Below are 94448 nucleotides of genomic sequence, written 5' to 3'. Positions count from 1 at the left end.
AGATCAGGAAGGGAAAGTCGAAGAACCGGGCATACTGGCGCGCCAGCAGCTGCGCCAGCCAGGTGCCCGCCGCCCAGCCGATCGCAATCCCCGCCAGGGCCACCAGCGCCGCCAGCATCAGGTAATGCAGGCAGACCTCCGCATCGGAATAGCCCACCGCCTTCAGCAGGCCGATCTCGCTGCGCTCCAGCGCCACGATCCTCCCCATCACCATGCTGACCAGAAACGCCGAGATCCCAAAGAAGATCGGCGGCAGCACCATCGCGGTGCCCTTCATCTGGCTGATCTCCGCATCGACAATCGCGTGCGAACCATGCTGCGCCCGCCCCACCGCGCCCTGCCCGCCATAGGGTTCCAGCAGCTGATCCAGCCGCGCGATCACCTCTTCCTCCTGCACGCCGCGTGCGGTCTTCAGCGTCAGGTCATTGAAGGCGCCCGCCATGTCATAGGCCGCCTCCGCCTCCTCCCGCCGCATCCAGATGATGCCAAAGGACAGGTTGTCGGGCATCAGCGCACCGGGGCCCAGCGTATAGATGAACTCCGGCGACAGCGCGGTGCCGGTCACCGTCAGCCGCCGCTGCTGGCCGTTGAGATTTGCCAGGAAATGATCCCCTGGCCCCAGCCCGTTGGCCAGCGCAAAGGGCGCGTTCACCGCAACCTCCCCCGGCAGCTGCGGCCAGTGGCCGCTGCGCAGCACCGGCAGGTTCAGCTGCGGCGGGCCGCTTTCGGGCAGCGACAGGATGCGCCCCACCGCGCCCTTGGCCCGTCCCGGCATGTCGAGGTTGGCATAGCCGCTGACCCGCGCCTCCAGCGCCAGCACCCCCTCCACCGCGGCAATCTCCGGCAGCAGGCTGACCGGCGCGCGGCGCGCCGTGGCAAAGACATCGGCAAAGCGGTTGCGCCCGTAATAGGCCTCCTGCGTGCCCTGCAGCGCCTGGTACATGCCCACCGCCGTCAGCAGGATCGAAACCCCGCAGGCCAGCACCATGGCAATTGCCAGCGCCTGCACCCAGAGCCGTTTGAAATCCCGCAGCAGCTTCCGGTCCAGTGCCTGCATGGCTCACCAGCTGATGTCGGCGGGCGCCAGCCGCTCGGTGTTTTCCTGGATGCGGCTGATCCGCCCGTCCTGAAAGAAGATCACACGGTGGGCGATCTTCTGGATATCGGCGTTATGAGTGATCACCACTGTCGCGGTGCCGAAATCGCGGTTGATCTGGTGCAGCGCCTCCAGCACCTGAATGCCGGTCTTGCTGTCCAGCGCCCCGGTCGGCTCATCGCACAGCAGCACCCCGGGGCGCTTGGCAATGGCGCGGGCAATCGCCACCCGCTGCTGCTCGCCGCCCGACATCTCCGCCGGGAAGTGGTCCATCCGGTGCCCCAGCCCCACCAGCTCCAGCGCCTCGGCGGCGGGCATCGGGTCGCGCGCCACATCGGTCACCAGCTGCACGTTCTCGCGCGCGGTCAGGCTGGGCACCAGATTGTAGAACTGGAAGATGAACCCGACGTGGTCGCGGCGGTAGCGGGTCAGCTCCCGGTCCCGCATCGCCGTCAGCTCCAGATCGCGGAACCAGACCCGGCCGTCCGTCACATGGTCCAAACCGCCCAGAATGTTCAGCAGCGTCGACTTGCCGCTGCCAGAGGGGCCAAGTAGCACCGCCAGCTCGCCGCCGGGCAGCTCCAGATCGACGCCCGCCAGCGCATGCACCTTGGCGCCGCCGGTGTCATAGACCTTGGTCACACCCTTCATGGTAAAGACAGGATCCGCCACAGCCGCCCCCCTTTCGCAGCGATACTGCCACACGCGGCTGCGGACCGGAAATGATCTGCCTCAACCTTTCCGGCAGGCGCCGCCTGTCCGCTCCTGCGCCGGATGGCTTGCGCAATTCATTTCGACTCGCTATCTATTGCGGATGGACCAAACCGCCCGCATCCCCGAGCTGATCAGCCGCCTCGCCCGCCTGGACGCCGGCGAAAGCTGGGCGGCAGAGCTGAACCCGGCGCAGCGGGCCGCGCTGGACTATCTCTCCCGCGCCAACCGGTTTTCCCGCAGCCCCTCGCATGTGGCGGCCTACCTTGGCAGCACCCGCGGCACCGTCTCGCAAACGCTCAAGGCACTGGCGCAAAAAGGGTATGTTGAGGAGGAACGCTCCGACACCGACAAGCGGGTGATCCGCTTTGCCCTGACCGCACAGGGCGCCCAGGCCACCGCCCTGCCCCGCGCCCTGGCAAACGCCGCGGCAGCCCTGCCGCCGGCGGACCGGACCGCGCTGCAGGCGGCGCTGGAGCAGATCCTTGGCCGCATGATCGTGCAAAACGGCGGCCAGCCATTCGGCCTCTGCCGCGCCTGCAAGCATTTCGCGGCGGACGGCCCGGGCGGCTTCTGCCGTCTGCTGGCGGAGCCGCTCTCCCCCGAAGACACGCACAAGATCTGCCACGAACAGGTGCCCGCATGACCGCACTGCCCCCTGCGTCCCGGATCACCGGGCTGTTCCTCGGCTCTGTCGCCGCGCGCTGGCCCGGCCGCCCGCCCTCTGCCATCGCCAAGACCCGCGCGGACGGCCCGCAGCAGATCACGGAACTGGGCTTCACCGGCGACGCCCAGGCCGACCCCCAAAATCACGGCGGCCCGGACAAGGCGATCCATCATTACCCCACGGACCACTACCCGCAATGGGTTGCCGAGGGCCAGATCCCGGCAGGCACCGTCCCCGCCGCCTTTGGCGAAAACATCGCGGCGCTGGGGATGACGGAAACCAATCTCTGCATCGGTGACATTCTGCAGCTGGGCACGGCGGTGGTGCAGATCAGCCAGGGCCGCCAGCCCTGCTGGAAGGTCAGCCAACACACCGGCAACCCCAAGATGGCCTATCTGTTCCAGAAAACCGGCCGCACCGGCTGGTACTACCGGGTGCTGGAGCCGGGCCAGGCGGAGGCCGGCAGCGCCATCACCCTTATCGAACGCCTGCACCCGGGCTGGAGCGTCGAACGCGTCACCCGCCTCCGCCTCAGCCGCAAGGCCACGGCGCAGGAGGCCGCGGCGCTGGCGCAATTGCCCGAACTGGCCGAAGGCTGGCGCCAGGCCTTTGCCCGCATGGCAGAGGGCGACCCGGCAGAGGACACCAGCGCCCGCCTGCTCGGCAGCTGATCCGCGCCCCGGCGCAGGCCGGGACGCAGCAGTGTTGCGGCAGGGTCAGCCCAGCACGGCCTCGACCGCCCGCACGGTGGCCGCAACCACCTGATCTGCCTCGGCCCGCGTCAGGCAGAACGGCGGCGCAAAGCCTAGGATATCGCCCTGCGGCATGGCCCGCGCGATCACCTTGTCCTGCTCCAGCAGCTTGGCCGAGATCTGCGGCCCGATCTTGTCGGCGGCGTCAAAGAAGGTGCGGCTGTCCTTGTCCTTCACGAACTCCACCGCGCACAGCATCCCCTCACCGCGCACATCGCCCACATGGGCATGGCCCGACAGCGCCTCTGCCATGGTGGCATTCAGATAGGCGCCCACTTCACCGGCATTGCTGACAAGGTTCATCTCATCAATCAGCTTGAGGTTCGCCACCCCTGCCGCTGCCCCGATCGGGTGCGCCGAATAGGTCCAGCCGTGGCCGATCGGCCCGTTTTCATCCGTGCCCTGCTCCAGCACCTTCCACACCTTGTCCGAAACAATGGAGCCCGACAGCGGCGCATAGGCCGAGGTGAGGCCCTTGGCGATGGTGATGATATCGGCCTCAATCCCGTAATGGTCCGAGCCGAACATGGAGCCGAGACGCCCGAACCCGGTCACCACCTCATCGGCCACCAGCAGAATGTCATGCTTCTTCAGCACGGCCTGGATCGCTTCCCAATAGCCCGCAGGCGGCGGCACGATGCCGCCAGTGCCCAGCACCGGCTCGCCGATGAAGGCGGCGATGGTGTCCGCGCCCTCACGCTCAATCAGCGCTTCCAGCTCCGCGGCGCAATGGGCCACGAACTGTTCCTCGCTCTGGTCCAGATCGGTGCGGCGGTAGTAATAGGGCGCCTCGGTGTGAATGACCTGCTCCACCGGCAGGTCGAACTTCTTGTGGAACAGCTCCAGCCCCGTCAGCGAGCCGGTGACCAGCCCTGAGCCGTGATAGCCGCGCCAGCGGGAGATAATCTTCTTCTTCTCCGGGCGGCCCAGGATGTTGTTATAATACCAGATCAGCTTGACGTTGGTTTCATTCGCGTCCGAGCCGCCGAGACCGAAATAGACCTTGGACATGTTTTTCGGTGCCCGGTCCAGGATCATCTTGGCCAGCGTGATCGAGGCCTCGGTGCCATGCCCGACATAGGAATGGTAATAGGCCAGCTCCCGCGCCTGATCGGCGATGGCTTCGGCAATCTGCTGGCGGCCATAGCCAACGTTCACGCAGTAGAGTCCGGCAAAGGCATCCAGCAGCTTGTTGCCGTCGCGGTCTTCGATAAACACGCCGGAGGCGGTTTTGATCACCCGGTTCGGGCTTTCACCGCGGGCGTGCTGGGCCAGATGGGTCGAGGGGTGGAAAAAGTTCTCGCGGTCCCATTGGTCAAGCTGGTCGTTCTTCAGCATTGATTATTCCTTCCGTTTGCGTTCTGCAGCCAAGAGTTTTTGAAAACTCTTGGCAAAAATCTTCGAAGATTTTTGTCCGTCACGCCCAGTCGCGGCAGACGTATTTGACCTCGGTGAACTCCTCCATGCCCAGCCGCGCGCCTTCGCGGCCCAGGCCGGACTGTTTGGTGCCGCCGAACGGGATCGGCGCGCCGGTCACCTTGGTGCGGTTCACCGCCACCATACCGTATTGCAGCGCCCGGCTGAGGCGGTAGATGCGGCGCGGGTCGTGGCTGTGGACATAGGCCACCAGCCCGTATTCGCTGTCGTTGGCGCGGGCGACGGCCTCCTCCTCACTGTCGAAGGGGGTGACAGGGGCAACAGGGCCGAATGTCTCCTCCGACATGATCCGCGCATCAGCGGGCACATCGGTCAGCACCGTCGGCTCATAAAACAGCGGCCCCAACGAGTGCCGCTTGCCGCCGCAGGCCAGCGTTGCGCCCTTGGCCAGCGCATCCGCCACATGCTCCTCCTGCTTCTGCACCGCCTTTTCATTCATCAGCGGTCCCAGATCGTAATCCTCCATCCCCCGGCCAAGGGTCAGCGCTTGCGCGGCCTTGGTGAACCTGGCGCAGAACTCGGCATACACCGCCCGCTCCACCAGGATCCGGTTGGCGCCCAGGCAATCCTGGCCGGAGGTTGCGAATTTCGCCTTGATGGTTTCGCTGACGGCCTTGTTCAGATCGCAGCCCTTGAAGACGATCACCGGCGCGTGGCCGCCCAGCTCCATCACCAGCCGCTTCACCGTGCCGGCGGACTGGCGGTACAAAAGCTTGCCCACCTCGGTGGAGCCGGTGAAGGACAGCGCCCGCACCCGCGGGTCGGCGGTCCAAGGCTCCACCACGGTGGAGGCCTTGCCCGTCACCACGTTGAACACCCCCGGCGGAAAGCCCGCGCGCTCTGCCAGCTCCGCCAGCGCCAGCGCGCTGAACGGCGTCTCGCCCGACGGATGCGCCACCACGGTGCAGCCCGCCGCCAGCGCGGCGGCAGCCTTGCGGGTCAGCATGGCGGAGGGGAAGTTCCACGGCGTGATCAGCGCCGCCACCCCCACCGGCTCGCGCCACAGCTCCACCTCGGCGTCCGGCAGATGGCTGGTCACGCCTTCGATATTGGGGCGTTTGGCCTCCTCGGCATAGAACTCCACAAAGGCCGCGCCATAGTCGATCTCGCCGCGCGCCTCCGACAGCGGTTTGCCCTGTTCCAGCACCATGATGCGGGCGAGGTCTTCCTTATGCTCCAGCTGCAGCTCATACCAGCGCCGCAGGATGGCCGCGCGCTGCTGCGGCAGCATCCCCGCCCAGCCCGCAAACGCCGCCTGCGCCGCATCCACCGCCGCAGAGGATTCCTCTGCCGAAAGGCTCGCCACATGGCCCAGTTCGGCGCCATCGGCGGGGTCGCTGACCGGAAAGGTCTCACCGTTGCCCGCGGCGCACCACCTGCCGTTTATGTAGGAAAAAGAGCGTACCAGCGCCTTGTCGGCAATGTCCGCACGGGCAGAGAGAGCGGTCTCTGTCATGATTGTCCTCCTCACGTCTTGCAGAGGAGTGTGCCTGTCCGCAGCAGAGGAAGTGACTGAAGTTCAGGTGCCGCGCAGAAGAAACAGCTGCCAGCCAGGTGCTCTGGCGCGGGGTTTACCCCTGCCCCAGCAGAACATCCAGCGGCGGCGCGCCCGCGCCCTTCACCGGCTTGGTCACCACATAGGTGAAATAGCGGGAAAGGCCGATGCGGGCGTCCAGCATTTCGTCGATCAGCCGCTGATAGGCGTCGATGTCGCGGGTGACGATCTGCAACAGGTAGTCAAACCCGCCCCCCAGCGCCCAGCATGCGGTGACCTCGTCATAGCGCTGCATCGCGGCCTCAAACGCGCGGAAGCTGGCGGCGGTGTGGTCGGCGATTTCCGCGGCAACAAACACCGTCACATGCGGGGCCAGTTTACGCAGGTTGATGCGGGCGCCGTAGCCCTCGATCAGCCCCGCCTGCTCCAGCTTCTTCAGCCGGTCCCAGCAGGGCGTCGGCGACAGGCCGATCCGGTCGGCCAGCGCGGCCTTGGTGATGCGCCCCTCGGTCGAGAGCACGCGCAGAATGTCGAGGTCGCGCTGGTCCAGTTGCATGTCTTCCGCCCTATCAGGCGCCGGAGACGCCGACAACCGCAACGCAGTCGCCGGATTTGATCAGGCCGGGGAAGTGGCGGCTGATCACCAGCCCCGTGCGGCGGGCACGGTATTCCACCGGCGGCTGGCCGGTGCGGTCCAGCGGCCAGACCCGGGCGACCAGATCGCCCATTGCCACCGGCGCCCCCAGATCGGCCATGATCTCGAACAGCCCGTCGCCTTCGCTGAACAGAAAACAGTCATCGTCCGGCATCGAGAGGCGGACGGTTTCGTCCAGTTGCATCTGCCCTTGCAGCATGCCCGCATGGATCAGCACATTGCGCAGCCCCTTCTTGGCAATCGCATTGCCCCGCGCGGTGGACGATCCGCCACCGCCGAGTTCCGTCGTGACCAGCACCTTGCCCATCTGCTCCACCGCGGTGTCATACATACCCGCGCTGTCGATCTCCAACAGCTCCACCGAATAGGGCGCGTTGAACGCCTTCATCGCGGCAAAGCATGCCTCCTGCGTGGCCTTATCTTCCAGGATATGCGCGGCGGCAAAAGGCACGAAATCCAACGTCTTGCCGCCGGAATGGAAATCCACCGCCAGATCCGCCATCGGCAGCAGCGTGCGCTGGAAGTAATCGGCGATCTTCTCGGTCACGGTGCCGTCCGGGCGCCCCGGAAACGACCGGTTCATATTGCCCCTGTCGATGGGCGAGGTGCGGGTGCCCGCGCGGAACGCCGGGTAGTTGAAGGCCGGCACGATGATCAGCCGGCCGGTCACATCCTCGGCCTTGGTGGTGGCGGCCAGTTCTTGCAGCGCAATCGGGCCTTCGTATTCATCGCCGTGGTTGGCGCCCGTCAGCAGCGCGGTCGGCCCCGCGCCGTTCTTGATCACCGTCAGCGGAATCATAACCGAGCCCCAGGCCGAGTCATCGCGGCTGTAGGGCAGCTTCAGATAGCCGTGGTGCACCCCGTCCTGATCCAGCGGAATGGTGGGGGAGATCGGATTTGGCTTCATGGCTCAGTCCTTCACGAACATTTTGCGCGGCACATCGGACAGGCACTCCGGCCCGTTTGCCCCGATGCGGATGCTTTCGGTGATCTCAAATCCCCAGTCCTCCATCCAGAGGCCAGTCATAAAGTGGAACGTCATGTTTTCCTGCAAGACGGTGGTGTCACCCGCCCGCAGCGACATGGTGCGCTCGCCCCAGTCCGGCGGGTAGCTGACCCCGATCGGATAGCCGGTGCGGTTGTCCTTCTCGATGCCGTATGTCTTCAGCACCTTGAAGAACGCCTTGGCAATGTCCTCGCAGGTGTTGCCGGCCTTCGCGACTTCCAGCCCGGCCTCCATCCCCTCCAGCACCGCCTTTTCCGCATCCAGGAAGGTCTGCGTCGGTTTGCCCAGGAACACGGTGCGCGACAGCGGGCAGTGGTAGCGGTGCACCACGCCCGCGATCTCAAAAAACGTGCCCTCGCCGGATTTCATCGGCAGGTCGTCCCAGGTCAGATGCGGCGCGGCGGCATCCGCGCCCGAGGGCAGCAGCGGCACGATGGCGGGGTAATCGCCGCCAAAGCCAAGCTCCGCGTCATAGCGCAGGCCCGCGTCATAGATATCGGCCACCAGATCGCATTTGCGCATCCCAGGCTCGACCTTGTCGAAAATACGCTGGTGCATCCGCCCGACGATCTGCCCCGCCTGCCGCATATACGCCAGCTCGGCCTCGGATTTCACCGCCCGCTGCCAGTTGACCAGCGCGTTGGCATCGCCGAACCGCGCATCCGGCAGGTGCTTTTGCAGCGACGCATAGGCGGCAGCGGTGAAATAGTAGTTGTCCATCTCGACGCCGATGTTGCCGCCGTCCAGCCCGCGGTCCTTCAGCTGCGCCGACAGGTAATCCATCGGGTGCCGCTCGGTCGACTGAACGTAGTGGTCCGGATAGCCGATGATACTGGCGGGGTTCATGTAGCAGGTGCGCAGCGCCCCGTTGGCATCCTGGCCGCGGCCATACCAAAGCGGCTCGCCGTCCATTGCGACAACAACGCATTGATGCACATAGAAGGACCAGCCGTCATAGCCGGTCAGCCAGTTCATGTTCGACGGATCAGTGACGATCAGAAGATCAAGCCCGCGGCGGGACATTTCGGCCCGGGTCTTGTCCAGACGCGCCTGGTATTCAGCGCGGGAGAAATACAGCTTGGGGTCTGCCATATGCGTGGTTCCTGGTTGATCAGCTGGTGAAAGTGGCGCCGGCACCCGCCGCATCAGCGCGGGAGCCTGCAAGGGTTGCGATGGCGGTGTCCTGCACACCGGTGCCGGTCAGATCGGCAATGATCAGATCACTGTCCGACCGGCGTCCGGCGGCCTGGCCTGCGGTGATCCCGCCCAATTCAGCAAAGCTCTGGTCCCCGGCGATCAGCCCGGCAGCGATGGCGCTGCGCAGCTCGCCCTTGACGGCGCATTGCGCCTGGCTGTCGGGCACATAAAGGTCCGCCTTGACCAGGCAGGCGGGCTCCAGCTCGCACTTGTGCTCCTGGTCCGATCCCATGGCGATGACCAGCTGCCCCGGCTGCAGCCAGTTTGCCTGGATCACAGGGTCTGCTGCGGGGGTTGTGGTGACGACAATACCGGCCGAGGACACTGCCTCTGCGATATCGCTGCTGACAGAGATTTCAATCCCCAGGTCGTCGCGCAAACCGGCGGCAGCGGCCTCTGCCTTGGCGCTGTCCCGCGCCCAGATCACGGCGCTTTTGATGTCGCGCACCAGGGTCATCGCCTTCAGCTGCATCCGCGCCTGCACGCCCGCGCCAATGATGCACACATGCGCCGCATCCTCCCGCGCCAGATGGCGTGCCGCGACCGCTCCGGCGGCGGCGGTGCGCACATCGGTGAGGTAGCCATTGTCCAGAAGCAGCGCCTCCAAAAGGCCGGTCTTGCTGGAAAACACCACCATCAGACCCGTGGTGCTGGGCAGCCCAAGCTTGGGGTTGTCGAAAAACCCCGGGCTCATCTTCATCGCAAAGCTGTCGATCCCCGGCACATAGGCGGTCTTCACGCAGACCTCGCCGTTATGGTCCGGGACCAGGAGCGTCATGATCGGCGGCATCTCCACCCCGCCGCCCGCCAGCGTGCTAAAGCCCTGCTCCACACAGTCCACGGCATCGCCGTCCAGCGGCACCAGGCCGCGCAGCTCCGCTTCGGTCAGAATCCTGATGTCAGGCATCCGCGCCTCCCCCGGTCTCCGCCGCCACGTCCACATCTTCACCATCAATGATCCGCTTGTGCAGCGCCATGTCTATGTTCTGACCGCTGACCAGCACCGCGCAGCGTCCCGGGTTTTCGATCCTGCCCGACAGCAGGGCGGCAATGCCGACACTGCCGGAGCCTTCGATCACCTGGCGCTCCTCGAAATAGGCATGGCGGATTGCGGCCGCGATCTCCGCTTCGGAGACCAGCACCACATCATCGACGAATGCCTTTGTCATCTCAAAGGTATAGGCGTTGTCCAGCCCGATGCCACCGCCCAGGGAATCCGCCAGCGTCGGCAGCTCCTCCACCTGCACCGGCTTGCCGGCCTGCAGGCATTCATACATCGCCGCCCCGCGCTCCATGCTGACGCCGATCACCCGGACCGCCGGATTTGCCGCCTTCATCACCATCGCCACGCCGGAAATCAGCCCGCCGCCCGAAAGCGGCACCAGCACGGTCTCCAGATCCGGTGCCTGCTCCAGCATTTCCAGCGCCACGGTGCTTTGCCCGGCAATGATATCGCGGTGGTCGAACGGCGGCAGCATGGTCATGCCCCCGGCCACCAGCCGGTCCACTTCCATCTGCGCATCATCTTGCGAGCGGCCTAAGATCCGCACCTCCGCGCCGTGGGACTTGATGCCCTCGACCTTGTTCTGCGGCACCAGCTCCGACATGCAGATGATGCAGCGCACCCCGGCCTGCGCCGCCGCATAGGCCAGCCCGCGCCCGTGGTTGCCGGTGGAGACGCCAACCACCCCCGCCGCGCGCTGCTCCTCGCTCAGCGACAACACCGCATTGGTGGCGCCGCGCAGCTTGAAACTGCCGGTGATCTGGGTGCTTTCCAGTTTCAGCGAGACCTGCCCGCTGCAAAGCTTGCTCAGAGCGGGAGACTCCACAAGAGCCGTCCGCCGGATCCGCCCGGCAATCCGCGCCCGCGCCTGATAGCTGTCCCGAAGGGTGATTTTCTCAGTCATTGGACCTGTCTTGTCTTGTTAGAGTTCAAACAACCGGCCATAGCCCGGCACCGCATCGCTGATCCCGGCCAGCCGCAGGCAGCGCCAGACCATTGCCTGGTTCGAGCTGACAACCGGCTTGCCCAGCCGGTCCTCGATCCGCTGCACGCAAGGTGCCGCCCGCAGCGCGGTGCAGGACAAAAACAGCGCATCCGCGCCCGCATCGCAGGCGGCAATGCCGGCCTCGATGATGCTGTCCTCGGAAATCCGCGCCATCTGGCGGTCGTCGGTCAGCCCGAAACAGGCGGCACTCACCACCTCCGGCCCGTGCGCCGTAAAGTACTGCGCCATTTCATCGGTGACGGCCGGGCTGTAGGGGGTCAGCAGCGACACCCGCCCGGCCCCCAATGCCGCAAACGCATCAAACGCGGCAGAGCTGGGGGTGACGCAAGGCGCGCCCGGCTTGGCCGTGTTCAGGTAGCGGGCGACCGCATCATTGCCCAAAACGATCGAGGCCGCGGTGCAGCCATAGGCCACCACATCCACCGCTTCCCCCGGCAGGATCTGTGCTGCGGCCTCAGCCAGCCGCGGGCCGGTCTGCAGCAACGTTTCCCGGGTGGTCGGGTTCTCGAATTCGATCCGGTTCACGTAGACGCCGACCCGGTCCGGGTCGCAGATCCGGGCAAAGTCGCGCTCGGACGTGTGGTCGGTCGCCAGCGCCACCAGCGCGATCCGTTTCTTCACGGGGCGGTCGTCCAGCCGGGCCGGAACACGCGAGGGCGTGGCATGGATATCAAGAGCCATTTCTGCTTTCCTAAACAACAAGAACCGGGGTTTCCGCCAGGCTTGTCACCTTGTGGGAGACACTGCCCAGAAGCACCCCCTCCAGCGAGCCAAGGCCGCGGCTGCCGATCACGATCAGATCGTTGCCGTGCTCCCTGGCAAAGCTTGTGATGGTGCGCGCCACCGGCCCGGCTTTGACAAAGGCGCGGGGGTTTGGAACGCCCCCCTCTGCCGCCAGCGCCTTGCCGCGCTCGGCCACCTGTCTGGCGTGGCCGCGCATGATCTCGTCCAGATCATCCGGCTGATCCGGGCGCACCATATGCATCGAGGCCTCCAGCAGCGAATGATGGCGATAGACCGTCAGCAGGGTCAGTTCCGCGCCGCACAGCTGCGCCAGTTCCGCCGCCTTGGCCAGCGCGGCCTCCGCCCCTTGGGAGCCGTCAAAGGGCACCAGAATAGATGTGAACATCGCCGCGCCTCCTTACTTGGCAAAGGCCAGGTCGCGCAGGAACAGCGCAATCTGCGGGAAGAAGATCAGCGCCACCGACACGCCCAGCAGCATCAGGATGAAGGGCGGCGTGCCGCGCACCACCTCGGCATAGGGGCGCTTGAAAACGGCAATTGCGGTGAAGATATCGCAGCCGAAGGGCGGCGTGGCTGACCCGATTGCGACCTGCAGGGTGATGATGGTGCCGACCAGCACCGGGTCGATGCCGACGGATTTCACCACCGGAGCAAACACCGGCACCAGCACCAGGATCACCACGATGGGATCGACAAACATGCAGCCGATGAAAAACGCGATGGAGATCACGAACAGCACCCCGATGGCGCCCATTTCAGCGATGCCGATGGCCCCCAGGATCTGCTGCGGCACCTGCGCGAAAGAGATCACCCAGGAAAACGCCGCCCCTGCCCCCACCAGGATGAACACAATGGCGGTGATCAACCCGGTGGACTTGGCGGTTTCATAGACATCCGCCAGCACCATAGAGCGGAACACCAGCACCTCCAGGATCAGCGCATAAAGCACACAGGCCGCCGCCGCCTCGGTCGGGCTGAACACGCCGCCATAGATGCCGCCGATGATGATCACCGGGAACCCCATCGGCCACAGCGCCTGCCGCATGGTCTGAAACCGCTCGGCCCAGGTCGCCTTGGGCTCGGTCGGGACGTTGTTGCGCACCGCATAGATGTAGGCATAGGCCGAAAACAGCAGCAGGATCAGCAGGCCGGGACCGATGCCCGCAATGAACAGCTCGGCAATCGAGGTGCTGGACACCACGCCATAGATGATCATGCCGATGGAGGGCGGGATCAGAAAGGCGATGTCGCTGGCATTGACGATCAGCGCCAGCACAAAGCTGTCCTTGTACCCCGCCTGCAGCATCCGCGGGCGCAGGGGCGAGCCGATCGCCACCACCGTTGCCTGGGTCGACCCCGACACTGCGCCGAACATGGTGCAGGCCGCCGCGGTCGAAATCGCCAGCCCGCCGCGGATATGCCCCATATAGGCCATCACCACATTGATCAGCCGCCCGGCCGACTGGCCCCGGGTCATGATGTCGGCAGCAAAGATGAACATCGGCACCGCAATCAGCGACGCAGGCCGGATCCCCGCCAGCATCTGCTGCACCATGGTTTCGGTCCGGGCCAGATCGCCGAACAGCATCAAGAAGCCGATGAACGCGCCGGCAATCAGCGGGATCATCATCGGAAAGCCCAGCAGCAGCAGGACAATCATGGTCAGGAAAATAGTTGCAGCCATGGGTCCGTCCTCAGATTTCGATTTCTTCCGCGTCCTCGTACCCCTCTTGCACATGGGTCGAGAGGTAGATGCCGGAGGACGTCAGGTTGCGCACCGCGGTCAGCAGGTACTGGGCACCGGTCATGAAGAACCCCGCAGGCACCCAGACCAGGATCACCCAGACCGGGATTTGCAGCGCCGGCAGCACCCGCCCGCGCGACGCCTGCGAGCCGATGTATTTCACCGCGTAAAAGCACAGCAGGAACATGAACCCGGCGGTAATCACCGAAATCACCACCACCATCACCTTGCGCAGATGCGGCGGCAGCAGGTCATAGATCGCCGACATCCGGATATGGCGGGCATTGCGCGCCGCATAGCTGATGCCGGCAAAGGTGATCAAGATGATCAGGATCCGGTTCAGCTCTTCGGTGAAGAAGATGGAATTGCCCAGCACGAACCGCCCCACCACATTGGCTACGGTATTGGCCGCCATCAGCAGAACACCCGCCGCCAGCAGGAACGACTCGGTGCGGCTGATGGCGCTGTCGATCACCCCCAGGAAACCGGGCAGCGCGGACTCATGTGTCTGGTGCATTCCTTCCTCCCAAGGTCTGCGGCTGGCTGAGCGGGCGGCACCCGCTCAGCAGCAGTTGCATCGCAGGCGTCAGTTGGCGGTGGCCGCCAGGTCTGCCTTCATCTGTTCCAGGATCGCGGCGCCGCTGTCGCCGGTCATCTCGATGAACTTGGCCTCGACCTCTGCCGCCGCCTCCTTGAAGCAGCTGCGCTGCTCGTCGGTCAGCACCGTCACCTTCATCTCAGGCTTGGCCTCCATGATCTTGGCCAGCTCGGTCTCTGCCGCTTCCTGCTGGTACACCACAGTGTGGTCATAGGCCGCCTGCGCCGCGTTCTGCACCAGCTGCTGATCCTCCGGGCTCAGGCCGTCATAGAATTCCTTGTTGGCCATCACCGCGGTGGTGAAATTGTTATGGCCCGCATAGGTGATGTAATCGGTGACCTCATAAATCTTGGTCGAGTACAGGAAGAACGTCGGGTTCTCCTGCCCCTGGATCACATTGGTCTGCAAACCGCCGTACACCTCGCCCCAGGGCAGCGGCGTCGGGGTGGCGCCAAAGGCCTTGTAGCTTTCGACCAGCAAGGGGTTGGTCATCACCCGGAACTTCACCTCGTCCAGATCGGCGCAGGTGGTCACCGGTGTCTTGGTGGTCATCGCCACTTCGCCCTCGGGGAACATGTTCAGCAGCTCCAGCCCCTGATCGGCATAGAGCGGCTTGAACATGTCGTTGATCGCCTTGCTCTCCTTATAGAAGCGCGCCAGGTGATCCTGATCGGTCGGCAGCAGATACGGCACAAAGAACACTTGCGCCTCGGGAATCAAGGAACCGGTAAAGCCCGGCGACTGGTCGACGAACTGCAGGATGCCGTCCTGGGTCTGCTCCATGATGTCGGCGGATTCGCCCAGCGTGCCATAGGGGAACAGCTGGATCTCGTGATCCGAGTTCGCCTCGATCTCTTCCTTGAACTTCTGCGCATAGACGCCCTGCACATCGGTCATCGCCTCCTCAAAGGCGTACCGCCAAGTGTCCGCTTGCGCCGCGCTGCCCGCCAGGGCAATCCCCGCAGCCGCCAGGGCCGCGAAGCTGAATGTGACTGTCTGAGCCATGATTTCCTCCCAAGTCTCACCGGTGCCTGCGCACCGCTGCGACAGACTTGAGAGGAATTGTACTGCATGTCAATTTTTTTATTGTTGCAGGACAATCAGTATGTGAAGGGCGCAATCCCCTCCGGCGGGCGGCCCAGCATGCCGCCGATCAGCTCCAGCGCCTGGCGGAACCGGTCCTGGTCCTGCACGCTGCCCAGCGACACCCGCACCGCGTTCTGCGGCGGGGTCTTGGGGGGCAGGAACGGCGCATCCGGTGCCACTGCCACCTTCAGCTCCTGCGCGTAGGAGACAAAGCTGGCGGTGGTCCAGCCCTCGGTCAGCGGCAGCCACAGGTGCAGCGCCGAGGGATGGCCCTGCCAGCGCCAGCCCTGCAGCACATCTTCGGCAATGGCATACCGCTCCGCCAGCGCCCGGCGCTGCCACTCTGCCAGTTCCAGCGCGGTGCCGTCCTGCACCCAGCGGGTGGCCAGCTCGCACATCAGGGGCGTTGCCATCCAGCCGAACACCACAATCCGCCCGGTCAGCGCAGGCAGCAGATGCTCTGGTGCCGCCAGATAGCCCGCGCGCAGCCCCGACACAGTGCATTTGGTAAAGGTCGTCAGGTAAATCGACCGCTCCGGCGCCAGCGCCGAAACCGGCACCGGGCGGTCCGCCGCCACCGGCCCGAAGGCATCGTTTTCGATGATGTGCAGGTCATATTTGCGGGCAATCCCCACCAGCGCCCGGCGGCGCTCTTCCGGCATCATCCCGGCGGTGGAGTTGGCCAGGGACGGCAGCAAAAACAGTACCTTGGGCGACTGCTCCCGGCAATACCGCTCCAGCGCCTCCGGCAGGATGCCGCCGGCATCCGTCTCCAGCCCGGCCAGGTTCAGCCCCAGGTAGGAACAGCCCGACACCAGCAGGTGATGGGTGATCTTGTCCGATACCACCGTATCGCCGGGCCGGGTCAGCGCCGACAGCGCCGCCGACATGCCGTGGCTCACGCCATTGGTCATTATGATCCGCTCCGCGGGCACCTCCAGCCCGCAGACCTTCAGCCACTCCGCCCCGGCGGCGCGGTGCGCGTCATGGCCGACGTTGGGGCGGCAGGACAGGTAATAGCTCGGATCCAGCGCCTCCGGCAGTTCCTTCAGCGCCTGCTCGAACCGTTCCGCGTGCTGCTGCGAAAACAGCGGGCGCGAGATTGACAGATCAAAGCCTCCGCCCTTCTCCGAACTCAGCTGGAACGGCTGGTCGTTCGAGGTATCCGGGTCCAGCACATAGCTGCCGCGCCCGACTTGGCCGTCAATCAGCCGCTGCCGCCGCAGGCTTTCATAGGCCTTGCTGACGGTGTGAACGCTCAGCCCCAGCTCCTCCGCCATTTTGCGGTGGGTCGGCAGCTGGGTGCCCTTGGGCAGCCGCCCGTCTGAGATGGCCTTGGCGATGGCGGCGGCCAGGCTGGTGTGCAGCGGCGTGGCCAGCGAAGCGGGATCGGGATACCAGATTGTCATGGTGCAATTGTATAGCGCCCCGCGCCGCAAACCCCAAGACAATTGCCGCAGATCGCGGACTCACCGGCCCCGGTTGTCCCTGCCACCCCTTACCCCGCAAAAAATATTTTGTAGGGCAGGAAAACCGGATATACATACCCCACAAAGATTTTTCTGTGGGGTAGCCCCGTGATCCAGCACCACTCCGCCGCAGGCACCGCCGCCTGGACCGACCTTCTGCGCTCGCTCAAGGACAGCGCCGTCTCCGGCCTGCGCGGCGCCCCCAAGCTCAAGACCATCGGCCGCAAGCGCTACTGGTACGACCACTACCGGATCGGCACCGAAACCGTGGACCGCTACATCGGCGAGGACACGCCCGAGCTGCGCAGCCGGCTGGAGCGCCAAAAACCCATCGCCGAGGCCGAGAAACAGGCCGGCCGCGAGCGCGCCCGCCTGATGCGCACCCTGCGCGCCGAGGGCTACCTGATGGCGGATGCCGGCAGCGGCCAGGTGATCTCTGCGATGGCCCGCGCCGGGGTGTTCCGGCTGGGCGGCACTCTGGTCGGCACCCAGGCCTTCCGCTGCTACGAGGGCGAGCTGGGCGTGCGCATCACCTTCGACCAGGCGGCAATGACCGACGACATCGACATCGCCAGCTTCGAGCGGCTCTCGCTGGTGCTGCAGGACAGCGTCGACGCCCCCCTGGCCGACGTCTTCTCGGAGCTGAAGTTCGACCCCCTGCCCTCCACCGAAAAAGGCCAGGTCTGGCGCTGGCGGCAGACCGACCGCCGCACCCTCGTGGAATTCCTCACCCCCTCCTTCAGCGATCAGGAGGGCCTGCGCGACCTGCCTGCCCTCGGCGTCAGCGCCCAAAGCCTGCATTTCCTCAATTACCTGATTGCCGAACCGCTGCAGGCCCCCCTGCTCTACCGCTCCGGCGTGCTGATCCAGATCCCCCGGCCCGAACGCTTTGCCATCCACAAGCTGATCGTCGCCGACCGCCGCCGCGGCGGCGCCGACGAACTGAAATCGCGCAAGGACCGGGCCCAGGCCGCCTTCCTGATCGAGGTTCTGCACGCCGAGCGCCCCGACGACCTGGCCGAGGCCTACGAGACCGCGATGGAGCGCGGCCCGGCCTGGCGCGCCCGCATCACCGCCAGCCTGCAGCGGATGCCGGAGACCCGCGCCCTGCTGGATTCGCTGCCGTCCTGATCCCGGCTCAGCCGGCCTGCAGCTGCCGCACCATCTCGTCCCGCATCCGGTACTTCTGCGGCTTGCCGGTGACGGTCATCGGCAGCTCAGCCACGATCCGCACATGCTGCGGGATCTTGAAATGCGCGATCTGGCCGCGGCAATGGCTGCGCACCGCCTCTTCCTCCAGGCTGGCGCCCGCCGCCGGCACCACCCAGGCGCAGACCTGCTCGCCGAACTTCTCATCCGGCACCCCGAACACCTGCGCATCCGCGATATCCGGGTGGCGGATCAGAAACTCCTCGATCTCACGCGGATAGATGTTCTCGCCGCCGCGGATGATCATGTCCTTCACCCGCCCGGTGATGCTGCAGAACCCCTGATCGTCAAAGGTGCCCAGATCGCCGGTGCGCATCCAGCCGTCCCGGATCGCCTCGCCGGTCGCGGCGGGGTCGTCCCAATAGCCCTGCATCACCGAATAGCCGCGCACCAGCAGCTCGCCGCGTTCGCCCGCAGGCACGGTGCGGCCCCCGGCATCCACCGCCTTCACCTCCAGATGCGGATGCACCCGGCCCACGGTGGTGCAGCGTTTCTCTGCCGGATCAGAGGTGAAGCTTTGAAAGGACACCGGCGCGGTTTCGGTCATGCCATAGCAGATCGTCACCTCCTGCATGTGCATGTCGCGGTTCACCCGCCGCATAATCTCAATCGGGCACGGCGCGCCGGCCATGATGCCGGTGCGCAGGGAGGACACATCGCGGGGTGACTGGTCCAGCTCCTGCAGCATGGCGACAAACATCGTCGGCACGCCATAAAGCGCGGTGGCGCGTTCCGCGGCGGCGGCGTCCAGCACCGCGGCGGGCTCAAACGCCTCGCCGGGGAAAATCATCGCCGCGCCCTTGGAGACCGCCCCCAGCACCCCCATCACCATGCCAAAGCAATGGTACAGCGGCACCGGGATCAGCAGCCGGTCAGCCTCCGTCAGCTTGATCCGGCTGGTGACGAACCGGGCGTTGTTGACGATGTTGAAATGCGTCAGCGTCGCGCCCTTGGGCAGCCCCGTGGTGCCAGAGGTGAACTGGATGTTGATCGCCTCCTCCGGTGCCAGATCCGCGCTAAGCGCGTCCAGCGCCGCTGTCTCCACCCCCGCGCCCATCTCCTGCAGGGTGTCAAAGGGCAGAACGCCCGGCCCCGGATCCGCCGCCATCACCACAGCATGGCGCAAAGCGGGCAGCCGCGCCGCCTCCAGCTGGCCGGGGGCAGCGGAGGCCAGCTCCGGCGCCAGTTCGCGGATCATGCCCAGATAGTTGGAACTCTTAAAGCTTGCCGCCGCGATCAGCACCTTGCAGCCGGTCTTGTTGAGCGCATATTCCAGCTCCGCCAGCCGGTAAGCCGGGTTGATCGTCACCAGAATGGCGCCGATCCGGGCGGTGGCGAACTGGGTCAGCACCCATTCGCAGCGGTTCGGGGACCAGATCCCGACCCGGTCGCCCTTCACAACCCCCAGCGCCAGCAGCCCCGCCGCCAGTTCATCCGCCTTCTGCGCCATCTCCGCATAGGTCATCCGGATACCCGCGTCCGTCAGCACCAGCGCCTCGCGGTTGCCGTGCCGCTCCACCGCCTGCTGCAGCAGCGCCGGGATGGTGATATGCTGCAGCGGCGGCGCGCTTGGCCCCCGCACATGCGACAGGCCGTCAATCGGGGCGGTAAGATCAGGGTGCGGGTCAGTCATGGGTGTCCTCAGCTGGATAAGCGGACCGGGCCGCCGCAACGGCAGCCCGGCCAGGGTTCAAACGCGATCAGCTGCGGGCGACGTTGATCACCTGCATCTGGGTGTATTCCGCCAGCCCCTCGACCGACTGTTCCACCCCCAGGCCAGAGCCCTTAAAACCCGCCATCGGGATATGCGGGCCGATGTTCAGCTGCTGGTTCACCCAGATGGTGCCGGATTCGATGCGCCCGGCGATTTCGGTGGCCTTGGCAGTATCGCCCGAATGCACCGATCCGCCCAGCCCGTAATCGGAGGCATTGGCCCGCGCGACCACATCGTCGATATCGTCAAAGCGGATCACCGGCAGGACCGGGCCGAACTGCTCCTCGTCGACGATCTTCTGGCCGTTGGTCACATCGCGCACGATGGTGGGCGGCACGAAATAGCCGGGGCCGTCCTTGGCGCTGCCGCCCGCAATGATCTGCCCGCAGGCGCGCGCGTCCTCCAGGAAGCCCTTGATCTTGTCAAACTGCGCCTTGTTCTGGATCGGGCCAATTGTTGTCCCTTGCTTCATGCCGTCATCGACCACCGCCTGTTCGGCCAGCGCGGCCAGCTCGCCGCAGAACGCCTCGTAGATATCGCTGTGCACATAGGCGCGCTTCACTGCAAGGCAGACCTGCCCCGCATTCAGGAACGCGCCGCCATAGACCTTTTCCGCAGCCGCCTTCACATCCACATCCGGCAGCACGATCGCCGGGTCGTTGCCGCCCATCTCCAGCGTCACCCGCTTCATGGTGTCCGCCGCACTCGCCATGATCCGCTTGCCGGTCTCGGACGAGCCGGTAAAGCCGATCTTGGCCACATCCGGATGCGCCGTCAGCTTGGGGCCCAGGTCATTGGAATCGGTGATGATGTTCACAAGGCCCGCCGGGAAGATCCGGGCGCAGATTTCGCCCAGCTTCAACGCCGCAACCGGGGTCGTGGGCGCAGGCTTCAGCACGATGGCATTCCCCGCCATCAGCGCAGGCCCGATCTTCCAGCAGCACAGGAGCAGCGGAAAATTCCAGGCGATGATGCCCGCCACCACGCCCAAGGGCTTGTGCCGTGTCTCAATGCGTAATTCCGCGTCATCCTGGATCACCCGGTCCGGCAGCTCCAGCGTTGCGGTATGCGCCAGGTATCCCTGCGACCAGGCCACCTCGCCCTGCGCCTCAGGCAGCGGTTTGCCCTGCTCCATCGTGATCAGCCGCGCCAGCTCATCCGCCTCCTCGCCAATCGCAGCGGCCAGCGCCTCCACCTTGGCGCGTCGCTCAGCCATCGGGGTCTCCGCCCAGGCTTTCTGCGCCGCCTTGGCAGCGGCCACCGCCTCGTTCATCTGCGCCTCAGAGGCATGCGGCACGCGGGCAAACACCTCCTCCGTCGCCGGGTTGATCACCTCGATCATGCGCTCCGCCGAAACCTGTTCGCCGTTGATCAGCATGCGGTATTCCATTGCCGTTCTCCCTGTTTATCCGTCAGCCGGGTTTGATTGCAGAAGACAACCACGCCCCGGCAGCGCGGTCTTGGGCACCGGTGCCAAAGAGTTTGCGTCCTGCGCCAAAAATCCGCCCAGGGTGCAGGTGCTCAGGAACCCGCGCGGCGAGCAGCCGAACTGCTGGCGGAAGGTTCGGTTGAAATGCGAGATATCGCCAAACCCCGCGCCATAAGCGATCTGCGCAATCGGCACCCGGACGCCCTGCCGTGCCGCATGGCGCAGCTTGCCCGCCACCGCGGACAGCCGGGTGCGGGTCAGGCAGTCGGTGAAGGTGGTGCCGTTTTCCTGAAACTCCCGCTGCAGCTGGCGCCGCGACAGCCCGGTCCGCGCGGCCAGCGTATCCACTGTCAGCCTAGGATCGCCGCTCAGCAGCTCCAGCGTTTCGCGCACCAGCCGGAACCGGTGCTTGCGGCTGCCCAGGCTGCCCGCCCCCGGGCGCGCACCGGCGGCAAAGGCCAGCGGCACCAGGTCAAAAATATAGCCGGCGCTGTCCTCCGCGCCGGTCCCATCCAGCAGCCCGCACAGGCTGGCGTGCAGCGGATGCGGCGGCGCGATCTTGCGGCCCGCCGCGGGCATCTCCCGGCGCCTCTCCAGCACCAGCGCCCGCGGCAGATGCGCCGACAGAAACGCCGCGGGCCGGCCGCTGACGCGCAGCTCCGCCGCACGGGTGGAATCCAGCAGCAGGAACTCCCCCGGCGTCAGAACCGTCTCACACCCCGCGTGCTGGATACCGGTCTCCCCCTCCAGCTGGCGCAGCAGAAAGAAATGCTCCTGATCATCGCGCAGGATGCCCTTGCGGGTGCGCTCGATGCGGGCCGGCGGGCAGCGGATCTCAGCCACATCCACACCGCTGCGCCGGCGCAGGCCGAACGTCCCCGCCCAAGTCCCTGCGGCCCGCTCCGGTGTCGCATAGTAGTGGCCGCAATTGGCCCGCAGGGTGCTGTTCCAGTTCTCAAAGCAGATCATGCAGCGTGCGGCCCCCCTGCCCCGATGCGCTCGCGGCCCGTGAAGGACGGGGCTTGCAGCATCTCCCCTGCCCCGCCGTCCGTGCAGGCCCGGGCCAGCAGCCCGGTGAAATGCGCCGCCGCCAGGCTGGCGCCGCGCACCGGCGCGCCGGGACCGCCCGGACAGGCACCGAACCGCGCCCCCGGCAGGTCCAGCCGCGACCACTGGCCGGGCGCGCAGCGGGCATCGCCCTGCACAGAAAGAACCCCTTCGCACCCCGCCGGATAGACCGGCGCCCCGCGCGCCGGGGCGGAGGCCACCAGCCGCTTGCCCGCCGCAAGCACCGCCGCCACCGCCTCCGTCAGCAGCGGGCTGGCCTCCCCATGGCCAAAGGAGCAATGGACGATCTCCGCCTCCGACTCCGCGGCTAGGCGCAGCGCGTCCGCCACGGTGGCAAGCGAGGTGGCGAGCCGCCCCGGAAAGATGCTGAGCCCAAGTAAGCGGGCCCCGGGCGCATTGGCATGGATGGCAGCCGCCATGTGGCTGGCATGCAGCGCCGCCGGGCTTTCGGCTGCCCGCGGGTGCAGCGCGCACAGGTCCATCCGGGCGGCAAGGCCGGGGGTCTCCGCCGCCAGCGGCCCGTCAATCAGCGCAATCAGCGGCGCACGGGTCATGCCGCGCCCTCCGTCAGGTTGATTTCCAAATCGAACGCCCCGCCCGCCGCGGCGCCGCCATGCGCGGTCAGGATGCGGGTGGCCTGGGGGAACGCCGCGTCGATATGGGCCAGGATCCGGGCCGCGGTGGCAGGATCCACCTCTGACAGAGCTTCATCCAGGATCAGGATATCAAAGGGCTGCAGCAGCGCCCGCAGCAGGCACAGCCGCTGCCGCTCGCCGCCCGACAGGGTCAGCCCGCTTTCACCCAGCATGGTGTCCAGCCCCCCTGCCCCGCGGAACCTGTCCGCCAGGCCGAACAGCTCCAGCAGCGCCCGGACCTGCGCTTCATTCTCAGGCTTGGCCCAAAACGACCGGCTCTGGAACAGGTTGTCGCGCAGGCTGGCCCGCAGGGTAAAGGGCCGCTGCCCAGCATAGGCCACCCGCTCCGGCAAACCGGCCCCGCCCAGCAGGCCCAGGTCCGCACCGCCCAGGGTCACACGCCCGGCCACGGGCCGCGCCCGCCCGCAGAGCACCGCCAGCAAGGAGGTCTTGCCCGCGCCGCTTGCCCCTCTCAGCGCCACCCTGGCGCCTTCGGGAATGGTCAGGGACAGCGGCCCCAGCGGCACCGCCGCCCCGCGCGAAACGGTCACGCCCGCCAGCCGCAGATCATACCCAGCCGGCTCAAAACCGGCTGCCCGGGCGGGGCCATCTGCCTGCATCACCACATCCAGCCGCGCCGCCGCCACCTTGACCCGCGCCTGCGCGTGCCACAGGCCCAGCAGCGACTGCATCGGCCCGGTCATGAAGCCCATATAGGCCACGAAGGCAATGAGCGAGCCCAGCGGCCACTCGCCCCTGATCACCATCAGCCCGCCCGCCAGAAAAATCGCCGAGCGGGTCAGCGCCGACAGCAGCACCGGCACCGCGCGGGTGAACTCGCCCCACAGGTTCTGCGCAATCAGTTTCTGGCTCAACCCGGCATGATCCCGCAGGCTGCGCCGCTCGGCCCATGCCGTTCCGCGGGCCGCCTGCAGCGCAGGCAGGCCGAACAGGGTCTCCGACAGCCCCGCGCTGTACCGCCCCTGCATCTCGCGCACCGCCGCCGCGTGGCGCTCTGTCCGGGGCCGCGCCCAGATCAGAAAGGCCAGCTCCGCCGGGGCCAGCAGCGCTGTCAGCAGCCCCAGCCGCCAGTCCAGGACCATCAGCATCGCCGAGCCGCCCATCAGCCGGATCAGCGCCGAGGAGCCGCCCAGCACCGCGTTAAACGCAAACTTCTGCACCTCCGCCGCGTCGCCATCCACCCGCGCCAGCAGCTCACCGGCGCGCTGGCTGGCAAACCACCCGGCAGGCTTGGCAGCCAGCCGCGACAGCAGCCTCTGCCGCATCCGCGCCAGCATCCGGACAGAGGCCCGCATATGCAGGATATTGCTCAGCGCGCCGGTGCCGGTGGCCAGCAGGCCGATCCCGAACAGCGCCAGCGACCAGATCACCAGCTGCGCCGCATCCCCCGCCATCAGCCCGCGGTCGATCACCAGCTTGCTGATATAGGGCGGCAGCAGGCCAATCGCGGCAGCAGCAAAGCTGATCAGCAACAGCTCCGCCAGCCGCCGCCGGTGCGGCCGCAACAGCGGCAGCAGCCAAACCGCCGTGGCAGGCGTGAAAAGCGCCGCGCCCGCACGCGATGGCAGGCGCGGCCAGGTCCGGGCGGCAGCACCGCCGCCCGGCTGGGAGGAGAGTTTTGCGGCAGGCCCGCTCATTCCTGCGGCACGACATGCAGGGTGGAGACGGACATATCCCCGCCCGACGGCATCCGTATCTCGCCCACCCGCTCCAGCGTCTCGCTGTCGTAGATGCCGATGTCGTCATTGGTGCCCGCGACATAGAGCTCCTTCCCGTCGCTGGAGACATTGATGACGTAGTAGGTGTGCGGCAGGTCCACCCGCTTCACCAGTTCCTGGGTTTCCAGATTGTGCTTGGACAGCTGGGTATAGACGCCGTACAGGTGCTTGGGATCCACCGCACTGCGCACGGCCGAGAACATCAGCACCTCGAAGGACGCGAAATCGGCGATTTCCGTCTCCCCCGTGGTCAGGTCAACGGACTGATATCCCCAAACAAAATCCGCCATCTCCTGCTGGGTTTCGTCCGTAAACACCGCCGCGGTGTACATCAGCAGCATCTCGTCGTTCTGGCTGCCGGTGGGCCAGAACGCCAGCACATCCGGAGGGCTGTAGGTGGGGCGGTCCCAGCTGGCATTGGCAATCGCCACCTCAATGTCGCCATTGGAGGGATCGACCCGGTAGATCTCATGCCCGGCAACATAGACCTGCCCGTTGCGGTCGCTCGCCATCAGGGTGGACCGCCGCGGCGCCTCATAGGTGGCGGACGGCTTGGCCTCCAGCCCGGCACCCGCGTCATAGACGGCAAACTCCGGCTGCATCACCTCATAACGGTCGGTTCTCTTGCGCACCGGATTGCGCACCGTGTAGATCTGGCTGCCGTCCTTGGACACAGCCAGCGAGGCCAGCGAGCGGCGGGTCACATCCCCCTCCGACTGGGCTGCGTGAAAGACCTTTTCGCAGGTCTCGATATCGACCCCGACCACGTCCTGCCAATGGTTCAGCAGCACATAGGCGATGCGGTAGTCCGGCGACATGGCAATGACGCCCGGTGTCACATTCGCCCCCAGATCGCAGTCGGCCTTGACCGAGCGGTCCTGGGCGTCAAAGACATAGAGGCTGGAGGGCCGGGCCACCGTCACCAGAAGGTCGCCAGCGGCCAGCGGCAGGGCTGACGCGCAAAACGCAGCAGCAGCAAAAAGCGCGGATTTCATGATGCGGGTCTCCTCAGGTTTCGGCGTCGGTGGGATAGGTGGCGCCAAGCGCGCGCCAGTCCTTGGCGGCATTGGGCGCGCCCTCGTCCCAGTTCGGGTGGTTGACCATGATGTCGGGCACCTGCGCTGGCCACCAGCAGGGGTCGGAGCAGCCGTAAAGGTCCGCCTCCATCGGCTGGCACAGCGCGGCCAGCCCGCCAAAGGGGTCGACCTCCCAGCCCGGGTCGAATGTGGTGGCGCAGCCTGCGGTCACGGTCTGCATGGCGCGGACCTCTTCCATCTGGCCGTGGGCCGCAGCCTGCTGAACGCGTTCGGCTTTCTGATTGAGCGGTTTCATTTTCCAAACGCCCTCCTCGGCGCAACATGGTGGTGAAAGTACTGCGGTGCCTGGGCGATCAGCCGGGCATAGGCGGCGACGCCAAAGTCGATCCAGTCGCGCATCAGGTCGCAGTAGTGATAGGTCGGCATCATCGGGTCGCTGAAATGGGCATAGCTCTCGTGGTAGCAGCCCCCCGCGCACAGGTTGCGGATCCGGCAGGTGGCGCAACCCTTCTCGGTTCGGTCAGACCGCGCCTTGATAAACCCCGACAGCTCCTTGCGCTTGATGCCCTCATCGACGGTGCCGAACTGATCCATCTCCGATCCGGTGAACCGGTGGCACAGGTTCAGCGCGCCGTCGTGATTGACCGCCAGCATCCCCACCCCGGCACCGCAGGGCAGCGCCTTGGAGCGCCCCTCGTAAAGGTCGTTCATCATCTGATGCATGTTGGAAAAGCCGATGTTGCGGCCCTTCAGCGCTTCCTCGACATAGAGCCTGCCAAGGGATTTCATGCCCTCGAACACCTCCAGCAGCTCAGCACCATTCAGGTTGAAGGCATCCATCTCCCCCGAGGTGACCGGCGAAAATCCGACCTCGGCAAAGCCGATATCGTTGATCAGATGGTCCCAGATCTCGACGATATTGGTCACCCCCGCCGTCAGGGTCACACGGGCGCCCACCGGCTTGGACGTGTAGCGCGACAGCAGCAGCCGCGCCTTGGCGGCCACCGCGTCATAGGTGCCCTTGCCGCCCACCGTCTTGCGGTTCAGATCGTGCTGCGCCTTGGGGCCGTCGATGGACACCGTCAGGCCAAAGCGATGGTCGTCCAGCCAGTCGATCAGCGGTTCGGTCAGCAAGGTCGCATTGGTCGTCAGGCTGAAATTCACCGCCTTGCCAAGCTTCGCAAAATGCGGCTCAGCCCAGTCCACCACCTGCCGGATCAGGGGCAGGTTCGACAGCGGCTCGCCGCCGAAAAACACGATGTTATAGCTGTCCCGGTCCGGGTTCTCCGCCAGCAGCATCTCTGCTGACTTCCGCGCGGTGTCAAAGGCCATCTTCTGACCCTTCGACGGCACCGCAAGATCCTCCTTGTAGCAATAGGAGCACGCAAGGTTGCAGCCGGTGTTGACGTTCAGAACGATGGTGGTCAGCGGGAAGGTCTCGATCTCGATCGGCGGCCGTTCCGGCTGCAGCGGGCGCCCGTCGTTGACGATATCCAGCCGCACCAGCCCATCCAGCCGCGCCGCCGCGTCTTCGGCTGCAAACCGCGCCTCAAACTCGTCCAATGAGAACGCCTGCTCCTGCGCCGCATAGTCGAGGATATCCCGGTCCACCCCGTCCATCTCGAAGATCGAGGTGGTGGGCACATGGAACAGAACCTCCCGCCCTTCGACCTCTACCCGGTGCGCATTGGCCGGCTGATAGTGAAAGTCTTTCATGGTCTCTCTCCCCTGTCTCAGCGGATCGGCGGGTCGATGAAGCGCTGCACGGTGACGATCAGCATCGCCTCCGCCTGCTGGCCCATCGCTTCCGCCTGCACTGTCAGCTCACCCGCATTGTTAGCGCTAAAGGGGCGGTCCGGGTTGGGTCCGGCAACTGCAGGCGCAAAGATCCCGCTTGGCTGCATTTTCCCTGCAAATTCAGTGTCTTTCATGTGGGCCGCATGTTCATGCGCGTTGGCCACGGTCCACTGCGCCTCGACCCGTCCGATGCGCACGTCGTCCTCGGTCCCGGCCTCGCCGTCAGGGCCGTTCCACATACCCACCGCGTTGAAGTAGGCAGGCACCGCGGCCGGGCCTTCCTCGCTGCCGCCGCCGACGCGGGCGATGGTGAACTCCGGCTCCACCTTCAGGCTGTCGAGCGAGGTGTAATGGGCGATCTGCCCCTCTGCCCCGCCCGCGCTGAAGGTCACGACGCCATTGCCCTCAGCCGCCAGCGACAGCGCCGCGCCATAGGTGTTCGCTGCTGTCTCGCCGCTGGATGTGTCCAGCCCGTCCAGCCCGGTGCCAACCACCTGCACCTGCGCCTCCCCCGCCGGAACGGCAGAGGGAACGGTACCCAGGATGACGCTGCCGGCCCCGTCCCGCACACCGCTCAGCGGCGCGCCCAGGGCATCGTTGCTGCGATCAAACTGGCGGCCCTGCAGGCTGTTGCCATCCTCCGACAGCGCCAGAACCTGCCGGTAGGCGGTGCCGCCGATGTCCAGATTGGCGCGCCACTCATACCCTGTGTACAGGTTCATCTGCCCCGACGCCGGATGCGCCGTGCCATCCGCCGTCACGAACTCGCCGCTGACCTGATAGGGCGAGGCATCGCCGGTGACCGTCAGCTTGCCATAGGCCTCGCCGATGCCGGGCAGATCGGTCATCACCACCCAGTCGCCCGCCACCGGCTGCTTGTCCGCCGCCTGCCAGTCCGTCCAGGCAGCCGTCTCCAGCGGGTTCTGCTCCGCCAGATAGCTGGCGATCTCGGTCCGCGCGATCTTGTACCACTCCCGATCGCGGCCAAGCGCCTGGTATTCGATGGTAGGGAAATGGCCGACATGGAAATCCATGTGCAGTTCCCACTCCTCCGCGGTGCGGTTCTGCAGCAGCCCCCGCGCGCCGGTATGGCAGCGCGCGCACATCGAGGCAAACGGCTCGTCAAAGCTTTCCTGCGCGTTCGGGTCTTTCTCCAGCGCATAGCGGAACGGTGCGGCCTCAGCAGGCGCCAGCCCTTGGGTGTCCGCCAGATGCTGCACGATGCCGCGGCGGTCCTCGGCGCTGATCTCCAGCCCGTGCGCCTGCTGCATCCGGACGATGGTCATCATCCAGCCCTCAGGGCTTTTGCGCTGGCCGCTGATCCGGCTCAGCCCGCCCTCCTCCGCCGTGTGGCAGCTGGAGCAGGCGTTTTTCAGCAGCTCCTCACTGGCCAGCGCCGGCACCGCGCCCGCCGCTGACATCAAAAGTGCAGCCGTCAGGCCGCGGGGTCGTAGTTGCATGGATCAGTCTCCCTGTTTGCAGTGTCCCAGGGGATCTGCGCCCCCTCGGTAAAGCCTTGTGACAAAAGCCATTGATGGATTGCCCGCGCCGCCTGCGGCGGGGCCTCGGGCAGAACCGCGCTGTGAAAGCGCTCCGCATCCGGCAGCGGCTGCCCGTTCAGGCGGCGCAGCAGCGGCACGATCTCCTGCCCGGCAGCAAAAGCCGCGCCGCCGGGGGCATCGCGGGTGATCAGCACCTCGCGCCGGGCCAGACGCCCGTCCTGCACCACAACCCGCATCGCGGTGTGAGGGCGGATGTCCGTATCATGCGCCGGGGCCTCATCCGGCCAGGCCGCGCGCTGCTGCCAGAACGGCGTCTGAAACCCCGCCTCGCGGTAGAAGTCCCGCCCTACCCGCGCCTGCCGCCAAAACGTCTCCGCCACCCGGTTGCGGTAAAAATCGCTGGCCAGACCGGCCTCCCCCGCCAGCAGCGCCCGCGCAACCGGCACCGCCATCAGCGCCGAGGAGACCGCCCAGAACATCCCGTGCCCCGACAGCGGATCCAGCGCCACTGCCGCATCGCCCAGCCGCGGGCAGCGCGGGTCCAGATCCGGCGCCGCCAGCCGCGGCGCAATCGCATGAACAACGGGGCGGCGCGGCAGCGGGGTCTCTCCCAGAACGGTCTGCCACAGCGCCGCCACAGCCGTATTTCCACCCGTCCGGCCCAGCGAGTCCGCAGTGCCCACCGCCTGCAGCCACAGCCGGTCCCGGTCCACAGGCACCGACCAGACCCAGCCGCCGGGCCGGGCCTCGATCCGCGGCGTGGTCATATCTCCCGCCTGCGGCGGCACAAACCCGGCAACCGAAATCGTGTCCGGCCCCGCCAGTTCTGTCCGCTTGATTTCCATGAATTGGCGCGGTGCCCGGCGGCCGCGGGCCTCAAACAGCAGCCGGGCGGACAGGCATGTGCCATCGGCCAGCCGGATTTCACCGGCATCAGACCGCACGCTGGACACCGATGCATAGATTACGCTGACGCCCTCGGCCCGCGCGGCCTCCAGCAGCCCGGCGTCAAAGGCGCTGCGGTCAGCCAGATGCTCGCTGTTCTGGCCGCCCTGGAACGCGCCCCAACTGACATGGCGCTGCGCCGCCGGGCCGATCCCGGCCAGCGGCAGCCCATGCCGCGCCAGGATCGCGGCAACGCGGGCGGACATGCCCTCATACCGCGGCCCGCGCGGCGGCAGGGTGGCCAACGCCACGCTGAACCCAGCCCGCGCCAGCAGAACCGCCGCCACCGACCCGGCCGGGCCGCCGCCTGCGATCGCTATATCAAAGGTGCCTATTTGAGGTGCCATTTATCCAAGGTGCCCCGGCGGGCCGCCTCTTGTGGCGGACACTTCCGGACAACAACCCGACATTTCCGGACAGAATCGGCGGCTCTGGCCCGGTCTGCGGCATTTTTTCTGGAATGGCAGATTTTTGCGGTATTCTGGCGCAATCCTGAGGAAATGCGCGATGCCACACAACTACCAGCCCCGGATTTCTGCCTCCACTTTGAATGACCCGCTGCGGGCCGTTGAGTTCATGAACGGCGATGCGGCGTCGATCTCCCGCAACGCCGGGATCAGCCAGCAGGACCTTGAGGGCGAGATCGGCCTGAAGAAATTCGTCGACTTCTGCGAGCACGCCTCCGAACAGCTTGGCCTGCCCGATTTCGGCTGGCGGGTCGGCTCGGTCTTCAACCTGCAAAACCTTGGCACGCTTGGGGAATATATTATGCAGGCGCCGACGCTGGGGGCTGCCCTGTCACTGTTCCGCAGCGCCTTTCCGATGGTGCAAAGCGATTCCGAACTGCGGCTGACGGTCGACGGGGACAAGGCGCGGCTGACCTACCGGATTCTCGACACCCGCATCTGGCCGCGGCAGCAGGATGCAGAGCTGACGCTGTCGGTGTTCCACAGCCTGATCCGGTCTGCCACCGGACCGGACTGGCGGCCAGAGCTGCTGTCGCTGGAGCACGAATCAAGCGCCCTGCACAGCCGCAGCAGCGCCGGACCGCGCTGCCCGGTGCAGTATTCCGCGGGCTCGAACACGCTGGTGTTCTCCGCCGGGCTGCTGGATCTGCCGCTGGCGGACAGCGAAAACCCGGCTTTTAAAACCGCCTCGCAATCAATTGTCCGCACCGCCCGCCAAAGCGAGCGCGACGCGCCGGTCACCGTGCGGGTGCGCCGCGAGCTGCTGATGCGGATCGGGCGGGAGAGCTTTGAGCAGACCGCCATCGCCGCCGCCCTGGGCATGTCCCGCCGCACCCTGCGGCGGCGGCTGGAGGATGAGGGGCAGAAGTTCTCCCGGCTGCTGGCGGGCTGCCGGATGGAGATCGCCAAGCGCATGCTGCTGGCCCCGGGCGCGCAGCTGCACGACATCTCGGAGCGGCTGGGCTATTCCGAAGTCTCCGCGTTTGAGCGCGCCTTCCGCCAGCGCGAGGGCGCAACGCCCAGCCAGTTCCGCAAGCAATGCTGCGCCGAAGGGGCCAGAGAGTGTGAGGCCAGCGCGGAGTCCGCTGCGAACTGACGGGCTGCCGCAACAGGGAAATATCTGCATTGATCATGCGCGGGGGCGGTTTCGCAGCGAAACCTGCCAGGGTGCAGCGGGCATCGCGCAGTTGGTTCGCGAGATAGGGGCCGCACAGGAGGTTTCGCAGCGAAACCTACCCGCTGGGGCTAGCCGCCTGTGCCGTGCCGGCCCTTGCGCGCAAAACAAAACCCCCGGCCCAAGACCGGGGGTTTCGCAGCGAAACCTGGCGGCAGCACCCTGCCCGCTTAGCCGTTTTCCAGCAGATGGCGCACGTTGTCCATCACCGCATCGACCAGTTCTGCCGTCACCTCGGAGCCGGAAAAGCGGATGGCATAGCCGCTCGGGCCAAGCTCCCGTTCGATGGTGATGCCGCGGGCAACCCGGGTCTTGCGGGCGCGTTCGATCTTCTGCGCGGCCTTGGGGCGGCCGCCGCGGCTGGGGTCCTGCGGCGCGCCTTCGGCCTGTTCGATGACCGGCAGCATGGCGTCCCATTCCTCTGCCGCCGAGCGCCCGCCGGCCTGTTCCAGCGCGGTGCGGAGGTCTTCGGCCAGCCCGGCCCGCAAGGCGCCCGCAAGCCGCAGGCACTGGCGTTCGTTGAGGCCGGTGGCAAAGGCCAGCATGTCGCCCAGCTCCTCGTGGATCAGGGCAAAGGAGCGGATCTTGGAGCGCTTGGCCTTGGAGGCGTTCTGGAACAGCACCGCCACGGCCTCGTCGACGGTGGGAAACACGCCGTCATGCACGGCAGAGGCGGCGGCGCGGCCGCGTTCATACTGGCTGAGACCTGCGCGGATCTCGTTTTCCTCGATCATCGCGACCAGCGCATCGGCAATGCTGCCGGGGGCGCGGATGAAGGCGGGGATGGTCTGGAACCGTTCGCCGCCGCTGAGCGCGTTGAGGCGGCGCACTGCGGTCAGGCGGCGGTAGCCGGAGACCAGCGCGTATTTGCCCGCGTCCTCGTGGTTCTGCGGCTCGAACACTTCAATGGGCAGGCGCAGGCCGTTGACCGAGATCGAGGTCATCAGCTCCTGCATCTCTTCCTCGTCCATCACGATCCGGTCGCGGTTCAGCGCCTCGGCGGTGATGTCGGTGATGGGCAGTTCCACCGCCACCAGGCCTTTTTCCTCTGCCGCGCGCAGCCGTTCGGCATCAGCCCGGTCGCGGGCCGCGGCCTCGCGGCCGGCCTGGGGCAGGGGGTCGGCATGGCGGGCGGCATCGGCCACCACATCGGCAATCGGCGGCCGCAGCCCGGGGCCGCGGGCCAGATCCCGGTCGATGCCTGCCTCAATCTCCTTCAGCGCCTCGGGCGAGGGCGTTTCAAGCTGTCTGCGCCTGGCCATCTGCTGTCTCCTCTTGCTGGGATTGCTGCTGCTCCATCTGCTGATCGCGCCACCAGCTGCCGATCAGCAGTTCCTTGAATTCCGCATAGGTGCGGTCAAACACCTCGCGGCCGCGGGTATAGGTCTCGCGGTTGAAGTTGCGGTAGTCGGCCTCGTAGATGCCGGAGACGCTTTCGCCGGCCTGGCCGACCAGGGCGGTGTAGTCCTGCCGGTAGGCGTTCATCATGTCGCCGAAATAGGCCTGGATCACATTGGCCAGATCGGTCTGCTGGCTGGCGTCGAAGCGGGTGATCAGGGCGCGCACCACGTCCCATTCGAACTTCATCTCCGGCAGGCCCGCACGGCGGCGGGCAGCGTTCTCGCCGTCCTCGATCGAGGCGAAGGTGGAATAAAGCATGTCGAAGAACCGGCCGGTGGAGTCGAACTCCAGGAACGATGCGCCCAGCGGCACCATCAGGATGTCAGCCGCAGCCAGCGCGTTGATGGTGAGGTAGCCGAGGGCAGGGGGGGTATCGAGCAGGATAACGTCATAGTCGTCCAGCGCGCCGCCCTGGTCCAGCGCGTTGGTCAGCGCGTCCCACAGGGCCCAGTTGCGCAGGCCCATGCGCCAGACCGGGATCTGGAATTCCGCCCAGTAGAGGTTCAGCTGCGCGCCAATGAGGTCGATGTTGGGCCAGTGGGTTTTCTGGACCACGTTTCGCAGCGAAACCTCCCGCGCCTCGGTCAGGGTCTCGTCCAGCGGGATCGGGTCTGACCCGGCGGCGGCGCGGACCTTGTTCTCGGCCTCCACCGCCTCGGCGTAGTCGCGGGCGAGCAGGGGGAAGACGGTCTGCCATTCATCTGCCACCTGGCCGCCGAGGATCGAGGTCATGGAACCCTGGGAGTCCAGATCCACCACCAGCACCTTGTAGCCGTCGAGCGCGGCGGACATCGCCAGATGCGCCGCGGTCGAGGTCTTGCCGACGCCGCCCTTGAAGTTCGCAACCGCGACCACCTTGGCGGGCAGGCCCTCGGGGCGGTAGGGGCGGTATTCCTTGGTGGAGATGCCTTCCTCCGCGAAATGGTCGCGCAGCTTCAGCACCTCCTCCAAGGTGAACCATTTGGAGCCGCTGGCGCCCTCGCCCTGGGGCAGATCGGGGTTCTTGTTCAGCACCCGGCGCAGATGCGCGGGGGCGACGGGGATCAGGTAGCGGCAGACCTCCCAGGTGGAGAATTTGCGCAGCCGTTTGCGACCGTCCGGCGCGTAGCCGCGCTTGGCCAGATCATCGCGGCCCCGGCCTGCAAACGCCGCGGCCTTGGCGAATCTGGCGGTGTCGACCACCTCGCCCAGCTTGTCCGCTGCCGCTGCCGGATCCAGGTTGAAATAGGGGGGCAGGGGAGTGTCCGGTTTTTTTGCCATGTCTCGTGTGCCTCGGTAAAATCGCCTGTTTGGCGTGTTATCACCGGTTTTGTCGCACATCCGGGGCAGAGAGTGAATCATTATCTGGCGGCGCATCTGTTTTCCGCTGCCGTCCGTAATCCGCGGAATATATGAGTCTTTTCCCCGAAAATTACTATCGCACAAACAGGTTGAAATGTTGTGAATCTTTGATTCAGTTTAGAATCTTTGGGGCTAAGAAGATCATATATATCAGCGGGTTAATTTCTTTTGGGGACCCGCATCCGGGGTCAAAGGAACCCGTTTGCAGGATCATGGGTACCTGTCTGCGGGAGCAAGGGGCCCGATTCGCAGGGCGACAGGTACCCGTGCCCCTGAGACCCCAAATCAGGCCGTTTGAGCGCCCGGATCAGCCGGAAACCGGGGAATTTCGGCTGTATCCGGGGCCTGCGGGGGCCGATCCGGTGTTAAGGTACCCGTTTCCGGGATGGGCTTCTCCTGTAAACGGGTCCCCAAGCCGGGATTGAGCGCGGGTTCCTTTTGCGCCATAGTCTGTCCAGAGCAGAATCCCCGCAAGAGCGTCAAGCCGCCAGGGGCAAGAGGGCAGGGCGATGGATCCAGACGACATCCCGCACAGCAAGCTGACCGGGCCGTTGCGCCGGGGGTCGGTGAAGAAGAATGTCGCGGCAATCCATGTCTCGGGCAAGCTGACGCTGCTGCAGCGCAAACTGTCCAATGTGCTGCTGCTGAATGCCTATGACGCGCTGATCTCCAAGCCCAAGCACCAGATTGACGCGCAGACGCTGTGCATGATGGTGGGCTACAACTCCAACGATATGGAAACCCTGAAGCAGTCGCTGCGCAGCCTGGCGGAGACGGTGGCGGAATGGGACATGCTGGATGAGAACGGCAAGCAGGAGTGGGGGGTAAGCTCCCTGCTGTCCTACGCCAAGCTGCAGGGCGGGGTGTGCGAATATGCCTACAGCCCGGCGCTGGCGGAGAAGCTGCATGACCCCAAGGTGTTTGCGCTGATTAATCTGAACATCCAGCGGCGGTTTACCAGCGGACACGCGCTGGCGCTGTATGAGAACTGCTACCGGTTTGTGCGCACGGGATCGACCGGCTGGTGGGACATTGCGCTGTTCCGCCGTCTGATGGGGGTGGACGGCAGTGCGTATTACGAGAGCTTCAAGCATCTGAATGCCAAGATCATCAAGCCGGCGGTGGCGGAGGTGAACAAGACCTCCAACATCCTGCTGACGCCGGAGTTCAAGAAGATGGGGCGGCAGGTGGCGGAGGTGCGGTTTCTGATCAAGGAGAACCCGCAGCTGGCGATGCTGGATATTGATGATGGCGCTGGGGTGCGGCAGGGGGCTGTTTACGGCCAGCTGATGGAGCTGGGGGTGAGCGACCGGCTGGCGCGGCAGTGGATTGCCGAGCATGGCGAGGATTATGTGGCCGAGAAGGTCGGCTATCTGAAGGGGCGCAAGGGGGTGGACAGCCCGGTGCGCTATTTGAGTGCGGCGCTGCGGGACGACTATAAGGACGCGCCTGCGGAGGCGGTGAAAGAGGTTTCCCCGGAACTGCTGGCGGCGGCGAAGGCGCGCAAGGCGGCGGAGGCCGTGGCGGCGCGCAAGGCCGCGGCAGAGGATGCGGCCAAGGCGCAGGAGCGCGCGCTGAGGGCGCAGCGGCTGGAGCGGATCCGCGATCTGGCCGCCAGCCGCTCGCCCACCCAGCGGGACGCCGACAAGCGGCTGTTCCTGAGCCGCCTGGAAGATGAGATCGACCGCGAGGAATTCCGCAACCGCGGCTGGGGCGCGGCCTTGCTGGCCAGCCAGATGGCGGAATTCTGGGAGGAACTGATCCCGGGCGCGTTCGAGGAACTGGCCGGATAGGGCAGGGGGGCGCCTGCTGCCCCGTGGTTCAGAGCGAGGCGGCGGCGCGGCTGGCCTGGTCGTAATGGCCCGAGAGCGCGCGCAGGCTGCGGGCCAGCTCGCGCAGGTCCTTGCCCGGCAGGTCGGCGGCGGACAGCCCGTCCAGCAGGCACTGGCGGCGCACGTCGCGGTAGGCGGAACACAGCTCCGCGCCCTCGGCGGAGGTGCGGTAGAACACTTCCTTGCCGCGCTTTTCGGAGGCCAGCAGCCCGGCCTTGAGCAGTTTGCGCAGTCCGTAGTTCACCGTGTGGCTGTCCTCGATGTTGAGCAGGAAGCAGATGTCGGACAGGCGCTTGTCCTTGCCGCGGTGGTTGACGTTGTGCAGGATCAGGATTTCCAGCGGATTCAGATCCGGCTGGCCGGCCGCGGCCATGCAGCGGGTCATCCAGCGGGAAAAGGCGTTGGAAGCGATGATCAGGCCGAATTCCAGCTCCGACAGCTCCCAGCCTTCGCCTTCGGCCAGGTGGCGGGAGGAGACGATTCGGCGGGAATCCGGTTTCTTTTCGGCCATCTTTTGCCCCTTCTTTGTTGATAAAACCCCGGCGTTTTATCTGCATGTGGTCATAAAAGGGCAAAGTATCAAGGAGATCAAGCAGGCCGTGGTGCCGGTGGCGGCGGCGGGCCAGGTGCGGGCCGGGCGCCATACATTGGCAAAACGTTGACAAATTATCAGCGTTATGGGTACGATATTGCAATATTTCGCTTTGGGAGGAAATTAAGATGAAGATCACCCGTTTGCTGGGCGGCGCCGCCGTTCTGATTGCCGGTCTGTCGGTTCCGGCGCTGGCCGCGACCTGGGACATGCCAACGCCCTATCCGGACGCCACGTTCCACACCAAGAACATCACTGAGTTTGCCAGCGACGTGGCCGAGGCGACCGATGGCGGGCTGGAGATCAAGGTCCACTCTGCCGGTTCGCTGTTCAAGCACCCGGAAATCAGCAAGGCGGTGCGCAGCGGCCAGGTGCCCGCGGGCGAGTTTTTCCTGTCGCTCCTGGCCAATGACAACCCGGCGTTCGGCGCTGACTCGCTGCCGTTCCTGGCGACCAGCTATGACCAGGCCGAGCGGCTGTGGGCGGCGCAGAAGGACGTGATCGACGGGCTGCTGGACGAGCAGGGGCTGATGGCGCTGTACGCTGTGCCGTGGCCGCCGCAGGGGCTGTACACCACCAAGGAAATCAACAGTGTCGAGGATCTGGCGGGTCTGAAGTTCCGCACCTACAACGCGACGCTGGAGCAGTTCGCCAACCTGGCGGGCGCGGCACCGACGCAGGTTGAAGTGCCGGACATTCCGCAGGCCTTCAGCACCGGCCGGGTCGAGGCGATGATCACCTCGCCCTCCACCGGCGTGAATTCGAAGGCGTGGGACTTCCTGACCCATTACACCGATATCCAGGCCTGGATCCCGAAGAACATCGTGGTGGTGAACAAGCGGGCGTTCCGCCGTCTGGATGAGGCGACCCAGACCGCCGTTCTGGAAGCCGCGGCTGAGGCCGAGGCGCGCGGCTGGGAGATGAGCCGGGCCGAGACCAGCAGCCAGATCGAGGTGCTGAAAGAAAACGGCATCACCGTGTCCGAGCCGTCGGAGGAGCTGATGGACGGCCTGCGCGCGATTGGCGCCGAGATGCTGGAAAACTGGAAGGGCGAGGCCGGGGAGGCCGGCGCCACCCTGCTGAACGCTTACCAGCAGTAACGTGACCATGGCCGGACGCCGGGGCGGCGTCCGGTCTCCTGGGGAGGAGGGGCAGCGATGCGGCCTGTGCTTGATTTCATCTACCGTGCGGCCGGGGGCCTGGCAGCACTGTTTATCGTGGCCATCGTGGCGCTGGTTTTTGCGCAGGTGTGCCTGAACCTTGCTGACAAGATCGCGGTGGCGCTGACCGGAACCGGGGTGGGCCTGACGATCCCGTCTTATGCGGATTTCACCGGCTTTTTCCTGGCCGCCTCGACCTTTCTGGCGCTGGCCTATGCGCTGCGGGCGGGCGGCCATATCCGGGTGACGCTGGTGACCAACCGCTTGCCCCCCGCCGCCCACCGCGCGGCGGAGCTGGGGGTGATCCTGCTGGCGCTGGCGATGAGCGGTTTTGCCACCTGGTACATGGGGCTGCTCTTGCTGGAATCGCTGGAGTTCGGCGACCGCAGCGCGGGCATGGTGTCGGTGCCGCTGTGGCTGCCGCAGGCACCGGTGGCGCTTGGCCTTGCGATCCTCACCCTGGCGCTGGCGGACGAGCTGATCTCGATGCTGCGCGGCGCGCTGCCCTCCTGGGAGGGCAAGGGCGAAAATCTTCTGAGCGAATAGGGGATCACCATGTCGGTTGCCGCGCTTTCCATCATTCTTCTGGTCCTTCTGTTCCTGTTCCTGGGCGCCGGCCTGTGGGTGGCCTTTGCCCTCTTGGGCGTGGGCATCGCCGCCATGGCGCTGTTCACCGAGGCGCCGCTGGGGCTGGTGATGGCCACCACCATGTGGGGCCACAGCAACTCCTGGGCCCTGGCGGCGCTGCCGCTGTTCATCTGGATGGGCGAGATCCTGTTCCGCTCGCGCCTGTCGGAGGACATGTTCACCGGGCTGTCGCCCTGGATGAACCGGCTGCCCGGGCAGCTTTTGCATGTGAACGTCTTTGCCTGCGGGATCTTTGCCGCGGTGTCGGGCTCTTCCGCCGCCACCGCCGCCACCATCGGCAAGCTGTCGATCCCCGAGTTGTCGCGCCGCGGCTACCCCGAGAAGCTGGTGATCGGCACCCTGGCGGGGTCCGCCACGCTGGGGCTGCTGATCCCGCCGTCGATCATCCTGATCGTCTATGGCGTGGCGACTGAGCAATCCATTGCCCGGCTGTTTGTTGCAGGCGTGCTGCCTGGCGTGCTGCTGGTCGGGCTGTTCGTCGGCTATGTGGTGGTCTGGGCGCTGCTGAACCGCAGCCAGCTGCCGACCGAGGACATTGCCGCCACTTTCCGCGAGAAGCTGAAGCGCGCCCGCAGGCTGCTGCCGGTGGTGCTGCTGATCGGCGGGGTGATCGGCTCGATCTATGCGGGCATTGCCTCACCCACCGATGCCGCCGCCGTGGGAGTGGTGCTGGCGCTGTTCTTGTCGTGGCAGTCCGGCTCGCTGACCCGGCAGAGCTTTACCGAGGGGCTGATGGGGGCGACCGTCACCTCCTGCATGATCGCCTTTATCCTGGCGGGGGCGTCGTTCCTGACGGTGGCGATGGGCTTTACCGGCATTCCGCGCATCCTGGCGGAGTGGATCGGCTCCTTGAACCTGTCGACCTTCACCCTGCTGGCGGCGCTGACCATCTTCTTTGTGATCATGGGCTGCTTCCTGGATGGGATTTCGGTCGTGGTGCTGACGGCCTCGGTGATCATGCCGATGGTGCTGGAGGCAGGGATTGACCCCTTGTGGTTCGGCATCTTCCTGGTGATCGTGGTGGAGATGTCGCAGATCACGCCGCCGGTCGGGTTTAACCTGTTTGTGCTGCAATCGCTGACCGGGCGGGACATTCTGACCGTGGCCAAGGCGGCGCTGCCGTTCTTCTTCCTGATGATCGTGGCGCTGGTGCTGATCGTGCTGTTCCCGGCCATCGTGACCTACCTGCCGGAGCAGATGTGATGGCTGAGGAACGCGCAGCACCGCCCGTTCCCGAAATCCGCACGGTGGGGGTGGACGGGATGCTGGTGAGCTTTGGCAGCCGTCTGAGCGAGCCGGCCAACCGCGCCGCCCTGGCGTTCCGCGCAGCACTGGCGGAGGCAAGCTGGGACGGGGTAGAGGAGGTCTCAACCTCGCTGGTGTCGGCCTATGTGCGGTTCGACCTGCGGCATCTGGACCATGCGGCGCTGCGGGCGCGGCTGGAGGCGCTGCTGGCGCAGCGCGACTGGTACGCGGCCGCGCTGCCCGGCCAGCGCCGCCTGTGGCGCATTCCGGCGGTGTTCGGCACCGATCTGGCGCCGCAGCTGCCGCAGGCGGCGGAGGCTGCGGGCATGACGGAGGCGGAGGCGGTGGCCTCCCTCTCGGCGGCGCGGGTCAGGGTGCAGACCATCGGTTTTGCCCCCGGCCAGCCCTATCTGGGCGAATTGCCGGAGGCCTGGGACATTCCGCGCCAGAGCCAGCTGACAACCCGCATTCCCGAAGGCGCGCTGGCGGTGGCGATCCGCCAGCTGGTGCTGTTTTCGGTGGCGACGCCCACCGGCTGGATGCACGCGGGCCAGACCGCAGTGCGGCTGTTCCGCCCGGATGCGGAGGAGCCGTTCCTGCTGCGCCCTGGCGATGAGGTGCAATTCACCCCGGTGACGCCGGAAGAGCTGCAAGGCTTGCGGCGCGATCCGCTGGGCGGCGCCAAGGCGGAGGAACTGTCATGACCGGCTCGTTGACCATTCTGCGCGCAGGGCCGGGGATGACGGTTCAGGACCTCGGCCGCCCGGGCTGGCTGGAATACGGGGTGTCGCGCGGCGGCGCTGCCGATCGGCTGGCGCTGGCCGAGGGCGCGGCGCTGCTGGGGCAGGTGGCGGATCTGGCAGCGGTCGAGATGGCCGGCCTGGGCGGCGAGTTCCAGGCGGACAGCGATCTGCGCATCGCCCTGACCGGCGCGCCGATGCGGGCGAGCATCGACGGCACCGCCGTGGCCTGGAACGCCAGCCACCTGCTGCCCGCGGGGGCGCGGCTGACCATCGGCGCGGCGCAGAGCGGCAGCTATGGCTATCTGCATGTGGGCGGCGGCTTTCAGACGCCGGAGCATCTGGGCGCGCGCTCGGCGCATCTGGCGGCGGGCATTGGTGCTGCGCTAGCGGAAGGCGACGTGCTGGTGACCGGCCCTGACAGCGGCCGTGGCACCGGGCTGGGGCTGACGCCGGAGAACCGGTTTGAGGGCGGCACCGTGCGGGTTGTGGCGAGCCTGCAGACGGCGCTGTTCCCGCAAGCCGAGCTGGAGCGGTTCGAAGGCACGGTCTTCCGCCGCGGGGCGCGCGGCAACCGGATGGGTGTACCGTTGGAGAGCGATGGCGAAGGCTTCCGCCCCGACGGCGCGCGCACGGTGGTGTCTGAGGTGATCGTGCCCGGCGACATCCAGGTGACCGGCGACGGCACGCCTTATGTGCTGCTGTCGGAGTGCCAGACCACCGGCGGCTATCCCCGGATCGGCACGGTGGTGCCCTGCGACCTGCCGCTGCTGGCGCAGGCGGCGGCGGGGGCGGAGCTGCACTTCCGTTTCATTCCGCTGGAGGAGGCGGTCGGGCTGGAACGGGCCGAGGCGGAGCGGTGCGAGGGGCTGCGCAGCCGGTGCTATCCCCTGATCCGCGATCCGCGCAGTATGACGAACCTGCTGTCCTATCAGCTGATCAGCGGCGTGATTGCCGGTGAAGAAGATGTCTTGTGAGGAGATGACATGACCCGAACTGTCGATCTGAATGCCGATATGGGCGAAAGCTTTGGCGCCTGGTCCCTGGGCGATGATGCCGGGCTGCTGGATATCGTGACCTCGGCCAATATCGCCTGCGGTTATCATGCGGGCGATCCGGATGTGATGGCGGCGACGATGAAACACGCGGTGGCCAAGGGCACCGGCATCGGCGCGCATCCGGGCTTTCCCGACCTGCAGGGCTTTGGCCGCCGCCGGATGTCGGTGCCGCACGGGACGCTGGGCAATATGGTGCGTTACCAGCTGGGCGCGGCGCAGGCGATGGCGCGCGCGGCGGGCGGCGCGGTGCGGCATCTGAAGCTTCACGGGGCGCTGGCCAATATGGCCTCGGAAGATCTGGCGATGGCGCGGGCCTGCTATCAGGCGGCTCTGTCGGTGGACCCGGAGATCATCGTGATGGTGCTGGCGGGCACCGCGCAGCAGCAGGCTGCGCAGGAGCTGGGCTGCAAGACGGCGTGCGAGATCTTTGCCGACCGCGCCTATAACGATGACGCGACGCTGGTGGACCGCAGCCTGCCCGGCGCGGTGATCCATGATCCGGCAGAGGCCGGGCGGCGGATGGTGGAGATGGTGCGCGAGGGCGCGATCATCACCGCCAGCGGCAAGCGCATCCCGGCGCGGATTGATACCATCTGCCTGCATGGCGACACGCCGGCCGCGGTGGCGATTGCCGCCGATGTGCGCCGCGCGCTGCAGGACAGCGGCGTCGAGCTGGCCCAGTTCAGCGGCGCGGTGCTGTAAGAGCGTGAGGCGGGGGCAGAAAGCCCCCGCATTTTTCAGACCTCAGCTGCGCGCCATCGCGGCAAAGGCGCCGCGGGCGGCCCGCTTGCCTGCAGTGAGGCCGTTCACCTTTTCGACGATGGCGGCGGCGTCGATGCCGTGGTGGCGGTAGAGGTCGCCGATGGTGCCGGTCTGGCCGAAATGCTCCACTCCCATCGGGATGGTCTGATGGCCCGCGACCGAGCCCAGCCAGGACAGGGTGGCGGGGTGGCCGTCGATCACAGTGATCAGCTTGCAGTGCGGCGGCAGCGCACTCATCAGGGTTTCGGCATGAGACTGCGCCGCGGCATTGCCGCGCGAGCGCGCCCGCTGGGCGGCGGTCCAGCCGGAGTTCAGCCGGTCGGCGGAGGTCACCGCCAGCACGCCGATGTCGCGGCGGTCCTCAGCAATCATGCCTGCGGCCTTGATCGCCTCGGACGCGACGGCGCCTTGGTAGGCAATCACCACCTCGCAGTTCGGCCCCGGCGGGCGCAGCCAGTAGGCGCCGTCGATGGTGCCCTGCCGGAAGGCGTCATCGGCCCGTTTGCCGGGCTGCTCCAGCGGGCTGGTGGTGAGGCGCAGATAGACCGAGCCGCCGGTCTCATCCCGCAGCCAGGTGCGTTCGTCCGGGTCGCCCTCGCCGTCGCGCTGCACATAGTCGAAGGCCCATTGCATGATCACTGCCAGCTCATCCGCGAAGGCGGGTTCAAAGGCGGCGAGGCCGTCCTGGCTCATGCCGATCAGCGGGGTGCCGATGGACTGGTGCGCGCCGCCTTCGGGCGCCAGGGTGACGCCTGAGGGCGTGCCCGCGAGGATGAAGCGCGCGTCCTGATAACAGGCATAATTCAGCGCATCGAGGCCGCGGCTCACGAAGGGGTCATAAACGGTGCCGATGGGAATGAGCCGCTTGCCGAACAGCGAATGTGAGAGGCCGGCCGCGCCCAGCAGCAGCATCAGGTTCATCTCGGCGATGCCCAGCTCGATGTGCTGGCCCTCCGGCGTGAATTCCCATTTCGCGGTGGAGGGGATGCGGTGCTCGATGAAGGCGTCGGCCTGGGCGGTGCGGGAGAACAGCTTGCGCCGGTTCACCCAGGGGCCAAGGCTGGTGGTCCCGGTCACGTCCGGCGAGGTGGTGACGATGCGGTCGGCCAGATCGCTGCTGCCCTTGGACAGATCGTCGAGGATCTTGCCGAAGGCCATCTGGGTCGAAATCTCGCGGCCGGTGGGGGCGTCGATTTCGGGCACCGCCAGCCGGGCGTCGGCATAGCGGCGGGTGCCTTCGGCGAAGAACGGCACCTGGGACAGGAACTTGCGCAGGCCTTCCGGGTCCTGGACGGTGGCGAGGGGGTCCCACTCCTGCCCCTCGGGCACGCCCATATGCGCCTGCCACTGGGCGAACTGGGTGGAGTTCATCAGGCCGCCGTGGTTGTCCTTGTGGCCCGCAATTGGCGTGCCCCAGCCCTTGACCGTGTAGGCCAGGAAGCAGACCGGGCGGTCGTGGTCGATGGCGTCGAAGGTTTCGGCCATCGTCTCGACGCAGTTGCCGCCGAGGTTTTCCATCAGCGCCGCCAGTTCAGAATCGCTGCGGCGTTCGATCAGGGCGGTGACGTCGCCCTGGTCGCCTAGGTCGTCAAGCAGCCGCTGGCGCCAGACCGCGCCGCCCATGAAGGTGAGGGCGGAATATTCCTGGTTCGGGCAGGCGTCGATCCAGCCGCGCAGCTTGTCGCCGCCGGGCTCGGCAAAGGCGGCGCGTTGCAGGACACCGTATTTCACCCGCACCACGTCCCAGCCGAAGGCGTCGAAGATCTTCTCGATGCGTTCGAACAGCCCCTCGCGGACGATGCCGTCGAGCGATTGGCGGTTGTAGTCGATGATCCACCAGCAATTGCGCAGATCGTTCTTCCAGCCCTCCTGCAGGGCCTCGTAGATGTTGCCCTCGTCCAGTTCGGCGTCGCCGGCCAGGGCCACCATGCGGCCCATCGGGGCGTCTGCGCCCCAGCTTTTGGCGGTGATGTAGTCCTGGATCAGCGAGGCGAAGGAGGTGATCGCCACCCCCAGCCCGACCGAGCCGGTGGAGAAATCCACGTCGCAGGTGTCCTTGGTCCGGCTGGGGTAGCTTTGCACCCCGCCGAAGCCGCGGAAGTTCTCCATCTTGTCGCGGGTCTGGTTGCCCATCAGGTATTGCAGGGCGTGAAAGACCGGGGCGGCGTGGGGTTTCACCGCCACCCGGTCTTCGGGCCGCAGGGCGGAGAAATAGAGCGCCGTCATGATCGAGACCATCGAGGCGGAGGACGCCTGATGCCCGCCCACCTTGATGCCGTCCGCCTTGGGGCGGATGTGGTTGGCGTGGTGGACCATCCAGTGCGACAGCCACAGGAGCCGCTGTTCGATGGTCTTGAGGTGGGCAGGATCGGGGCGCATGGCGGTCTCCTTGACTGGCGGTTTATTCGGCGGCCTGGAGGGCTGCGGGGGGCAGGGCCTGCTCCAGATCGGCGATGATGTCTTCGGCGTCCTCCAGCCCGACCGACAGGCGGATCAGGCCGTCGCTGATGCCGTGCTCGGCGCGCTCTTCCGGCGTGTAGGTGGAGTGGGTCATCGAGGCCGGGTGCTGGATCAGGGTCTCCGCGTCGCCCAGTGACACCGCGCGCTGGATCATCTGCAGGCGGTTCATCAGGGCGATGCCGCCGGTCAGGCCGCCCTTGGCCTCGAAGGCGATCATGGCGCCGGGCTGGTCCATCTGGCGCTCCGCGATGGCGTGCTGTTGAAAGCTGTCGAGCCCGGGGAAATAGACCGCGCCGACGGCTGGGTGCGCCTCAAGGTAGGCGGCGACGGTGCGGGCGGTGGCGCAGTGGCGGTCCATCCGCAGGTTCAGGGTCTTGATGCCGCGCAGGATCAGCATCGCGTTGAAGGGGGCCATCACGGCGCCGGTCATGTCCTTCATGCCGACCAGGCGGATTTCGGCGATCTGCTCGGCGGTGCCCACGACCAGGCCAGCCACCACATCGCCGTGGCCGCCCAGGTATTTGGTGGCGGAATGCAGCACGATGTCGGCGCCGTGTTCGATCGGGCGGGTCAGGTAGGGGGTCGCATAGGTGTTGTCGACCACCACCGTGGCGCCCGCCGCATGGGCGATTTCAGAGGTGGCGGCAATGTCGACCAGGCGCATGTTGGGGTTGGCCGGGGTCTCGAAATAGACGACGCGGGTCTTATCCGACACTGCTGCGCGCAGGTTTTCCGGGTCGGTCATGTCGACGTGGGTGATGGTGACGCCCCATTTCGCCAGCCCGTGGCGCATGAAGGCAAAGGTGCAGCCATAGAGCGTCTTGTCGACGATGACCTCGTCGCCGGGCGACAGCAGCGTCCACAGGACTGCGGTGATCGCGCCCATGCCGCTGGAGAGGGCCAGGCCCGCCTCGGCGCCCTCAAGCACTGCGATGCGCTGTTCCAGCAGGTCGCAGGTGGGGTTGGAGATGCGGCTGTAGATATGGCCCGCGCGCTCGCCCGCGAACATCTCGCCGCCGGCCTCGGCGGTTTCAAAGGTGAAGGTCGATGTCAGGTGCAGCGGCGGGGTCAGCGCCCCGTCGTGGTCCTGCGGGTCATAGGCGTGGTGAATGGCGCGGGTGGCAAATCCTGCGGAACGGGTCATGTCTGGCTCCTGATCTCTGTTATTGCCATATTGCGCCTGTCTGGAGGGTGGTGGATTGCCAATTATGCTATCTTACGCGTACAAATTGGCATAATCTGCCAATAGAGGGTCTCATGGACAGCAAAGACAGACAGATCATCCGCGCCTTGCAGCGCGACGGGCGGATGACCAACCAGGATCTGGCCGAGGCGGTGAACCTGTCGCCCTCGCCCTGCCTGCGCCGGGTGCGGAACCTGGAGGCCAGCGGGGTGATCCGCGGCTACAGCGCCGATGTGGACGCTACGGCCTATGGCATGGCGATCACCGTCTTTGTGCGGATCCGGCTGGAGCGGCACAATGAAACCGACGTGCAGTCCTTTGAGGGCCGGGTACGGCGGATGGACGAGGTGCTGGAGTGCCATGTGCTGACCGGGGCGATGGATTACCAGCTGCGGGTGCTGGTGCCGGACCTGGAGGCTTATGAGAGCTTTATCCGCAACCGCATTCACCCGATTGGCGGCATTGCCTCGATCGACACCAGTTTCGTTTACGGGACAGTCAAGAAGACGGCGGTGTTCCCGCCGGCTTCCTGACCAGTTGGCAGCGGGCCGTCAGAAGCCCTCCAGCACGATCTTGCCGCGGGCCTTGCCGCTCTCCAGCAGCGCGTGGGCGCGGGTGATATTGGCGGCGTTGATGACGCCGAAGGCTTCGGTTGCGGTGGTTTTGATGCGGCCCGCATCGACCAGCCCGGCGACCTCATCGAGGATGGCGCCCTGGCGGGCGATGTCGGCGGTGGCGAAGACCGGGCGGGTGAACATCATTTCCCAGTGGATCGACACGGACTTGCCCTTGAACGGCATGATGTCAAAGCTTTCGGGATCGTCGATCAGCCCGAAGCGGCCCTGCGGTGCGATCAGCTCTGCAATCTGCGGCACGTAGCTGCCGGAGTGCTGGGTGGCAAAGACAAAGGCCGGGGCGCCGATGCCAAGCGCGGCGATCTGGCCGGGCAGGGCCTGGGAGTGGTCGATCACGTGATCGGCGCCGAGTTTGCACACCCAGTCCTGGGTTTCAGGGCGTGAGGCGGTGGCGATGACGGTGGCATCGGTCAGCTGTTTCAGCAGCTGGATGGCAATCGAGCCGACGCCGCCGGCACCGCCGATGATCAGCACCGCATTGGCTGCACCGGACACCGGGCGGGTGACGTCCAGGCGGTCGAACAGCATCTCATAAGCGGTCAGCGTGGTGAGCGGCAGCGCCGCGGCGGCGGCATTGGCGGCGGAGGCGGGGGCATGGCCCGCGATGCGTTCGTCCACCAGGTGGTATTCGGCATTGGTTCCGGGGCGGTCGATGGCGCCGGCGTACCAGACGCGGTCGCCGGGTTTGAACCGGGTGGCGGCCTCGCCGGTTGCGGCGACCTCGCCCACCGCGTCCCAGCCGAGGATGGCGGGGCTGTCGCCTTCGGGGGCGCGGCGCTGGCGGATCTTGCAGTCCACCGGGTTGACCGAGACCGCCTGCACCCGGACCAGCAGGTCGTGGCCGGCGGGTTCGGGCTTGTCGGCCTCGAAATCAATCAGCGCGCCGGGGCGGTCGATGGGGCCGGTGCTGGTGTAGCCTACAGCTTTCATGTCGTGTCCTTCCTTGCGCCGGCTCAGCCGATCAGGGTCATTTCGTGCAGGGTGAATTCGGCCACTGCGCCCTCGGTGGCGTCCATGTAGGCGGCCAGATGGGGGGCCTGCATGTGGGTCTGCCACAGCGCGCGGCTCTCCCAGGTTTCATAGAACATGAAATGGGCGGGGTTTTCGTTGTCCTGGTGCAGATCGTAGGTGATGCAGCCATCCTCGGCGCGGGTGATGGCGATCAGCTTTTCCAGCTCGGCCTTCACCAGCTCGGTTTTACCGGGGTTGGCGGTGATGTTGGCGACGATGGTCAGGTTGGGCATTGGCTAGGTTCCTTGGGTGTTTCTGTGCTGAGGGAAAGATACGCGCTGGAGATTTCCGGATAAACGGGCCAGGGTCGGAATGATAATCCGGGGAATCCGTATAATGCTGATCGACAATATCCGCCTGTTCCTGATGATCGCCGAGAAGGGCAGCCTGGTCGCCGCCGGGCGCGAGCTGGGGTTGTCGGCCACCACCGTGTCGGAGCGGCTGGCGGCGCTAGAGGCGCATTACGGCGTGGTCCTGTTCAATCGCACCACCCGCTCCATCAGCCTGACGGAGGCGGGGCGGACGCTGGTGGAGGGCGCCCGGCTGGTGCTGGGCGAGGTCGATGATCTGGACGCCCGCATCCGCCACGGGGCGCAGACGCTGTCGGGGCCGGTGCGGGTCAGCGCGCCGGTGGATCTGGGCCGCAGCATCCTGTCGGATGTAGTGGCGGGTTTCGCCGCGGAGCATCCTGCGATTTCGGTCGAGCTGTCGCTGTCCGACGGCTATGTCGATATCGTCGGCGAGGGGTTCGACATTGCGCTGCGGTTTGGCGCGGTGACCGACAGCACCCTGCGCATCCGCAGCCTGGGGGAGTTCCAGCGGATCGTCTGCGCCGCGCCATCCTATATCGCGGCGCATGGCGCGCCGCAGTCGCCCGGGGATCTGGCGCAGCACAATTGCCTGGTGATGCGGTTCGGGCGGACCCTGGACAATGTCTGGCGCTTTGGCAGTGGCAAGGCACAGCAGGCGGTGACCGTGCGCGGCAACAAAACCGTGAATGACGGCTGGCTGGTGCGGCAATGGGCGCTGGCGGGGCAGGGGATCATCCTGAAATCGGAGCTGGATGTGGCCGGTGACCTGAAGGCCGGACGGCTGGTGGCCCTGCTGGAAGACTATCTGCCGCCGCCCAATCCGCTGCAGATGATGTTTCCGCCGGGGCGCGCGCAGCCGCGGCGCGTGCGGGTGCTGGCAGAGGCGATCAGCGCCGCGCTTCCGGTCAGCGCTTAGGACGGGCGCGGAACCTTTGCCCGGTTTCAAATGCCAAACGGCCCGGTCTGTGCTATCATCCGGCCCCGGGGGCATGCGGGCCGGACTGTCCGGCATCGTGCCCAGGAGCGGCTCGCCTCACCACCCCCAGGGAGAGTCAGAATGCCAAGATTTATTGTGACCGGTTGTTACACGTCCTCTGCCATGAAGGCGATGGTCGAAAGCCCAAGCGACCGCGAGTCTGCGTCGCGGGCTGTTGTCGAAGCAGCGGGCGGCACCCAGGAGAATTTCTATCTGACCACGGGTGAAAGCGATTTTGCGATCACTGTAACCATTGATGACGTCTCTGCCCTGCTGGCCGGCCTGCTGGCTGTCGGCGCCAGCGGTGCAGTCAGCAACCTCAAGACCGTGCGGGCCTTCTCCTCGGATGAGTTCACCGAAATGCAGAAGAAGGCGGGCGGCATTGCCGGCGCCTACAAGGCGCCCGGGAAGTGAAAACCGTCTGAGCCGGGTTTTGTGATCTGACAGTTCAGCTGTGCTGCGGCCGCCTGCAATTCCAGCGCGGCCGCAATCTCCGTGCGAGGCCCCATCGGCAGGGGGGCTGGCGTGCTCCAAATAGTGTCGAGTCGAAATAATACTTGCAAAACGTATCGACTCGAAACTAAAAGAGAGCATCACAAAGGACATAACGGAGATATTGCAATGCGGATTTCATTTATTTCGGGCGTGGCGCTGATGCTGGCTGCGGGTGCAGCCATGGCGGATGAGGGCCACACCCCTGCGGTCAAACAGGACGGCGCGGTCCTGTCGGCGGCAGCGGAGGGAACGCGGGCGGCATTTGACATTCTGGCGGCGCATGCGCAGCGCAAGGGCAACCTGGTGACCTTTCACATGACCACCAACGGCGACGCGGGCACTGAGGTGCCGGAAGCAGCGGGCGCCGTGGGCGGGGCAGGCGTGCTCTCCTACGTCTGGCCGACCTCGCTGGACCCGTCGGCGGTGGGGTTCGAGGGCGGCACCGGCATTCTGGCGCTGGCGGCGACCAGCCATCCGGATTTCGATGACACGCCGCTGTTTGATGAAAACCAGGACGGCGATCCGGCCAACGACGGGGTGGTCTGGCACAGCCATTGGGTGGTGCTGACCCCGACAGAGGCCTGCGGCCCCGGCGCGCTGGCGGTGCGGGACATTCCGGAAGGGGAGGAGCCGCAGGTGCCCGCGACCTGGCCGGGGTTTCCCATCTTCCTCGACAGCCCTGGGTTCTCGCCGGTGTTCGACGGGCCGGAAATTGCGGTGACGGCAGCCTTTGGCCGCGGCGTGGCGCTGGAGGGCGCGGCCTATGACGGGGTGACAGCGGCGCTGCGGGTGAACGCAAATATCCACGCGCCGCTGCTGTGCGTTACCGACGTGTTCGATGTGGCCTCCGGCGATCTGAGCCTGCCGGGCAAGCTGTGACACTTGCTGCCCCGGCGGCCCCGTTTGCGGGCGGGCCGGGGCGGCGCCTCTGACCGAGCGGAGACAAGGAGAAAGACATGCCCGCCCCCGAACTCGATACTGAGCAATGGTTCAACAGTCCCGGTCCCGTCACCCTGCAGTCGCTGTGGGGCCGGGTGGTGGTGATCGAGGCGTTTCAGATGCTGTGCCCCGGCTGTGTGCGCCACGGGCTGCCGCTGGCGCAGAGGGTGCGCGCGGCCTTTCCGCAGGACCAGGTGGCGGTGCTGGGGCTGCACACGGTGTTTGAGCATCACGCGGCGATGACGCCGGTGTCGCTGGAGGCGTTTTTGCACGAATACCGGATCAGTTTTCCGGTCGGTGTCGACCGTCCCGGCGACGGGCCGCTGCCGCGCACGATGGAGGCCTATGGGATGCGCGGCACGCCCAGCCTGCTGCTGATCGGCAAGGACGGGGAGCTGCGCGCGCACCACTTCGGTGAGGTCTCGGAGCTGCGGCTGGGGGCGGAAATTGCCGCGCTGATGGCGGAGGGCGCGCCGGCGGCGGCGGGCGATCCGCCGGACGGGGCCGGAGCCGCGGGCAGCTGCGGCCCGGCGGGCTGCACGGTCTGACCCGCGCCGGGGCAGGAGAGCTCAGGAAAAGAGGCTGTTCCAGGTTTCGATCATGCCGGGGACGGCCGCGGGCGGCAGGGCCAGAAGCAGCAGTTCCTCCTCATGCGAGGCCGCAAGGATGCGGACGTCAGGGGACACGGGCAGCAGCAGGCAGTCCGGCTTGCGCGCGGGCATCCTGGCGGAGCCCGGGCGGGCGGCGCTGGCGGCAAAGGTGCTGCGGACCGCCTGCAGCTGGTTGAGCAGGGGCTCAGGCCCTCCGGTGTCAGGCGCTTGGCCGCCGGGGCCGCAATGGATCCACGCCAAGGCCTGCGGGGCGGCGGCGCTGCGGAAGCTGCTGAGAGGGCTGCGGCCGGCAGCCGCCAGGGCCTCTTGCAGCTGGGCGGTGGTGCAGCTGCCCGCGCCCTGCGGCGCTGCGCAGGGGCGGCGGCGGAAGGTGACGCCGGTGCCTGCGGCCGCCGCCTCCAGCCTGTTCAGCCGGGCGGCAAACAGCCGGGCGGCGGCGGCGGGGTCTTCCGGTGCGTCTCCGGCCTCCGCCGTGCCGCCCAGGCTGAGGCCTGCAAGCCTGCGGTGGGCGGCGGTGAGGACGGCGGCGGGGGTCTGGCCGATGCACAGGGTGATTTCGCGCGGCAGCACGGTTTCCCCGATTTCGCGCAGCAGGGCATCCAGCAGCGGCTCCTGCCCCGCGGCGGCGTGCTGCGCGCGGGCGGTCAGCGCCTGCACCGGCTGCGCCAGCTGCCGCAGCGCCTGGTGCAGCGCGTCCGTGGCGGGCTCAGCGCCGGGGAGCTGGCGGGCAGGGCTGGTCATCCTGCCCCTCCGCCGAGACGGGCCAGCAGCGCCCGCGCCGGTGCGGCGAGGCGGGCGGCAGTGCCGGCATCGCTGCAGACGCACAGCAGGGCGTCGCCGGACCCGTCGGGCGCGCGGATGCAGAGGCGGGCTTCGCCCGGGGCCAGCATCAGGATGTCATCGGCAGGCGGCGCTGCCGCCTCCGGCCCGGCCTGCACCGCGGCATCGAGCATCAGGAAGCCGCGGCGGGCCTGCTGGCACAGCGCGTCGAGGTATTCCTGCGGGTGGCTGGCGGCACTGCTGCTGCGCAGGACGATGCTGGCGCCCAGATCGCCGAAGGCCGCCAGGCGGCAGCCGTCCGCGCCTTGGCGCAGGGTGTCGAGCTGGCAGGCAAGCGTCACCTTGGGTCTCCTTCGCGGTGCGGGCAATCCGGGGCGGCAGAGGCTGGCATGGCAGTATCAGTCTCCGGCAGGCTGGGTTTCGGGGCGGGCGCGGCCCGGGCGCTGGCTGCGCTTGGCCGGAGGCGCCACGCGGCGCGGCATCACCCGGCTGGCGGGATCGGCGCTGGCGGCCCCCGCAGGTGGCTGCGGTTGCGCCTGGGACTGAATCTGGGCGGCGGCCTCGCGCTTGCTGCCGAAATCCAGCACCTCGGCGCGCGGACCTTCGCCCGCTTGCGGTGCGGCTTGCGGGGCAGCCTGTGGCCGCGCCGGGGCTGCGGCGCTGTCCGGGCGGCGGCCGGGCTTTGCCCAGTTCAGCAGCAGGTCCACCAGATATTCGATAAAGCGGTCGGCGCCGCTGGTCTTCCACGCCTCCATATCCTCGCCCGCGGTCAGCGCCTGGCTGAGCGACAGCGGGAAGATGGCGTTGAAGGCATCGCCGGTTTCCTTTTGCACCCGGCGCAGCACGCGGTCCTGGTCGCGGGGATTGCGGAGCTTGTCGAAGTGGGTGATCAGCAGGGTGCTGGGGCCGCTAAGGCGGCTGGAAATCTCCTCCCACGCGGCGGCTTCGGACTGCCGCCAGGCCTGGGTGGCATGGGTGCACCAGATCACGCTGTCGACCTCGGGCAGCAGCGCCTGCCAGACGCTGGCGGGCATGTTGGGGTCTGAGATGCCGGGCATGTCGATCAGGTCGCAGAGTTCCAGCGCCTCGGCGGGCAGGGTCAGGCGGATCAGTGCGGTGCTCTCCAGCGGCGCTTCGGCTATGTCCTCCAGCGGCACCGGGGTTTCGCTGCCGTCGGTGCCGGTGAGGCTGGCGCCCTCCGGCCCGTGCGACAGCCAGACCGGCGGCAGCCGGGTGGCGGTAACGCGGGTGGGCAGCGGGGCGCGGCCCGCCAGCAGGTTGGTCAGCGTGCTTTTGCCGGCGCTGAATTCCCCCATCAGCGCCAGGCGGGGCTTGCGCGCCGGGGCCGCGTCCGCGGCGAGGGGGGCGGGAATGGCGGTTTGCTGGTTCATGCGGTGAAGCTCCTGAGGGTTTCCAAGGCGGCGGCGGTCCGGGACTGGCGGCGGCGGGCCTCATCGCCCGCGAACAGCGCCTGCATGTCGCCGCCGCCGCGGCGGCAGTCGGCGATTTCCAGCAGGATGTCGCGCTGTTCGTCGAAAAAGGCCTGAAGCCGGGCATGGATGGCGGCGCGGGCGTCCGCGGTCTGGACGGTCTTGAGCTGGGTCATGAAGTCCTCTGTCTCGCCCGCGATCAGGCTGCGGAACTGTCTGGCAAAGGCCTTGTAGCCGCGGGTGCGGCGCCACCAAGAGGCCCACCAGCTGTCGTTGAAATCCAGTGCGATGGACTGCGCCAGGGCGACGGGCGAGGCGGGCTGGGGCACCTCGGGCACTGCCAGCTGGATGCCCTCGACCGCCGGGCCGAAGCCGTCGTAAAGCAGCTCTGCCACATCCTGCACCGCGGCCTCGTACCGGTTCTGCGCAGCGGATTGCAGGCGGCTGGTCATGACGGAGTAGGCAGAGCGCAGCAGCATCCGCAACCCGGCCGGGTCGTATTCCCAATGGCAATCCTCGCCCCATTTCTCCAGGTGGTCGATCAGCGCGTGGGTGGCGCGGTCGGTAAAGGTGGCGTGCGCCCGGTCGGCGCGGTCGCGGAAGGCGTCGAGCACCTGGCCCGCCTCCGCCTCCAGCGCCTGCAGATGGGTCTGGCAGAGATCCTCAAAAGCGGTGCGGACGTCGTGCAGATTGGCGCCGCCGCTGCTGCCTTCGCCCTGCACCATAACCGCGTTGGCGGCCTGCTGGCCGGTGGCGGCGGTGGTGGCGGAGGCGGCAATGCGGGCCAGCAGCGGGGTGCCGAGATCGGCAGCAATGCGTTCGGAGACGGCGCGGTTCAGGGCCGGGATGCCCGACAGCTCCCACACCATGTTCTGGGCGGTGGCCTTGGCGTGGGAGGCATTGACCGAGGCTTCGGCCCAGTTCAGCAGCGCGGCGGAGCTGGACGGGTCCATATCCTCCAGCCCGCCGGTCAGCACCTTGTTGGCCCAATAGGCGCTGCCAAAGAGGATGGTGGCCTCCTGCGGGCCATGATGGGCTTCCAGTGTCTGGCGGATGCTGGCCTCGATCTCGGCCACCTGGTCTGCGGGGTCGGCCAGCTCGTCGATGCGGTTGACGAAAATCACCACCTCGCGCGACTTGAGGTTGGAGATCATTCGGATCAGGCCCATGTCGACCGAGGTGAGGGCCTGGCCCGCCGACAGCACCACCACGCAGATGCGGCTGTCGCGGATCGCCTGGATGGTGATCTGCTCGCGCATCATGAAGGTGTCGTTGACGCCGGGCGTGTCGCGCAGGCAGAGGCGGTGGGGAATGGACTGGCAGTTGAGGTACAGATCGGCGGCGCGGGTGATGTCGGCAAAGCGGCCCTGTTCGTCGACCTCGCCCAGGCCTGCGTCATCGAAGTCGTCTCCGAGGCAGATGTAGCGTTCGATCAGGTTCTTGTCGAAATAGCCGTAGTCGTGTTTCTGCCCCATCAAGAGCTCGAACTTGCGGCCCAGCCGCTGGCGGGAGCGTTCGCGCATTTCCTCGATCTGGGCGCGGATCTTTTGCAGCTCGCTGCCTGCGCCGGCGCGGCCGGCCATCTCGCCGATGCGGCCGCCCTTGGTGGTCAGCCGGTCCCATTCTTCCTCTGTCATGAACTGGAAGCTGGCCTTGTTTTCGGTGCGGGTCTCGCCCGGCTCCAGGTGCAGGGAGGTGACAACCGAGGTCCAGGGGTTCACGTCAGACGGCAGCAGGTCGGCCCAGCCCGCCATCGCGTTCACCAAAGAGGTCTTGCCGGATTTCACCTGTCCCAGCAGGGTGACGCTGGGCTCAAACGTGCCAAGCTCTGCCTGGAGCCGGGCCAGGCTGCGCTGAACGCGCACGCCCGACACCTCCGCGAGGGTGGCCAGCGCGGTCTCCAGCCGCTGCGCCTTGCGGGCAAAACCCGCCAGCGGCTCCAGCCCGGCGTTCAGGTTGGTCGGCCGCGCGGAGGCGCGGATGTCTGTTGCACTCTCGATCTGGGCTTCCATGTTCATGGTTGAATCTGCTGTTCCTGCATTGGCTTGTTTTCAGGCGCTTTTCCGGGCGCGGGCTTTATCCGGGGGAGTCTTCGGCAAGCTCCTTCTTCAGTTGGAAAAGCAGCGTCACCGCGTCGATGGCCGCGTCCTCATCCTGTTCCAGCTGGCACAGCATCAACAGCTCCTCGCCGTCCTGGGCGGCCTCGCGGGCGGCGCTCACCGCCTCGCTGCCGGGCATGGCCTCCAGCGAGCTGGACAAGCCGCGGATCAGGTCCATGCATTGCGCCAAGACGGGACCCGCCTGGGGGCCGCCGGCGGCTTCGGCCTGGGCCAGCATGTCCTCGGCGCCGCTTTGCAGCTGGTCCAGCGCCGCGGCCAGGCTGGCGGCGGGGGATTGCGGCGCGCTGGCGGCCCTGGCGGTTTGAGCGGCGGGCGGCTGCGGAGGCTCTGCCGGGAGGGTGCCGCCGAACTGGCGGATCAGCAGTTCGGCCTGATCCGCATCCGAAGCGCGGCCCAGGCCGATCTGGCGCTGCACGTCTTCGGCCAGCTGCTTGCCGCCGCTGGAGCGCCACAGATCCTCTGCCGGCCTGGCCGCCGCCTGCGCCGTCAGGCCCTGAATCGCGGCCACCGGGTAGACGCCGAGAAACTCCTCTGCCGCGACCGGTTCCAGCGACTCGATCAGCCCGGGGAGGGTGCCGCGCATGATCTGCCGGTCGGCCATGGTGAGAACCAGGAAGCTGTGATCCTTGGTGCTGTCGGGCACGGCCGACCACAGGGACTGCTCGGCCTCCGGGAAGGTTTCGCTGCACCACAGGATGATGTCCGCCATGGCGGCGGCCTGCTGCAGCGTGTCCTGCTGGCGGGCAGGCGGGCCTGCCAGCGGGATTTCGGTGTAGCTGCGGGAGCGCAGCCGTGGGTCGGGCAGATACTGGCGCGCCCGCACTGCGCCCGGCGGCACGGCGGTGCTTGCCAGGCAGCCTGCCTGCTGCAGGCGTTCGCCCGCATCGGTGTCAAACACCACCCGCTCCTCGGGGCCGTGGCAGATCTCGACCGGCAGGCCCGCGGCGCTCTTGCCGATCACCACCCGGCCCAGAAGCATGTCGGTCAGCGCCGATTTGCCGGTGCCCGGGGCGCCGGTGACGGCCACCTGGACCGGCTGGCGCAGCCGTTGCAGCAGCTGGCTGCCCCAGCCGGTGACATCCGGCGGCAGCAGCCCGGTGCTGAGGGTCTGCTCCAGCTGGCCTGCAAGCGGGGATATGTCTCTCTGGGGAAGGCTCACACCGGTGCATCCGTCTTGTTCTGGCTGGCAGCAGGCGCGGAGCGCCATGTCGCGGAGGCCAGCAGGGTCACGACGCGGCGGCCGGCGCGGGGCCGTGGCGCTGCGGTTTCCGGCTGCGGCGGTGCGGGCTGTGCCGGCTCCGGGTTTGCCGCGCGCGCATCGAAGGGTTTGATCACGCAGAGCGCAGCATTGTCCTGCTCGGGCGCGTTCAGCGCCTCCAGCCGCTGCATCAGCACAGCGCCGATGCGGGCGCTGGGGCTCAGGCATTCGGCGGCCAGCACCGCGGCGATTTCAGCTTCCGGCAGGAATTGCAGCCCATCGCTGGCGGCCAGCACGATATCGCCCGCCTGCAGGCGCAGCGGGGCGCTGCGGCAGTCGATGCGGGGGATGCCGGCTCCGGTCAGCACCGAGGTGACGCAGTGGCGGTCCGGGTGGCTGGCGGCCTCGGCGGCGTCCATCCGGCCCTCGGCCACCAGGCTATCCAACTCGGACGCCATCGAGTGGTCGGCGTTGAGCCGGATCAGGCTGCCCTCGCGGAACAGGTAGAGCGGCGAGTCGCCGGCCGAGATCCAGTACAGCCGGTCGCAAAACAGCACCGGGGCCAGCAGGGTGGCGCCCATGCCGCGGGCCTGGGGCCGGTGGCTGGCATATTCGCCGAGACAGGCGTCGGCGCCGTTGGCGGCCTGCTGCAGCACCGCGCCGATGGCCTGCTCCAGCGCCGCGGGGTCCCCGGCTTGCAGCTTCAGCTCGCTGAACACTTCGGTCACCACGATCCGGCTGGCGATGTCGCCGGCCGCATGACCGCCCATGCCGTCGGCCAGCACCGCAAAGCCGGTGCCGGTGCCGGCCGGGAAGTCGGCCGCAACCGCGTCCTCCTGCCGTTCGCGGCGGCCCTGGCTGACCGCCGTTGCGGCGTCGTATCCGATCTCAGCGGTATGCAGCATCTGCGGCATCGCTGTGTTGCGGCTGGTCCCAGCCGAAGTCCGCGCCGCACAGCGGCACGAAGCGCAGGGTGGTTTCGCCGATCCGGATCACGTCGCCCGCCGACAGCTCCTCGGTGCTGAGCACGGGGCGGCCGTTGCGGCGCACCAGGTTGGCCTTGCCGCCATGGCCGATGAAGAAGGCTTTCTGTTCCGGGTCAAAGGCGATGGCAGCGTGGTTGTCGCGGGAGATGCTGTTGTCGCCGAAGTCCAGCCGCACGGTCTGATCCTCGCCGCGGCCAATGACGGTGACGCCGCTGAACAGGGTAAAGGCGGCGCCGCGGCCCGGGCCCTGCACGATGGCGAGCCAGCCGACGGGAAACTGGGTGTAGGCGGGCGCCGCGGCCTCTGCGCTGCGGGCGAAGGGGTCGGCGCCTGCTGCCTGCGCCGGGCTGAAGCCCAGAAGGCGGGTCTTGACCCGGCCCGCGCGGCTGGCGCCGCGGCCCATCGAGGGCGCGGGCACGTCGATCGGCGCAGCGTCAGGGGCTTGCGGCGCGGCGGCTTGCGGTTCTTCCGGCGCGGGCTGAGGCGCCGGGGCCGGGGCAGCCTGTTGGACCGGGGTCTCTGGCCGGGAAACACTGGCCTGAACGTCCACGGGGGTCCGGGCCAGCTCCGGTTCCGGCAGCGGTTCCGGCTCCGGTTGAACTTCCGGCAGCGGAGCCGGTGCCGGGGCAGGGGCTGCTGGTGCGGTTCCGGCGCGGTCTGCCGCGGTGTCCGGATCCGGCCCGGCAGCGTTGCTGCGTGTGAAGACCCGGTACGGCCTGGCGGTGTCCGCCGCCGGGTCCGGCTGCTGCAGTCGGGAGAAATCCGGTTCCGCGCCGAGAGGCTCGGCTGTGTATTCCTCCGCCTCATCCTCGTGCGGGGCAAAGAAATCCTCTTCCGGCATTTCCGCAGGGTCCGCTTCTGCGGTGTCATGGTCCGGGGCGGCGAAGAAGACGGCGGGGTCCGGCCGGTCCTGCGCTGAGGGGGCTTCGGCCTGGCTCTGCTCGCGGGCGAAGAAGGCGGCAATGGCGTCCTCGTCCGGCGCGTTCCCGCCGACGCTGCCGAAGGCCTCCGCGGCGTCTTCCCCTGGGATTGCACCGGGCGCTGCCAACGGGTCGCGGATATCCTCCGGCAGCGGCGCGGCGGCAGCTGGAGCGTGCGGCGCCGGGTCCGGGTCCAGCCGGAAACCTTGGCCGAGGCTGAGGGGCGCGCGGCTGCCGGTCTCCTCTGCGGGCGGCTGGACCGGTTCCGCGGCTGGCGCGGCGGAGCCGTCCAGGCGCACCCGTTCCCGCTTTTCGCCGATGATATCCTTGATGAACTTCATACCCATTTCCTTCAGTTCTTAGCCGTTTGCGGGCTGTTGCCGTGACGCCCGAAAATCCTGCGCAAGCGGCCGGTCAATGTCGGTTTGTCCCGGCGCAGGCCCAAAGCCGGGTCTGACGGGTCTGTCAGCGGCACAGGGGCTGCGGCCGGCGGCTGCTGCGCGGCGGGGGCGATTTTCTTGCGCCAGGCGATCGCGTCTTCCTCTTCCAGCCAGGCCTCCAGGTCGGTGACCGGTTCGCCGAAGATGTTGACTGGCGGGTGGCGCGGGGCGGCCGTGGGGCTGGCAGGCGGGGTCTGCGCCTGGCGGGCGGCGCGGGGCAGGCCGGGCTTGAGGCTGTCATTGGTCTTGGCGACCAGATCGGCAATGACCGCAGCCAGCCTGCTGCCGTCATCGGCGGGTGCCGCTGCGGTTCCGGGCGCCGGGCCGGCCTGCGGCTCCGGGGCGTGTTGCGGCGCGTCTTCTTCCGCCAGGGCAGCGGCCCAGGCGCTGGCGTTGTGGAACCGTTCCGCCGGAAGCACCGACATCGCCATGTCCACGGTCGCCAGCAGTGCCGGGTCAGCGGCCCAGGGCCCGCCCAGCAGCGGGCGGCAGGGGTCCGGAGAGCCCGCCATCAGCGCAGCCAGCCGCTTTTGGCTGGCCGCGGGCGGGGCGCCGGTGATCAGATAGTAGAGCGTGGCGCCAAGCGCGTAGAGGTCGCAGGCCGGGCGCTGGGGCAGGTCGGGGCTGTAGAGCTCATGCGCGGAATAGCCGTCCTTGACCGCCAGCAGCATCGGCAGCGCGGTGCCGTCATCAGGGGTGCTGCCGCAGGCGGCGCCGAAATCAATCAGCGTCACGGTGCCGTCCTTGCCCAGGAGGATGTTGTCCGGCGAGATGTCGCGGTGCAGGACGCCCAGCCGGTGCAGGCAGTCGAGCGCCTCCAGCGATTGATCGAGAATCTGGCGCAGCACCGGCCCGGTCAGCCGCTCCGGCTGCTCTTCGCGCACGGTGAGCAGGTCCAGCCCGTCGATGAATTCCATCGCGATATAGGCGGTCTGGTTTTCCTTGAAGACCTGATGCACGCCGACGATGCCGGGGTGGCGGGCGCGGGCCAGCAGATGCGCCTCGCGCAGGAAGGCGCGCAGCACGTTGCGGCAGGATTTGGCGTGTTCGGGGGCGGCGGGTTCCACATCGGTGCCGGCGCGGCGGCAGAGCCCCGCCGGGTAGCATTCCTTGATCACGACGCGGCGTTCCAGGCTGTCGCGGGCCAGATAGGTGATGCCGAAGCCGCCGCTGATCAGCGGCCGCTCGATCTGGTACTGGCCTTGCAGCAGCTTGAAGCCGCAGGGCAGTTCGCAGGCCGGCGCCGGATCGGCAGTGAACGTGTCGTGCGGCACAGCGTCAGTTCCTTGTGGCAGCGTGGGGTCCGGCCGGAGGGCGCGGACGGGCCTTCACGCTGAAAGCCAAATGCGGAATGTTCGCGGCGGATTCCGGGCAATTGCGGCAGGACCGCCCGATTTCCGCCGTATTTGCGCGGAAAGGGCTGTAAACACTGGGTTAACAGGCGGTCGGCGACTTGCGTTGAAGTTAGTTAAACTGGCGCCCTATCCGGCGGGAAACCCGGCTGGCCGGCGGCAGGGCCTGAACCCGCCGCGCAGGGCGGCCGCTGCAGAGGCGCCGGGATGGCCCGGCCCGCCGTGATTTGCCTGTTCAAAGGTGTCCAAGGTGTTGCGAAAATTCGATTTTCCACCATTGGTATTGCGGCGGGAGCCCTTTGATTCGGCTAAGGCGAACGCTATAGTGCTGCTGAAAAGGGGAACGGTTCCGTGGCAGATGCCCAATATCAGAACTTGCGTGCCAGGCTGCGCGGGGACACGCGGCATTGCCATGCTGCGCTGGATGAACAGGTGACCAGGCTGGATCAGGCGGGTGCGGACGGCTACGCGCGCTTTTTGCTGCTGCAGTGGCGGCTGTTTGCGGCGCTGGAGCCGGTCAGCCAGAGTGCCGCCTGTGCGCCGGTGATCCGCGGCCTGAAGCAGCGGGCGGGCGAGGATCTGGCGCGGCTGGGCCGTGCGGCGGATGCGCCTGAGCTGCCGCTGGTCCCGCATCCGCTGGCGGTGGATTACCTGGTGTCCGGTTCGCGGCTGGGCACACAGGTGCTGCGCAAGCGGTGGCTGGAGCGCGGCCTGCCGGAGGTTATCTATGCCTGTAAGTACCTCTCGGCACCGTCCTACACGGAATACTGGCGCGGCTTTACGGCCCGGGCCGAAGCGCTGCCGGCCGAAGGTGCCGCAGCGGACCGGGTTGTCGAAGATGCTACCGGGCTGTTTGGATTTTGCTTAGAATGTATTTTTGCTGAGTCTGCCGAGGGGAGGGCGATTCATGCCTGACGAAAAGTCCGGCGCTGCCAGGGCGCAGGTGGATCTGACCACCTGCGATCGGGAGCCGATCCACATTATTGGCCAGGTGCAGAGCTTTGGCTGCCTGATTGCGGTTTCCGCCGACTGGATTATCTCCCATGCCTCTGCCAACTGTGCAGAGGTTCTGGGGCTGGATGAGACGGAGCTGGCGGGGCGGCCGGTGACGGACATTCTCAGCCCGCAGGCGCTCCACGACCTGCGCACCCGGATGCAGATGCTGCGGATGCAGCAGAGCGCGGTGCGGGTGTTCGGCTATGACTTGCGCGGCGACGGGCAGAAGTATGACGTTTCGATCCACCAGTCCGGGCGGCTGTTCGTTCTGGAATTCGAACGCCGGGGCACCGATGGTGGCGATGTGCACGATCCGGGCCTAGTGCAGGCACTGATCGGCCGGGTGCAGCGCCACGGCGCACTGGATGCGATGGCGCAGGAGGCCGCACGGGGCCTGAAAGCGCTGAGCGGCTTTGGCCGGGTCATGGTCTACAAGTTCGAGGAAGACGGCAGCGGCACCGTGATCGCCGAGGCCCGCGAGTCCGGAATGGAGCCGTTTCTGGGCCTGCGCTATCCGGCCAGCGATATTCCCAAACAGGCCCGCGCGCTGTATGTGCGCAGCCTGCTGCGGATCATCCCCGACGTCGCGGCGCCGGTCTATCCGGTGCAGCCGGAGACCGATCCCAACGGCGAGCCGCTGGACCTGTCGCTGGCGGTGACCCGGGCGGTGTCTCCGATCCATATCGAGTATCTGAGAAACATGGGGGTGGCGGCCTCGATGTCGGTTTCCATCCTGCGCAACGGCCAGCTGTGGGGGCTGTTTGCCTGCCACAATGACAGCCCGTGCTACCTCAGCTATGAAAAGCGCACCTCGGTCGAGCTGTTCGCGCAGCTGTTCAACTATGAGCTGGCCCAGATGGAGATGACCGATGAACTGGGCGACATCGACCGCTCCAGGGCGCTGCACGACAACCTGATGCCGCAGCTGTCCAATGGCTGCAATCTGTTTGCGGCTTTTGAAGACTTGTGCAGCGGCATCGGCGATGTCATTCCGTTTGACGGGGCCGCGATTTATTCGGACGGGCAGTACAAATCCACCGGATCCGCGCCGGTGGAAGAGGAGTTCCTGGGACTGGTGCGGTTCCTGAACACCACGCCGCCCGGGCAGATCTATTCCAACAGCAACCTGATCAAGCGCTATCCGGCCGCTGACGGGTTTGCGGACCGGGTGGCCGGGCTGCTGGCGATCCCGGTCTCGCGCAAGCCGAGGGATTACTTTGTGCTGTTCCGGCGCGAGGTGGTCAAATCGGTGACCTGGGCGGGCAATCCCGAAAAACCAGTTGAACCGGGGCCGAATGGCCTGCGGCTGACGCCGCGCAAAAGCTTCGAGGCCTGGAAGGAAGTGGCGCGCGGCCATTGCCATCCGTGGAAACAGCGCGAGCAGCGCACCGCCGAGGCGCTGCGCACAACGCTGATCGAAGTGGTTCTGAAGCTGGCGGACGAAAACAACGCCGCCCGCAAGCGGGCGCAGGACCAGCAGGAGCTGCTGATTGCGGAGCTGAACCACCGGGTGCGCAACATCCTGAACCTGATCCGCGGGCTGGTATCGCAGGGCAAGGAGTCGGTAAAATCCGCCGATGCCTTTGGCGAGGTGCTGGACGCGCGCATTCACGCGCTGGCGCGGGCGCATGACCAGCTGACCGGCTCGGAGTGGGATTGGAGCCCGCTGACGGTGCTGATCGGGACCGAAACCGAAGCGTTTCTGGCGGGCAAGGCCAGCCGGGTGTCGATTGACGGCGACGCGCTGGAGCTGTCGCCCGCGGCCTTTACCTGCGTGGCGCTGGTGGTTCACGAGCTGGTGACGAACTCGGTCAAATACGGCGCGCTCAGCGATTCCTCCGGCCGGGTGGAGATCCGCACCGCGCTGAACCGCGACGGCACCGCCGCGCTGAGCTGGCGCGAACACGATGGCCCGCCGGTAAAAGCGCCGGAGCGCCGGGGCTTCGGCACCACGCTTATCGAGCAATCGGTGCCGTTTGAACTGCAGGGGGAAGCCGACGTCAGATACCGGATCACCGGGCTGGAAGCGGATTTTCTGCTGCCCGCCCGCCATGTGCGGAAGGCGGAAAAGCCCGCGGGCCCGGTGCCCGACACCGGCGCGCGGCAGGCGCCGGCCGTGCCGCGGCTGTCGGGCGGCGCTCTGGTGCTGGAGGACAACATGATCATCGCCATGGATGCGGCGGACATGCTGACCCAGCTGGGCGCCGAAAAGGTGGAAACCTGCAGCGGAGTCACGACCGCGCTGAACCTGCTGGAGCAGGGCGGCACGCAGTTCGTGCTGGCGGACATGAACCTGGGATCCGAAACTTCGCTGCCGGTGGTGGAGCGATGCCGCGAGCTGGGCATCGCAGTGGTGCTGGCCACGGGGTACGGTTCAACGGACGAAGTCGCTAAGCGCTTCCCGGGGCTGAACATCCTGAAAAAGCCCTACACGGTCGAACAGCTGAGCGCGGTTCTGGAGACAATGGCCGCGGCGGAGAACGGCGGCTGACAGCCGGCGCCGCTGAGCAAGACAGGGCTGAACGGATCAGGCCCGCCGGTGCGTTCCGGCGGGCCTGATCGTTTGCGGCTTGCGGCGCTGGCTGCAGGTCAGGCTTGCAGGTCAGGCTACGTCGCTGAAGTTGATCACCCGGTGGATGCCAACATCCGGTTCGCTCACATCGTCGCGCATCGCGGCGTTCAGCATCTTCAGCCCGACCAGGATCGGGTTGGAATCGGACGCCCAGATGGCAGCCTCGCGCGGGGTCAGCTGCAGCAGCGTGACCTTGGGATCCTCGCGGCCCTGCTCAAACCAGGCAGCCACTGGCGGGCTCCACAGGCTGTCGAGCTTTTCTTCGCTCTGATAGACCACCAGCGGCCCCTTGACGGAGGCATGATAGTCGCCCTTTTGCGACTGATAGCAAAAAGTGGCCTCTGCCCCCAGCCCGACCGCAGCCACCAGATCGGTGTCGGCGGAGGTGATGAACCAGATTTCGCCGCTGTCAGGGTCGGCGAAATGGCTCATCGGCTGCGGGTGCTGGCTGCTGCCGTCGACCGACAGCATGCCGGTGCGGGTGTCATCGAGTCGTTTCCACAACTGGGCGGCGGCGTCTGCGTCACTGTCAGGTCTGCGGGCCATGTTAAATGCCGTCCAGCATGCGGTCGACGGTCTGGCGTACCTCGTCCTTGGTCTTGCCCAGCCGCTGCTGCAGCATCCCTTCGAGCTTCTGGCGCTCGCCTTTGGTTTCTTCCAGCTCGTCGTCGGTCAGTTCGCCGTAGGTTTCCCGCAGGCGGCCCTTCAGCTCGGTCCATTTTCCGGTGATGCGGTCGTCATCCATGTCGTGTCCTCCTTGGGAAATTGCGGTGGTCCGCCGCGCTGCGGCGGTAATAGGAGAACGCGGTGGCGGCTGCGAAGTTCCGTGATTGCGCGGTATCTCTGCTGCGCAGCCAAAAGGCGAGACGGCTGGCGGTTTTCCGAACCAGGGCCCGGCGGCAGAATTGGCCTCTGCAGCCGGGCGAAAGGCGGTTACTCGCCCAGAAGCAGCATCGCCGCGTCCAGGTGCGGGGTTGCGAACGGGCGGCTCAGCATCGGCAGCGACTGCAGCTCAGGCTCAGTGGTGTCGCCGTTGATCAGAATGATGCGCCATTCCTTGGCCATCGCCGACTGCAGCCAGTCGCGGGCGTCCGGATTGCTGATCGGGAAGCCGAAAAAGACCAGGTGCGGCGGCCGCGCGGAGGAGTCCAGCGCGGCGGCAAGACCGTCGAGGCGGGTTTCTGTGATCACAGCAGGGTATCCCCGCCGCAGCAGGTAGTCGCTGATGTCCGCGGCCTCCAGGGCGTGGGGGGTCAGGATCAGAGCGGGCGTTTGCGCGTGAGCGGCTTTGGTCGTCATCGGTCTTCCTCAGTTTTTCGAATGTGAGGAATGAACCGCCGTAAGGTCAGGCGCATTAAACTGTGACATATCCGCGGGGTAAAAAACCAGCGGGCGGCGGAGGTTCGCCCGGGGCCGGTGCGGTTACGCTCTTGCGCTGGCGGTCTGCTGCGGCAAAGACTGGTCAAGCCCCGGTTGCGACGCGCGGGGCAGGCATTTCAACAGGAGGATGCGGAATTGAGCCGCGACATGACATGTTTGGCCGCGCGGCCGGGGCGCCGAGCGGGGCCGTGCCGGGTGCTGCTGGCGGGTTTGCATATATTAATCCTGCTGGCGGCGGTGTGCCTTGGCGGCGGCGGTGCCCAGGCCCAGAACGCGGCCGACCCGGTGCAGACCGACGGCCGGATCGAGGTCGGCGAAGCAGCGGTGCGCGACAGCGAAATCCTGAACCGGATCGAGAAGCTGCTGGCGGAAATCGAAGGTTACGGGTCGGTGAATGTGTCTGTTTCCGAAGGGGTGGTCCGCATCACCGGCGAGGTGATCGACAACACCGCCCAGGACCGGCTGACGCAGATCATAAACCGGGTGGCCGGTGTGGTGGCGATCGAAAACGAAACCCAGATCAGCGGCACCCTGGAGGAACGGCTGGCCCCGGCGATGGACCGGATTGCCGCCCGCACCCGCAACCTGCTGGCAAACGGGCCGATCTTTCTGGTGGCGCTGGCCGCCTTTGCGGCAGTGGCGGCGGGCGGCTGGCTGCTGACCACGCGGATCGGCATCTGGACCCGGCTGGCGCCCAATGCCTTTATCGCCGATGTCTACCGGGCGGTGGCGCGGATCCTGTTCATCCTGACCGGGCTGGTGCTGGCGCTGGACATTCTGAACGCCACCGCGCTGATCGGCGCGGTGCTGGGCGCGGCGGGGGTGGTTGGCCTGGCGCTTGGCTTTGCGGTGCGCGACACAGTGGAGAATTTCATCGCCTCCATCCTGCTCAGCTTGCGGCAGCCGTTCCGGCCCAATGATTTTGTCGATATCCAGGGCGATCAGGGCACGGTGGCGCGGCTGACCTCGCGCGCGACGATCCTGATCTCGCCCGAGGGCAACCATATCCGCATTCCCAATGCCACCGTGTTCAAGGGCCGGATTGTGAATTTCACCCGCGATCCCCGGCGCCGCTTCGGCTTTGACCTTGGCGTGGATGCGGATGCGGATCTGGCGGCGGCGCTGTCCACCGCCGTTGCCGCGCTGGAGGCGCAGGCGTTTGTGCTGGACGATCCCGAAGTCGGCGCCTGGATCAGCGAAGTGGGGGACTCCAACGTGATCCTGACCTTCACCGGCTGGGTGGATCAGACCCGGGTGGATTTCGCCAAGGCGCGCGGCGAGGCGATCCGCGCCGCCAAGATGGCGCTGGAGGCGGCGGGCTTTGGCCTGCCGGAGCCGATCTACAGGGTGCGCCTGGACAATGCGGCGGATGCAGCAGCCCCTCCGGCCCGGGACACCGGGGCCCGGAAGGGCGCGGCTGAGCCTGCCAGCGCCGAATTGCCGGAAGCGGCCGATCCGGAACGGGCGGAGCTGGCGGCCGCCGGCGCGGCAGAGCGGGAGCGCGAAGGGCTGGATGGCGGGGAAAACCTGCTGGATGCCCGGCAAAAGGCAGAGTGACAGCGCCGCAGGGCGGCATCTCCCGCACATGAAAACGGCCCGGCTGCAGCAGCCGGGCCGGTACGTGCAAAATACGGCAGGGTTAGATGTTTGCCGCAGAGGACCTTGGGCCTGCCACCAGCCAAGCGATAAAGCCCAGCACCGGCAGGATCAGGATAACGAGCACCCAGATGATCTTGGCGGCGGTTGACGCCCCGGATCCCAGGACCTGAATAATTGCATAAATGTCCGCAGCCAGTACCAGCAGGCCAATCAGTCCGTATTCCATGGTATTTCCCTTCCGCTAAATGTTCTGGAAACTAAACGCTTGCAGCCGGAGATTGTTCCCAACTTCTTCCATCCCGCTGATTTAGAAGGTTTCTTCTCTGGCCGTGCCGTGTTTTCAGGGCGGCGGCAGCCTGAGCCCGCTAAGCGCGGCAAGGTCGGGCAGGAGGCCTAAGCGGAACCCGGCTAAAAAACGGGCAAAAAAAAAGCGCAGCGGGCTGCGCTGCGCTTTTTTCATAATCTGAGACGTCGTGGATCACCCGTCGTCCTTGGCATCTTCTTCCGGGCTTTGAATGTCGACGGTCGGAACCGTCACGGTCACGTCTTTGGAGCCGGTTTCGATGTCGCCAACGTCGGCCTCGAATTCAGGCAGCTGTCCGCCTTCGACATTGACGTCGACGTCAGGCAGACGGGTCTCTTCGGTTTGATCGATGTCGATCATGTAGACTGCGAAAACCAGCACAATAATGCCGGCCACTGCGGCGAAAATATAAGAGGGTTTCATAGTACTGTCCTTTCGGGTTGTGTCAGCCGGTCAACGCACCGGCGTCCGCAAAGGTTCCCGGACTTTATGCTGCAGTTGCAGGTTTCCGCAGGGGAATACTAGGTCAAGCTTTTGAATTATATAGAAAAAAATTTACTGCAGGCCGCGGGTGCGCTGCAGCATATTTGCTGATTTACAGGCCGGTGCCGCGGTCCCAGGGCGGCACATCGCCGCCGAGATGCTCAAGAATGAAGTCGATGAACACCCGTACCTTAGCAGGCAGATGGCGGCGCTCCGGGTATATCGCATAAAGGGTCTGAGACGGCAGCGGACAGTCAGGCAGCACTCTTATCAGCCGTCCTGCAGCAAGGTCGGGCCCTGCAGTGAAGCTTGGCAGCCGCCCGATGCCCGTGCCGTCCAGGATCGCCTCCCGCAGCGCTTCGCCGTTGTTGACGCTGTAGCTGCCGTGCGGCCGGAAGGTTTCCACCTTGCCATCGCAGTGAAAGATCCATTCCTGAAAATCCCGGCTGTAGGAATACTGGAGGCAGTTGTGACGGCTCAGCTCAGCGACGGTTTCCGGCGTGCCGCACCGCTCCAGATAATCCGGAGAGGCCGTCAGGATGTTGTGCAGGGGCGCAATCTTGCGGGCGACAAGCGCGGAATCGGCCAGGGTCCCGCCGCGCAGTGCCAGGTCAAAACCGTCCGCGAACAGGTCCGTCAACCGATCATCCATCACCATGTCCACCGCCACGCCGGGGTAGCGCGAGAGAAATCCGGAGATCAGCGGAGCCACATGCAGGCGCCCGAAGGCCATCGGCACATTGACCCTGAGCCGCCCCTTGGGCGCTGCCTGAAGCGCCAGAACGCTGTCCTCCGCCTCTTGCGCGGCCTCCAGCGCCTGGACGGCATGGGCATAGAAATGCTCGCCCGCCTCGGTCAGGCTGACATTGCGGGTGGAGCGGTGGAACAGTTGCGCGCCAAGCCGTTTTTCAATCTGGGTGATCCGCTTGCTCACGGCGGATTTCGACACCCCCAGCCGCCGCGCCGCAGCCGCGAACCCATGGGTTTCGGCGACCGCCACGACCACCGGTATATCTCCCATTCCTTGCATTGGCATCCTCCGGAGCCGGGTGAGTTTTTCTCAACAATTGGTTTCATGCTAGCCGGGTTATCTATCAGTGGGAAACCCGCTACATTTTTCGCGTCATCCGGGCGACCTGCGAAGGCAAAACCGCGGTCAACGGTCCGCTTACCGGAATGCCATGGCGCGGCCCTGTGCGCCGCAGCCCGAACCCTGAATTGGAGAGTTCCCTCATGAAACTGCTTTCGAAACTTGCCGTGGCCGCAGCCGTGCTGTGGCTGCCGTCCCAAAGCCTCGCCGGCGCGGAGGATACCGCGGGCCTCCTGAAACTCGAATACACGGACGGCCGCGCTGCGGCCGAGGGTGTGGAGGACGTGAACGCGGTTCTGCGCAGCGTGGGCGTTCGCGTCAGCACGGTTGCAATCCCTGATCAGGCTGTGCCGGTTCTGGAAGCCTCCCGCAGCCGTGCGATCACGGCGGAGGAAGAGGCGCAGCTGATCTCTGATTTCCGGCTGACCCGCCAGGATCTGCTGGCCGAGATCAAGGCGGCCGGGCGCGCGCCCACGGTGGCAAACGGCGGCTCGCTGACCACGTCGGAACCGGGCGTTGCGCCCTATCCCAAGGTCTATGACATGAACAAGATGGATGCGGACACCCGGGTCTGGGTTCACAAGAAATTCGGCCCGCTGCACATCAACCACGCCGAAGACGGCACCGGGATCGACGAGGTGATGACCATCGTGTCCGGCGGCCCCTGGGTCTGGTTTTTCGAGCTGCCGGGGGATGTCATCGGCAAGCTGACGCTCGGCCATGTCGGTCCGCAGGGCAAGGCCTGGCGGATCAGCTACCCGGGCATCAAACCGCATGGCGGCTTCCTGGATCCGGACTACGGCCTGGTGGTTGCCTATGCCCATGGCCCGGAACAGTTCGAGATCCATTTCGAGGAAGACAACATCGCCGGGTCCAGGCTGAACGGCACCAATGCCTGGATTGATATGTCAGGCGGCAAGCCGGTGCTGCTGGAGGCGCCGCTCAGCGGTTACTGACGGGTGAATGCCGCCGGCGGGCCATTGCCGGCGGCTGCCCGCGCGGCTGCCACTACCTCCCGAGACAGGTTTCCATTTCAGACTGCATGTTTTCGATGGCCTTGCACAACCGCGTTGTGAAGGCTTCGGAGGTCAGGGACTGGGTGGCGTAGCCGGGGGTGAGAATCGAAACGCTGGAGCTGATTCGCGGCGTGAACCGGCGAATCGCCAGCCCTGAGGTTGTCTGGCGCTGCTGCAAACAGCCGTAGGCAGTGATCATGTCGCAGATCATGTAGCACATGCCAGCCGCAACAAACTGCAGGCCCGGGGCCCAGGTGCGCAGCTCCAGCCGCCTGCGGAACCGGCAGCCGCTGCGCTGGAACGCGGCCTCGGTCCGGACCGTCATGGGGTGCTTGTCAAACAGCACCGCCATCGGCGCCCCGTCCAGATCCTGTGGCGTGATCTGTTCGGCCGCGGCCAGCGGATCGCTTTCCGGCACAATGCAGACGCTTTCCAGGTCGAAGTCCATCTGTTTGACGGAGGGGCGCGGCACGGGAGTCTCGGCAAAGCCGATGTCGAACTGCTGCGAGGCGATCAAATCCTCGATCACATCCGAAGAGCGCATGATCAGCGAGACCTCAAGCTCATCCTTGCCTTGCAGAAAATCCGTTAAAATCCGCGGCATGAACAGCCCGGCCGCCGCCGGATGGCAGGCAACCCGCAGCTTTCCGGCCTCGTGGCTGCGGATCTTGCTCACGGTGCGTTCAATCCGTTCGATCCGTTCCAGAACCGCCTCGCACTCCTCAAGAAAGAACCGGGCCTCCGGGGTCGGGATCAGCTTGCCCTGCTCGCGCACGAACAGGCTGAAGCCCAGCTCCCCCTCCAGCGTCGATATCATGGTGCTGACCGCGGGCTGGGTGCGCCCGACGGTGCGCGCGGCCTGGGAAATGGAGCCGCTGCGCATGACCTCGCGGAAGGTGAAGATCTGGCGGATCGAGAAGTTCATGGCATGGGTATCAAGAAAATTGATGGAGTCAGAGATATTTTCAAATTGATCTTATGCCCTTTGTCCAGCCAAATCCGCCAAACCCGGTGAGGGGACACCGGAAGGAGGACCGATGGACACATTTTCGAAATACTTGCTGACGGGGCTGATCTGTCTGGTGGCCCTGGGCCAGTTCGTTCAGGTGGTCACCCGTTATCTGCTGCAGATCCCGGTGATGGGGCTGGAGGAGACCATGCTATATCCGACCATCTGGCTGTACATCCTGGGCGCCGTGAACGCCTCGCGCGAGGACACCCACATCCGCGCCAACGTGCTGGAGATCGCCATCAAGACAGAGCGCGGCCACACCGTGCTGGCGATCATCGGGGAAATCATCAGCCTGACCGTTGGCCTGTGGCTGCTGGGCTGGGCCTGGGAATACACCCAGTACGCCTGGCGGGTCTGGAAAGAGAGCCCGACGCTCTATCTGCCGACATTCTATTCCGAAGCGGCGCTTGTGGCCGGTCTGGGCCTGATGATGCTCTACACCGCGGTGCACCTGTTCCGCCATATCAACGCCCTGCGCGCCGGAGCCGCAAAATGATTGAAATCGCACTCCTTGCCATTGCCGTCCTGGTGCTGACCCTGACCCTTGGCGTGCCGCTGCCCTACTGCTTTGGCGCTGCCCTGATGATCATGTATTTCCTGGGCGATGTGACCATGAAGGGCATGATGCTGTGGGGCTCCCAGCAATTGGGCAACCCGGTTCTGCTGGCCATTCCGCTGTTTGTTCTGGCAGGCACTATCATGTCAGCCAGCGGCATCGCCGCCTCGCTCTTGAACTTCGTCAATGCCTTCATCGGCCATATCCGCGGCGGTCTGGGCGTTGTGGCTGCTGTCAGCTGCGCCATCATCGGTGCCATCTCCGGCTCCGGCCTGACGGGTATTGCCGCCATCGGCCCGCTGCTGATCCCCGAGATGGAAAAGCGCGGCTACCCGCGGGAATACGCCACCGCGCTGATTGCCAACTCCTCTATCCTGGGCCTGCTGATCCCGCCGTCCGTGACCATGATCGTTTACGGCTGGGTGACCGACACCTCGATCCTCGCCTGTTTCCTGGCGACCCTGGGGCCGGGCCTGCTGATCATGTTCAACTTCTCGGCCATGAACCTGTGGATGAGCCGCAAGTTCGACCTGGTGCTGGACGACACGCCCAGCTTCTCGGAGCTGGCGGGCGACGTGGCCAAGAAGGGCTTTAACGCGACCCCGGCGCTCTTGATGCCGGTGATCATCCTCGGCGGCATCTACGGCGGCATCATGACCCCGACCGAAGCCGCCGCGCTGTCAGTGATCTATGCGCTGCCGGTCGGCTTCTTCATCTACAAGGGGCTGAAGTGGAACAGCTTCCTGGAGGCCGGCAAGGAGGCCGCGACCGCGGTGGGGGCGATCATGGTGATGATCCTGTTTTCCATGATCCTCAGCCAGATGTTTGTCTACGAAGGCATCCCGCAGCAGATGGTCAGCGCGATCTTCGAGATCACCGAGAACAAGGTGCTGCTGCTGATCTTCATCAACATCCTGCTGTTCCTGGTCGGCATGGTCGTGAACGACGTCACCGCCATCATCCTGATTGCGCCGCTCTTGCTGCCGCTGATGCAGGCGATCGGGGTCACCCCGGTGCAGTTCGCCGCGATCATGGGCGTGAACACCGCGATGGGCGGGGTGACACCGCCCTATGCCTCGATCCTCTACCTCGGCGCGCGGATCGGCAACGTGAAGGTCACCAAGGTGATCCCGCCCGCGATGATCCTGATCCTGACAGGCTATGTGCCGGTGGTCTTCCTGACCTCGCTGTGGCCCGACCTGTCGCTCTTTCTGCCGCGTTTCTTCGGCTACTGAACACACCTGACACCTTAAGGAGGAGACTACCCATGAAACACTTTCTGACCGGTACCGCTGCCGCTGCGCTGATGTCGCTGGCGGGCCTCGCCTCGGCCGCCGACCTCAAGATGAGCCACGTGCGCCCGCAGGACACCACCATCGACAAGGAGCTGCGCGCCTTTGCAACCCAGGTGACCGAGGCCACCGGCGGCGATGTCTCGATCAACATCTTCCCGGCCTCTGCGCTCGGCGATTACACCACCGTGCAGGAACGCATCAGCGTCGGCGCCATCGACATGGCGACCCAGCCGGCCGCAGCCGCGGCGGACCGCCGGATGCAGATCAGTTCCTTCCCCTACCTGGCCAACAATTGGGATGAGGCGCGCAAGATCTACGGCCCCGACGGCCCGGTGCGCAACGTGATGGCAGAGCTTTACGCCAAGCAGGACATCACCATGCTGGCGGCCTACCCGGTCTATTTCGGCGGCATTGCGCTGAACACCGATCCGGTCAGCCCGGGCGACCCGTCGCAATCGAACGGCATCAAGGTCCGGGTGCCCGGCATCAAGAGCTTCCAGCTGACCGGCGAAGCTCTGGGCTACATCCCGTCGCCGATCCCCTTCTCCGAAGCGTTCACCGCGATCCAGACTGGCGTGGTTGACGGGGTGATCGGTTCCGGCGCCGAGGGCTACTATGCCTCCTTCCGCGATGTGACCAAGGCTTATGTGCCCGCCAACACCCACTTTGAGGTCTGGTACATGATCATCTCCAACGGCTCGCTGGCTGAGCTGGACGCAGAGGATCAGGAGGCGCTCAAGACTGCCGCCGCCGACTTTGAGGCGCAGCGCTGGACCGTTGCCGAAGAGGATCAGGGCAAGTGGGAGCAGCGCCTGTCCGAGGAGCTGGGCGCCAAGATTGTCGACCTGAGCGACGATGAACTGTCTGCGATGGCTGCCAAGGTGCGCGAGGACGTCTGGCCGGTGGTTCTGGAAGACGTTGGCGCCGACTGGGGCCAGGGCATTCTTGACCAGATCGGCAAGTAATCCCGCATGACAGACCGGGGCGGCCGCGCGCCGCCCCGAAACCGCAGCCAACCTTTGGGATACGGCAGGATGGAAGCAGATTATGCAGTGATCGGCGGCGGCGTTGTCGGCCTGTCCGTGGCCTGGGGGCTGCTGAGGCGCGGCAAGCGCGTCACGGTTCTGGACGGCGATGACGGCTCGTTCCGCGCCAGCCGCGGCAATTTCGGCTTGGTCTGGGTGCAGTCCAAGGGCATGAAGCAGCCGCGCTATGCCAGCTGGAGCCAGCAGTCCGCCGCCGCCTGGGCCGGGTTCGCCGCCGAGCTAGAAGACGGCACCGGCCGCTCTGTCGGGTTGCAGCAGGACGGCGGCTATGACCTGCATTTCTCCGAAGAAACGCTGTATGCCACCGTCGCGCAATATGATGCGCTGAAGGACAAGCTGGGCGGCAACTACCCTTACGAGGTGCTGGGCCGCAACGCGCTCAGCCGCGAGGAGCCGCATATTGGCCCCAAGGTGGCGGGCGCGATCCTGCACCACCAGGACGGCCACGCAAACCCGCTGCGCCTGCTGGTCTCGCTGGCCGAGGACGTGCGGCGGCTGGGCGGCACGGTTCTGAATGGCAAGACCGTCACTACGGTCTCCAAACCGGATGCGTTCAAGGTGCAATGCAGCGACGGCACGGTTGTTACGGCCGCCAAAGTTGTGCTCTCCGCCGGTCTCGGCGCGATGGAGCTGGGCCCCAAGCTGGGCTTCAAGGCGCCGGTTCGGCCGCAGCGCGGCCAGGTGCTGATCACCGAAAAGCTGCCGAAACTGATCAACCGCCCCTCGCTGATTGCCCGCCAGGTGGATGAGGGCGGCATTCAGATCGGCGCCACCAACGAGGAGGTCGGGCTGGACGACAGCGTGACGCAGCCGGGTCTGTCTGGACTGGCTGCCGAGGCCATCGCGGCCTATCCGGCGCTGGCCCGCGCGCAGCTGGTGCGCAGCTGGGGCGCCCTGCGCATCCTTTCGCCCGACGGCCTGCCGATCTACCAGGAAAGCCCCGAGATGCCGGGCGCTTACCTTGTCACCTGCCACAGCGGCATCACCCTGGCCGCGGCCCATGCGCTGTTCCTGCCGGATTGGCTGGAAGGCACCGCAGCCGCCCCTGATCTGGAGGTGTTCAGTGAAGACCGATTCCCCGTTTCTTGAGCTGGCGGACAATGCCTCCCGCGTGCGGGTCTGGTTCGACGGCCAGCCGCTGGACCTGCCCGCAGGCGCCAATCTGGCCGCCGCGCTGCTGGCCGCTGGCGTGCAGGTGTTCCGCCACACGCCCGTGTCGGGCGCGCCGCGGGCGCCGTTCTGCATGATGGGCGCCTGTTTTGAATGCCTGGTGGAAACCGGCGGCCGCGTGCAGCAGGCCTGTATGCTGGAAGTGGAAGAGGGCATGAAAATAGCCCGCCCGCATGAGGCGGAGGCAAACGATGCAGCACTGTGATCTGGCCATCATCGGCGCGGGTCCAGCCGGCATGGCCGCCGCTGCCGAGGCAGCCCGGCAGGGTCTGAGCGTCACCCTGCTGGACGAACAAAACCGCCCCGGCGGGCAGATCTACCGCGAGGTGGACCGCGCCGCGGGCCCGCGCGGCGCCATTTTGGGGCAAGAGTATCTGCACGGGGCAACCCTGACGGCGGGCCTCGGCCAGGCTGGGATCACGCATCTGTCAGGTGCCGTTGTCTGGGCCATCGAGGACGGCTTCCGCATCTCCTTCATCCGCGATGGCCGCGGTGAACAAGTGGAGGCCGCGCGGGTCATCCTGGCCACCGGCGCGCTGGAGCGTCCGATGCCGCTCCCCGGCTGGACCCTGCCGGGCGTGATGACCGCAGGTGCAGCGCAGATTCTCCTGAAACAATCCGGCGTGCTGCCGCGCCGCGCCGTGCTCGCCGGGAGCGGGCCGCTGCTTTACCTGATCGCGGCGCAGATGGTGCGGGCGGGAACGCCGCCGCTGGCCCTGGTCGAAACACAGACCGCCGCCAGCCCGCTGGCAGCAGCCCGCCATCTGCCCGGTGCGCTGCGCGGCTGGCGTTATCTGGCCAAGGGCCTGAAAATGCTGGCAGAGATCAAGCGCGCCGGCGTGCCGCGCTATACCGGCGCAACGGATATCGCGGTGGCGGGCAGCACCCGGGCCGACGCGGTGACCTTCCGCAGCAAGGGGCAGGAGCATCGCATCTCCTGCGATACCGCGCTGCTGCATCACGGGGTGGTGCCGAACACCCAGACCGCGCGCTCGATCAATGTGCCGCATGTCTGGTCCGAAGCGCAGCAGTGCTTTGTGCCCGAGGTCGGCTCTTGGGGCGAAACCGGCAAGGACGGTGTTCTGATTGCCGGCGACGGCGCGGGCATCAGCGGCGCCATGGCGGCCGAATATGCAGGCCGGATCGCAGCGCTGAAAGCGGCAGAGGAGCTGGGCCGGATCACCGCGCCGGAGCGCGACCGCCTGGCCGCGCCGCTGTTCAGCCGGCGCAGCCGGGAAACCGCCGTGCGCCCGTTCTTGGATGCGGCCTATCCGCCCTATGCGGGGGCTGTTCGGCCTGCGGACAGCACCATCGTCTGCCGTTGCGAGGAGGTCACCGCGGGCGACATCCGCAGCTATGCCAAGCTTGGCTGCCTCGGCCCGAACCAGGCCAAGGCCTTCGGCCGCGCAGGCATGGGGCCGTGCCAGGGCCGCTATTGCGGGCTGACCGTGACTGCGCTGCTGGCCGAGGCCAACGGTCAGACCCCGGATGAGACGGGTTACTACCGCATCCGCCCGCCGATAAAACCCGTGACACTGGGCGAACTGGCAGCGATGGACGACTCCTCCGCCACTGCCGCTGAATAGGAGAATAAGATGATCGAACGGATCGAAACCGGCCCCCGCATGAGCAAGATCGTGAAACACAACGGCGTGGCCTATTTGTGCGGCCAGGTCGGGGACGGCGCCGATGTGGCCGAACAGACCCGCGACTGCCTGTCCCGCGTCGAGGCGCTGCTGGGACAGGCAGGCTCCTCGCCGCAGCAGATCCTGCAGGCGATTGTCTGGCTGGCCGACATGAAGGATTTTGCCGAGATGAACGCGGTCTGGGATGCCTGGGTGCCGCAAGGCCACGCCCCGGCGCGGGCCTGCGGCGAGGCCAAGCTTGCGCGGCCGGATCTGAAGGTGGAAATCATCGTGACCGCGGCCTGCTGACACGGCGCCTCAGGACAGACACTGAGTCCGGCCCTTGCGTCTGACAGGGGCCGGGCACTTTACCGGCACCTCGCGCGTTGTATACCTGAAACAGCAACGAGGTCCGACATGCTCAAACACGCCCTGCACAGCACCGCCCTGCACGCCGAAAACCTGCTGGACCGGCTGTTGCCGCGCAGGCCGCGCAGCGGTGCTGACCTTGTGATCGACCCCTACATCGGGTACGCCACGCCGGAGCACCTGATCGTGCGCGGCCGTGTCCTGACCCGGCTGCGCCGCAGTTCCCCCCGCGACGGCCAGGGCGTGCTGCGCAATGTGCGGCAGATGATCTCGCTGTTCCTGACGGATGAAGCCGCTGGCATCACCGTCTGCCACGAGGATGCCACCGCGGTCAGCGATGAAGAGGGCTATTTCCAGCTGCCGCTGCCGCCGGGCCGGGCACCCGGCTGGCATGACATCCCGGTTGCCATTGCGGATGGCGGCGCGCAGACCGCCTGCCCGGTGCTGATCCCGCGTCCGGACGCCCGGTTTTTGGTGATCTCGGATATTGATGACACGGTCATGCAGACCTCCGCCTATTCGCTGGTGCGCAACCTGTGGACCACCTTCAGCGGCAATGCGCTGACGCGGCGCGTTTTTCCGGATTCAGCGGCCTTGCTGCGCCAGCTGTCGGAGGACGGCCGCAATCCTGTTTATTATGTCAGCTCGTCCCCCTGGAACATGCACGCCTTCCTGGCGCAGGTGTTCCGCCAGGCAGACCTGGTCCGCGGCCCAATGTTCCTGCGCGACTTGGGGCTGAGCGAGACACAGTTCATCTCTGCGGGCCACGGCAGCCACAAGGGGCAAAGCATCGACTTGCTGTTGAACGCGCACCCGGAGCTGCCTGCGGTGCTGATTGGCGACACCGGGCAAAAAGACGCCTCCATCTACGGGGCAGCGGTGCGCCGCCATCCGGGACGGATCGCCGCGGTGCTGCTGCGGGTGCCCGCAGACGGGCTCAGCGCGGAGGACGAACGCGATCTGGCAAAGCTGAGGGAGACCGGCGTCACCGTATTTGCCGCTCCTAGTTTTGAAGGCGCAGCGCACCAGCTGGACATGGAAACCGCCGCCTTGATGGCGGCGGAGCAAGGGCCTGGCGGGCTCTGAGCATTCTGGCGCGGCGCCGGAGGCGGTCCGCGCGGCTTTCAGGAGTTCAGGTCTTCAGCCCGCCGTTCCTCTTTTCCTTTGCCTCTTCCACCTCAGGCCGGATCTGCGCCCAGGTCAGCAGGGTGAACACCGCGGTGCCGCCGATCACATTGCCTGCCAGCACCGGCAGGAAAAAGCGGAACACAGCCGGGCCCAGGGACAGTTCGCCCTGCACCATCAGAAAAGCCATCTCGACCGAGCCTGCGATGATATGGGTGAAATCCCCAAGGGCAATCAGCCAGGTGATAATGATGATCAGCGGCAGCGCCGAGCCATTGGCCTGGGGCAGCATCCACACCAGCGCCGCAATCAGCACGCCCGCCGGGATGCCGCGCACCAGCCCCTCGGCCCACGGCATGCCGGTCGCGTGATGGCTCAGCTCCACCATCGCCTCAGCCATCGGGGCGGACATGACCGGTGTGAACGCCAAGAAGGCGGCAGCGATAAAGGCGCCCGCGACATTTGCCGCCAGCACGACCCCCCACAGCCGGCCCGTGCGCCCGAGGGATTTCCACGTCGGCGACAGCGTCACCGGCACGACAGTTGTGATGGTGTTTTCCGTGAACAGCTGCATCCGGCCCAGAATGACCAGCACAAACCCCAGGCTGTAGCCCAGGTTTTCCACGACAAACCGCCAGTCGCCCTCCGGCAGGCTGGAGCGCAGGATCGCCTCGCCCCAGACCGAGAAGGAGATCAGCAGCCCGGCTGCCAGGCCGGACCACCACAACGCCCGCACCGGGCGCCGCAGCTCCTCTTCGCCTTCCAGCCTGATAGTCTCGAAAATCAGCTTGGCGGACAGGCCTGTGGCCTCTTCCACTGCCTCGCGTTCCTTTTCCTCTTCCGCAAGCAGGTGCTTGTCAGTGGGGGTCATTATCGGTCTCCTGCTTTTTCGGAAAGCCCGCGAAGGGGGCCGGGGAGGGGCCCCGTATTGCCGCCCGGGCCGGAAAAGGCCCGCCGGGGCGCGCACCTTGCTGCCGGTTTAACTCCTGAAACAGCGAAAGGTTCCGGGCAAAGCCAAAGTTGCACGTCTTTTTTGCTGTCCCAAGGGCCTGAAACACTGTCCCGGCTGGCATCACGCCGCGATGTGCCGGGTGATGCGGGTGCCCTGCGGCCACAGCCCCGTGCGCCGCGCGGCCCAGACGGCCCCGGCGACAGCGCCCAGGTTGGCCGCAACCGCCGCCGCCAGGATCCCGCCATAGCCAAAGGTCCAGACGCCAAGCCAGGCCAGCGGTACATAGACCAGCGTGATCCGCCCCAGGCTCAGCCCCATCGAATGCAGCGCCTTGGAGCGCGCGTTCATTGCGGCGTTTGCGGTCACCAGGATGCCATAGCCGAACAGGCTCCAGCCGACGATCTGCAGATAGCGGCGCGTGTAGTCCGCCGCCTCCGCGTCCTCGGCAATGGCAGAGGCGATCCAGCCGCCGCCCAGGCTCAGCACCGCGCCCAGGGCCAGGCCGTACACCAGGCAGAACGCCCAGGCCTGCACCACCGCGGATTGCGCCCGGGTTTCCTTGCCCGCGCCCCAGTTCTGGCCGACCACCGGGCCGATCCCGGCAGACAGCGCCAGCAGCACCACAATCGCCAGCGACTGCACCCGCGTTGCAGCGCCGAAACCGGCGACCGCGGCATCGCCCAGCGTGGCTACCGCAGCGGTGACCAGCGCCATCCCCGCCGGGTTGATCGCATTGGAAAAGGCGGCCGGCGCGCCAACCTGGGTAATTTCGCGCAGGCTGCGCCACAGATCCCGCCAGATCTGGCCGCACAGCCGCAGATACCCTGCATGCACAGCAAAGGCGATGGCTCCGGCTGCCGCGGCCAGCCGACCGGCCAGCGTCGCCAGCGCCGCGCCGCCGGTCTCCATCGCGGGCACCGGCCCCCAGCCGAAGATAAACAGCGGATTGAGTGCGATGTTCACAGCCGCCGCCAGTATCATGAAAAGTGACGCATGAACCGCATTGCCATGCGCCCGGAACAGCGCGTTGACCAGCATCATCAGCACCAGGAACGGGAACGACAGCGCCCAAAGCGGGACATAGGCGGAAATCTCGGCCATCACCTCACCACGGGCGCCCATCAGGCCAAAGATCTGCCCGTGCAGTGCGAAAAAGGCCAGCGCCACCAGCACCGACAACAGCAGGCCGAGTCCAGCCGCATGCAGCGACATCCGCGCCACCGCGCTGTCCTCATCCTCGCGGCCCAGGGCCTGGGAGACGGCGGCGTTTGCGCCTGCTGACAGACCGATTGCCAGGGAGGCCAGCGCCGTTGTGACCGGATAGATGAACCCCACCGCCGCCAGCGGCGCGCCGCCCAGCTGGCCCAGGAAATACGCATCGGCCAATCCGATCGACAAAACGGCCAGAATTCCCAGCGACATCGGCGCCGAGACCCGCGCCAGCGCGCGCCAGACCGGCCCTTCGGTCAGATCAGACCGTGCCATACATGTACCTCCCGCTGCGGATGGGTGTTGCAGGCCCAACGCCGCAACCCGGCACGGCGTTCCCGGCAACCGGAAAAACAGGTCAACGCTTCAGCCGTCCCGCCCTGCGGATCGATTATTTTACCATAATACAGATTATAACCTGCAGCGACGGCCTGCACCCGCTGGCCTCGCGGATCAGCTGCTGACGGTGACGGCGGCGCAGCCCTTCAGCGCCGCTGCGTCGTCGAGGATGACAAACACCGGCGCCTCTATCCCGGTATCCAGCGCAAAGGGCTGGCGGAAAGCCTCCGCAAACTCCTGCCGCGCCGGGGAGGACAGCAGGCTGCGCGCCACCGCGCCGGCAAAATAAATCCCTTGTGCGGGCAGAAACGCCAGCACCAAATTGCGCGCCAGTAGCGACAGCAAGTCCGCATAAAGGCCTTGAAACGCCTGCGTGCCGGCGCCATCGTCCGCAAAATGCGCGCGCACGGCTGCATACCCGCGGCCGGAGAACAGATGCTCCACCGTGCGGAATTCTGCCGCTGCATCGCCGATCCGGCTGCGCAGAAGCTCCGCCACGTCCAGCGGCAGGCTGACATGGCCGTATTCCACGTTCAGGCACTGCACCTGCCCGCCCGCCTGCAGCACCGGTGACAGGTTGAAGCCGGTGCCGATGCCCGCCACCAGCCGCTGGCCGTCGCCGCCTGCATCATCCGCGGGCGCGATCACCGTATCCAGGCAGTCTGCCGCCAGATGCGGGCACGCCTGCCCCAGCGCTGCGAGGTCATTGAGCAGATGCACGCGCGCGCCATTCAGATGCCGCGACAGCGCCGCGGCGTCGAAATGCCAGTCCCGGTTGGTGAGCCGCGCGGTGGTGCCGGTGACCGGCCCGGCAATGGCAGTTGCCACCTCCGCCACGCCGCCGGGCGCGGCGTTTTGCAGGTACTGGTCCATCACTTCCGTAAAGCCGGCATAGGCCTCGTTGCGAAAGCTTTGCACCGTGTCCGCCAGCAGCGCGCCGCCCTCGGCCAGCCCCAGCCGCGTATTGGTGCCGCCCACGTCTGCGGCGAGCCGCAGCCGCGTCAATTCAGCCGCTCGCCGGTCGCGGGCGAGAAGTAGGAAACCTTGGAAAGATCAAAGGCCAGATCCAGCATCTGCCCCGGCTGCGCCCGGGTTTCTGCGTGCAGCCGCGCCGTGACCTGTTTGCCGCCCAGGTTTGAGACCACATAGGTATCGGCGCCGGCAGGCTCCACCATGTCGATCATGCAGGCGGCCTCCTGCACGCCTTCGCCAGCGCGGAAGCCCGCCTCGGCGATGTCCTCCGGGCGCACGCCCAGGATCACGTCCTGCGGCAGGCCGGTGGCGCGGCTGTCCTTCAGGACTATGGGGGCGCTGCCGCCGCAGTCCATCTCGATCCGCGTGCCGTCGCCGTTCGCCTGAGCGCGCGCCGGGATCAGGTTCATCGCTGGGCTGCCCATGAAGTCGGCCACAAACAGGTTGGCGGGCTTGTTGTAGATCTCAGCGGGCGAGCCGATCTGCTGCACCACGCCGCCCTTCATGACCACGATTTTCGTCGCCAGCGTCATCGCCTCGATCTGGTCGTGGGTGACATAGACCATGGTGGCGCCGAGGTTGTGGTGCAGCTTTTTGATCTCGGTCCGCATCTCGACCCGCAGCTTGGCGTCGAGGTTCGACAGCGGCTCGTCGAACAGGAACAGCTTGGGGTCGCGCACCAGCGCCCGGCCCATCGCCACCCGCTGGCGCTGGCCGCCAGAGAGCTGGCCGGGGCGGCGGTCCAAGAGCGACTCGATCTGCAGCTGCGCTGCGACCTCCTTCAGCTTGCGCGCCTGTGTGGCAGCATCGGCGCCGCGCACCTTCATGCCGAAGGTGATGTTCTTGGCAACCGTCATCGTCGGGTAGAGCGCATAGGACTGGAACACCATGGCGATGTCGCGGTCCTTGGGGCTGACATGGGTCATGTCGCGGCCGCCGATCTCGATCCGCCCGCCGGAGATCGGCTCCAGCCCCGCGATGCAGTTCAGCAGCGTGGACTTGCCGCAGCCCGAAGGGCCGACCAGCACCAGGAAGTCGCCCGGCTCAATGCTGACGTTGATGTCCTTCAGGATCTCGGTTGCGCCGTAGTTCTTGCGCAGGTTGGTGATGTCCAGAATGGGAGCCATGAGTTTACCCTTTCACAGATCCAGCGGTCAGGCCGCGGATGAAGTATTTGCCGGCGACGGCATAGACCAGCAGTGTTGGCAGCGCGGCGATGATCGCGGCGGCCATATCGACGTTGTATTCCTTCACGCCGGTGGTCGAGTTGACGATGTTGTTCAGTGCCACGGTCACCGGCTGGGTGCCCGCCTGGCTGAAGGAGACGCCGAACAGGAAGTCGTTCCAGATCTGGGTGAACTGCCAGATGACGGTGACAACGATGATCGGCAGCGACAGCGGCAGGAAGATCGACCAGAAGATGCGGAAGAACCCCGCGCCGTCCACCTTGGCCGCCTTCACCAGATCCTGCGGGATGGTGACATAGAAGTTGCGGAAGAACAGCGTGGTGAAGCCGATGCCATAGATCACATGCACAAAGATCAGCCCCGGAATGCTGCCCGCCAGCCCCATCAGCCCCAGCATCCGCGCCATCGGCAGCAGCACCACCTGGAACGGTATGAAGCAGCCGAACAGCATCAGCGAGAAGATCAGGTTGGCGCCGCGGAACCGCCATTGCGCGATGACATAGCCATTGGCCGCGCCCAGCATGGTGGAGATTGCCACCGCCGGCACCGCGATCACCACGGAGTTCCAGAAGAACGGGCGCAGGCCCTCGCATTGGATGCCGGTGCAGGCCTCCGACCAGGCGGTGCGCCAGGCGTCGAATGTGACCTCGCGCGGGAAGGCGATCAGGCTGCCGGTGCGGATTTCCTCCAGGCTTTTCAGCGAGGTGGTGATCATCACAAAGAGCGGCATCAGGTAGAACAGGGCAAACAGGCCCAGCAGGGAGAACAGGAGCCAGCGCAAGCCGATGCGGCTCCAGTTGCGGGTCGCGGGGCGGGCGGGGTCCAGGGTCAGATCAGTCATGTTTGGCCCTCAGCTCGGAGTAGAGGTAGGGAACGATGATCGCAAAGACGACACCCATCATCACCATGGCAGAGCTGGCCGCCTGGCCGATGTCGCCGCGGGAAAACGCCATCGTGTACATGTAGGTGGCGGGCAGATCGGTGGCATAGCCGGGGCCGCCGCCAGTGAGGGCAATCACCAGGTCGAAGCTCTTGATCGCCAGATGCGCCAGCACGATAAAGGCAGACAGGAAGATCGGCGCCATCGAGGGGATAATGATCGCGGTATAGATCCGCCAGGCGGGGATACCATCGACCTGCGCGGCCTTGATGATCTCGCCATCGACACCGCGCAAACCAGCCAGGAACAGCGCCATCACAAAACCGGACGCCTGCCAGACACCGGCGATCACCACCGCATAGATCGCCTTATCCGGGTTGATTACCCAGTCGAAGGTGAAGCTTTCAAACCCCCAGCCGCGGACCATGGCCTCAATGCCCAGTCCGGGGTTCATGATCCACTTCCACGCGGTGCCGGTAACGATCAGCGACAGCGCCATCGGATACAGGTAAATGGTGCGCAGCACGCCCTCGGTGCGGATCTTCTGGTCCAGCAGGATCGCCAGCATCAGGCCGAGGACCATCGAGATCACGATAAACAGGGTGCCGAACACGAACAGGTTCGACATCGCCGTGTCCCAGCGCGGCGCGTTGAACAGGCGCTCATACTGGATGAAGCCTTCGATCTCGTATTTCGGCAGCAGGCGGGAGCGGGTCAGCGACACCCAAGCAGTCCAGATGATGAATCCGTAGACGAACACCAGCACCGCGGCGAAGGACGGTGCCAGCACCATCTTCGGAATATGACGTTCAAGCCATCCAGTCATTGTAACGGGCCTTGAATAGGTGGCCCCGCATCCCGGAGGACGCGAGGCCCGGGGGAGGTTCACATGGAGTTGGCGACGGCGTCGGCCAGCATCTGCACAGCCTCATCCGAGGACATGTCAGAGTTGAAATGCGCCGTCACCACATCGGTAATGGCGCCCGACTGCGCGCCGCGCAGGGCCATGCCGTGGGCATAGCTGGGCAACAGCGAGCCGCCCTCGGCGCTTTCGCCCATGTCCTTGGCCGACAGATGCGCGCAGGTGTCAAACGCATCCAGTTTCACATCCACCCGCGCCGGGATGGAGCCCTTGTTGAGGTTGAACACCTCCTGGAACTTCGGCCCGACGATCAGCTTGGCCAGCAGATCCTGCCCGGCCTGCTTGTCCTCGCCGTCCACCTCGAACATGGCGAAGCTGTCGACGTTATAGAGGAACCCGTCGCCCGGCACCGAGGCACACAGGAAGTCCTTGCCCGGCTCCTTGCCCGCGGCCAGAAACTCGCCCTTGGCCCAGTCGCCCATGATCTGGAACGCGGCCTCGCCGTTCATCACCATGGCGGTGGCCAGATTCCAGTCGCGGCCCGGGAAGTTGGCATCCACATAGCCGCGCATCTTGCGCATCTGGTCAAAGACCGCGATCATCTTGTCCGACTTCAGCGTCTCCATATCCAATTCGACAAACGCCTTACGGAAATCTTCCGGCCCCAGAATGCCCAGGGCCACCGCCTCGAACACGGTGGCGTCCTGCCAGGCCTGGCCGCCATGCGCCAGCGGGGTGACACCCGCCGCCAGCAGCTTGTCGGCAGCAGCGTTGAACTCCTCCCACGTCTGGGGCATGTCGATACCGCTGGCCTCCAAGAGCGCGGCATTGGCCCAGATCCAGTCGACCCGGTGCACGTTCACGGGTGCGGCGCACCACTTGCCCTCGCATTTCATATGGTCGGCAATCGACTCCGGCAGCACATCCGCCCAGCCCTCCGCCTCCGCGACAGAGGAGATATCGGCCAGCACGCCCTCCTCATACCATTCCTGAATGGCGGGGCCTTTCAGCTGCACCGCGGTCGGCGCGTTTCCGGACAGCACGCGGGCGCGCAGCGCGGTCATCGCGGCATCGCCGCCGCCGCCCGCCACCGGCATATCGGTCCAGGTGCCGCCGTTGTCGGCAAATTCCTGTTGCAGCACGGCGGCCGATTTGGCCTCGCCGCCGGATGTCCACCAATGCAGAACTTCGGCCTGGGGTTCGGCCAATGCCGGGGCCGCACAGGCCAGCGCCACGGCCGGTACGGCCGCAAAAGCGGTGAATTTCATCGCTTAGTCCTCCCTTATATGACGGCCGCTCCCCGCAGCCTTCCCCATCAGCTTGCCTAATCGCCGGGCCGGTTATCAATCGCGCATCGCCGCCCGGCGCCCGCCGCCAAGCAGATTTCCGGCCAAGCTGTTACCTGTTGTTACGCAGCAATTGATTTTGTTGCATGGTGTTACAAACACAGGGCCGTCAAGGCCGTCTTGGGGAGGACACGGACGAATGGCGATTCCGCGGCTGCTGGTGGTGGATGACGATACTGAGACGCGCATGATGCTGACCCAGTATCTGCGCCAGAACGGCTTTATCGCCCTGCCCTGCGCCAGCGAGGCGGAGATCCGCGCCCAGATCGGCGCGGGGCGGATCGACCTGATCCTGCTGGATGTGATGCTGGGCGACGAGAACGGGGTGGAGATCTGCACCCGGCTGCGCAGCGAACAGGATGTCCCGATCATTCTGGTGTCAGCGCTGTCGGCTGACCACCAGCGGATGGCGGGTTATGAATCCGGCGCCGATGACTATATCGCCAAACCGTTCAATCCCGACCTGCTGCTGGCCCGCGTCCGTGCAGTGCTGCAGCGGGCGCACCGGTCCTCCTCGCTGATCTACCGGCGCAGCGTGGCGACCTTCCGCTTTGCCGGCTGGACCTATGACGCCAAGCGGGATGAGGTGATCTCGCCCGCCGGGGTTCAGGTGGCGCTGTCGCGGCGCGAGACAGGGCTGCTCAAGGTGTTCCTGGCCAATCCGCATATCCCGCTCACGCGCGAGGAGATCGCCGCGGCCCTGGACGTGACCGGCGAGGGCGGAACGGAGGAGGGTTCGGGCCGCGCCATCGACGTGCTGGTGGGCCGCCTGCGCTCCAAGATCGAAGCCACCCCCAAGGATCCGCGGCTGCTGCGCACCGAGCGCGGCACCGGGTATGTCCTGGCGGTGGATGTTGAGACCGGCGGGGACTGACGCGGGTGGCACTGCGTCTCAGAACCCTTGGCCTGATCCTGCTGCCGCTGGCCTTTGCCGCCGGGCTGGGGGCCGCCTGGGCCTGGTTCCACTCCGGTGCCAGCTGGCAGACGCATCTGACCCGCAGCACCATTGCAGGCATCACCCTGGACGGCACCCTGCGCCGCGGCACCGCGCCGCCCGCCGGGGTGGCGGTCGCGCCGGTGGCTGCGGCGCAGGCGGCGTTTCTGACCTCAGGCGATTACCTGCGGCTGGAAGGCATCCCAAAACCCGCCTTTTTCACCAATGTCTCGATACTGGACAGCGGCCCCGATCCCCTGTCGGGGGAAGTTCTGGCGCTGGTCATCGCCTCCCCCGACCTGCGCTACCCGGTGGCAGAGCTGGCACCGGCGGGCGGGGCTTCTGCGGCTGAGAAGCTGGGCGCCGTCACCCGGCTGCTGGCAACCTATTGCAGCGAGCCGGTGATCTTTGCCCGCGCAGGTTACGGCCCGTGGCAGCGGGTGGAGGGCACGGCGGTCTGGGGCTGCACCGCCGCCCCCCGCGACCTGCGTCTGCCCGCGGTGCTGCTGTCACTGCTGGCCTTGGCGGTGCTGGCAACGCTGGTCATGGACACCTCGGCCCATTTCGGCCGCTTTGCCCGCGCCCTCCACGGCCGCCGCCGCCTCGGCGGGCCGGATGCCTATGCCGTGCAAGGCCCCGCCGAGCTGCAGGAGATCGTGACAGCCGTGAACAGCTACCTGGAGACCGAGCGCAGCCAGCTCGCCAGCCGGGCTGCGGTGCTGTCCGGCGTCAGCCACGACCTCGGCACCCCCGCCACCCGCCTGCGGCTGCGCGCGGCGCTGATCCAGGACGCGGAGCTGCGGCAGAAGTTCGAAACCGACCTCGACGCCATGACCGGAATGATCGAAAGCGTGCTGACCTACACGCGGGCAGAGATGAGCGCCGAAACCCCGCGCCGCCTCTCCCTCACCTCGCTGGTGGAGGCGGTTGCCGCCGACTACCAGGACCTCGGCAAACCGGTGGAACTGCTGCGCCCCACGCCGCAGCTGGCGGCAGGCGGCCGGTCTGTGTTTACCTCTGCGCCCGGCCACAGTGCGATTCCGCAGGATCAGCCGATGCTGGCGGTGGCGCGCCCGCTGTCGCTGCAGCGGGCGGTGTCGAACCTGATCGACAACGCGCTGAAATACGGCCGCCGCGCCTCTGTCGGCCTCAGCGCCACCGCTGAGCACGCGATAATCGCCATCGAAGACGAAGGCTCCGGCATGTCCGCTGCGGAAATCTCCGCCGTGATTGCCCCGTTCCGGCGCGGGGACAATACCAGGGCCATCGACGGCTTCGGACTGGGGCTGACGATCGTCGCCACGGTGGCAGAACAGCACGGCGGCCGGCTCTACTTCGAGGACGGCCGCCGCGGCCTGCGCGCCTGCCTCGAGATCTGCCGCAACTGACCGCCCGCTGCCGCCGTGCCGGACTGCATTGATCCGGATCATGGCAGCAGCCGCAGGGGCTGGTTTAATAGCTGAAGCGGCACACGTGGCGTCTGCCGCGCAGACCGGGGAGGAGGCCCGCCATGCAGCGCAGAACGTTGCTCTTCGCAATCAGCGGCAGCACCAGCGATACCGCCATCACAGCCGCCGCCGAGGCCGCCCGCGAACAGCAGGCGCATCTGGCCTGCCTGCTGCTCAAGACCCTGCCCGGAATGCCCTATTTCGCCTATGGCGCCTCTGCCTATGGCGCGATGGCGGTGCCGGATGAATGGCTGGAAACCCTGCAAAGCTGCCGGACCGCCCAAACCGCCCGCGCGGCAGAGGTGGAGGCACTGCTGTCCCGCTGCAACGCCGCGGGCGACGTGCAATATGCCACCGCCAGCGACGCGGACATCCGGCTGCTGGCCGCCCGCCGGGCACTGACCTGCGACATTGCCGAGGCGGCCGGCGGCCTGCGCGAGGATCCGGAGGTGTTCCGCGATGCGGTGCACGGCATCCTGTTCGGCGCGCCCGTGCCGCTGATGGTGAACGGCAGCCCCTTGGCGCCCCGCAAACGGGTGTTCCTGGCCTGGAACAGCAGCCTGTCCGCGGCCCGCGCGGCCCATGCCGCCCTGCCCTATTTCAAGGCGGCGCAGGAAGTGGTGATCGGCTGCTTCGACCCGGACATGAGCGACGCGCGCGACGGCGAGGACCCCGGCGCGGACATGGCCGCCTGGCTCAGCCACCACGGCTGCACCGTCACCCTGTCGCAGTTTCCCTGCGGCGGCCATGACACCGGCACTGCCATCCAGGACCGCGCCCGCGAGGCCGGGGCGGAGCTGGTGGTGATGGGCGCCTATGGCCACTCCCGCCTGCGCGAAGCGGTGTTCGGCGGCACCACCCGCAGCCTGCTGGAGCAGACCGCGCTGCCGGTCCTGTTTGCCCATTGACCCGCACCCGCCGCCCAGCCGCAAGGGAGCAGCCGATGACAGACCCCGTCCCGTTCAATGCCTACAAACCCGCTGAAATCGCCGCGCTGGTGGAAACCGCGGGAGTCGCCAAGGCGCGGCTGCCGCTGCCGCAGATGTTTGTGCTGGCGATGCTGGCGGGCGCCTTCATCGGCTTCGGCGCGGCCGCCTATACCACCGCGATGACCGGCGCGGACACAGCCTCGGGCCCGGTGCGGGTGCTGGGCGGCGCGGTGTTCTCGCTGGGTCTTATTCTGGTGGTGGTGGGCGGGGCCGAGCTGTTCACCGGCAACGTGCTGATGGTGATCGCCGCGGTGGACCGCAAGATCCGCCTCAGGCGGCTGTGGCGCAGCTGGGCCATCGTCTATGCCGGCAACCTTGCAGGCGCCGCCGGGCTGGCTGCCGCCTTTGCCTTCACCGGCCTGCTGGAGGGCCCGGCGGGCGCCACCGCCGCCCGCATCGCCGAGGCCAAGGCCGCCCTCTCCCCGGTGGAGGCCTTGATGCGCGGCGCCCTGTGCAACGGGCTGGTGTGCCTGGCGGTCTGGCTTTCCTTCGCGGCCCGCACAGCGGCGGGCAAGATCCTGGCGGTGCTCTGGCCGATCACCGCCTTTGTGCTCCTGGGGCTGGAGCATTCGGTGGCCAATATGTACTTCTTTCCGCAGGGCTGGGCTGCCGGTGCCGCAGTTTCCGTCAATGCCGCTGCCGCCAATCTGTTCTGGGTCACGCTGGGCAATATCGCGGGCGGCGCCGGCGGGGTCGCCTTTGCCTATTGGTTCGCCTATCTGGGTCGCACCGCCCCGGCGGCCGGCAAAGCGCAGCGCAAACGGTGACGCCCGCTCAGCGGGCCGCGGCCCCGTCGCTTGCGGCCTCCGCCAGATAGGCCAAACGCCGTTCCGACCGCTTGTCCTCGACCATGCCGCAGACCGTCCAGCGGACCGGCCTGATGCCGCAGAACTTCAGGATGTTGCGTTCGAAACTGCGCAGCGAATGGGCAAAGTAGAACCAGCGGTAGAAAAATGCAGGCATCCCCATGGTCACGATGATCCGCGCGCTCTTCCCCTTCAGCTTGGGGTGCCAGCTCTTTTCGCCGACAGTAAAGGCGAACTGCTCGCGGAGCACCTGTTCCAGCCAGGCCTTCAGCAGCGCGGGCATGGTGCCCAGCCACAGCGGATAGACAAACACCAGATGATCCGCCGCCGCCACCGCCTGCTGGGCGCAGGCAACATACTCCGGCAGCTCTTCCGCTTGCCATTCCGCGCGGCTGCGCAGGCAAGTGACGCCGCTGGCGGCCACCTCGATGACCTCCACCTCATGGCCCGCGTCCCTGGCGCCCTTGGCATAGCTTTGCGCCAGCGCGTGGCAGAAATGCGCCTGGCTGTTGTCCGGATGGCCCTGGATGATCAGTATCCGCGTCATGCGCTCTCCCCCTTGCCGCCCATCCGCCGCACCTCCTGCAGCAGGGCTATGTATCCGGTCAGGTCCGTCAGGGTGATCACCCCCAGCAGGCGGCCCTTGTCCGTGACCAGGAACTTGCGCCGCCCGGTCTCCGAGATCTTCCGCATCAGCGCATCGGCCTGCATGTCCGGCGCGACCGAATTGCTGCCGTCCGGCGGCTGATAGACGTCATCCACCGGGGTCTGCGCCCACCGCTCCTGCGGCACCCGCGCCAGATCCTGCGTATCGGTGCAGCCCAGCAGAACGCCCTGCTGCACCACCGGCACAAAGCTCTTGCGCTCGGGCAGCAGCACCTGGTGCGCCAGCGCCTGCAGGCTGATGTCCGGGCTGACGGTCACCGGATCGCGGGTCATCAGGTCGGCCGCCGTCTTGCCCTTGAAAGCGGCGGTTTGCAGCTGATGGGCATAGGTGCCCTTGGCCGCCGACAGGACAAACACACCGATCAGCACCTGCCACAGCGCCGCCACCGGATTGCCGGAAAACAGGCCCAGCAGCCCATAGAGTATAAGCGCATAGGCAAAATAGCTGCTGATGCGGGTGGCGGTCCGGGTGGCCGCCAGCAGGTCACGGTTGCGGCTCCACAGCCAGGCCCGCAGGATGCGGCCGCCATCCAGCGGAAAGGCCGGCACCAGGTTGAACACCGCCAGCACCAGGTTGATCAGCGCCAGATAGCCCAGCACCGGGTTCAGCGCCCCGCCCGGCGCCAGCGTCCAGCCGATCTGCGCCAGCAGCCAGAAGCCAAAGGCCAGCGCAAAGCTCATCAGCGGCCCGGCGATGGCAATCCAGAATTCGCTCACGGCAGTCTTGGGTTCCGAGCCCAGCTCCGCCACGCCGCCGAAGATGAACAGGGTGATACCCTTGATCTCCACCCCGAAACGCCGCGCCACCACGGAATGCGACATCTCGTGCAGGATCAGCGAGGCAAAGAACCCCAGCATCGCCAGAACCGCAAGCGCCAGGTAAACCGCCTGCCCTGCCCCCGGATAGGACATCGGAAAGTACTGGGAGGCCAGGCTCCAGGTGATCAGCGCCGCGATCAGCAGCCAGCTGGGGTCAACCTTTATGTCAAACCCCTGCAGCCGCGCGATCCTGACTGCGTTTGAGAACATGAAACTCCCCCCTCCTGCCGCAATATATAGCGCCGCCGCGCCGATGCCCGTTTGATCCGGCTCAACCCCGGAACAGGCTGCCCGCCCCATAGGCCAGCGCCGCCGCGCAGGAGCCGATCAGCAATGTTTCCAGCCCCGAAACCCACCAGGGCGACAGCGACCAGATGCTTTTGCTGGCGCCGATGGCAAAGAACACCAGCCCGGTCGCCACCGAGGCCATCAGGAACGGATCCGGCAGCCCCAGGATAAACGGCAGCAGCGGCACGATGCCGGCCAGCATGAAGGCAAGGAACGTGGTCAGCGCCGCCGCCACCGGATTGGGCTCCGCAGGCCCCAGCCCGTATTCGCTGGCCAGCATCAGCGAAATCCACTTCTCGGGCTTGGCCGCCACCGCCTTCACCGCGCCCTCCAGCACCTCGCCGCTCAGGCCCAGCTGCTCAAGGATCTGGCGCAGCTCCTCGCGCTCGCCCTCGGGAAACTGGCGGATATGGCGCTGCTCCACCCGGTACAGCCGCCGCCGGTCATCCAGATCCGCCTTGGTGCCGAGGTAATTGGCGGCGGCCATGGAAAACCCGTCGGCCAGCACATTGGCAATTCCCAGCGCGATGATCACGGACGAGGAAAACCCCGCCCCCTCGACCCCCGCCGCAATGGCAAAGGTCGTCACCGCGCCGTCAATGCCGCCATAGACCGCATCCCGCAGCCGCCCCTCCTCCCTGCTGCCTTGCAGGCGGCGGGCGATCTCTTCCCTGCTGTGCCCGTGTTCCGCTTTCATGGCCCCATGATCCGCCAAGCGACCCCCCGCCGCCTTGAGCGAGGTCAAGCCACACGCCTCAGCGCTTCGCCCTCAGCGCTCGGTGATCAGCACCCCGTCCGCGACCGCCTCGCCGGGATGCAGGATCACCCGCTCGCCCGGCTCCAGCCCCTCCAGAACCTGCGCCACCTGGCCGTTGCGCCGCCCCAGCGTCAGCGGGCGCACCCCGGCCCGCCCGTCGGCTGCCACAAAGGCCGCCCAGCCGCCGCCGTCGCGGAACAGCGCGCTGACCGGGATGCGCAGCACGTCCTCCGCCTCCCATTCGATGATGCGGGCAAAGACCGAGAACCCCTCGCCCAGGCTGGTGCGCTGCTCCTTTGGCGTCACCAGGTCAAAGAACACATCCACCCGCTGCTCCTCGATCCCCAGCGCCGAGACCTTGGTGCGCGCCACCGGCTCGATCCGGTTCAGCACCGCCTCCAGCGGCGTTGCGCCGCCCCAGCGCTCGATGCTGGCACGGGCGCCCGGCGCCAGCCGCACCGCGTCCGAGGACAAGAGATCGGCCACCAGCTCCAGATCCTGCGGATCGCCGATGGTGACCAGCAGGTCCCCGGGCAGCACCGGACGCTCGCTGATGGTGACCACCGACAGCACCACCCCGTCCGCGGGCGCATGGATGCGGATGCAGCAGCTGTCCGGCACCTCCGTGCCCGCTTCGGGCAGGATCAGCGCCGCCTCCGCCCGTGCCAGGGTGCTTTGCGACATGTCCACCCGGGCGCTGGCCGCCTCTTCCCCGGCGATGGCCACCGCCAGCCGCTGGGTGGCGTCCTCCAGCCGCGTCAGCGAGGCGACATTGCGCTCCGCCAGCGCCTTCACCCGGTCATACTGGCTTTGAGCCAGGATGCGGTCCTCGACGGCCTTCTGCAGATCGGCGCGCGCCACATGCAGCGCCGCCTGCGCCTCCTGCAAGGTCGCCTGCGCTTGCGCCCGGGTGCGCGCATCCAGCAGATGCGGCCGGGCAGGCTCGACAATGGCGACAAGGGTTTCGCCCGCTGTCACCCGGTCCCCCGCCCGCACCGGCGCGCGGCGCGCAGTGCCCGCAATCGGCGCCGCCACCTCGAACAGGTCGCGGACCCGCGTCTCCCCATCGGCATCAATGGTGATCTCCATCCGGCCGCGCGTCACCTCATGCAGGTCCACCGCGGCCGGCTCCTCCCGCAGCGCCACAAACAGCAGCGCCGCCAGCACACCGCCGCCGGTCAGATACAAGAGCAAGTTGCGCAGGTTCGGAATCATCTCTCACTCCCTGGTCTTCATCACCGCCACAAGGTCCATCCGGTCCAGCCGCCGCCGCACGATCAGCACCGAGCACAGCGCCGCCGCCAGCACGATCAGGCTGGCACTGGCAAAGGCCGCAGGCTCCAGCACCAGCGGTATGGTGTAAACGTCGCTGGAAAAGTTCTCCACCGCCAGCCGCGCGATCGCCGCACCGATCAGCCAGCCCGGCGGCTGCGCCAAGAGCGCCAGCAGCATCATCTCCCCGGCCAGGATGAAAGAGACCTCGCGGCGCGAAAATCCCAGGATGCGCAGGCTGGCCAGCTCGCGGGCGCGCTCCGACAGCTGGATGCGGGCGCCGTTGTAGGCAACCCCGATGGTGATCAGCACCGCGATGGTGATGTAGACCGTGTTCATCACGATCACCTGCTGCGCGATGACCTCCCGGAACGACCGGCGCATGTCGGTCATCACCGGCACCCCGGCCACTGCCGGCAGCGCCTTGAGCCGGGTGAACAGCGCGTCCTGGCGGCTGGTGTCGATGGCAATGCTGGCGGCGGAATACTGCGGCGCCTGCCGGAACAGCGCATTCAGACTGGCATGATCCATATAGGCGCCCAGCCCGAAATACTGCTTGACCGTGCCGGTCACCGGCAACTGCCGGGTTTCGCGCCGCCCGCTGGTGAACTGCACCTCCACCAGCGTTCCCGGCATCGCGCCCAGCTGCTCCGCCAGCCGCTCGCTCAGCAGGATGCCGCCGGGGCCTGCATTGGCGACGCTGCCGCCGCTGGCCACCACCCGGCTCAGATCCGGGTCCGGCACCCGCGCCTCGATGGTGACCCGCTTCATCCGTGCCCCGTGCCGCAGAATGGCCGCCGCATACTGCTGCCCTTCCGCCTGCAGGACACCGGGCAACGCCCGGATCTCCTCCAGCACGCTTTCCGGCTGATCCTCGGTGAACATCACCACCGCATCCTGCCGGTTGCTCTGGTAAAACGCGGTGTCCATGATCTCGTCCAGGGCATCCGCAAAGAACGACGACGCCACCACCGAGGCCACCGCCAGCGCCAGCCCCAGCCCGGTCATCGCGCTGCGCAAGGGCCAGCGCAGCAGGCTGCGCAGGATCATGATGGCAGGCTGCGACAGCCGCAGGC

91 protein-coding genes are annotated in these 94448 nt (G+C 66.7%); 32 read left to right on the top strand and 59 right to left on the bottom strand.

The window, feature by feature from the left end:
* The coding region (locus ACTRWG_RS07010) for an ABC transporter permease (RefSeq protein WP_462829157.1) at positions 1-1057 on the bottom strand (1057 nt) is incomplete at its 3' end.
* A gap of 3 nt (positions 1058-1060) precedes the next feature.
* Positions 1061-1768 carry an ABC transporter ATP-binding protein gene (locus tag ACTRWG_RS07005; RefSeq protein ID WP_027234681.1) on the bottom strand — a complete coding sequence of 236 codons (708 nt, stop codon included), beginning with the start codon at positions 1766-1768 and terminating at the stop codon, positions 1061-1063.
* A gap of 142 nt (positions 1769-1910) precedes the next feature.
* On the opposite strand from ACTRWG_RS07005, the gene ACTRWG_RS07000 reads away from it, so the two are divergent.
* Together ACTRWG_RS07000 and ACTRWG_RS06995 are read left to right on the top strand one after the other, a co-directional pair.
* The gene (locus ACTRWG_RS07000; protein ID WP_027234682.1) at positions 1911-2453 is read left to right on the top strand and encodes a MarR family winged helix-turn-helix transcriptional regulator; all 543 of its coding nucleotides are present in this window, start codon (positions 1911-1913) and stop codon (positions 2451-2453) included.
* Positions 2450-3145: an MOSC domain-containing protein gene (locus tag ACTRWG_RS06995; protein ID WP_027234683.1), complete on the top strand. Its 696-nt coding sequence runs from the start codon at positions 2450-2452 to the stop codon at positions 3143-3145. The genes ACTRWG_RS07000 and ACTRWG_RS06995 overlap by 4 nt, the downstream gene beginning before the upstream one ends.
* Positions 3146-3190: 45 nt before the next feature.
* Here ACTRWG_RS06995 and ACTRWG_RS06990 read toward each other — a convergent pair whose 3' ends face one another.
* From ACTRWG_RS06990 to ehuR, 13 genes are all read right to left on the bottom strand, one after another.
* The gene (locus tag ACTRWG_RS06990) at positions 3191-4564 is read right to left on the bottom strand and encodes an aspartate aminotransferase family protein (RefSeq protein ID WP_027234684.1); all 1374 of its coding nucleotides are present in this window, start codon (positions 4562-4564) and stop codon (positions 3191-3193) included.
* A 79-nt stretch (positions 4565-4643) separates the two neighbouring features.
* Positions 4644-6119 (bottom strand): NAD-dependent succinate-semialdehyde dehydrogenase, encoded by a 1476-nt coding sequence (locus tag ACTRWG_RS06985; RefSeq protein WP_462829156.1) that lies wholly within the window; start codon positions 6117-6119, stop codon positions 4644-4646.
* A 115-nt stretch (positions 6120-6234) separates the two neighbouring features.
* Positions 6235-6714, bottom strand: a complete 480-nt coding sequence (locus ACTRWG_RS06980; protein ID WP_027234599.1) for an Lrp/AsnC family transcriptional regulator — start codon at positions 6712-6714, stop codon at positions 6235-6237.
* A gap of 13 nt (positions 6715-6727) precedes the next feature.
* Positions 6728-7720 (bottom strand): N(2)-acetyl-L-2,4-diaminobutanoate deacetylase DoeB, encoded by a 993-nt coding sequence (gene doeB / locus ACTRWG_RS06975; RefSeq protein ID WP_027234600.1) that lies wholly within the window; start codon positions 7718-7720, stop codon positions 6728-6730.
* A gap of 3 nt (positions 7721-7723) precedes the next feature.
* Positions 7724-8911 carry an ectoine hydrolase DoeA gene (doeA, locus tag ACTRWG_RS06970; protein WP_462829155.1) on the bottom strand — a complete coding sequence of 396 codons (1188 nt, stop codon included), beginning with the start codon at positions 8909-8911 and terminating at the stop codon, positions 7724-7726.
* Positions 8912-8930: 19 nt separating this feature from the next.
* Entirely contained in the window at positions 8931-9923 is a 993-nt protein-coding gene (gene eutC, locus ACTRWG_RS06965; RefSeq protein WP_462829154.1) for an ectoine utilization protein EutC, read from the bottom strand.
* On the bottom strand, positions 9916-10923 hold the full coding sequence (gene eutB / locus ACTRWG_RS06960) for a hydroxyectoine utilization dehydratase EutB (protein WP_462829153.1): 1008 nt from the start codon (positions 10921-10923) through the stop codon (positions 9916-9918). Before eutB ends, eutC begins: the two co-directional genes overlap by 8 nt.
* 18 nt (positions 10924-10941) lie before the next feature.
* Positions 10942-11706, bottom strand: coding sequence for an ectoine utilization protein EutA (eutA, locus tag ACTRWG_RS06955; protein ID WP_462829152.1), 765 nt, complete (start codon positions 11704-11706; stop codon positions 10942-10944).
* A 10-nt stretch (positions 11707-11716) separates the two neighbouring features.
* Positions 11717-12154 carry a universal stress protein gene (locus ACTRWG_RS06950; RefSeq protein ID WP_027234605.1) on the bottom strand — a complete coding sequence of 146 codons (438 nt, stop codon included), beginning with the start codon at positions 12152-12154 and terminating at the stop codon, positions 11717-11719.
* A gap of 12 nt (positions 12155-12166) precedes the next feature.
* Entirely contained in the window at positions 12167-13453 is a 1287-nt protein-coding gene (locus ACTRWG_RS06945) for a TRAP transporter large permease (RefSeq protein ID WP_462829151.1), read from the bottom strand.
* 10 nt (positions 13454-13463) lie between these two features.
* Positions 13464-14030, bottom strand: coding sequence for a TRAP transporter small permease (locus ACTRWG_RS06940; protein WP_027234607.1), 567 nt, complete (start codon positions 14028-14030; stop codon positions 13464-13466).
* A gap of 69 nt (positions 14031-14099) precedes the next feature.
* Entirely contained in the window at positions 14100-15116 is a 1017-nt protein-coding gene (locus tag ACTRWG_RS06935; protein WP_027234608.1) for a TRAP transporter substrate-binding protein, read from the bottom strand.
* A 95-nt stretch (positions 15117-15211) separates the two neighbouring features.
* A complete protein-coding gene (ehuR, locus tag ACTRWG_RS06930; RefSeq protein WP_027234609.1) occupies positions 15212-16606 on the bottom strand; it encodes a MocR-like ectoine utilization transcription factor EhuR in 1395 nt (464 codons plus the stop codon).
* 168 nt (positions 16607-16774) lie between these two features.
* Between ehuR and ACTRWG_RS06925 the strand changes: the two genes are divergently transcribed.
* Complete coding sequence (locus tag ACTRWG_RS06925; protein WP_027234610.1) at positions 16775-17797, top strand: nucleotidyltransferase family protein; 1023 nt, start codon at positions 16775-16777, stop codon at positions 17795-17797.
* Between the two features lie 7 nt (positions 17798-17804).
* On the opposite strand, the gene ACTRWG_RS06920 is transcribed toward ACTRWG_RS06925, so the two are convergent.
* The 10 genes from ACTRWG_RS06920 to qhpG all read right to left on the bottom strand — a co-directional run bounded on the left by ACTRWG_RS06920 (position 17805) and on the right by qhpG (position 30088).
* Positions 17805-19508 carry an AMP-binding protein gene (locus tag ACTRWG_RS06920; RefSeq protein ID WP_027234611.1) on the bottom strand — a complete coding sequence of 568 codons (1704 nt, stop codon included), beginning with the start codon at positions 19506-19508 and terminating at the stop codon, positions 17805-17807.
* 67 nt (positions 19509-19575) lie between these two features.
* A complete protein-coding gene (locus tag ACTRWG_RS06915) occupies positions 19576-20979 on the bottom strand; it encodes an aldehyde dehydrogenase family protein (protein WP_462829150.1) in 1404 nt (467 codons plus the stop codon).
* Positions 20980-20994: 15 nt separating this feature from the next.
* Entirely contained in the window at positions 20995-21987 is a 993-nt protein-coding gene (locus tag ACTRWG_RS06910; RefSeq protein ID WP_462829149.1) for a helix-turn-helix domain-containing protein, read from the bottom strand.
* A complete protein-coding gene (qhpE, locus tag ACTRWG_RS06905; protein ID WP_462829148.1) occupies positions 21984-22640 on the bottom strand; it encodes a subtilisin-like serine protease QhpE in 657 nt (218 codons plus the stop codon). Before qhpE ends, ACTRWG_RS06910 begins: the two co-directional genes overlap by 4 nt.
* Positions 22637-24379 carry an ABC transporter ATP-binding protein gene (locus tag ACTRWG_RS06900; RefSeq protein WP_462829147.1) on the bottom strand — a complete coding sequence of 581 codons (1743 nt, stop codon included), beginning with the start codon at positions 24377-24379 and terminating at the stop codon, positions 22637-22639. The genes qhpE and ACTRWG_RS06900 overlap by 4 nt, the downstream gene beginning before the upstream one ends.
* Positions 24376-25455, bottom strand: a complete 1080-nt coding sequence (gene peaD, locus ACTRWG_RS06895) for a quinohemoprotein amine dehydrogenase subunit beta (protein WP_462829146.1) — start codon at positions 25453-25455, stop codon at positions 24376-24378. Before peaD ends, ACTRWG_RS06900 begins: the two co-directional genes overlap by 4 nt.
* A gap of 13 nt (positions 25456-25468) precedes the next feature.
* Positions 25469-25792, bottom strand: coding sequence for a quinohemoprotein amine dehydrogenase subunit gamma (gene qhpC / locus ACTRWG_RS06890; RefSeq protein ID WP_462829145.1), 324 nt, complete (start codon positions 25790-25792; stop codon positions 25469-25471).
* On the bottom strand, positions 25789-27213 hold the full coding sequence (peaB, locus tag ACTRWG_RS06885; RefSeq protein ID WP_462829144.1) for a quinohemoprotein amine dehydrogenase maturation protein: 1425 nt from the start codon (positions 27211-27213) through the stop codon (positions 25789-25791). Before peaB ends, qhpC begins: the two co-directional genes overlap by 4 nt.
* 17 nt (positions 27214-27230) lie before the next feature.
* A complete protein-coding gene (gene peaA / locus ACTRWG_RS06880) occupies positions 27231-28754 on the bottom strand; it encodes a quinohemoprotein amine dehydrogenase subunit alpha (protein WP_462829143.1) in 1524 nt (507 codons plus the stop codon).
* On the bottom strand, positions 28730-30088 hold the full coding sequence (gene qhpG / locus ACTRWG_RS06875; protein WP_462829142.1) for a flavin-dependent monooxygenase QhpG: 1359 nt from the start codon (positions 30086-30088) through the stop codon (positions 28730-28732). Before qhpG ends, peaA begins: the two co-directional genes overlap by 25 nt.
* A 160-nt stretch (positions 30089-30248) precedes the next feature.
* On the opposite strand from qhpG, the gene qhpR reads away from it, so the two are divergent.
* Positions 30249-31304 carry an AraC-like transcriptional regulator QhpR gene (qhpR, locus tag ACTRWG_RS06870; protein ID WP_027234620.1) on the top strand — a complete coding sequence of 352 codons (1056 nt, stop codon included), beginning with the start codon at positions 30249-30251 and terminating at the stop codon, positions 31302-31304.
* A gap of 248 nt (positions 31305-31552) precedes the next feature.
* Here the strand turns inward: qhpR and ACTRWG_RS06865 are convergent, their stop codons facing one another.
* Both ACTRWG_RS06865 and ACTRWG_RS06860 read right to left on the bottom strand, forming a co-directional pair.
* Positions 31553-32644 carry a ParB/RepB/Spo0J family partition protein gene (locus ACTRWG_RS06865; protein WP_027234621.1) on the bottom strand — a complete coding sequence of 364 codons (1092 nt, stop codon included), beginning with the start codon at positions 32642-32644 and terminating at the stop codon, positions 31553-31555.
* Entirely contained in the window at positions 32622-34043 is a 1422-nt protein-coding gene (locus ACTRWG_RS06860; protein WP_027234622.1) for an AAA family ATPase, read from the bottom strand. Before ACTRWG_RS06860 ends, ACTRWG_RS06865 begins: the two co-directional genes overlap by 23 nt.
* Before the next feature lie 590 nt (positions 34044-34633).
* Here ACTRWG_RS06860 and ACTRWG_RS06855 point away from each other — a divergent pair.
* Positions 34634-35917 carry a replication initiation protein gene (locus ACTRWG_RS06855; RefSeq protein ID WP_259972862.1) on the top strand — a complete coding sequence of 428 codons (1284 nt, stop codon included), beginning with the start codon at positions 34634-34636 and terminating at the stop codon, positions 35915-35917.
* 28 nt (positions 35918-35945) lie between these two features.
* Here ACTRWG_RS06855 and ACTRWG_RS06850 read toward each other — a convergent pair whose 3' ends face one another.
* Complete coding sequence (locus ACTRWG_RS06850; RefSeq protein WP_027234624.1) at positions 35946-36467, bottom strand: winged helix DNA-binding protein; 522 nt, start codon at positions 36465-36467, stop codon at positions 35946-35948.
* A gap of 209 nt (positions 36468-36676) precedes the next feature.
* On the opposite strand from ACTRWG_RS06850, the gene ACTRWG_RS06845 reads away from it, so the two are divergent.
* The 6 genes from ACTRWG_RS06845 to ACTRWG_RS06820 are packed head-to-tail and all read left to right on the top strand — an operon-like array spanning position 36677 to position 42101.
* On the top strand, positions 36677-37648 hold the full coding sequence (locus ACTRWG_RS06845) for a TRAP transporter substrate-binding protein (protein WP_027234625.1): 972 nt from the start codon (positions 36677-36679) through the stop codon (positions 37646-37648).
* Between the two features lie 57 nt (positions 37649-37705).
* On the top strand, positions 37706-38254 hold the full coding sequence (locus tag ACTRWG_RS06840; protein ID WP_027234626.1) for a TRAP transporter small permease: 549 nt from the start codon (positions 37706-37708) through the stop codon (positions 38252-38254).
* Between the two features lie 9 nt (positions 38255-38263).
* Positions 38264-39559, top strand: coding sequence for a TRAP transporter large permease (locus tag ACTRWG_RS06835; protein ID WP_027234627.1), 1296 nt, complete (start codon positions 38264-38266; stop codon positions 39557-39559).
* Positions 39559-40305, top strand: coding sequence for a 5-oxoprolinase subunit B family protein (locus ACTRWG_RS06830; protein WP_027234628.1), 747 nt, complete (start codon positions 39559-39561; stop codon positions 40303-40305). The genes ACTRWG_RS06835 and ACTRWG_RS06830 overlap by 1 nt, the downstream gene beginning before the upstream one ends.
* Complete coding sequence (locus tag ACTRWG_RS06825; RefSeq protein WP_027234629.1) at positions 40302-41318, top strand: 5-oxoprolinase subunit C family protein; 1017 nt, start codon at positions 40302-40304, stop codon at positions 41316-41318. Before ACTRWG_RS06830 ends, ACTRWG_RS06825 begins: the two co-directional genes overlap by 4 nt.
* A gap of 9 nt (positions 41319-41327) precedes the next feature.
* Entirely contained in the window at positions 41328-42101 is a 774-nt protein-coding gene (locus ACTRWG_RS06820; RefSeq protein ID WP_027234630.1) for a LamB/YcsF family protein, read from the top strand.
* A gap of 42 nt (positions 42102-42143) precedes the next feature.
* Here the strand turns inward: ACTRWG_RS06820 and ACTRWG_RS06815 are convergent, their stop codons facing one another.
* Positions 42144-44540, bottom strand: a complete 2397-nt coding sequence (locus tag ACTRWG_RS06815; RefSeq protein ID WP_027234631.1) for a 1-deoxy-D-xylulose-5-phosphate synthase N-terminal domain-containing protein — start codon at positions 44538-44540, stop codon at positions 42144-42146.
* A gap of 22 nt (positions 44541-44562) precedes the next feature.
* Positions 44563-45765 (bottom strand): methionine gamma-lyase, encoded by a 1203-nt coding sequence (locus tag ACTRWG_RS06810; RefSeq protein ID WP_027234632.1) that lies wholly within the window; start codon positions 45763-45765, stop codon positions 44563-44565.
* A 113-nt stretch (positions 45766-45878) separates the two neighbouring features.
* Between ACTRWG_RS06810 and ACTRWG_RS06805 the strand changes: the two genes are divergently transcribed.
* Positions 45879-46337, top strand: a complete 459-nt coding sequence (locus ACTRWG_RS06805) for an Lrp/AsnC family transcriptional regulator (protein WP_027234633.1) — start codon at positions 45879-45881, stop codon at positions 46335-46337.
* 18 nt (positions 46338-46355) lie between these two features.
* Here the strand turns inward: ACTRWG_RS06805 and ACTRWG_RS06800 are convergent, their stop codons facing one another.
* A complete protein-coding gene (locus ACTRWG_RS06800) occupies positions 46356-47369 on the bottom strand; it encodes a zinc-binding alcohol dehydrogenase family protein (RefSeq protein ID WP_027234634.1) in 1014 nt (337 codons plus the stop codon).
* A gap of 23 nt (positions 47370-47392) precedes the next feature.
* Entirely contained in the window at positions 47393-47683 is a 291-nt protein-coding gene (locus tag ACTRWG_RS06795; protein WP_027234635.1) for a putative quinol monooxygenase, read from the bottom strand.
* Positions 47684-47762: 79 nt separating this feature from the next.
* Between ACTRWG_RS06795 and ACTRWG_RS06790 the strand changes: the two genes are divergently transcribed.
* The 4 genes from ACTRWG_RS06790 (at position 47763) to ACTRWG_RS06775 (ending at position 50719) form a co-directional block, all read left to right on the top strand.
* On the top strand, positions 47763-48677 hold the full coding sequence (locus tag ACTRWG_RS06790) for a LysR family transcriptional regulator (protein ID WP_462829141.1): 915 nt from the start codon (positions 47763-47765) through the stop codon (positions 48675-48677).
* Positions 48678-48818: 141 nt separating this feature from the next.
* Positions 48819-49151 (top strand): GYD domain-containing protein, encoded by a 333-nt coding sequence (locus tag ACTRWG_RS06785; protein WP_027234637.1) that lies wholly within the window; start codon positions 48819-48821, stop codon positions 49149-49151.
* Positions 49152-49358: 207 nt separating this feature from the next.
* Positions 49359-50111 carry a hypothetical protein gene (locus ACTRWG_RS06780; protein WP_462829140.1) on the top strand — a complete coding sequence of 251 codons (753 nt, stop codon included), beginning with the start codon at positions 49359-49361 and terminating at the stop codon, positions 50109-50111.
* A gap of 77 nt (positions 50112-50188) precedes the next feature.
* Positions 50189-50719, top strand: coding sequence for a redoxin domain-containing protein (locus ACTRWG_RS06775; RefSeq protein WP_462829139.1), 531 nt, complete (start codon positions 50189-50191; stop codon positions 50717-50719).
* A 21-nt stretch (positions 50720-50740) separates the two neighbouring features.
* Here the strand turns inward: ACTRWG_RS06775 and ACTRWG_RS06770 are convergent, their stop codons facing one another.
* The 8 genes from ACTRWG_RS06770 to ACTRWG_RS06735 are packed head-to-tail and all read right to left on the bottom strand — an operon-like array spanning position 50741 to position 59930.
* A complete protein-coding gene (locus tag ACTRWG_RS06770; RefSeq protein ID WP_462829138.1) occupies positions 50741-51523 on the bottom strand; it encodes a hypothetical protein in 783 nt (260 codons plus the stop codon).
* A complete protein-coding gene (locus tag ACTRWG_RS06765; RefSeq protein WP_462829137.1) occupies positions 51520-51903 on the bottom strand; it encodes a hypothetical protein in 384 nt (127 codons plus the stop codon). Before ACTRWG_RS06765 ends, ACTRWG_RS06770 begins: the two co-directional genes overlap by 4 nt.
* A 57-nt stretch (positions 51904-51960) precedes the next feature.
* The gene (locus ACTRWG_RS06760; RefSeq protein WP_462829136.1) at positions 51961-52953 is read right to left on the bottom strand and encodes a dynamin family protein; all 993 of its coding nucleotides are present in this window, start codon (positions 52951-52953) and stop codon (positions 51961-51963) included.
* Positions 52950-55010, bottom strand: coding sequence for a dynamin family protein (locus ACTRWG_RS06755; RefSeq protein ID WP_462829135.1), 2061 nt, complete (start codon positions 55008-55010; stop codon positions 52950-52952). The genes ACTRWG_RS06760 and ACTRWG_RS06755 overlap by 4 nt, the downstream gene beginning before the upstream one ends.
* Positions 55011-55068: 58 nt before the next feature.
* Complete coding sequence (locus ACTRWG_RS06750; protein WP_462829134.1) at positions 55069-56271, bottom strand: hypothetical protein; 1203 nt, start codon at positions 56269-56271, stop codon at positions 55069-55071.
* Entirely contained in the window at positions 56268-57215 is a 948-nt protein-coding gene (locus ACTRWG_RS06745; protein ID WP_462829133.1) for a PP2C family protein-serine/threonine phosphatase, read from the bottom strand. Before ACTRWG_RS06745 ends, ACTRWG_RS06750 begins: the two co-directional genes overlap by 4 nt.
* Positions 57199-58557 carry an FHA domain-containing protein gene (locus tag ACTRWG_RS06740; RefSeq protein ID WP_462829132.1) on the bottom strand — a complete coding sequence of 453 codons (1359 nt, stop codon included), beginning with the start codon at positions 58555-58557 and terminating at the stop codon, positions 57199-57201. Before ACTRWG_RS06740 ends, ACTRWG_RS06745 begins: the two co-directional genes overlap by 17 nt.
* Positions 58558-58568: 11 nt before the next feature.
* Entirely contained in the window at positions 58569-59930 is a 1362-nt protein-coding gene (locus ACTRWG_RS06735) for a serine/threonine protein kinase (protein ID WP_027234645.1), read from the bottom strand.
* A gap of 429 nt (positions 59931-60359) precedes the next feature.
* On the opposite strand from ACTRWG_RS06735, the gene ACTRWG_RS06730 reads away from it, so the two are divergent.
* Entirely contained in the window at positions 60360-60923 is a 564-nt protein-coding gene (locus ACTRWG_RS06730) for a biliverdin-producing heme oxygenase (RefSeq protein ID WP_027234646.1), read from the top strand.
* Positions 60916-63495 carry an HWE histidine kinase domain-containing protein gene (locus tag ACTRWG_RS06725; RefSeq protein ID WP_027234647.1) on the top strand — a complete coding sequence of 860 codons (2580 nt, stop codon included), beginning with the start codon at positions 60916-60918 and terminating at the stop codon, positions 63493-63495. The genes ACTRWG_RS06730 and ACTRWG_RS06725 overlap by 8 nt, the downstream gene beginning before the upstream one ends.
* A gap of 111 nt (positions 63496-63606) precedes the next feature.
* Here the strand turns inward: ACTRWG_RS06725 and ACTRWG_RS06720 are convergent, their stop codons facing one another.
* The 3 genes from ACTRWG_RS06720 to ACTRWG_RS06710 all read right to left on the bottom strand — a co-directional run bounded on the left by ACTRWG_RS06720 (position 63607) and on the right by ACTRWG_RS06710 (position 64875).
* Positions 63607-64122, bottom strand: coding sequence for a pyridoxamine 5'-phosphate oxidase family protein (locus tag ACTRWG_RS06720; protein ID WP_027234648.1), 516 nt, complete (start codon positions 64120-64122; stop codon positions 63607-63609).
* Position 64123: 1 nt separating this feature from the next.
* A complete protein-coding gene (locus ACTRWG_RS06715) occupies positions 64124-64321 on the bottom strand; it encodes a CsbD family protein (RefSeq protein WP_259959796.1) in 198 nt (65 codons plus the stop codon).
* A 188-nt stretch (positions 64322-64509) separates the two neighbouring features.
* The gene (locus ACTRWG_RS06710; RefSeq protein ID WP_027234650.1) at positions 64510-64875 is read right to left on the bottom strand and encodes a hypothetical protein; all 366 of its coding nucleotides are present in this window, start codon (positions 64873-64875) and stop codon (positions 64510-64512) included.
* Positions 64876-65166: 291 nt separating this feature from the next.
* Between ACTRWG_RS06710 and ACTRWG_RS06705 the strand changes: the two genes are divergently transcribed.
* Positions 65167-66513, top strand: a complete 1347-nt coding sequence (locus tag ACTRWG_RS06705) for a mechanosensitive ion channel domain-containing protein (RefSeq protein ID WP_036797128.1) — start codon at positions 65167-65169, stop codon at positions 66511-66513.
* An 82-nt stretch (positions 66514-66595) separates the two neighbouring features.
* Here ACTRWG_RS06705 and ACTRWG_RS06700 read toward each other — a convergent pair whose 3' ends face one another.
* The 3 genes from ACTRWG_RS06700 to ACTRWG_RS06690 all read right to left on the bottom strand — a co-directional run bounded on the left by ACTRWG_RS06700 (position 66596) and on the right by ACTRWG_RS06690 (position 68363).
* Positions 66596-66781 (bottom strand): PLDc N-terminal domain-containing protein, encoded by a 186-nt coding sequence (locus ACTRWG_RS06700; RefSeq protein WP_027234652.1) that lies wholly within the window; start codon positions 66779-66781, stop codon positions 66596-66598.
* 252 nt (positions 66782-67033) lie between these two features.
* On the bottom strand, positions 67034-67282 hold the full coding sequence (locus ACTRWG_RS06695) for a hypothetical protein (protein ID WP_027234653.1): 249 nt from the start codon (positions 67280-67282) through the stop codon (positions 67034-67036).
* Positions 67283-67454: 172 nt separating this feature from the next.
* Positions 67455-68363 (bottom strand): LysR family transcriptional regulator, encoded by a 909-nt coding sequence (locus ACTRWG_RS06690; RefSeq protein WP_245597329.1) that lies wholly within the window; start codon positions 68361-68363, stop codon positions 67455-67457.
* A gap of 212 nt (positions 68364-68575) precedes the next feature.
* Here ACTRWG_RS06690 and ACTRWG_RS06685 point away from each other — a divergent pair, with 212 nt between their 5' ends.
* The gene (locus ACTRWG_RS06685; protein WP_027234655.1) at positions 68576-69388 is read left to right on the top strand and encodes a hypothetical protein; all 813 of its coding nucleotides are present in this window, start codon (positions 68576-68578) and stop codon (positions 69386-69388) included.
* Between the two features lie 52 nt (positions 69389-69440).
* On the opposite strand, the gene ACTRWG_RS06680 is transcribed toward ACTRWG_RS06685, so the two are convergent.
* The gene (locus ACTRWG_RS06680; RefSeq protein WP_027234656.1) at positions 69441-70373 is read right to left on the bottom strand and encodes a LysR family transcriptional regulator; all 933 of its coding nucleotides are present in this window, start codon (positions 70371-70373) and stop codon (positions 69441-69443) included.
* A gap of 112 nt (positions 70374-70485) precedes the next feature.
* Between ACTRWG_RS06680 and ACTRWG_RS06675 the strand changes: the two genes are divergently transcribed.
* The 8 genes from ACTRWG_RS06675 to ACTRWG_RS06640 all read left to right on the top strand — a co-directional run bounded on the left by ACTRWG_RS06675 (position 70486) and on the right by ACTRWG_RS06640 (position 77607).
* Positions 70486-70956 carry a TRAP transporter small permease gene (locus tag ACTRWG_RS06675; RefSeq protein WP_027234657.1) on the top strand — a complete coding sequence of 157 codons (471 nt, stop codon included), beginning with the start codon at positions 70486-70488 and terminating at the stop codon, positions 70954-70956.
* Complete coding sequence (locus tag ACTRWG_RS06670; protein WP_462829131.1) at positions 70953-72251, top strand: TRAP transporter large permease; 1299 nt, start codon at positions 70953-70955, stop codon at positions 72249-72251. The genes ACTRWG_RS06675 and ACTRWG_RS06670 overlap by 4 nt, the downstream gene beginning before the upstream one ends.
* A 32-nt stretch (positions 72252-72283) precedes the next feature.
* Positions 72284-73276 carry a TRAP transporter substrate-binding protein DctP gene (gene dctP / locus ACTRWG_RS06665; RefSeq protein ID WP_259969725.1) on the top strand — a complete coding sequence of 331 codons (993 nt, stop codon included), beginning with the start codon at positions 72284-72286 and terminating at the stop codon, positions 73274-73276.
* Between the two features lie 69 nt (positions 73277-73345).
* Complete coding sequence (locus ACTRWG_RS06660; RefSeq protein ID WP_462829130.1) at positions 73346-74446, top strand: NAD(P)/FAD-dependent oxidoreductase; 1101 nt, start codon at positions 73346-73348, stop codon at positions 74444-74446.
* The gene (locus ACTRWG_RS06655) at positions 74421-74732 is read left to right on the top strand and encodes a (2Fe-2S)-binding protein (protein ID WP_462829129.1); all 312 of its coding nucleotides are present in this window, start codon (positions 74421-74423) and stop codon (positions 74730-74732) included. Before ACTRWG_RS06660 ends, ACTRWG_RS06655 begins: the two co-directional genes overlap by 26 nt.
* The gene (locus tag ACTRWG_RS06650) at positions 74719-76113 is read left to right on the top strand and encodes an FAD/NAD(P)-dependent oxidoreductase (protein ID WP_027234662.1); all 1395 of its coding nucleotides are present in this window, start codon (positions 74719-74721) and stop codon (positions 76111-76113) included. The genes ACTRWG_RS06655 and ACTRWG_RS06650 overlap by 14 nt, the downstream gene beginning before the upstream one ends.
* A gap of 9 nt (positions 76114-76122) precedes the next feature.
* Positions 76123-76461 carry a RidA family protein gene (locus tag ACTRWG_RS06645; protein ID WP_027234663.1) on the top strand — a complete coding sequence of 113 codons (339 nt, stop codon included), beginning with the start codon at positions 76123-76125 and terminating at the stop codon, positions 76459-76461.
* A gap of 108 nt (positions 76462-76569) precedes the next feature.
* Positions 76570-77607, top strand: a complete 1038-nt coding sequence (locus ACTRWG_RS06640; RefSeq protein ID WP_462829128.1) for an App1 family protein — start codon at positions 76570-76572, stop codon at positions 77605-77607.
* 46 nt (positions 77608-77653) lie between these two features.
* On the opposite strand, the gene ACTRWG_RS06635 is transcribed toward ACTRWG_RS06640, so the two are convergent.
* The 7 genes from ACTRWG_RS06635 to ACTRWG_RS06605 form a co-directional block, all read right to left on the bottom strand.
* On the bottom strand, positions 77654-78517 hold the full coding sequence (locus ACTRWG_RS06635) for a formate/nitrite transporter family protein (RefSeq protein ID WP_462829127.1): 864 nt from the start codon (positions 78515-78517) through the stop codon (positions 77654-77656).
* Between the two features lie 201 nt (positions 78518-78718).
* Entirely contained in the window at positions 78719-80083 is a 1365-nt protein-coding gene (locus tag ACTRWG_RS06630; RefSeq protein WP_462829126.1) for an MATE family efflux transporter, read from the bottom strand.
* 177 nt (positions 80084-80260) lie between these two features.
* Positions 80261-81124, bottom strand: coding sequence for a glucokinase (locus tag ACTRWG_RS06625; protein WP_462829125.1), 864 nt, complete (start codon positions 81122-81124; stop codon positions 80261-80263).
* 23 nt (positions 81125-81147) lie between these two features.
* On the bottom strand, positions 81148-82245 hold the full coding sequence (locus ACTRWG_RS06620) for an ABC transporter ATP-binding protein (protein WP_027234668.1): 1098 nt from the start codon (positions 82243-82245) through the stop codon (positions 81148-81150).
* A gap of 4 nt (positions 82246-82249) precedes the next feature.
* Positions 82250-83146 (bottom strand): carbohydrate ABC transporter permease, encoded by an 897-nt coding sequence (locus ACTRWG_RS06615; RefSeq protein WP_027234669.1) that lies wholly within the window; start codon positions 83144-83146, stop codon positions 82250-82252.
* On the bottom strand, positions 83139-84011 hold the full coding sequence (locus ACTRWG_RS06610) for a carbohydrate ABC transporter permease (protein ID WP_027234670.1): 873 nt from the start codon (positions 84009-84011) through the stop codon (positions 83139-83141). The genes ACTRWG_RS06615 and ACTRWG_RS06610 overlap by 8 nt, the downstream gene beginning before the upstream one ends.
* Positions 84012-84070: 59 nt before the next feature.
* A complete protein-coding gene (locus ACTRWG_RS06605; RefSeq protein WP_259969736.1) occupies positions 84071-85315 on the bottom strand; it encodes an ABC transporter substrate-binding protein in 1245 nt (414 codons plus the stop codon).
* A gap of 217 nt (positions 85316-85532) precedes the next feature.
* Here ACTRWG_RS06605 and ACTRWG_RS06600 point away from each other — a divergent pair, with 217 nt between their 5' ends.
* From ACTRWG_RS06600 to ACTRWG_RS06585, 4 genes are all read left to right on the top strand, one after another.
* Positions 85533-86267, top strand: a complete 735-nt coding sequence (locus ACTRWG_RS06600) for a response regulator transcription factor (RefSeq protein WP_027234672.1) — start codon at positions 85533-85535, stop codon at positions 86265-86267.
* A gap of 5 nt (positions 86268-86272) precedes the next feature.
* Positions 86273-87715: a sensor histidine kinase gene (locus ACTRWG_RS06595; protein ID WP_027234673.1), complete on the top strand. Its 1443-nt coding sequence runs from the start codon at positions 86273-86275 to the stop codon at positions 87713-87715.
* 122 nt (positions 87716-87837) lie between these two features.
* Positions 87838-88683, top strand: a complete 846-nt coding sequence (locus ACTRWG_RS06590; protein ID WP_027234674.1) for a universal stress protein — start codon at positions 87838-87840, stop codon at positions 88681-88683.
* Positions 88684-88718: 35 nt separating this feature from the next.
* Positions 88719-89531 carry a formate/nitrite transporter family protein gene (locus tag ACTRWG_RS06585; protein WP_027234675.1) on the top strand — a complete coding sequence of 271 codons (813 nt, stop codon included), beginning with the start codon at positions 88719-88721 and terminating at the stop codon, positions 89529-89531.
* Between the two features lie 7 nt (positions 89532-89538).
* On the opposite strand, the gene ACTRWG_RS06580 is transcribed toward ACTRWG_RS06585, so the two are convergent.
* The 5 genes from ACTRWG_RS06580 to ACTRWG_RS06560 all read right to left on the bottom strand — a co-directional run.
* Entirely contained in the window at positions 89539-90117 is a 579-nt protein-coding gene (locus ACTRWG_RS06580; protein ID WP_027234676.1) for an NAD(P)H-dependent oxidoreductase, read from the bottom strand.
* Positions 90114-91265, bottom strand: coding sequence for a site-2 protease family protein (locus ACTRWG_RS06575; RefSeq protein ID WP_027234677.1), 1152 nt, complete (start codon positions 91263-91265; stop codon positions 90114-90116). The genes ACTRWG_RS06580 and ACTRWG_RS06575 overlap by 4 nt, the downstream gene beginning before the upstream one ends.
* Before the next feature lie 61 nt (positions 91266-91326).
* The gene (locus tag ACTRWG_RS06570) at positions 91327-92040 is read right to left on the bottom strand and encodes a VIT1/CCC1 transporter family protein (protein WP_462829124.1); all 714 of its coding nucleotides are present in this window, start codon (positions 92038-92040) and stop codon (positions 91327-91329) included.
* Between the two features lie 72 nt (positions 92041-92112).
* Positions 92113-93315, bottom strand: coding sequence for an efflux RND transporter periplasmic adaptor subunit (locus tag ACTRWG_RS06565; RefSeq protein WP_462829123.1), 1203 nt, complete (start codon positions 93313-93315; stop codon positions 92113-92115).
* A 3-nt stretch (positions 93316-93318) separates the two neighbouring features.
* A partial coding sequence (locus ACTRWG_RS06560; protein WP_462829122.1) for an ABC transporter permease occupies positions 93319-94448 on the bottom strand: 1130 nt, incomplete at its 5' end.

The organism is Leisingera sp. G5_S3_59_S7, assembly GCF_054968485.1.
This window is presented reverse-complemented; position numbering and strand designations above follow the sequence as displayed.

Excerpts from the sequence above, each read along its gene's own strand:
- ACTRWG_RS06660 (WP_462829130.1), top strand. The coding sequence starts at position 73,346 with ATGGAAGCAGATTATGCAGTGATCGGCGGCGGCGTTGTCGGCCTGTCC.
- ACTRWG_RS06915 (WP_462829150.1), bottom strand. The coding sequence starts at position 20,979 with ATGGAATACCGCATGCTGATCAACGGCGAACAGGTTTCGGCGGAGCGC.
- ACTRWG_RS06680 (WP_027234656.1), bottom strand. The coding sequence starts at position 70,373 with ATGAACTTCTCGATCCGCCAGATCTTCACCTTCCGCGAGGTCATGCGC.
- ACTRWG_RS06800 (WP_027234634.1), bottom strand. The coding sequence starts at position 47,369 with ATGAAAGCTGTAGGCTACACCAGCACCGGCCCCATCGACCGCCCCGGC.
- ACTRWG_RS06635 (WP_462829127.1), bottom strand. The coding sequence starts at position 78,517 with ATGACCCCCACTGACAAGCACCTGCTTGCGGAAGAGGAAAAGGAACGC.
- ACTRWG_RS06920 (WP_027234611.1), bottom strand. The coding sequence starts at position 19,508 with ATGACTGACCCGCACCCTGATCTTACCGCCCCGATTGACGGCCTGTCG.
- ACTRWG_RS06810 (WP_027234632.1), bottom strand. The coding sequence starts at position 45,765 with ATGACCCGTTCCGCAGGATTTGCCACCCGCGCCATTCACCACGCCTAT.
- ACTRWG_RS06675 (WP_027234657.1), top strand. The coding sequence starts at position 70,486 with ATGGACACATTTTCGAAATACTTGCTGACGGGGCTGATCTGTCTGGTG.
- ACTRWG_RS06575 (WP_027234677.1), bottom strand. The coding sequence starts at position 91,265 with ATGTTCTCAAACGCAGTCAGGATCGCGCGGCTGCAGGGGTTTGACATA.
- ACTRWG_RS06760 (WP_462829136.1), bottom strand. The coding sequence starts at position 52,953 with ATGAACCAGCAAACCGCCATTCCCGCCCCCCTCGCCGCGGACGCGGCC.
- eutB (WP_462829153.1), bottom strand. The coding sequence starts at position 10,923 with ATGACTGAGAAAATCACCCTTCGGGACAGCTATCAGGCGCGGGCGCGG.
- ACTRWG_RS06615 (WP_027234669.1), bottom strand. The coding sequence starts at position 83,146 with ATGACTGATCTGACCCTGGACCCCGCCCGCCCCGCGACCCGCAACTGG.
- ACTRWG_RS06840 (WP_027234626.1), top strand. The coding sequence starts at position 37,706 with ATGCGGCCTGTGCTTGATTTCATCTACCGTGCGGCCGGGGGCCTGGCA.
- ACTRWG_RS06745 (WP_462829133.1), bottom strand. The coding sequence starts at position 57,215 with ATGCTGCATACCGCTGAGATCGGATACGACGCCGCAACGGCGGTCAGC.
- ACTRWG_RS06695 (WP_027234653.1), bottom strand. The coding sequence starts at position 67,282 with ATGAAACCCTCTTATATTTTCGCCGCAGTGGCCGGCATTATTGTGCTG.
- ACTRWG_RS06670 (WP_462829131.1), top strand. The coding sequence starts at position 70,953 with ATGATTGAAATCGCACTCCTTGCCATTGCCGTCCTGGTGCTGACCCTG.
- peaB (WP_462829144.1), bottom strand. The coding sequence starts at position 27,213 with ATGAAAGACTTTCACTATCAGCCGGCCAATGCGCACCGGGTAGAGGTC.
- ACTRWG_RS06600 (WP_027234672.1), top strand. The coding sequence starts at position 85,533 with ATGGCGATTCCGCGGCTGCTGGTGGTGGATGACGATACTGAGACGCGC.
- ACTRWG_RS06645 (WP_027234663.1), top strand. The coding sequence starts at position 76,123 with ATGATCGAACGGATCGAAACCGGCCCCCGCATGAGCAAGATCGTGAAA.
- peaA (WP_462829143.1), bottom strand. The coding sequence starts at position 28,754 with ATGCAACTACGACCCCGCGGCCTGACGGCTGCACTTTTGATGTCAGCG.
- ACTRWG_RS06585 (WP_027234675.1), top strand. The coding sequence starts at position 88,719 with ATGACAGACCCCGTCCCGTTCAATGCCTACAAACCCGCTGAAATCGCC.
- doeB (WP_027234600.1), bottom strand. The coding sequence starts at position 7,720 with ATGAAGCCAAATCCGATCTCCCCCACCATTCCGCTGGATCAGGACGGG.
- ehuR (WP_027234609.1), bottom strand. The coding sequence starts at position 16,606 with ATGACAATCTGGTATCCCGATCCCGCTTCGCTGGCCACGCCGCTGCAC.
- ACTRWG_RS06780 (WP_462829140.1), top strand. The coding sequence starts at position 49,359 with ATGCGGATTTCATTTATTTCGGGCGTGGCGCTGATGCTGGCTGCGGGT.
- ACTRWG_RS06855 (WP_259972862.1), top strand. The coding sequence starts at position 34,634 with ATGGATCCAGACGACATCCCGCACAGCAAGCTGACCGGGCCGTTGCGC.
- ACTRWG_RS06650 (WP_027234662.1), top strand. The coding sequence starts at position 74,719 with ATGCAGCACTGTGATCTGGCCATCATCGGCGCGGGTCCAGCCGGCATG.
- peaD (WP_462829146.1), bottom strand. The coding sequence starts at position 25,455 with ATGAAATCCGCGCTTTTTGCTGCTGCTGCGTTTTGCGCGTCAGCCCTG.
- ACTRWG_RS06790 (WP_462829141.1), top strand. The coding sequence starts at position 47,763 with ATGATAATCCGGGGAATCCGTATAATGCTGATCGACAATATCCGCCTG.
- ACTRWG_RS06610 (WP_027234670.1), bottom strand. The coding sequence starts at position 84,011 with ATGACTGGATGGCTTGAACGTCATATTCCGAAGATGGTGCTGGCACCG.
- ACTRWG_RS06690 (WP_245597329.1), bottom strand. The coding sequence starts at position 68,363 with ATGGGAGATATACCGGTGGTCGTGGCGGTCGCCGAAACCCATGGGTTC.
- ACTRWG_RS06785 (WP_027234637.1), top strand. The coding sequence starts at position 48,819 with ATGCCAAGATTTATTGTGACCGGTTGTTACACGTCCTCTGCCATGAAG.
- ACTRWG_RS06860 (WP_027234622.1), bottom strand. The coding sequence starts at position 34,043 with ATGGCAAAAAAACCGGACACTCCCCTGCCCCCCTATTTCAACCTGGAT.
- ACTRWG_RS06630 (WP_462829126.1), bottom strand. The coding sequence starts at position 80,083 with ATGGCACGGTCTGATCTGACCGAAGGGCCGGTCTGGCGCGCGCTGGCG.
- ACTRWG_RS06815 (WP_027234631.1), bottom strand. The coding sequence starts at position 44,540 with ATGCGCCCCGATCCTGCCCACCTCAAGACCATCGAACAGCGGCTCCTG.
- ACTRWG_RS06805 (WP_027234633.1), top strand. The coding sequence starts at position 45,879 with ATGGACAGCAAAGACAGACAGATCATCCGCGCCTTGCAGCGCGACGGG.
- ACTRWG_RS06620 (WP_027234668.1), bottom strand. The coding sequence starts at position 82,245 with ATGGCTCCCATTCTGGACATCACCAACCTGCGCAAGAACTACGGCGCA.
- ACTRWG_RS06845 (WP_027234625.1), top strand. The coding sequence starts at position 36,677 with ATGAAGATCACCCGTTTGCTGGGCGGCGCCGCCGTTCTGATTGCCGGT.
- doeA (WP_462829155.1), bottom strand. The coding sequence starts at position 8,911 with ATGGCAGACCCCAAGCTGTATTTCTCCCGCGCTGAATACCAGGCGCGT.
- ACTRWG_RS06570 (WP_462829124.1), bottom strand. The coding sequence starts at position 92,040 with ATGAAAGCGGAACACGGGCACAGCAGGGAAGAGATCGCCCGCCGCCTG.
- ACTRWG_RS06935 (WP_027234608.1), bottom strand. The coding sequence starts at position 15,116 with ATGGCTCAGACAGTCACATTCAGCTTCGCGGCCCTGGCGGCTGCGGGG.
- ACTRWG_RS06835 (WP_027234627.1), top strand. The coding sequence starts at position 38,264 with ATGTCGGTTGCCGCGCTTTCCATCATTCTTCTGGTCCTTCTGTTCCTG.
- ACTRWG_RS06990 (WP_027234684.1), bottom strand. The coding sequence starts at position 4,564 with ATGCTGAAGAACGACCAGCTTGACCAATGGGACCGCGAGAACTTTTTC.
- ACTRWG_RS06830 (WP_027234628.1), top strand. The coding sequence starts at position 39,559 with ATGGCTGAGGAACGCGCAGCACCGCCCGTTCCCGAAATCCGCACGGTG.
- ACTRWG_RS06710 (WP_027234650.1), bottom strand. The coding sequence starts at position 64,875 with ATGACGACCAAAGCCGCTCACGCGCAAACGCCCGCTCTGATCCTGACC.
- ACTRWG_RS06995 (WP_027234683.1), top strand. The coding sequence starts at position 2,450 with ATGACCGCACTGCCCCCTGCGTCCCGGATCACCGGGCTGTTCCTCGGC.
- qhpG (WP_462829142.1), bottom strand. The coding sequence starts at position 30,088 with ATGGCACCTCAAATAGGCACCTTTGATATAGCGATCGCAGGCGGCGGC.
- ACTRWG_RS06775 (WP_462829139.1), top strand. The coding sequence starts at position 50,189 with ATGCCCGCCCCCGAACTCGATACTGAGCAATGGTTCAACAGTCCCGGT.
- ACTRWG_RS06900 (WP_462829147.1), bottom strand. The coding sequence starts at position 24,379 with ATGAGCGGGCCTGCCGCAAAACTCTCCTCCCAGCCGGGCGGCGGTGCT.
- ACTRWG_RS06985 (WP_462829156.1), bottom strand. The coding sequence starts at position 6,119 with ATGACAGAGACCGCTCTCTCTGCCCGTGCGGACATTGCCGACAAGGCG.
- ACTRWG_RS06580 (WP_027234676.1), bottom strand. The coding sequence starts at position 90,117 with ATGACGCGGATACTGATCATCCAGGGCCATCCGGACAACAGCCAGGCG.
- qhpE (WP_462829148.1), bottom strand. The coding sequence starts at position 22,640 with ATGACCCGTGCGCCGCTGATTGCGCTGATTGACGGGCCGCTGGCGGCG.
- ACTRWG_RS06720 (WP_027234648.1), bottom strand. The coding sequence starts at position 64,122 with ATGGCCCGCAGACCTGACAGTGACGCAGACGCCGCCGCCCAGTTGTGG.
- ACTRWG_RS06945 (WP_462829151.1), bottom strand. The coding sequence starts at position 13,453 with ATGGCTGCAACTATTTTCCTGACCATGATTGTCCTGCTGCTGCTGGGC.
- ACTRWG_RS06605 (WP_259969736.1), bottom strand. The coding sequence starts at position 85,315 with ATGAAATTCACCGCTTTTGCGGCCGTACCGGCCGTGGCGCTGGCCTGT.
- ACTRWG_RS06740 (WP_462829132.1), bottom strand. The coding sequence starts at position 58,557 with ATGAAGTTCATCAAGGATATCATCGGCGAAAAGCGGGAACGGGTGCGC.
- ACTRWG_RS06950 (WP_027234605.1), bottom strand. The coding sequence starts at position 12,154 with ATGTTCACATCTATTCTGGTGCCCTTTGACGGCTCCCAAGGGGCGGAG.
- ACTRWG_RS06770 (WP_462829138.1), bottom strand. The coding sequence starts at position 51,523 with ATGACCAGCCCTGCCCGCCAGCTCCCCGGCGCTGAGCCCGCCACGGAC.
- ACTRWG_RS06590 (WP_027234674.1), top strand. The coding sequence starts at position 87,838 with ATGCAGCGCAGAACGTTGCTCTTCGCAATCAGCGGCAGCACCAGCGAT.
- ACTRWG_RS06825 (WP_027234629.1), top strand. The coding sequence starts at position 40,302 with ATGACCGGCTCGTTGACCATTCTGCGCGCAGGGCCGGGGATGACGGTT.
- ACTRWG_RS06700 (WP_027234652.1), bottom strand. The coding sequence starts at position 66,781 with ATGGAATACGGACTGATTGGCCTGCTGGTACTGGCTGCGGACATTTAT.
- ACTRWG_RS06980 (WP_027234599.1), bottom strand. The coding sequence starts at position 6,714 with ATGCAACTGGACCAGCGCGACCTCGACATTCTGCGCGTGCTCTCGACC.
- ACTRWG_RS06715 (WP_259959796.1), bottom strand. The coding sequence starts at position 64,321 with ATGGATGACGACCGCATCACCGGAAAATGGACCGAGCTGAAGGGCCGC.
- ACTRWG_RS06755 (WP_462829135.1), bottom strand. The coding sequence starts at position 55,010 with ATGAACATGGAAGCCCAGATCGAGAGTGCAACAGACATCCGCGCCTCC.
- ACTRWG_RS06865 (WP_027234621.1), bottom strand. The coding sequence starts at position 32,644 with ATGGCCAGGCGCAGACAGCTTGAAACGCCCTCGCCCGAGGCGCTGAAG.
- ACTRWG_RS06910 (WP_462829149.1), bottom strand. The coding sequence starts at position 21,987 with ATGATCTGCTTTGAGAACTGGAACAGCACCCTGCGGGCCAATTGCGGC.
- qhpR (WP_027234620.1), top strand. The coding sequence starts at position 30,249 with ATGCCACACAACTACCAGCCCCGGATTTCTGCCTCCACTTTGAATGAC.
- ACTRWG_RS06850 (WP_027234624.1), bottom strand. The coding sequence starts at position 36,467 with ATGGCCGAAAAGAAACCGGATTCCCGCCGAATCGTCTCCTCCCGCCAC.
- ACTRWG_RS07000 (WP_027234682.1), top strand. The coding sequence starts at position 1,911 with ATGGACCAAACCGCCCGCATCCCCGAGCTGATCAGCCGCCTCGCCCGC.
- ACTRWG_RS06940 (WP_027234607.1), bottom strand. The coding sequence starts at position 14,030 with ATGCACCAGACACATGAGTCCGCGCTGCCCGGTTTCCTGGGGGTGATC.
- qhpC (WP_462829145.1), bottom strand. The coding sequence starts at position 25,792 with ATGAAACCGCTCAATCAGAAAGCCGAACGCGTTCAGCAGGCTGCGGCC.
- eutC (WP_462829154.1), bottom strand. The coding sequence starts at position 9,923 with ATGCCTGACATCAGGATTCTGACCGAAGCGGAGCTGCGCGGCCTGGTG.
- ACTRWG_RS06685 (WP_027234655.1), top strand. The coding sequence starts at position 68,576 with ATGAAACTGCTTTCGAAACTTGCCGTGGCCGCAGCCGTGCTGTGGCTG.
- ACTRWG_RS06795 (WP_027234635.1), bottom strand. The coding sequence starts at position 47,683 with ATGCCCAACCTGACCATCGTCGCCAACATCACCGCCAACCCCGGTAAA.
- eutA (WP_462829152.1), bottom strand. The coding sequence starts at position 11,706 with ATGGCTCTTGATATCCATGCCACGCCCTCGCGTGTTCCGGCCCGGCTG.
- ACTRWG_RS06565 (WP_462829123.1), bottom strand. The coding sequence starts at position 93,315 with ATGATTCCGAACCTGCGCAACTTGCTCTTGTATCTGACCGGCGGCGGT.
- dctP (WP_259969725.1), top strand. The coding sequence starts at position 72,284 with ATGAAACACTTTCTGACCGGTACCGCTGCCGCTGCGCTGATGTCGCTG.
- ACTRWG_RS06725 (WP_027234647.1), top strand. The coding sequence starts at position 60,916 with ATGCCTGACGAAAAGTCCGGCGCTGCCAGGGCGCAGGTGGATCTGACC.
- ACTRWG_RS06820 (WP_027234630.1), top strand. The coding sequence starts at position 41,328 with ATGACCCGAACTGTCGATCTGAATGCCGATATGGGCGAAAGCTTTGGC.
- ACTRWG_RS06640 (WP_462829128.1), top strand. The coding sequence starts at position 76,570 with ATGCTCAAACACGCCCTGCACAGCACCGCCCTGCACGCCGAAAACCTG.